This window comes from Mucilaginibacter sp. P4_A11 (assembly GCF_056402535.1).
On sequence record NZ_JBFUHE010000011.1, the window covers coordinates 1 to 115,343 of the forward strand.

Consider the following 115,343-nt stretch of genomic DNA (forward strand, 5'->3'; position numbering starts at 1 on the left):
GATCTGTCGTAATCTATTCATCTTGATCGGTTTATTGGACATGTATTCGCTGGTTTTGTTTATCTAAAAAGCTAAACAAAAACCTTGTCCACAGAAACCTATCAATACATTACTTTAATCTCTTTTGAGGGGTCACTTTCGTCTGGCGAAGAGGGGTCACTTTGCTTTGGCGAACGTGGTCACTTTCAACTGGCAAAGGGGACCTTTTTGATCTGGCCGGATAGGGTCATTTTGGTGTGTTTTATCCACATATGCACGAAACGGCTGATTTTATCCAGGCCCAGGTTCTGCAGCTTGATCAACAGGTCGGTGGGCAGACGGAGCGCCGAGGGCGGCAGCGGTAACAACGCGTTCCGGTGCCCTCCTTCTGCAACGATCAGCTCTTTTTGTGCGCAGCGGGCAACTCCCCAGGCGCAACCGATGGTGTCGGCAATCCCCGGACGAACGTCATAACCGATGGCCTTTAGCCTGCCGACCATATCTTTCAGGTACCCGCGTTCCCCTCCCCGGAGATGTGCGCAACCTGTAATATCCATTAATAATCCATCGGGGGGGTCCAGCATAATCAATGGTGTATAACGCAGGCACCACTCTGCCAGGCCGCCAAGCAGTTTCAGTTCGCGGCCTTTTTTATGGTCCAAAACGAGCAGGTCCGGCGTGATAACCTTTGCATCGGCCACGCTCATCCCCTCTTCAATGCCAAAGCGCTGGGCAGCCGCGGCAGCCGCTTTCACAACCATCCGTCCGTGATCCGGTTCCGCAAAAACAAAAGGCTTTCCCCTGAGCTCGGGCTGGCGGACCGCTTTCCAATCCGTCAGCAGGTAACGGAACCAAAGGGACAAAAAACGCTTAGGCATACTGTTGCGATTTTTCAGGTGTGGCCAAAGGCGTTACTGTCCGAAACTGCTGCCGGTACCATTCCAGGATCCAGGTACCGGGGGTGCCGTTCCTGATCTTTGTTAAATCAACCTGCCAGCGGGGCAAACCAACGCCTGGCACGCCCGTCCGGAGCTGGCTGCGGACGGGGCGGACACGCCAGCGCGAAACGCAGGCTGTCACATGCTCTTTTTTTACATCCTTCCGCAGCACGAAGCCTGTTACGTGGCTTTGCTCAACGGCCAGTTGCAGGCGGCGGGATTCCATAAAACTGAGGTCATGCGTCTCGCAGACCACCGCTGCAACGCCCTGGCATTTCAGCGCTTCCTCCATTACCCAGAGGACGTCTTTCTGCAAGGGAACATCTACGAAGATCACGCGATCCGGGTTCAGCCCGAACCGCTTCAATGCGGGCGGGTAGATCCGCCTTGTATAACTTACCCATACACAAATCCCCCCTTTTTCCAACAGTACACGGAGTATCCCGGCTATCATGCCGCCACAGGCCGCCGTTTCAACGGGCCGCCGGCTGATAAATTCATGGATCGCCCCTGTCGGAAAAACCTTGTTAGGGAACGCTGCTTCGAGCGGACCGAGGCCGATATGACCGGACTCGCCGGTTGCTGCGGGCCTGAAGCCCTCCCAGGCCAGGATATCCTGCCTGAGCTTGTCGATAATTGCCTGTTTCTCGCCTGCCATAACATTTCAATTGGGGACTACAAAACTATGCTAATATTTTTAGCAAATTACTATACTTTTTTACAAATTTTTTTCACCTTTGTTTTAAATGAGAAGTAAGTTATTTAACGATAAGGTAGTTAGCGTAAAAACAAGCTCAGGACGCTGGGTCCAGCTCGTCCGGACAGTACAGGTGGCTATTGGCTGTATGAACCGGTACCGGAGTTGGCATTGGGGAGAATATTATTTGACCAGGAGGAAAACTGGATTTATGACGGCGGCTTGCTGGATGTAAGCGAACAGGAAGATGTCGCTGCCGTTATCACCGGCTGTCAACGCGAAATGGATGAGTTACTAAAAAGTATAAAGAGCGTGTGACCTGAGGTTAGTAACTGAATTTGACAGGAACCATGGATGAGAAATTTGAAATCATAAGGCAAGATGGTGATGACCTGATCTTTTTAACGGAAACGGAGATCATCTTAAGAGTAATTACGCCTGCACAAAGGGTAGCCCGCGAAAGTTGTGATCATGTGGTGTTTGAGCTTACAGGAAATTATATCAGCGTGGTCATTAGTGACCTTGACCTGTCTGATACATTGTTTCCGGTGACGCTGGTGTACGACTTTTTTATCTTTAACAGTGAACCTATAAAAACAAAATCAACAATAGAAGACATCGGGGCGGCAATAGAATACTATTGCACCACGAATCTTAAAGCCTGTATAGGACAAATTCAAATTATGGACCTGGACGGCCTGGAAGCAGTGATCGCGGATAGCGAAGACGAACCTGCTGAAAAAGTTGTATATGATTTTAAATATTTTGAAGGGAGGGAAAAAAAGCTGATCTACCTGCCGGACGGCAGTTTTAAGATGGGTGTCGAGGAACGTGAGCCGGGGGAAACAGAAAGCGGGCCGATCCTGTCGGCCATCCTGTTACAGCCCTTTGTTGATGCCCGGCCTTTGCGTTTTAGCTATGACGATTGGGAGATCAGGTCACGATATGTGTTTACGATATTGGCCTGCGAACAGACAATCGATGGCTTTATGAAGCCAAGGCCGATGTATTTTGATGGGCTTGACTTCTTTTTCAGGCAGGTACTGAGAACAAATAATTATTTGCCTGCGTTACCTTATCATTCCTATTTGTTTAAAGATGAGTAAGAAAATTATCATGAAGAGCCATATGGATTATTTGGATTCACTGTCGGATCAGGACAAGGCTTACCGGGAAAATCTTTCCCCCGGTGACAGGGCGTTATACGACTATTTCGGCAGTATGCCGGCGAAATCAAAGAGCCAGGGCGGAGCTTTTAAGCTGGACGCCGCTATCGGCCCGGAACTGACCGTAGGTGATTGCACACCGGGGCTTTGGACGAAAATTGGGCATACAGGCTAACCGGCGGTTAAGCAGTCAAGTTCATATACCCGCTTTACACGAAGCCCATTTTCAAAACCGTACTTGTTATTTTTACCTCACTGAAAGGAAACCGGATGCATTTACAATAAACATGTATAATTTTCCTCATGCTTTCGTGACGAGGAATGGCCGCTGGCAAAATCATCCGGTTAATAAAATGGAAATGAGTGCAGGCCTGCTTGTGGCGATTGCGATGGCTATAGGAGAGCCGGTTATTTAAGGGCAGGTTGTTCGTGATTCCCAAGGCAAACAACAAAATGAAAACTTCCGTGTTTAAACACTCGTTATAATACCATGCCCGTTTCTATCTTTCAAAACAACTACAAAAAGAACATCATATGCCCCCCGTGCAGGAGCATTGCAACCCGGAGGATACCCAAAGAAAGAATCATTAAAGTGGGTATTTTTCTGGATGCCGGTAAAAAGATACATGTGCAGTAAATGCCGGCATAAGTTTTATACCAGGGACGAATAAATATCGGTCTGAAGCCAGGCCGTTTACTGCCTCTTCGCACTCCGAGATACAAAAAGTAATCGGAAAATTATACGATAGCCTAAAGCTCCCTGGATCAAACCCGATAAATGAAGCGCAGAAAATGCCGTTTTAAACTTTTCGGATCGCTTGGCATGTTGCCTGATCAATCTTTAGGGGTATTAAATAACCAACTTTTACGCCACGCTTCCATGAAGCGTGTCTTTTACCGGCGGAAATTGGCAGTTAACAGGGAAATTCGTCTCTGATCCGGTTATGAATGATGATCAGGTCAAGGTCGCACTGGAGACGGGCCGGATCTCGCAGTTCGACTGTGCCGAACAGGTGCTTAACTGCTATTTTATACAGGACAATCAATACCAGTATGGTGATAAAGCTGAAAAGCCAGCGGTAAAGCTGCCCGCCGCTGAAAAAGTCATTGGCATAAACGTAGAAGCAGATGAAAACGGCGAAAAGCGCAGCTGCAATCATTTTCTTCTGTATTGCTTTGCTCTTTTCATGGCGATTCGTTACCAGATCATCGTTAAGACTGATCAGTTTTTTCCTGAATTTTTCAAGTTCATCTTTGTTGCGGTGGCATAGCATTATGCCATTTGGATCATCATTAGATAGCAGCAGGTTGTGGCAGCCGGAGGGAAGCAATTGAAATTGAAATGTACGGGTTGCTTCGTTGAATATTACAGGGGTAGTTGGTGATTGATCATTCATCGGGATGCTAAATTAATAGTTGTATATCCTGCGGACAAACCTTTTTTATTGCCTGTTGATATGAGTCGCCGGGATGTGAGAGGTCCGGTATCTTATTGTTAGAAAGAACACATTATCACCTGTGCATTAGCCCTGGCAATCGGCTGTTAAAATAAAAGCCCCTAAACGCTCGCCGCCGGGACTTTTCCTAAACCTTATCACATTGAGGCTTGGGTAAGCCTCAATACCCAAATATCGCGATTTTAATCAATAATTAAAACGTTCTTAATTATTAAGATTACCTGGGGCTATTCCCTTGGTAAGGCGATACTGCATACGACACCTGACGGCTAATTATTGGCTGCAGCCATGCCTTCCGGATTTCCGGGTTATTGTTCCCTTAAAAATACTTTGTGTGTATCTTGTTATTTATTACATAAGTTATTAAATTACAATATATTATAAATCAAATCCTTACACAATGAAGAAGACATTCCTTTCTTTGCTGGTGCTGGCCCTGCTGGCGGCACCTGCCCGATTACTGGCCTGGAACGGCATCGGTCACGGTACCGGCGGGGCGCTGACCTATTACATCCTGAAAAAAGGCAATCCGGCGCGGGTCAGCAAAATACTCGCTACACTCACCCTACACCCCTGGTACAATACAAAATGGCATGACAAGCTCGCCGGGCTTACACTTCAGCAAAAAGAAGTCGCCTTATTTATGCTGGCTTCCACTTTCCCTGATGACGCGCGAAACACGCCTTATGACCGGCCGACCTGGCATTACATCGATTACCCTTTCGCGCCTCCCGGTCAGGGTGGTAATCCCCAACGGCCGCCGGTGCCCAACGCTGAGACAAAAATCGATTCCCTGGCCCGGGTGCTTAAAACCGCGCCGGAAAACGCGGATAAAGCCATCGGCATTTGCTGGCTGCTCCACCTGGTCGAAGATATACACCAGCCGCTGCATGCGACGGGCCTTTTCACCGGCACTTTCCCGCATGGCGACCATGGCGGTAATTATGTCTTTATTAAACTTAGCCCTGCTGCAAGTCCGGTTAAGTTGCACGCCTACTGGGACGGCCTGATCAAAGGTTCTTTCAACACGATTCCCGCGCTGGCCTGGCAGCGTTTCAAAGACAGCCGGTACGCTCCGGCCAGGTTAACCGAACTTTCCGCACACAGAAAGTTACACGAATGGCTTGTCTTGGAAAGCTTCCCGCTTGCCAAATCCTATGCTTACGACAACGGTGCGGTCAACGGTGACAAGAACCATCCCGTAGCGGTCGGCCAGGCCTATACCGACAAAGCCAAAGTGATTGCCGAACGCAGGATCGTCTTGTCCGGCTACAGGTTAGCCGGTTTTTTGACGACGATATATGCCGGTTAATGCGGATCTCAGCGAAGCTGTATTGAGCGCTTTGGAATGCACATCTGCTTATTGCTAAAACCTTATATCACGGCAGAGACAGGTTATTCGTCCCCGGACAGCGCAGAGGACTACAGGCATGTTTTCTTTTTGATAATTAAATTTACTGGTAATATTATTTACTGTATTTTTACCGATATAATAAACGTAATCCTCCAAACCTATGCCTTTATGCGCAACTATTTCAGCTTTAAGAGCTTATAATAACTTCACCGACGTCGTTTTTTTACAGGGGTATAGCTTGACCGGGGACGGCGGCGAAGGCCTCTTTTACTGGGACAGTGCAGACAGCACTTCGCCTGATAACGACGGGACGATTGTGAAAGTCACGGGCGTGAGCAGCGGCAGATGGAAGCGGCTCTATTCGGACAGCCTGAATGTTAAATGGTTCGGAGCCAAAGGAAATAACATCAACGATGATCAGCCATCTCTGCAAAAAGCCATCGATGCGGCGCAGACCCTAAAACAATCTTTAAGGATACCTGCCGGTTATTATTATATCGCCTCCGGCCTGGTTATCGGTAATATCGGGGATCCGTTTATCACCGAAAAAATAACAGGGGCGGGAAGAATGAATACGAAGATCACTTACGATTCCACCGTGGCCGGGTTTACGGCAGTGAAAGTTATAGGGGGCTCAGGAGGCCTGACTTCCGGTTACTTAAAAGACATTGCTTTTGTCGATAAAAGTTCCGATAAAAATCCCTCGGTTACTACCGCGATAGAGGTTGCCGGCAAAGGCGGGTACCGCATCATAAACTGTGCATTCGGCCGTAACAAACTGGGGATTTATCTGCATAACCGGGTTGCCAAGGAGTTTACGGAATATGTCGTAGCTGAAAGGTGTGATTTTACAGTCGAATGCCTGCAGTCATTGCGATATTACAACGAGCCGGGTGCGGACAGCAGTTTCCATGGATCCGGTCTTTCCGGGTGTACGGTTAATATTGCCACGCTTAATACTTTACCTGTCGTAACAATTGATGGAAGCGCATACCCTTATAACGCGCCAATGGACCTGCAGGTGTGGTCACTGGGAAGCGGGCAAACAGTGATTCAAAACAATTCATCCCGGATAGCACAACTGCATGGTGCGATTACATTCGAAGGCGGATATGAGCCTGTACAGCCGGATCAGTCGGACGCCTGCAAAATTTTCAGGGCGGCAGCCGCTCAGATATTTTACCTTGGCACAGTTCAGGGAATTACCTGGTTCAACCTTGGAGATGTAACGCTTACAGATGTACTGGATGTCACGGGATCAACGACGGGAAACCTGGTACGCTATAATAAAAAAGCCCAGTCGAAGACGATAATCCTGAATCCCGGGGACAATGATACTGGAATAAATGTGGGGGAGTTTACCGACAGCGACCTCCTCAGGATCAGCTTCCAGGCGCCGAATTTTGACTGGCGTGATTTGCTGTGCGGCACCCACGATGGATACGGAGCACCCTCGGGCTATGTCAATATCCTCGCGGCGATCAGGCATTTTAATGCTTTTGGCTACCAGGCTCCTGTATATACGGTCAATGCTTTGGGAAATCTGATTATTTCTATGGCGGGTATCCAGCCGGCTACCATAAAGGTGGTTATTAACCTTATCCCGTTGGCAAAAGTTTTGTAAAATCGGAGAAAGAAAAACAGTAAAGATTTACCCTTCCCTACTCCGGATGGGTAAATCTTTACTATTCTAATACTGGGCGCCGCGGTGTATGGCACTTTTAGGTTCGCTTTAAAGTTTTCGCAACAATATTTCTTGCTCTTAAATGGGTATTGACTTTACTCCATCCAAAGCTCGGGACCTTTGGTGGGCCTGCTTATAGCTGCATACTGCTGATGGAGTAATTAAAAACCACGGCATCGCTTGCTTTTATATTTAAGTAAATAGCGTAGAATTTACTTTCATTGGGTTTATATATACCAAAATTCCTGTGCTTATTGAGAGATATTTCTTCAAATGAAGATAAAATCCCCTCTTTTTTACAAAAAGCTACAAATTCATCATAATGCATATTTAATGCTTTAGCACTTGGCGACATTTCACCGTTCGGGATATAAAGAATTATTATTTTTTTGTCGTTTTTGTAATCGAGAAGTTGCAGAAATGAACCGTCAATTATGTTATGTTTATTAGATAGCCCTAAGGGAATCTGAAGTTTAAACGATTTATCTTTTATTATTGTCCCATCAATTTTCATGGAAATTTTATTATCATTAACATATTCCTGAAAATTACTGCTATTTGTACTCGGTATATGCTGATCCGCACACCCAAGAAACAACATAAGAATGCAAATATTGATAATGTATCTGGTCATATTAAATTTATTAATGTAATCCGTTAATTTTCCGAACAGCTTTTTTGAAATCCTCGAAATTGACAGGTTTACCTACCGCACCGCTCGCATTATAAAAGCCTATTTGCTTAGTTACCTTTTGCACTGTTTGTGTTCCTCCTATTGTACTGCTTGAACCTGTTCCGGAACTATTTGCAGATACATTATCAACCTTATAGCCTAATACTGCGCTCGGCCTGTTATTGGGGCCATCTGCACCATAGCTCTCTGTATCACCCCTTTTGCCGGGAGTGCCGCCTTTTTTTCCTGATGGTATAGGAGTTCCAATTTCAGTAATATTCCCCTCCGCATCAGCAGTAGTGGGGTGTGTATGAACATCGTAAGAACTCTTTTTTCCTGCATTCGACAATTCCTCGTAACTCGTAGCAAGCTTCACTGAACCGTCGCGGCCTGATGTTTTTAACGAGGAGGTTGTTCCATCTGTAGCGACAGCAAAACCATATTCTTTTCCTGTTGCTTCCGTTTGAGCATACGCTTCATCCATTTTATCCAGAGCCTCGTTGGTTGGATCTGCAACCACTTGACCTCCAGCAATAGCGGCATCGACCTTGGCGGCCTTTGAGCTTGTAGTAAGGACAATAAGTTTATCACTCGAACCATCTTCAACGTGCTTTACGTTTTCTCCATCGAGATTGTAATAGTCGGTTAACATTCCATCAGGATCAATAAAACGAATCGGATTATTTTCGGTGTAATTGTATGGGCTGTGTTTCCTGGACTTCTCCGCCAGCGGATCCACACCCATCCATTTACCAATCATTGGGTCGTAATACCGCGCGCCATAGTCATATAATCCGGTCTCTTCCTGTAGTTCCTTATGATTATAAAGGTACTCATTTTTAGGTGATATAATCTGCTGCAAGGATTGGATTGTATAACCGAAAGGATAGTAGTCGTTTTGTTGCAACAGCTTTGCTGTTTGCTGTGTAAGGTCTGCCGGATCGGGGGTGAGCGTTACCCTTGTGTTTCCTAAATGATCTTTTAAATCATATTCATATACGTAAGCTGTTCCACTCTTCCTCGCCCGCCCTTCTTCCGTCTGGATGAATGCTACAGCCGAGGTGCTGTTATCGTATTCGACACCTTTGTCATATTCTGTTGTCGTCGTTGTCCCGCTTCCCGACACGTATATTTTTCGTAGCTTATTCCCTCCGGAATCATAAATATAACTGATCGTTGCGGTAGTGCTTCCCTCCGCCTTGGTTATGACTTGCGGAAGGTTGAGTAGGTTATATGTGATACTGCTTATTCCTTTGTTAGAATCTTTTAACTCGTTCCCATTCCCGTCATACGTATATTCGTTCGCTACTTTTACCGGATCCTGGAATCCGGATGCACCGGTGTATGTTGAGGCGTCATCGATCCGATTCACACGGTAAGAGTTGTACGCATCTGAATATAAATAACTCAGCGTATCGATCTGCATTTTCCCGCCGACATTATCATACCTGCCGAGGCCTGTGATATTGCCCATGTTGTCATAGGTCACGTTCTCCCCGTACAGGTTGTCTTTTGCGGTGGCGCTGCTTGTTGATACTGCTGACCGCAGCCTGTTCAGGTGATCGTAGCCATAATCATAGATTTGCTTAACGGGTGTAATCGTCGTTCCTCCGATTACTATTGGAGCCGACTTCCATGTTACTGTTGCTACATTCCCATTGTATTGTTTGGTTACGGAGGTTGTGCCATCATAGCTCAATTCTTCCCCAAACTTATCATTGGCATCCGTACTGGTTAATCCCCCGTCATTGCTTAAACCGGCATTATTGATATTGGTCAGCCACCCACGTGGATTGTAGCGGTAATCTATGGATTGCAGCCAATTTGTACCGCTGTTTATCGAGTGCAGTCGCTTTAGTTTTAACTGGCCTACTTCATTGTAGTCACTCCTTGCCAGTAAAATAGTAGCTTGCGAAGCATTACTGCCATCACGCATCTGGTGACTGGTACCAAGCTTACGCCCCATATGATCGTAGCTATAGTAATTTGTTGCTGTTAGTGTCAGTACACCGGCGGTTCCGGCAGCATTCTTTAAATAATGCGACCGCTTCACCATTGTTGGTTGATTTAAAAAGTTGTAGGCAGTGGTATCAACATTATAATTATATGGATTCAGCGCAGAAGATCCGCCGATATAATGCTGATTAAAGGCCTTGATCACTTTCCCGTCATCATCATAATACGGAACGCTCCATAAATAGTCGCCGGTTGTGTTCAACACCAGCGTTTTGGAAGCGGTAAGTAAGCCGGTTGTTCGTTTGCTATAACCTGAAAGCGTATGCAGGTCATAATTGCCGGGAAGACCCGGGATGTTAGTATAACTGTCATAGTAGTTTAGGGTTAAAGTCGTTACCCACGTTGCGGGCCAGGTATTGGTCGTGTATCCGTTGCCCGTACCTATTGGCGTTTCCCATAGCGCGCTTTGTACGTCCGCGAAGCCCTGAACGGCGACGTGATTATCGACGCCGGCAGTAGAGCCATATTGATAAACGCCGGTCAGCACAGTCCTGCCCATAGCATCATACTTGGTGATCGTCCACTCCTGCGGCGACTTCATCCGCTGTACGGAATCCTGGGTGGCGACCGGCTGATCAGCTTTGTTATAGATAGTATATTCCCAGCCTTTACCCGGGATTTTCTTTTGTACCAGGCGGTTCCTTGTGTCATACCTGTATTGATAGCACCGGTAATCGAGCGTTACCTGAGCGATGGCCGCTGTTGCATCCGGGCTGGCACCCGGCGGCAACACGAAACACAGATTGCCCAAATCATCGTATACGTAATAGGTAGACAGCATTTCCGCTGTTTTTATTGGAGTTGCAGTAGTTCCGGTTACTTTGATATTGTAGGTTCGTTTAAGTAACAGGTGCCCTTCTTTGTCCTTATATTCTTCAGTCGTATTGAAACAGCCGTCGGAAGGCTGCCAATTCTCATTTCGTGTGATGGTTACAAACAATTGATTGCTCGAATAGGTAGCATTGTTCCCTGACCGGCCAAGCGTCCGGCTTTGGTTACTGTTAATTGCGGCGGTATACAAAGCGACTTGCCTGCTGCCATTATTTCCCGTTATCCCGGAACCAAAGGTCGTTTGATCATTGGTTGTTATGACAACCCTGACCGAATGGCCGTTACTCGCCGCGCTTGGAGTAGTTCCTAACTGCCAGGCCGTTCCCGCTGAGCCCTGTTCAATGACCCGGTTTAATGGGGATGCCTCGAATGCGGTTTGTGCAAGCGGAAAAGCCGTGTTGGGTACACCATTGGTTTGTTGCGTTACCGTCGTGACGGGATTTCCGGACGGGTTATAAAAAAGTGCGACACCTGCACCGGTGGAAAGTGCATCGGTACGATAGCTGGCATAGGTAGTTGTTGAAGGTGCATATGGGAGATATTTTAGGCTTTCCCTGCCAAACTGATCATATACAAAAGGTTGGACGATGTCTTTTGCGCTCGGCGAAGACTGTCGTTGTACAGTTTGCAATGGCCTGCCCAACCCATCAACATATTGGATGGTAGACTGGACGGAATCTTTGTTCGTACTTAACAAATCAAGTTTAGCGTTTGTAGATATTGCCCTGTTCGCAATTCGTGTACGTACATAATTCTGGGTTGTTGTTATTTGTGCATGTACGGTAAAGGTGCCGAGGAGCGTAAGCAGGAAAGCCAGGATGCTCTTTTTATAATGCTTATTGTAAGAATACATGGTAGATAAGGTTAGGTTTATGGACGATAGTTATAATCGTAACTCTGTAAGATGTTCCCGTATTGATCTTTTATGTTTTTCAGCCTGTTAAAGCTGTCATATTCATAAAAAGATGCCTCCCCTTTAGGATCGGTGACGCTTGTCAGTCCAATTTGAGGATCGAAGGTATAGGTGGTCATTTGCGCAGTCGCAGGATAAAACCGCACATCATCGACAGGCGCTGGCAGACTGATCGGATAGCTCGTGCCGCTCACGGTAACCGGTGTAACCACCAGCGACCATACCCCGCCTGATTTGGACCAGTAAGTCAGCAGGTAGTTTCCGGCACTTAGCCCGGTCAGTGTTTTTGCATAGGTTCCTGTCGCCAAACTGTAATGCCCTGTTTTGGAATCATTCAAAGTGCTGTTTCCGGCACCTTCCTCGAAGCTTTCATAAAAGATGTTGGCACTTACGGCATTTTTGGCTTCTGCTACCGGATAATGCTGATTGTACCCCCATTGATAAGCAGTGACCGGTGCGCTCGATTTGGACACTTCCAGCAAATTTCCCTTACCGTCATAATTACCAAACTGCACCCTGGTCTCCAGTGCCGCTGAAAGTGTTTGAAACTGGATGGTTTCCGGCGTTACGATGTTTCCCGGCGCATCCCATACCCGGTAATTGGTACGGAAACGTGAATTGAATACACCGTTTGTATATTGTTCGCTCTCTACAACTGTACCAACCATATTCTTGCTGACCATAGAATCGATGGCCACGCTGGCTGTTGTACTTAATCCGCTGATCTGGCTTTTGTCCTGGGCATATTTATTGACCGTTTTAAGCACGATCGCTTTGCTGTTCGTCAGCTCTGTCCGGGTTACTAAGCCGTGAAGCGGGTTATCGTAGTAGTAGTTGGCAAGGGTGGCATTGGGATTCGCTCCGGCCTGATCATACTGTGTTTCTGTTTGCTGTGTCTTATAGATCCAGGGGCAGATTATTTTGCTGTCAAAAAGATAATAAATCTCATAACCGTAGGTATTACAGTATGGGCAGCTATCTAATTCTGAACCTAAAGGACAGTAGCATTGGTTGCAATTGATATGACACATATGGTTCAGCAGCCCGGCTTTAGAATTTAGCTCGAAATAACCGGTAGCTGTTGGCGATAAAGCCGTCGCAAGGTTGTATTGAATATCAGTTTGCTTGAGCAGTACATTCGATGCGTTATATACGAGCTCTTTGGTAAGGTAACCTCGATAGGCATCGTAATCGTTCAGATATTTACTTCTATAGGAGTCTATGTTCGACGCAACAACACTGTTGGTTCCGTTCACCATACTATCCAGACCTAATGTATTTGGATAGTTGGCGGCAGTTGTGTAATAGCTTTCTTTTCTCCCTCCGGTGCCGTCTCCTTCTTTTTCAGTTACCTGACCATAGCCAATATAATTCCCCTGGGTCATGCCCAGATAATTAGTAGGCCCTGAACTTCTTACTAACCAACTGTATCCCCACGCGGGGTTAATTTTCTGGCTGGTCAGGCTTATCGGTGTTACCAACACCCCCGATGACAGGGTGGTGTCGGATGCCTGTTTGTAATTGAATGTTTTTTGTGTGCCGCTTAGCGTTGTTGGGTCAACGCTTACAATTTTTTTAATCCGGATACCTCCGCCTTGTTTAGTGTGTATATAGCCATCGAGGGAATAGTACTTGACCGTACCCGTAGCCGTTTGCGTGAGGCCGTCAACCGTGCTGACCACTTCATAATTTCCTACGGCGAACGACTGCGTCACCGTAAGCGTCGAGGTGATCATCGTCCGGCTGTAAACATTTGTTCTCGTACCGTTGGCATTGATCAGGTTGATTTTGACGCTTGGGCCGTCCTCCACCGGTGGTGCGCCGCTGTAGCTGCCCTGGGTGGTTATCGTAACTGTTTGCGCTGCATTGATGGTAAAAGCAGTGGTCTTGGAAGGGATGTTTGTTGACGAGGATCGTGTAGCCGTCGCCTGGGCCTGTTTTGAGGTTTGTAGCGGGTCATTGAGCGTCACGCCATTAACATTGCTGTAATCATTGCTCTCATACGTGAACTGGGTGGTGCCTCCGGTCGGATAGGTGGTCTGGTTCAGGCAGCCGATGATTGCATAGTTCGCATCAGGATCCCGGTTGCCGTAATTAGTTGCAGCCTGGTTGGCGACGTAGGTGCCATAGATGGCGGGATCAAGGTATGGCAGCAGGCTCCCATTGGTTTTGCCGTTGTAATATCCCCAAAAATCCTGTGACAGCGACTTTACTGATGGTACGGATGCCGGGCTGTTGTAAGCAAAAACATATTTCCTGGAAGTCGTACTGTCAGCGGAATACTCAACTACCTGATCTAATTTCAAACGGCAGTCTTCCGGTGTCGTGGTCGTACTGTTACCGAAATAACTTTGATTCAGCACCACCTTTTTGATGACATTTGCGCTATTGTTTTTTACCACAAATTCGGTGATCCTTCTTGCGTTAGGCATATCCTTACGGTCTTTCAACGTATAAAAGGTTATGGTCTCAAATGGTGTGGTGATCTTCGTCAACACTTTCGATGCGACAGTTATATAATTGGTTGCAGCTTTCCATCCGGGATTGAACTGCTGCGCATCCGCGTTTGCTGAAGTGTTGGCATGATCAGATTCATAGTATTGGCTGAAGTAGGTATCATCATCAGCATAGGTCAGGGTGATGTTTCCGGCAGGAGTTATAATCTTGGAGAGATACCAGGCAGAGGTATAGCTCAGTATTGTCGGGGGGGCGTTATCGTCTGTTGTCGTTTCTTTTGCATCGAATATGTACTTGATCCCCTTATCGTCAGTGATCTGGATACTGCTTAAAGCATTATCCATTACTTTGATTTTAAGCGCAGGCTGGGCTGGTATAATATGAGCCGCATGGCCCGCAGTCGCATCGATGACAAATTTCCCGGAGTTTCCCGCAAAATTATAATAGAACATATCGGGCTGATCATCGTAGGTTCCGTTGCAAAACGATTGGGTTAGCAACAATGAGCTGGCTATATATGCATTTGTCCACGTTGCATGACTCCAATAGCCGAGGCCGTTCTCATCCGGCCCGCCCTTGACAGAGCGGGTGATCGCCCCTCCGGCGTTAAGCGCCCAGTTCAGCCCGATATTACCGGATTTCTCTTCGACCTTAAGTCCCTGGGAGTGGTACGAAACACTGATGGGCATTGAAAAATCGCCAAGCGAAACAGTGTACAGCGGAATGCTCACGCTCGGAATACCGGCATACAATCCGACGGGAACATCACCATATTTTCCAAGCGTTGCCGCGTTAGGCGATGGCGGTGTCACTTTGGGCAGATCCATTCTTGGATCATAGGTTGATGTTTGTGCAAATATGCTGTTTGAAACTCCTACGAGCAGCACTAAAAAAACGAAGGCTCTCTTCATGGGAAATGAGATAAGGTACAAGGTTTAATTACTTGATTCTAAGCTAAGTAATTGCAGCAAGAAAAAGTCACCACTTTTTAGCCGAAATCGACCACATGATGATAAAAAAAGGTGATTTTATTGTCATTTTGTCTTCAGATAGTTATGCTCATTGGGTATTAGGTCCATAAAAGGCCACTAAGGATATTTTTTTTGAGCTTATGATTTTGGTCCGTCTGGTAATAATTTTGATACCTTTGAAAAAATTCTTGAGATGAAGCGAAAAAAGAGGGATCAAACCTATGTCGAGGCCTTATTGAAGTTTTTGTTTATCCTTGTGCTTTTATTTTTCTCCAAGCGGATACTTAAAGTAAGGAATGAGGATAAAGCCATTAAGCTAACTCCTGTGGTTGAAAATTCTGCCTTAAAACGTGCAGACTTGACCTGGTAAATTATTTTTCTTCCAAGGGGTTGTCGTGCTTCGTTGCACCGTTTCATTTCAGACCTAACCGTTCAGTAAAGGATAGCTTAGTTTAAAGTATTCGTGGCGCAGTCAACCGCTTACTGAGGTCTCAGGAAGATTAATAAAGCAAGGTCACAAAACCTGTCATCTTTTTGTTTACTGTTTTTTGGAATATAACATAGTAATAAACGCCTGAGGGCAGGTTTTTTCCTTTATATTGCCCGTTCCAGGGTTTGTAGAAGCCATTACTTTGATAAACCTTTACCCCATGCCGGTTGAATATTTGCACCTGAACGTTCGGATCATTTTCTATTGCCGGAATCACCCAGGTATCGTTTGCGCCGTCATTATTGGGTGTAAAGGTGTTGGGGATAGCGCTTTCATTACATTGCGCCGAAACAGTGATCTGCTTCGTTGCCTGGCAGCCGTTGTTATCGATCACCGTGAGCTGGACAACTTGAGGCTGATCGACGCTGAACTGCGCCCCTCCCTTTACACCGTTCCAGAGATAAGTCGAATAACCTTCGTCTGCGTTCAGCACCACGCTTTGGTGTGCTGAGGGGCAAATAACAGCATTGGGGATATTGATCACCGGCAGGGAATAAAAACTCAGGTCGAAACTGATGTACTTGTAGCAACCGGCCCCGGAGGTTAAACCTACCCCATAAGTGCCCGGCCGGGTAATGGTGATTTCATCGGAACTCTGCCCGTCGGACCATTGGATATGGCCGTCACTGTAAACAGCTTTCACCGTCACCGGTTGTCCCTCGCATAAGGTTTGTGTCGTACTACGTTGTATTGTTAGACTGGGTTCGGGATTAAATGTCAGGGTATACTCGGTTGAAACGTAAAAACAAGTATGGAGAATCGTACTGGTGACGACTGCACGGTAACTGCCTGCTGTTATGGTGTTGATGGTGCTGCGGTCATCCCATTCCGGCAAGGGAACACCGTTATTGGTCCAGTTTATGGAATAATCTGGCGATTGATTTATACCGGCGCTGATTTTGGCAATATCCCCTGCGCAGTAACTGGTCTTGTCCGCAGTTAGTTGCGGGTCAGGTAAATGTACCAGATTAACCTGAACGTTTTTGGTCCTTACCCAGCTCCCTTCACAGGAGCTGACTTCCAGCGCATACGAACCGGAAGCGGTTACGATAAGTTCATTACTGGTCGCACCGTTTAGCACACCATCCTTATACCAGCGGTACTGGTATGACGGATTTAATGTCGTTTTCAGTACCGCCGAGGGTTCATTACAATAGCTCAGCACGTCCGGATAATCAAATGTAAATTGAGGTGAGGGTGTAAAAGATAAAACAGTCGCTTCTGAAATTTTAAAACAGTCGCTGTTTTTGGCCATCAATTTAACGGTATAGCTACCGGGTTTAACCACCTCTATTTCCTGCTTGTTCAAATTTTCGGTTAACGGCTCGCCGTCTCGGTACCAGTTTATATTATAGCTATCGTCTGGCGGAACACCGGAATTTAAATGAGCTGTTTCTCCTTCGCAATACATTAACTTGTCAGGAATGGCTTTGGCCTCAGGCAAGTTGATAAACTCAACACCGGTTTCTTTTGAGGGCACCCAGGTTCCGTCACATGCGCTTACTTCAACTTTATAAGTCCCGTTTTCCCTTACCAATAGAAAATTATCTGTTTTATCCAGTAGTTCGCCATCTTTATACCAGCGGTAATGATAGGCCTGGCTGTAATCTGTTTCCAATTTTAATTCGGAGATACCGCAATACTGTTTATGATCTGGGTAATTAAAACTGAATACCGGGGCGGAGATCACCTCTACTTTCAGGTGGTTGCTGTCAAAATGAAAATTCTGGCAGGGGTCGTACAAAACGGCATAATAGTCGCCGGGCTTGGTGGTTACCAGTTCGATGCCGCTTTCTCCCAACAGTTCCTGTCCGTTACGGTACCATTGCACCGCAGCGTTGCCATCGTTATATTGATCGGCTAAAAGATGAGCCTCAGTACCCTCACAAATACGTTTTAATGCGAGGTCATACGGCTCATTTTCAAAAGAGATCAGTTTCGCCTGCTGGTTATTGAGCGCTGCGGCGTAGTCAGGCTTGATAAAATAAAGCCCGTTATCAGTCGCGAGCCAGAATCCGTCCTCGCAAACCGGTTCCCGGGTCGACTTCGGGTAAACTGAAATATCGTTTACCCGGATATTGTCAAGCTCATCAAAATGACTAAGTGTGAATTCATTTAACTGGTTATTATTCCCATAATAATCGTACATGGCCGTGCCGTAATACAGCCCATGATCTGTTCCTACTAGCATATTCTCCTTGATCAACCCCGCATCAAAGAAAGCATGACCGTTACCGAAAGCCGTAAGCCCGTAAATACTGGTGATCTTGTTTACCTGGATATTATCCAGGTAATGTTTAAAATTATCACTCGCATAGTAACTGCCGCTATTTTTTATCTGGAACATTCCCTTATCATTGCCCCAATAGATATTCAGAAAGTTGGGATGGATCTGGGAATCATAAATCGTCGGGGTAGTATAAAATGCGGTATTAATATGATCACCAAACGTTTGTCCATCCAGCCACACATAACCCGGAAAATAAGTATGATCGTCAAATACCAATGTCGGAATAAATCTTAGTGTACCTGTTTGCGGGCCACTGGAATCGTAAGTACCGCTGTGAAATAATTTTTTATAGGTCGCTTCAAATATCTGGCTGTCTTCCTTATGTGAACTCAGTATCAGCTCCTCCGTATCCATATTATAGCGGAACATACCGTTAAAAGTCCCTATGAGGAGCACATTAGCGGTCTCGGTTAAAAATATCCCGCTATAATCAACACCTATGGAATTGATATCATCGACAAGCCCCTGGGCTGCGGAGATGGTATTAATGACTCCCTTTTTGTATTGTATTACCATTTTATTGCCGGTCGCAATAAAAACGGTGTCCGCACTTTCACCGGCGATATCTGTGAATGTTAAATCATGATATGCTGAAAATTTACTGCTAAAATCATCAATCTGTTTAGTGGTGCTGCTTATCCGGAATACCTGGTTGTGCTCGGCCAGTACCCAGGCGTAAGGATCATGGAAGTCACATTTTACTTTCAGGATTTTTTTTCCGGTGAGTAATTGCGTATTGACATGAAGGGAGATATCACCTTGAGCACGGGCCATATGACCGCAAGCAAATAATATTATCAAAAAACACAAACAGCTTTTGGCCACTTTTAGGAATTCGTTATTGAATTATTAAATTCGTCCGTCACTTTATTGAGAAAATATTCATTCGTCATCTCATTATCAAAAGCGGTTTCAAAAAATTTTCTTCAACCTCCGCTTATAGCCAGTTGAACAGGTTACATTTACTAAGATTTCAAAACTTTGTATTGGTCTTGAATCAAACTCAATCTGGATATTTCAATATTTCCTTTTCCGCAGATATTCCTTTCTATTCCATCAATCGCTATCTCCACGGTATTCAAAAAAAATTCCCGGTTACCATGAAATAATACTTTTATTTTTATTATCAAATATATTTATACCATTTCGATTAAGAACGGTACATCAAAGAGGTTCTAAAACCATCTACGCTTCCACTCGAAAACATGGCTCTCTTACAAAGCTTATCCTGCAAAAGCCTGGCATCTTTTCCCACATAGGTAAAATCGGCTGTAAAATCAAACCCCGGATAAAAATTCACCTCAGGGATTTGCATATTTATTACCTTGCTTACGGGCAATAAGCGGGGACGCTTGCGGCAGCGGGCATTCATTCCAACCGGGTCGTTAAAGGCAAAGTTATACGGCATCCAGTCTGCGAAACCATTAATCAGGGGATCGATGCAGTTAAAACACCCCATTTGCTGCGTATTCGTGCTCCCGGGTGTTGTAGCTGTTTTCAAAGAACGAAAGGAACGCTCGCACCAACTTAGGGCATTCATAATATTTACACTAAAAAAAATCTATGATTTGACGTTTAAATTAGTAAACATCAACGTTTGCTAATCAAGTTCTTTCATCTTTTGCAACTTTACAGTTTTCTCGGTTCGTCGTCTGTTCCATTTTTTCTTTGTTTATTATAGCCTCTCAATAGAATACGTATTTGACCGCCCTCACCCATTTTAGCAATCTTCAGGCTTTCAATTTCTACCTGCGAAATAAAGAGGGTTTCGGGGTTAGAAATAATCCTATCGTTTACCATCACCTTATTTTTTCGAAATTTAAGTTGAATATGATACATTGCAAATATGTCATACAGGGATAACAACCTGCAATTTTGCTTCATTTTAATAACGATAACTCCATCAACCCCGAACAATTGACATAGAACCTCTTTTTGAGCAGACCTTAGTGAGTAAGTAGAATCTCTTTCCGATGGGGCAACAAATGCATTTGTCGTTGCAATTGATTCCTTAGTTGCAAATTTAAGTATATACAAAAACTTAAATTCCTCCTTGGGAATCGTATTCGAATCCTCCGAGATTTGTCCAAAACCTCGATTTGAAAAAAATAATAATACTGCGATAAAATAAATTTTCTGTTTCATATAAAAATACGTTGTATTTCAATTTATTGTCAATTTAACGAACACCTTCTACAATATAGGAATCATTGTTAAAAGCAGATGGAGGTCTATATCCATAAGTGCCTGTGGCGGGGTTGTAAAATGCGTAATTAAAACCTGCATTAGGACCATTAATAAAATAACTAAACCCAGTAATCAATACCTCATGTCCCATATGGGGACGGGTATTGTAAGACGCTAGAACAGGGAATCCATAGGATAGTCCCTTCACTATATTATTATCGTAACCTCCTAGTAAAAACTGGTCAAAAAACGAGCTCTCTAACTTGACAGGCAACCCTGCGCTTAAAATTTGTCCATATTGATAATCAGTGATTACCTTGCTATTAATTTTAAATTTTCCGAGTAAATCCAATCCGTCTATTTTTTTTCCAAAATATCCCATCGCAGCAGCTGCTGAGAAAAATTCGCAACTGTTTGCAAGTTGTTTGTTTGCAGGGTCACTTATCGGAAGGGTTTCCCCCGGCAAGTGAAGTAAATTACCTGCATATGCAAAAGGGTCCTTTTTCTGATCAGCATTACCGATACCTGGCTGTGAGCTAAATAATCGATCTTGCACCATATCATCTTTCCCGTCCACATTCGCCCGGTTATTGTTTTGGGCGCCTTTATTGGATTGCATATTATCATTATTGCTCTGATTAGTCCCATTCATCGGCGACTCCGGATCAAGGATTACAAGCCCGACGGAGTAGCTAGTATTATAATACGAATGTGTGCTATAGCCATCGGTATATGTCGGGCCAGTATCCATACCATCAGGGTCGATAAACCTAAATGGATTATTCAAGGTATAATTGTAGGGACTCCATCTCCTCGAGGTTTCAGCCATTGGATCAACCACATTCCAACGGGCAATTATCGGGTCATAGTATCTCGCTCCAAAATCATATTCACCAAGGTCTTTTTGAAGCTCCTTACCATTATACAGGTAAATATTATCCGGATTAGGTGTCACGCCCTGACTATAAGTGATCTGCCTGCCAAATGCATAGTAATCGGTGGTCTGTAGTATTTCATCTGTAGTTAGCACACCATTATTATTCTTATCTCCAAATACAGCCCTCACGTTCCCCAAATGATCTGCAATATTGTATTCAAAAATATAAGCTCCGCCAGCACCGTTAGGTGTCGCCCTGCCTTCAGGGGTATGTATCAATTCAATTGCATTGGCAACATATTCTATCCCATCCACATAAAAGCGATCTTCTACTGTCGAGCCGGCTAAAGTAGTTAATCGTTCAAGTCTCTTGCCAGTCGCGTCATAGGTATACTTGAGTACCTTCGTCCCCGTTGTGATATTGATCTGTGCGGGGAGATTCAGCTCATTATACAAAACGGGAGCCGTTATTGTTTTTTTACTATCGGTTAGCTGGTTGCCATTTGTGTCATAGGTATAGCTACTGTTGTATGCTTCTGTGCCCGTGGCATCCGATACACTCATCAGCATATGGCTTCTGTTGGCACCGTTCATATAATTATAGACCAAACTATTCAGCGTGGTGCTTGTCCCGTTCTTACGTGTTAGGGTCAGTATATTCCCCAATTCATCGTAGGTGATAACTTCGTTATACGAAGTATTGTCCGTAGAGTTCTGTGCCTTATAATCCGCATTTGTCAAACGGTTCATCGCATCATAGGTAAATACATATCCCTTATATTGTTGCGGAAGGGTGATATTCGATGACCATTTAGCCTGCCATTTGATATTGCTAATATTACCGTTATACTTTGCGGTACCACCGATACCATTAGTTACCTGATCATAGTCAATGTTCTCTCCAAACAGGTCCAGTTGAGTGGTATAGGTTTCATCCTGAGTGGCGGCTGAATTATTGATCCGGCTCAGCCATCCCCTCGAATTATAACGATAGTCCACATGCTGTATGAATCCAGAACTTGGGGGCATCCCGGTAGCAGTGCTATGCAAATGTTTGGTGATCAACTGACCTAATTCGTTATAATCGTTCTTGTTTATATTAACTGTCGTACCCATAACCGTCGGCGTGTTATACTGCTGTTTCAGTAATAACGGCCTGTTCATGTGATCATAGCTTGGAGTTGATATGATGGTAACAGCCGGCGTTGTTGTTGAAGTAAGATAATGTTTACGGGTAGTTTGTGTACTCCTGCCTTGAAAACTATATTGATTTTCGACAGCATTCAATTTAGTAACGGATATTCCACCGCCTTGGTAGTGCTGCTCCAAGGCCTTTACTACATTCCCTTCTTTATCATAAATTATCATCGAAAACATATAGTTGCTTGTCCCCAGAACATTGACAAGTTTTGCTGTTTGCAATCCTCTCGGATTTTGTTCCAGGGTATCAATCGATATTGATGGTGCGGCAAATACCGATGTACTCGGATTTACAGCTGTATTGCTTAAAACATCATACTTATCATAATAAATCACCGTGAGTACCTTGCCACCTGTACCGGTCAGGTCAGGGTAACTGATGTGTGTATAACCATAGTTCGCTGTAACGTTAGTAAACGATTCAAAAGTAGCATTAACGGAAGCATCAGCCGATGATTGCAAACTGCTCCTGGACGCCGCGCTGGTTAGCTTGCCGGTCGTTATGACCCGGCCCAATGCATCATATTTGGAAACCATCCAGATACCCAGGTTTTTCTGATTGGCATCCTGCGTCATAATAGGCTGGTCTTTGCTGTTATAAACAATGTATTGCCAGCCCTGTCCCGGTATCTTCTTTTCGATGGGCCTCGCAAGATCATCATAGTGATACCCATAAAAATAATTCAAGAAAACAGTACTGCTTTCAGTAAAAGAAGAGGGTATGGCAACTGCCGTATTGGAGCCCGATGCCGATGAAGCCGGAGGGATCACATAGCGCAGGTTCCCCAAGTCATCGTAAACATAATCGGTGACCACGTAGGTGCCGGGACCTGATTGTACCTTCCTGCTGATTACCCGATCTTCAAAGTCCTTAAATAAAATTACCGCATTACCATCTTCGTCAATTGTGTTTGTTACGTTCAAACTTCCGGCCGGATAGGTTGAGCTTTGCGAGGCCCCGGTAGTAGCGGTACTTACCACCCAAAGCTTAATAGCATCGGCAGTTGTATTTACCGAATAATTTTGCGTAATGGTATGACCGCCACCAATCTTCCAGGAAAGACCTGGTGCACCTTGTTCAACAGGCCGATTTAATGGCGAAGCCTCAAACTTCGTTTCCGCGTAAGCCACTTGTGTAGCAGTAGGAATTTGCACTACACCCGTTGTTGGTGCATTATAAAATGAGGCTTGAGCGCTTGTTATGGCATCGGAGCGGTAATTCCCTGCTGTCCCTGTTGGCGCATAGGGGAGATAATTTTTTGCCTCTCTGCCAAAAGCATCATATGCTTTTGGTGATACAATGTCATTTCCTAAAGGTGATGCCTTCCATTGCACTGATTGCAATGTCCTGCCAAGTCCATCTGCATAGTCGATGCCGATCTGAACTTTAGATTTATCTGTACTGGCCGTTTTTAGCGTGGCGTCATCGATCACGCCTTTAATCCTTGGTGCGGTGGTAACTACATAATTCTGATTAACAGACTGGCCAAAACTTGTGAAATGACCTAATATGATCAATAGTGTAAATGTACAGGTTTTTATTGCTGCAAAGAACCTGTTGGTTGCTGGTGTTAAGGTTTGCTTTTTCATGGTTCCTGCATTAATTAACCTGTACAAATGAATCCGAACTTCCGGTAGCAATGATCACATTGCTAAAATTGGCGGACGGCGCGGTAACTGTTGGCCGTACGTTGCCCAATTGCCAGGTATGCGAATTGAATGGCGAAACCGGTGGCAATTGAAGACTATAAGTACCTGCAGGTATTTGCACCACAGTACTACCTGACGTCGGAAAATTGTATGTAAGCGTTTGAGGGCCGGAAAAAGTAGCCTGGAAACCGGCCAGGCCGGTATTATTGGTCAGCGTAAAGTTAATCATCTGAACCGGGCAGCCACAGACCTTATTGGCATAAGCCTGGCCGTTCGTATTGTAATCATACTGGGCTTCTGCGTTTGCCGAAGCTTTGGTCGACGAATAGTATTTATTGGCGGCAACCGTAAAGCTGGTGGATTGCGGATTGGTCCCTGCCGGGCAGTTATTCCGGGTTATTGTGCCGGTGATCACATCATTTCCTATGGTCATATCATAGTTGTGATAGCCATAGTTCTTGATAATATTTCCGTTCCAGTCTTTTACGTTTTTGAGCCTTTGGAAAGAGTCATATTCAAAATTTGAAACCGCGCCTTTAGGATCAATCAATTCGGTTAATCCGTTCGGATCATAGGCATAGGTATTGATCTGGGCATCCTGCGGATAAAGTGCAAGCTCATCTATTGATGTAGAGCCACTCACCGAGATCGAATAAACATTGGTCGGGATCAAATGCTGGTAGAAAGTCCAGCCGTTAACTAATCTTAAAGGTGTACCGCTGATAAATGACCCGGTGTTTACTGTGGCCGCCCCGCCATTGCTCCAATAAGACAAAACAAATGCTTTGGTCTGATCAGTGTTGCTAAAACTGATCGATCCGTTATTCAGAGAATAAACCATTTTGCCCGTCGGTGCGGTATCGTCCTGTGTGGCGCTGCCGGAATAGTTCCATCCACCTGTATTTCCGGTTTCAAAACTGGTATAAGCATAATTTCCCAGGACTGCATTTTTAATCTGTAAAACAGGAAGCGCGTTATTGTAATTCCAGAGGATCGATACGGGCGTAGAATTTCGGGGCGTGTACTGGATAAGGTTGCTACCTGTATCGTAATTGTCAAAGCTGATCATTTGGGCGTAACGGCTGTCTGATGAAAGGTTTCCCGAAACCACTGAGCTGGGAACAAAATTTGTTAAAGGGGCAGCTATTCTTAACCGGCTAATTTTACTGGGTACTACAGGGATATTTGTGCTCCCCAGCATTTTAAAGACATGCAGCTCTCCAGTTGTAACCCCATTTGTTGCCAGGCTTACATTTTTAACAGTATCCCATTTCTCAATCATCTCCGCCTGCATATTTCGGTTAAGCATGGTATCCAGTACCGAGTTACCTGTTGTGGTTTGCCCAACAGCAAGATAGTCAGCCGGGTACTTCATCGTAGAAATATTGGTGTTGCCTTTGCTGTCGACATGATACGACCTGGTAACTTGCTGATGTTTGATATTGTCGTATTTGTATGAAACTGCTGACGTACTGAATTTGGTGGTATCGATCTGATCGTAGTTGTAAAGGGTAGTCCCTGTTATGTAGTTGTCATCGGAAGGTATACTGTAGTTCTGAGCGATAAACTGGTTAAAATTATTGGCAGGGCCTGCGCCGCTTCCGGCATATTGTATACCCATGGCGTTCGGGCCTTCGTCCCAGGCCATTTTATCGATCACCATGCCGGCATAAGCGTGGTTATTTAAAGGAAAACTAGTGTAAGTATTTACCTCGCGCTTTACCACTTGGTAAACGCCGGAGCCATTATTTTTGAATTCCGTCTTTTTTAGTAATTGCCCCCTGGCATAAAAGAAGGTTTGTATAATAGGCACGCCGCTGCGGGATGTCATGCGGGAATCCGGCTGATCCCTGAAAACATATTCTATCTTTCCAATATTAGATGCTGGGGTGCCCAAATATTCCGTTACAGAAGGATAACCTACCACAGCTGCATCAAACGGAACCAGGTCATTGGATGGGTTAGAGGAAAAGGTCGTATAATTCTCGCTACCCGTCTGTATTCCGGGCAGGCCGGGCCCGTTACTTCCTCCCCAGTAACGGTATTGTTGAGTGTTGGTAAAATAACTCGATTGCAGGACTGCATTGAACGTCGCGCTATTGTACTGGTACGTTTTAGTTATGGGTATCGCGTTTACATTATCATAGCTCTTGACCGTGGCGATGCGCAAGCCGCCCACCTGAACCAGGTTATGCTGTGCATCGTAATAACGGTTGGTCTGATACGTAAAATCCGTATGGCCACCGGTTGGAAAATCGATACGCTGAAGAATATAGGCCTGCATATAGGTTGAGTCCGAATTACGGTTATTGGCTACGCTGCTGCCGACGGTGTAGGTGGCCGGAACGCCATTGGAATTGGCATTGACAACCATTTGAGGAACCAGCGAAGTGCTGGTCGTTTTCCCATTATAGTAATCCCAATAATCCTTAGCAAAAGAATCATAAGCAGGTAATGTTATACTGGTATTATAGGTAAACCTGTAATGCTGCATGGTTGATCCGGCAGCGTCCAAAACCTGGATAGAGTCCAGTCTAAGCCTTGAGCTGCCGGTCGGATTAAAATAACTCTTATAAAATACTACGCTTTTTTGCAACACATAGGCTTTCTTACTGAAATCAAACGCGTAGATTTTGATCTTATTTAATCCTCGTGCAGTGCTTGGGCTGCCAAAATCAAGCCTGGTGCCGCCGTCCATTTCAAAAACTACTTTGCCATTCTTAAAAAGGATCTGGGATAATGCCTGTTCGTTTACGCTGGTATAGACCAGGGAATTGTGATGGTCCCCCGCTGTATAGTTCATCACATAAGGGCACGTACCCGAAATAAAAACATTGTCAGTAACTACATCATAATGGGTAGTTGCCGAAGGGTAGGTAATATTTTGAGTAGCATAAGAAAATAAAATACTGTCCCGTTTATCCTGGGAGATCATGCTCTCCAGCATCCAGGCAGAATTGACCGACTTCGTATTCGTTGATGTTGTGGTCGTAGTAGATTCAGTATTGGTACCAAATCCGAACTTGCTTACAGTACCATGTTCGTCAATAATCTTAAACCTTGGCGCATTTTGAAATTGGCCTGTGGTCCCGGAATTGATGAGGCTGATCGGGGCGAATGGTATTAATGCAGGTTTCAGACTATTGGTGCTTTCAAAGAAGAACTTCCCGCTGTGGCCGGGGATATCATATGAAAAAATATCAGGCCTGGAATCTTTATACCCCGTTACCACATCCCTTGCATAATCGATATCCGTATTGCTATTATTCAGATCAAGTGAATTATAATCCCGCAACGAACCCGAAAGTAAACCGCTGACATCATCATCAGGCATTCCCATTACTTTCCTCGAAATACTTCCGCCTGCAGACACCGACCACCCTAACCCCACCCAGCTTGCCACATCTGAAACCCGGTTTCCCGACGCGTGGTAGGAGAGCGTGATAGGCAGTTCCAATGATCCGGATTTAGCTGTAAACAGGTTGATGGATATATCCGGTACGCCCGTGTAATAATTAACCTTGTAGTCGCCATATTTAGTAAAAGCGGTGCTGTTAGGTGCTAACGGAAATGGATTTGGAATAAAATAACGTGAATTAGCGATTTGCGCGGACAGGTTGTCGGCTAAAATAAGCAGGACAATAATTATCCCCAGGAGTTTAGGTTTCATTGATGATTAAGGTTTAAGTGGTGATTGGGAAGACCAGAGAACGGCAGATCATGAGAAAGACTGAAATGCCGTCAGCATAGTTTATCAGTCACGTCTTACCCAACATTGGGGGCATACCAGAAATCTTCGCACAAGGGTGCGGTAAAGTGATCAGGAAAAGGTTCATAACTGGAATTGGTTTGGTTATGACCAATTTAAAAACTTATATTTTAATCTGCAAGTTTTCACAAAAAAAACAGGGCATAAGTAATTGAAAATATTATCATTACATCCCAAGCAAGCTATTAATCACATTTTTTAAATTATTGTGAAAAAACAATATTCACATAAACCGGCAGGGTAGCTGTTTCTGCATCTGTTCTAACATCCGGTAATTCAATTTTATATCAAAGCATAATTAAATGAGGGATATCCCTTAATGCCTCAGGAAGGGATTTGCAGGCGCCGTTCATTTGCATTGACAGACCGATGGATGGTTTGCAATTTCAATGAATTGGTATGGCAACTTTGGATTTGATCACGCGTCAGGATTTGGAACAGTTTAAAACGGAACTGTTCAGTGAGTTAAAGAAAATGCAGGGTTTACCGGCCGTCTCGCCAGCTAAGGAATGGCTGAGGAGCATGGATGTCCGCAAGCTTTTGAACATTTCAGCGGGGACTTTGCAGAACCTGCGGATCAGTGGAACGCTGCCCTATACCAGGGTCGGTAGCATTATGTATTACCGGTACGCCGATATTCTGAAGATTTTGGATGGCGGCAGGAGCTGATGCTGATGAAGCCGGCACAGCGGGTAGCGCGATTTTTAAGGAAAGCAGGAATGGACAGCAGGTTACATCCCTCCCATATCAGCCTGTTTATGGTGATAGTTTATTTCAGCACTGAGGGCCCGGAAGGGGTGTTCCGGGTATCCCGGAAAAAACTGATGGCGTATTCGCGCATCAGTTCTATTGTGACCTACCATAAATGTATGAAGGAGCTGCATGATTACGGTTATGTTTTGTATAAGCCCAGCTTTGACCCCTGCCGGGGCAGTGCGGTGTCTTTTCCCCGGGGATAGTTCAGTTCTTGTTTTCCGACAATGAAGCATTTTCAGGCCGGGACGGCGGCTGTTTTTTTATTAAAAAAAGCGAGCGGGAATTGGGCAGTGGCCCAATTCGCTCGCCGTTTGCGCTGCAAACGGGGTTTTACTTATGCTCCGGGCATAAGTTTCGGCCCTGGCATTGCCCGGGGCCGGGAATTTACCATAAGTGGGATTATAAGTACTGAATAAAATGTCTACGAAAGATAATTATACAAAGACGCTGCGGTTTTCTGCGGAAACGGATGAAAAGCTGGGCGAGGCCGCCGCGAGGCTGGGGCTGAGCAAGTTCCGTTTTTTTAACCTGATGGTGGATTATTTCTACCGGACCAGGAAAGATCCTGCTGATGTCAATGATGAGGTACTGAAGAAAACCCTGTTTAGGAATCACGATACCTACGTGCGCTTTATCAGGGCGCAGGAAGACAGGATCCTGATCCCGCTGAAAGAGGAAATGGACAGAATGGTGGCTTCGCAGATCAAGATCATTGACAGTTTTAATAACCAGGTGCTGAAGGCAAACCGGGAGATTTTGTCGGGCCAGGATACGCATTCCCGTCAGGTGGAGCAAATGATCGGTTTATTTTCGGAGCGGCTGGACGACAAAGAGGGGATGAAACAAAAATTCAGGTATATACTGAATCATTTTTATAAAGCGATGATCCAGGCTTCTGCAAGGGAAAAAGAGGCTTTGCTGCTGGAAACGTTAGAACACATCGCTAAACTTTAATCCTATGTTCATCAATATCACAAACAGCGAGACCGCTGATAATAAGGGCAGCAGTGCCGGCCTGGTCAACTACCTGGATAAGGAGAACCGGCCGGGGGGCAGTTCAAATCAGGAACTATGGTTCAACGAAGGGCACAGGGACATCCCGTCTTATCAGGCCAGGCGGGCCATCGACAATAACATAGCGAAGCTGGGAAAGGCTGATGCCAAATTTTTCCTGGTCAATATCAGTCCGAGCCAAAAGGAGATCGCCTGGTTAAAGGAACGCTACGGCGATGCCGGAGCGAAGGAACAGCTGAAACTGTATGCGGTCAACATGATGGACGAATACGCCCGCAATTTCAAAAGGCCTGGGATCGAAAGCAGTCAGGACCTGTTGTGGTTCGGGAAGCTGGAAAATTACCGTCGTTATAGTTATAAGGATTGGCAGGTTCGGCAGGGCTTCTACAAGGTTGGCGACCTGAAGCCGGGCGAGCAGATGCATATTCAGGTCATAGTCAGCCGGAAGGATATCACCAATAAAATTAAGCTCAGCCCGATGAACAATTCCAAAGGGCGAAATGCGGAACACGCACGCAGGATGGGCCAATTCGACCGGTCTGCTTTTAAGGAATCCGGGGAACGGGTCTTCGATCAGCAGTTCGGCTTCGTGCGTGGGGTACTGGATACTTACGCGTACGCGAATGCCCGAAAAAAAGGCGCACTGGAGCAACGTATCGCTTTACGGTCGGCCTGGCGGGGAAAGCCTTCAGAAGTTTCAACGCAATCTCATTCACGGGCTCTGGGGGCAGTTGACCTTGGGAGGATACTGGCCAAACCTGGCCAGGAAGCGGCTCCGGATACTTTCCATAAGAAGAAGCGGAAACGGGAAGGGCCGGATCAGGACCAGGAAATCTCGTTTTAAAGGAAAGGTTAGTCTCATTAAAATATTGAGGATATGCAGACTGGTGAGGATATTCAGGGGTTAAGAAAAATTATTGATTTTACCCGGCTGATCGGAGGTTTCATTTTAGCGGTTCACTTCTACATCAGCTGTTACCATGCTTTTGAGGACTGGCATTGGACGGCAGCTATCACTGACCGAGTGACCGGTCACATGGCGAAGCTTGGCCTGTTTGACGGTTTTTTTAAACCCAAGGCGGCGGCGTTAGTGTGCCTGGTCATATCCGTTTGGGGTATCAGGGGACGCAAGGATGAACAGATCGGCTATAAAAGCATCGCTGCATTTATTGGCAGCGGGATGTTGTTATATTGGTCGAGCGCCTTATTTTTTTATTTGCAAGTTCAGTCGCGATGGATTGCGGCCGGGTATATGCTGACTACGGTAACGGGGTACATGCTTATGTTGACGGGCGGGGCATGGTTGTCACGCCTGCTCAGGGAAAAACTGGATAAGGATATATTCAATACGGATAATGAAAGTTTCCCGCAACAGGAGACTTTGCTGGAAAATGAATACTCGGTTAACCTGCCCGCCAGATACAATTTAAAAGGACAGGTAAGGGATTCCTGGATCAATATCATCAATCCATTCAGGGGTATCCTGGTGCCGGGTACGCCCGGCGCCGGTAAAACTTATTTTGTGGTGCGGAACATCATCGACCAGCATTTAAAGAAAGGGTTTTCCATGCTGATCTATGATTTTAAGTTTGACGACCTGACGAGGCTTGCTTATAATAAACTGGCTATATATAAGGGAAATTACGCGGTAAAGCCCGCTTTTTATGTGATTAATTTTGATGACCTGAACCGCACGCACCGCTGCAACCCGCTTGATCCCGGCACGATGAAAGATATTACGGATGCGGCGGAGGCAAGCCGGACGATCATGATGGGGCTTAACCGGGAATGGATCCGAAAGGAGGGGGACTTTTTCGTGGAAAGCCCCATCAACTTTCTGACGGCACTGATCTGGTACCTCCGCAAATACGAAGATGGCAGGTATTGCACCTTGCCGCATGTGATCGAACTGATGCAGACGGACTATGCTCAGCTTTTTGCCATTTTACAGGAAGAAGATGAGATCAGGGCGCTGATCAATCCGTTTATCCTGGCCTATAACAACAATGCAAAAGCCCAACTGGAAGGACAAGTCGCCAGTGCCAAGATCGGTTTGTCCAGGTTGTCCTCCCCTTCCCTGTATTATGTGCTGTCGGGAAACGATTTTACACTCGATTTAAATAATCCCAATGCCCCCAAGGTGATCTGCCTGGGTAACAACCCGCAGAAACTGCAAACTTACGGGGCAGTACTGTCCCTGTATATTTCCCGGATCATCAGCCTGGTCAACAGAAAGGGACAATTGAAAAGCAGTCTGATCTTCGACGAGTTCCCGACCATATTTTTTAACAATATCGACAGTCTGATCGCTACCGCCCGCAGCAATAAGGTTTCCACGACATTGGTGATGCAGGATTTCAGCCAGCTTAAAAAAGATTATGGCGCCGAACAGGCTGATGTGATCACCGGGATTGTGGGCAATATCATAAGCGGCCAGGTTACGGGGGATACTTCGAAAAAGCTGGCGGATAATTTCGGTAAGATCGTTCAGGATAAGAACAGCATGACGATCAACAACAGTGATACTTCTTTTTCCAAAGCCACGCAATTGGATTATGCGGTACCGGCTTCTAAAATCGCGTCCTTATCCTCGGGAGAATTTGTTGGAATGGTTGCTGACAATCCCGACCAGCGAATCAACCTAAAGCTTTTTCACAATCATATTCAAAACGATCATGAGGCGATAGCGCTGGAAGAGGCTGGCTATAAACCGCTGCCATTGATCAATTATGTGTCCCCGGAAGACGTGGAAGAAAATTACAAACTGATCAAACGGGAGATTACTGAACTGGTCAAACTCGAAATGGAAAAGGTGGAAATAAAAAAACCTAAAGCGGACGCGAAGGCAGCTGCCGCTTCAGCGCAAGCGACAGAAAAGCATGCAGACAAAGTCACCGATTTCGTCGGTCAGGCGCAAAAACCTTTAGCCGGAGGTCAGCATACAGCGGCAGCACATCAGTCAAAGACCGGGCAGCCTGAATTGGATAGAAACGACGAAAACGGTATCGTATCTTATTAGCTGCTAAGAAATTCCCTTGCCCGCGTGCCCCGGCAGAAATATGACTTCCATTTAAATTAACAATACCCGGTTTAATACTTTTAATTAAACGAAATATTTAAATAATAATTTCTTTTTAAGCAACTTTAAGCGCTTTTCATACGTTATAACATTTATAATCCTGCCCCATTCGGGGCTGATTACAACAGCGAACGAATATTAAATATTATTAATTTAATCTGCCGGAATTAATATGAAGAAAGCATCAGCAGCCGATAAGCCGTTAATCGTTGATATACTGTCGAATGCATTTGAGACCAATAAGAGCGTGAACTACATCATCAGGCAGGGAGCAGGGAGAACGGCCGCGCTGCGGGCCTTGATGGACTATTCATACCGGATGTGTAAAATGTTTGGCGACGTATGGCTGAGCGATGACAGGAAAGCCTGCGCGCTCGTTTTATATCCGCAAAATAAGCGGGCGACGGTTAAAGCGATATTACTGGATATTGTCCTTATATTTAAAGCGATAGGGGTAATGGGAGTAAAAAAGACCCTGGACCGCGAAAGCAGGATCAAACAGAGACAGCCCCATGTTCCGATGGCTTACCTGTGGTTCATCGGCGTTGATACCAATGACCAACATCAGGGCACCGGCAGTAAATTATTACAGGAAATATTAGACGATGCCGCAAAGAAGGATTTACTCGTTTATCTGGAAACTTCCACTGTAGAGAATCTGCCCTGGTACCGGCGATTGGGATTTGAGGTCTACGATCAACTGGAATTGGGGTACACGCTTTATTTCCTTCGGAATAGTTAAAACAGACCGCTGACCGGACACTATATTTCTTCGCCGATGCTTGTATTTCATACGCAGATCCACCTGGTCACTTTTATATTCATTGTGCTGGAAACGGTGATGCTGTTGTTCCAGTTCTTTTATTACCTGTTCAGACCGGAGGATAAGAACCGTTTGTATTACCTGATCCTGTTGACCTTATTGCTGTTCTACAACATTACCGGGGGGCTGTTTCCGGATCCCGGTATTTCGCTGCCTGTCCCCTACCAGGAAATGATCGCCTATGGCAGCGGGTTTTTAATGGCTTCTTATTTTCCGTTTTACTTTTATAAAGCGTTCGGCTTGAAAGATCTTCGCTGGCATGCCTTTTACGGTGTCCCGATTTTCCTGATCCTGCCCTACCTGCTCTTCTTTGTGATCGATTACGCGATTGCCGGTAATCTTGATAAGGACCTGAAATACGGGATGCTGGCACCTTTCCTTTATGCCCTGGTATTGTTATGGGTCATGTTTCAGGCCATCCATAGACAATACCGTGTTAAACGTAATTACCGGGAGTACCTGGAGGAGATCGCCATGTATGTGGCAGTCAGCCCCTGGGCGACGCTGACGCTCTTTGGCTTTATCGAGGAAAGCCAGGTCACCGAAGTGCTTTTTACCAATACGGGAATTGTCGCCATCAGCTGCCTGTTCATCTGGAAGTCGATCCAAAAGACCCGTTCCGAATACCGGAAGAGCCTGCAGCTGCAAATGAGCTCAGGCAGCGCTGACATCCTGCAGCAGAACTTTATCCGTTTTAAACTAACCAGGATGGAGATCGAAATTATTCAGTTATTGCTAGTAGGCCAAAGCAATAAGGAAATAGCTGACAGGCTTCATATCTCCGAAGAAACGGTCAAAAAACATATCTACAATGCATTCAGAAAAACAGATGTCAAAAGCAGGACAGCCTTATTTCATAAGTTAAAAAATATTCACTTAAATAGTTTCCTGGCGTTTTTCTGATAAAAATACCACTTTTTTAGTACCAGTTTTGGCGCAAAAGGCCACTTTTTTGGTATTTCCTGCCATCGTGATTCCCTATAGTTTTGGATTGTTAATCAATTAAAACACTATGGTTAGACTTTACGCATTTCCTGTCCGGGTATCAATTGTTGCCAGTGAACAGGCGGGACAGGACTTACTTAACTAAATTCACCTATGGTACAGGAACAACTATCCCGGCTGCAAAAGCAGCTGGAACAGGAGCTGGAACAATTGTCTTTCCAGTCGCAGGAACCGCTTTTCAAACTGACAGGCGCGCTAAAGCTGATCAGGCGGGCGCTTGAAAAAGTAAAACAGGATGTGATCGCACATTCTTTTAGAGAAAAACGAGAGGAGATCAGCTTTTTCAAGTATGCCAAGCCGTCCATCTACCAGTGGCAGATCTTCTATACCGAATTGTATACCATTGAAACCGGCTTTCCGTTCGGCGACGCTGAAAAACAGGCTGACTACCTGTCCCAGGAACTGCATTATATTGAACGTTTCTTTCAGCAGCACGCTTTCTTATATCAATATTTCAAACTGGATGCCGATGAACTGGATAACCTTTACTTTATACGGGGAGCGGAGATCCAAAGCGTCCTGCTTCCCCATATCCCGGAGGTCGATCCCGGCTTTGGCACCGGTGCTGACTACCTGTTTTCCAAGTTCAGGGCTTTTGAAAATCTGAAGGCCTGGATCATCGAAAAAATACTTTATCTCAGGGGGAACCCATTGAATCCGCTTCAGTTAAACAGGGAGCCGGATGATCTGAAATGGACCGGTGAAACGATCAACCTGGCCGAGATCGGTATCGGCATTTATCAGACCCGGCAGCTGAACAACGGCACGGCAACGCTGGGACAGATCTTTCGCTGGCTGGAGGATAAACTCAACGTGAAGATCGGCATACCCTCCAAGCGACTGTCCGAGCTCCGGCGCAGAAAAAGGCTGAGCAGGACACAATACCTAGATGAAATGAAAGACAATATCATACAAAAACTGGATAAGGAGGACGAGTACGACCCAACAAGGTAAAAAAGCGGTTTATCGCTGGAATTTAACAAGAATTATTTAATTGATTAACAACGATTTTGAGTTTAATTAAGGGATATCCCCCCTTGCCTCCAATCCCGGTCCGTTGTCTTTGAAAATTTGCTTTTGAAATTCCTGCCGTAATGAAGCGGCAGGACAAAAAGTAAATCATGATGTTATTGAAACATTTCACATGGCAGCACTTTCTGGTTGCTGCTACCATCCTGGCCGCGGTCTGGTATGCAATTATCATCCTGGTCTTTTACCGTAAAAGATTACAGGATATTTTAAACGGCAAACAAAAACCGGAGATCAGCCCGGGGCCGCTCAAACATGGCTGGGAAGAGGACTATGAAGACCTGTCGGCGGGTACAGATGACGACCTGATCGGTAAAGCCGTTTTGCCGGAAGGCATGACCAAAGTGAGCATGGACATGTTCGGCTTTGCGCCAAAACTTGCAGAAGCCGGCCACGCCCGGGAACAGGCCGGCGGGGAATTCATCAGCGATGAGTATCCGGGAACGAACGAAAAAAGCAGGGAAATTCAACAAAGCCTGGTACCTGATGCGATCGAGGATCTGAAAAGTATTTTTTCCATTCTCGAAAGAGATCAGGGTACGAAGGAGCAATTTCTTTCGCTTTTCGGCCTCGTAAAGCATAAATATGCGGCGATCCGGCATACGCCTGCTGAAAATGCCTTTAACGAATTCATCAGGGCAAACGTGCTTTTTCCCATTTCCGACGAAGAGTTAACAAACCTCTGGACTTAACCCTTAATCCATTAAACTCATGAAATCATTGATCAATGCCGTTCTTGGCTACATAAAAAATTGGGCAAATGCCTATCATTCATTGCCTGCCGGTCAGAAACGGACCGCACTGACCAAAACCCTGATGTTCGCATCGGCCATGTTAACGGTCAATTACTGCTTTGCACAGGATGGCAATTCCGGTATCAATTCGGCAACCACGCAGGTCAAAAGCTATTTTGACAGCGGCTGCAACCTGATGTACGCTATTGGCGCAGTGGTAGGGATCATCGGTGCCATTAAAGTATTTAATAAATGGAATGCGGGAGAGCCGGACACCAATAAAGTTGCTGCTGCCTGGTTTGGCTCCTGCGTCTTTTTGGTCGTCGTTGCTACCGTGCTGAAGTCATTTTTTGGATTATAACAGAAACACGATGTCAGTCTACCGGATCAATAAAGGGGTATCTAAACCCATCGTCTTTAAAGGGCTCAAGGCCCAGTACATCGCCTATCTGGCTATCGGGCTCGTGGTCCTGCTGATCGGATTCGCCGTTCTCTATATCTGCGGCTTCAGCCTTTGGATCATACTTCCGCTTATTCTCGGTCTGGGTTCGGCATTATTCTTCCTGGTATTCCGGCTGAGCCACAGGTTCGGTGAACACGGCCTATCCAAATTCTTCGCACGAAAGCAGTTGCCGGCGTTCCTTGTTTTACGTTCACGGCAGGTATTTATTAAACTAAAAGAAAAAAATCATGGGAATTGATATCGAAAAAATATTACCGCTTATCAAGGTCGGGAACGGTGCTATCCTTTCAGCGCATGGTGATATGACCATTGCCTTCCAAGTTGTTTTACCGGAGATTTTTACGTTATCTGACCGGGACTACGAAGCTTATCACCAGGCCTGGGTTAAAGCTATACGGCTGCTGCCGCAGGGGAGCATCTTTCATAAACAGGACTGGTTTACGGAAAGCCATTTTAAAGCAGACTTTGAAAAAGCCGGTAAAAGCTTCCTGTCACGCTCCAGTGAGCGTTTTTTCAACGAACGCGAATACCTGGACCATCATTGTTATATCTTCCTGACCCAAAAGCCGAAAGACAGGAAACCGGGGACATCGGTATACAGCAACTTATTGCGCAAAAGCATAGTTCCCCAACAGATGATCAGCCCGGTACATTATAAGGATTTTCTGGATTGTGCAGGACAGTTTGAAAGGATATTGAAAGACAGCGGGTTCGTTAAGCTCACCCGCTTAAATGATGATGAACTGGCAGGGACAAAGGATAATGCCGGTGTTATTGAACGGTATTGTTTGCTGTCAACGCCACCCGGTAAAACCATTGTACAGGATATCCATATCAGGGAAGAGCTCAGGATCGGCAGTAAGCATTGCGAACTTTATACGCTCGCAGACACCGAAGATTTGCCTGGCCTTTGCGGCAGCCGGATCAATTATGATAAATACAGTACCGACCGGACAAAATTCAGCATCGGTTTCGCCTCACCGCTCGGTCAGCTGCTGAATTGTAATCATATCCTTAATCAGTACATATTTATTGAAGACAGCCAGAAGACCATCAAACGACTGGAGGCGAAAAAGCTACGTTTACAATCCCTGTCCGGGTATTCGAGGGAAAACGCTATCAGCAGGGATGCGGTCAACGATTTTTTAAATGAAGCTATCGGGCAGCAGCGGCTTCCGGTCAAAGCACATGTGAATGTTTTGGCCTGGTCTGAGGACAGGGAGAAGTTAAAAGACCTCAAAAATCTGGTCAGTTCGGCCATGGCGCAAATGGACGCCACGCCAAAAAAGGAAACCGACGGGGCGCCGCAGATCTGGTTTGCCGGCCTGCCCGGCAATGAAGCCGATTTTCCGATGAACGAAACCTTCGATACCTTCGTCGAACAGGCGACCTGTTTTTTTAACCTGGAAACCAATTACCGTGACAGTATCAGCCCTTTCGGCATCCGTTTAGGGGACAGGCTTACCGGTAAACCTGTCCACGTGGATATCAGCGACGAGCCGATGCGATTAGGCTGGACGACTAACCGTTCGAAATTTACGATAGGCCCATCCGGTTCCGGTAAAAGTTTTTGGACAAATCACCTGCTGAGGTCCTATTTTGAACAGGGTGCCCACATCGTGGTGATGGATATTGGTCACAGTTACCACGGACTTTGTGAGCTGGCCGGAGGTTATTATTTCACCTACTCGGAAGCTAATCCGATCCGGTTCAATCCATTTCATTTGGGAGAGGACGATATCCTGGACACGGAAAAAAAGGAAAGTATTAAAACCTTGTTGCTTGCCCTTTGGAAAAAGGATGATGAACCCTACCGCAGGTCAGAATACGTCGCCATATCCAACGCTTTGACAGGGTATTACAAACATTTGGAACGTTTCCCGGAGATCTTCCCCTGCTTCAATACCTTTTATGAATACCTGATGGAGGAATACATGCAGGTGCTGGAAGATGGCAAGGTAAAGGAAAAAGACTTTGATGTTGCAAACTTTCTGTACGTACTTAATCCTTATTACCGGGGCGGTGAATTTGACTACCTGCTGAATGCAACAGAGAACCTCGACCTCCTACATGAACGCTTCATCGTCTTTGAAATTGACGCTTTGAAAGACCATCCAATTCTCTTTCCGGTGTGCGTACTGGTGATTATGGAAATGATAATATCCAAGATGAGAAAGCTGCCCGGCATCCGGAAAGTCGTTCTCATTGAAGAATGCTGGAAAGCTATTGCGAAGGAAGGCATGGCTGAATATATCCGCTATCTGTATAAAACGATGCGGAAGTTTTATGGCGAGCCCATTGTGGTTACCCAGGAAGTCGAAGACATCATCAGCAGCCCCGTTGTCAAACAAGCTATTATTAATAACAGCGATTGCAAGATCCTGCTTGATCAAAGCAAGTACCAGAACAAGTTCGACGCGATACAGGAGTTGTTGGGTTTGACGGACAAGGAAAAGGCGATGATCCTTTCCATGAACAGGTCCAACGATCCGTGTCGGAAGTACAAAGAAGTGTTTATTTCTTTAGGGCAGTACGCGAAAGTTTACCGCACGGAGGTAAGTCTCGAAGAATATCTCGCCTATACGACAGAGGAAAGCGAAAAGGTAAAAGTACATCAATATGCCGCCAGGTACGGCAGCATACAAAAAGGTATTGCGATGCTGGCCATGGATATGCGAACCAAAAGTTAACGTGATGAAAAGAACAGTTAAGATCATGGCAGTTTGTTTACTTGCTGTAAGCGCCTGCCGAAATGCGTCAAAAACCAACCAGGATTTTATTCCCGGCACCTATGTAAAAAGCGATAAAAGCGCATATGGCATCGCTGAAGATACCGTCTTCATCACGCAGACGGGTGGCAAAAACTACCTCGTCGATTTTCACGTGACCTATCAGGCGATCCGTGACGGCAGGCTCTTGCTACCGCATCATAAAAAGGAAAAGCTGAACGCATCATGGGATGCTTCAAAAGAGCAGCTTACGGAAACGGTTACGGGCAGGACGTATACCTTTCAGCCGGATAAACAGCGCATGATGCTTAACGCCGGCGTTTTTCGAAAAATAAAGTAACACCCTAACAGGATGAAATAATGATACGAGCTTCATATAAGCTCATATTATTATCCTGATCAGCATTTTAAAAAGGTGGTATTGCCTGTATCAATATCCCAGCAGTTAATTAATCCATTTAATAATCAAATCACCCACATCAATGGGTAAGGGAGGCTTATGAATATTCCCAAAGGAATCCTGTTTGCCATTAAAAAAGTTAAAACAATGAAAAAATACATGGTCATACTCCCCTTATCGGCAGTCACGGTATTTGTGGCGCTCCCCAGGGGCGCTGATGCCCAGGTCGTTGTTGGCCAGGTCATCAGCGAAACCGTAGGCAGGGTTATCCGCGCCATCGACCTGGAGGTACAGCGGATGCAAAATCAAACGATCTGGCTTCAGAACGCGCAAAAGGCATTGGAAAATCAATTGTCCAAATTAAAGCTCGCTGAGATATCCGGCTGGTCGCAAAAGCAAAAAGAGCTCTATGGCAGCTATTACGACGAATTGTGGAAAGTAAAGTCCATCATTACTTATTACGGGCGGATCAAAGATATAACCGGGAAGCAGGCAGCATTGGTCGGCCAATACCAGCACGCCTGGAGCCTGCTAAAAACAGACAAACATTTCTCCGACGACGAACTCAGCTACATGCAGTCAGTTTACTCCGGGATCCTGCAGGAGAGTGTTAAAAACCTGGATGAAATCCTGGTCGTGATCAATGCTTTTAAAACGAAGATGAGCGATGCCAAAAGGCTCGAACTGATCAATAAAGCGGCTGATCGTGTAGACAGCAATTGCAGCGATCTGAAAAAGTTTAATAACCAGAATTATATCCTGAGCATACAGCGGTCCAGGGACGAAAACGAGGTCATAACACTAAAACGCTATTATGGGATTGATTAATGCAAATGTTGTTTTTCGCGCTAAAGCGGTACTGTTCGTAATGATACTCCTGATGGTGAATGCTACGACGACTTTTGCGCAGACATTCGCAGAATGGTTTTCTCAAAAGAAAACCCAGATCAAATATCTTAACCAGCAGATCGCAGCTTTGATCCAATACGAAAACTACGTGATGCAAGGTTACCGGATTTCACAGGACGGTTTAGGAGGCATAGGTGATTGGGTAAAAGCTGAATTTGATTTGCATTCTGATTATTATCAATCTTTAAATCAGGTAAACCCGGCCATCGGCAGCGATCCGAGGGCGGACAGCATCATCAGTTATACAAAACAAATTCCTGTTCGCTTTGACCATCTTATGCATATCAGCATCCTGGATGCCGGCGGTCGTGATTATATCCGCCGGGTTAGGTCTGCGGTGATAGCAGCTTGTGATCAGGACTTAGCAGAATTACAAACGATCATGACCAGTGGTAAGCTACAAATGACCGATGACGAACGGATCCGGCGCCTCGATGAAATCTATAACCGGATGAGGGACAAATATGCTTTTACGCTTTTCTTCTGTAGCCAGGCCGGCACCTTGTTGCTCCAACGTGAACGGGAAGTCAGGGATATGAACACTATAAAACAATACTATGGAATCACGAACTAAAAAAATAACAGCCAGGCGCGGGCTTACCGGAATATTAAGGCTGATGGCAGGAACGCTGCTGTTGCTGCTGCCTGTCTCCAAAGGCGAAGCCCAGATTGGCACCGGGCAGGACATGCAGCAATTAATATTAGATATTGAAAAGCTTACCCAGTTTAAAGCCATTCTCGCTGATATGCGGCAAGGTTATTCGATGCTGACACAGGGCTACCGGCAGGTAAAGGATCTGTCACAAGGTAATTTCAATCTGCATGCTGTTTTCTTAAACGGCTTATTGCAGGTCAATCCGGAAGTAGCAAAATACGCCCGTGTGGCCGATATCATCGCAGATGAAGTCAGCATACTTTCGGAATACAGGAACGCTCTAAAACGGCTCCGGAACAGCGGCCTTTTCCATGCTGGCGAGTTAGGCTATCTGTCAAATGTATACGGCCGGTTAACGGCTGCCGCGTTAAATGACGTCAATGACCTGGCCGATGTGGTTACGGCCAGCAGGTTGCGGATGAGCGATGATGAAAGATTAGCTGCTATTGACCGGATATATGCCTCAAGCAGTGATAAGCTTGCTTTTTTGCGGTCATTCAACCGCAGGGCCGGAGTGCTTGCCATACAGCGGCAACAGGAGCAAATGGTAGTGAATAACCTAAAATCATTGTACCCATGAAAAAGCAGATTGTAGCTATAGGTGCAGCTCTGGGGATATTCAGCAGCCTTTCGTTAGATGCGCGTGCGCAGGATATCACCGGCAGTTTAAAAGGTATGCAGCCGGTTATAAACAATGTTTATAACCAGATGATCCCGATGTGCAGCAACCTGATCGATGCAGCCCGCGGCATTGCAGGTTTTGCCGCGTTATGGTATATCGCCTCCCGGGCCTGGAAGCAAATTGCAAGAGCCGAGCCGCTGGACTTCTATCCCCTGCTTCGCCCATTTGCATTAGGGATGGCCATCATGCTTTTTCCGATGGTAATTGCCATCATGAACGGGATCATGCAGCCTGTCGTATCGGCAACAGGCTCGATGGTGACCGGTTCGGATAACAGCATTGCTTTGCTGCTGAAAGAAAAGGAGGCTGCGATCAAAAACAGCAGCACCTATCTGATGTATGTCGGCGACACGGGGGAAGGCGACCGTGCTGCATGGTACAAATATACGCATCCGGATGATCCTACCGGGGAGAATGAAGGCACAATTTCGGCTGTAGGCAACGATATCAAATTCTGGATGGACAAGCAGGCTTACAATTTCAAGAATAATATCAAACAATGGATGAGCGAGATTTTACAGGTGCTTTATGCCGCAGCCATACTCTGCATCAATATCATTCGCACATTCTACCTGATCGTACTGGCCATTTTAGGGCCGCTTGTATTTGGCTTTGCGGTCTTTGACGGATTGCAGCACAGCCTGCAACAGTGGATCGCCCGTTACATCAATGTATTCTTATGGCTGCCGATTGCGAACATCTTTGGCAGCATCATAGGCCAGGTACAACAGCAAATGATCAAGCTGGATATAGCACAGATACAAAGCTCCGGAGACACCTTCTTTTCTTCAACGGATACGGCGTACCTCATATTCCTGTGCATTGGAATTGTCGGGTATTTCTCCGTACCGAGTGTGGCCAATTATGTGATTCATGCCCACGGACAAAACGGCTTCCTGAGTAAGGTAACGCAGGTAAGTACGGGTGTTGCAACCCATACGATGACAACGGCTTCCGAAGCAGGAAATACTTTGGGTAACCGAATGGAGCAAGGCGGAGCCAACCTGATGAATGTCCCAGGCAACTTTATGGAAGGTTACCGGAACGCCGGCGATTCCTATCAACAGGATAAACTTTCAGGCAGGCAAACTTAAAAATGGAGGTAAATTATGTTTCAACAATTCAAGAATATAGACACGGCATTCAGGCATATCAGGCTGTTCAGCTATTTACTGATCCTCGCCTGTGTTTTGATCACCTGCTTTGTGGTGTTCCGAAGCTATCAGAGTGCTGACAACTTCAAAAATCATATTTATGTACTCGCTAACGGTAAAGCGCTTGAGGCAATTGCCTCGGACAGGAAAGATAATATACCGGTAGAATGCAGGGATCATATCAAAGTTTTCCACGAAGATTTTTTCAATCTCGATCCCGATGACAAGCAAATTCAGACGACCGTTGCGCGGGCTTTATACCTTGCCGACGGCAGCGCAAAAACCGCTTATGATAACTTAAAGGAGGCGGGCTATTATAATAACCTGATCTCCGGCAGTATCAGTCAAAGTATCTCGATCGACAGCATTCGCCTCGATATGAACCAGTATCCCTACGGATTCAGCTGCTATGCAAGCGAAAAATTGGTCCGCAGTACCTCGACGACAACCAGGAGCCTGGTCACCCGTGGTTTTTTACGCAATGTCAACCGGAGCGACAATAACCCGCACGGGTTCCTGATCGAACGATGGGAAACACTGGAAAATAAAGATGTTCAGGCTAAAAATTTACTACCATGAGATTACTTAGCAAAAACAGGAAGAGTTTGATCAGCAAAAATTTTTTCGCTAAAGCAACTTCGGGACTTGACCGGCAACAACACAGGATTGCCGGTTATCTCGGGCGGAAAACGCAGTACTGGAACCGGAATGCCAAAATAACAGCGCTTGCCCTCTTTTGCCTGGTGTTTGGCGGGATATGTCTCCTGTTGTTCATCCGCAGTGTAGTTCACTGAAACGGGGTTTAGTCTATGGCAAACCTATTATTAACAAAAAAATTCAATCATGACGACACAAGAAGAAAGCAGACGAAAGCTGTTCTTATTCCTTCCCCTTTTGGTGTTGCCCTTTTTGGCCCTGGGCTTTTACGCTCTGGGCGGCGGCAGCGCAACGGAATCAAACCAAAAGGCGTCCTTAAACAAAGGCATCAATACCAGCCTACCGGGAGCCAGGCTAAAAGACGAAAAAGACCAGGACAAGCTGAGTCTGATGGACAAGGCACTAAAGGACAGCAATTTCAAACGGTCAAAATCAGCTGCAGGCGCATTCGCGGCATTAGGCTGGGATACCGGCCGTTTCAGCAGTAATGGAAAGCAATCCAACACCGCTGAAAACAATGAGGCGCAGATCAAAGACCGGTTGGCGCAGATCAATAAACAGATCAACCGGCCGGCAACCATCGCCGGACAACATGATGAGGATTATCCGCCGTCCGCAAAGTCTCCTGATTTAGACCGGGTAGAAAACCTATTAAAACAAAAACAGGAGGCAAATGAACCTGATCCGCAATTACAGCAGTTAAGTGGCATGCTGGATAAGATCAGGCAGATCCAAAACCCGGCAATTGTAAAAGCGCCTGACCTGAAAACCAATCCTGTTAAGCCGGATAGCGCCTTTAAAGCTATTCCGGCGTCTGTCGACGGGGATCAGCGGGTACGGCCCGGTGGCGTGGTCAGGTTAAGATTGCAAGATACGGTAACCATAGGTGCCATACTTTATCCGAAAGGTCAGCAGCTTTCCGGTTTGTGCGCAGTGACCAATCAGCGGCTGTTGCTGGATATTAAAAATATCCGGCTCGGCACAACGATCATCCCCGTCAATTTGACAGTTTTTTCGCTCGATGGATTGCAGGGCATTGATGCGCCCGAAGCAGAGCTGGCCGGGGCGGCCGGGGACGGCGCAAAAGGCGCGCTGGAAAATATGCAGTTCCTTTCGGCGGATTACACCCTCGGAGCTCAAGCTGCTTCAGCAGGTATTTCTGCAGCGAAAAGCCTGATCGGCAAAAAGGTCAAAAATATCCGGATAAAGCTTAAAGGCGGCGAAACGGTTTTGCTAAGAAATAATAAACCTTAATATGTTTTTAAAGAGCTCATTTGCTGAAGAAATTATCAGCGTGTTGGAAGATGCACAGGATGTGGGCTTAAATCACGTGGTTTTTGCAGTGGGACTTTCCGTCGAATTAAAGCCGCAGCACATCGCATTTTTTTCAGATAAGGACAAAGCTCTAAAGTACTGGAAATCAAAGGAACCTTATTATCAAACAAGCGGATTGGGCCAGGATCCAGAAATATGGCATCGGCCAATTGATCTGCTAAAAGCAGAACTAATAGATGTTAATCACTTAAAAACACAAGAATTTATGAACAGGAACAACTGGGAAAACATGGAGAACGAAATGAAGCAGCTTCGTTTTAACCCGCAGACCATCGAACAGGTCCGGCAAAAAATGGAAAAGGGCATCACGGACTTTACTGCCCACGACCAGGTCAAAGGGACTAAAGGCGCGGTCGATGTGACCGCTCATTTCAGGCAGTCGGCACAGTCTGACAACTTTTACCTCAATAAATTTGAGGTAGCGCTGAACACGGGCAAGCCTTTGGAGGAAGGGCATAAATATTTTGTGATTACCCCGAATGAGCAGCAGCCGGGTAAAAATATGGCTAAGCCGTTTGTCAACGTCACTGAAGCCATCAGCTTTTTTAAAGATCAAAAAGGTGAAAGTAAATTAGCGGAAGGCAAGGATGCCGGTCATACCAGGGAACTGGCCACGATGAAGGAGGGTAAAGTTGATTACGTAGAAAAGGACTTCGCGCGTACCTTCCGTACCCCTGCTCAGACGCAAACATTCTTCGTGGACCGCGGGAAAGGTTTTACGGTAGAACAAGCTGCCAACCTTATCCAGGGTCGCGCGGTTTATCGTGACGACCTGTTAAACATGGGCGGCAGCCCCTATGCGGCCTGGGTAAAACTGGACTTTGACAGCCCGAAGGACAGGTACCAGAATTACACGACCAATCAATACCACGTCCCGAGCTATGGCTTCGATGTCAAAGAGCAGCTGGCGAAATTTAACATCAAAGAGCTGGACAATCCTGAAAAAGCCGAAAAATTGACCAAGTCTATAGAAAACGGCAATCGTCCGCAGGTAACGCTTATCAGGGACGGCCAGGAAACCGGGCTCTTTATTGAAGCGGCACCGCGGTACCGCCAGTTGAATTTCTTCCAGGAAAACGGCAAGCCGGAAAAGCGTGAGCAGTTTTTAAAGGAACCTGCGCAGGACCAGAAAATAGCATTAAACAAATCCCAAGGCAAGGAACAGGGTCAGGGAATGGCTGTCTGAAGATCACCTGGAAATAATCAGCAACATGTTAATTAATTCATTTTATAATTTATGATCATGGAAAAATTCGCAAAATTGAAAGGAACTATCCTGGCTATTGAAGCCGAGGCTGTCAAGTTTTATGAGCGTGGGAACCGTGCTGCCGGTACGAGACTGCGTAAATCTTTACAGGAAATAAAAGGGCTTTCGCAGCACATCCGGCAGGAGGTGACGACGATCAAAAACAGCTGACTACTATAGGCTGTTGAAGGCCCGGTTATTTAGCCGGGCCTTTTTAGCACATGGTGCCGCTTCTGTTTTGCGCCGATGCGTGACAAGCCGCATTACTTAATATTACCTGCTTATATCTTCGCTTGCTCCGGCCGGTCGCAAACATAGCAGTTACCAGCTGCATCAACGTACCAGCCTCTTTCAAAACAAAACCTCCAAAGTATTCCCTCTTCCTGTAATACGCTGGTACAGAACTTAAAATTAAAGCCTTTGTCAGCCAATAATTTGGCATTAAAAAAGCTAACGCTATCCTCATCAATTGGCCCGCCAATGGCCTTCAGCAGTTGATAGTTGTTTCTGATGATCTTTAAGATTTCCGGCAGGTTCTCATGTACCTCCGCCCTTTGTTGATAAGCTTTATTCCGGTTAAAGGTGTTCCGGCAACCATCATTACAAAACCGCTTGTCGGTCCTGCCGAATAATGGCTTGCCGCAATTTTCGCAATACCCGTCGGCCTTGTGATTTGCTTCAGTCATATAAATGCCAATGATCGTCCTGATAACCTGACAGATAAACGGTCAAGATCGGGTAATTGTTTTTTGTACCGGGTAATTGCAATTCGTACCGGGTAACCGTTTTCAGCGCTTCAATTTTGTTGGCGAAAGGAATAATGATATGAAAAACCCCATTTTGGCAACGGAAAGCTTTTACAATAACAGGAAACATTATTTCCTGGACTTTAAGCTGGCGGCGAATAATAGCCCGTATATCAAGATTACGCGCAGCGATGTACAGGAAGACCATACTTACAAAAGGTCGGAGGTGGTTGTATTTGAAGAGGATTTTGAATTCCTGATCGAAGCGTTTTCCTCTCTTTTCAGGACCGTAGCGTACCTGGGCGGCCAGGGGGATCCGATTAAACGGGACAAGAGGGGTCGAACGAGGGGCATCAAAAGCTGGGAAGCGTCGGAGCGCCCCCGTGAAAAGCTGATGGAGCAGGACAAACCGGCTTTGTCGGACGCCGAACTGCTGGCTATCGTTATCGGTTCCGGTTCTCCCAATGAAACCGCGGTCGGCCTGGCGGCCCGTATCCTCGACAGCGTCGGCGGCGACCTGCAACGTTTGACCGAACTCCGGCTGGACGAGCTATGCGGGTTCAGGGGGATGGGCCATGCCAAATCATTAAGCATCATTGCGGCTATGGAACTGGCCGCGCGTTTAACCGCCGGTCAGCATAAAGCGGCCTGGCTCAGAAAGGCGGAGTGACCTTTTTCAGGCCAGCAGCTCCAGCAGCTTCGTTCCTCAGCCGCTTCGCTGCATTTTAAAAGACCGGTCACAGCCGCAACTCCGCTCCGCTCCGTTTCGCCCGCGACCGGACATTTCGCCGGCCATTTCATAAGGTCTCGTTAACTCCTTTCATAAAATCCCCCCGGGCTTTTTGGTAGCAAATTTCCGAACAAGCCCTTTGACGTCAAGACCGGGCCCTGCGGGTTTGCTGAAAAAAAATCTCCACCCTCGCTGCGCTCGGGTCGTATTTTTTTTCGCAAAGTCTTGCCTTACAAAGGGCTTGTGTCAGGTGAGGTTGCTTATCAAAAAGCCAGGAGGCTCCTGCCGACTGACTTTCTAAACAGTAAGCAAGATGGGAACAGCAAAAGGGAGAGCGCCACCGGTTAAGGACAAACGGAAACCAAAGCCTTAACACAGTAGCGAAAAAAGGGAACATTAAAAATTTAGAAAAAGTCAACATTATGAAAACGACAGGAATTGAAACCGGAAAAAACAACAATGAAGAAAAAAACAATCCCATAACCGCCGAAAAAAACAACCCGCAGTTTGTTGCAGGCAACCAGGTTAATAAGGATTCGGCGAAGCCGCAGGCCGAAGCTGTAAAACCCGAAGCACCGACAACGGATACGAAAGCTGATGCGCCGAAAGTTGAACAGGCCAAACCAGCCGAAGTTAAGGACGAGCCTAAAAAAATCGTACTGAATCTGGAGGGGACATTGAAGTTCATTGAGGAAATGCACCGCAAGGCCAAACAGCGTGCCAAGTTGCAGGAGACCATCAAAAACCTTGATGATTTCGAGGTAGAGTTAAGGGACGAAGCGGACACGACCGATACCAATTATTACAACGGCTGTGTGCTGACCATTGAGGACGACAACCGCAGGAAATTTGAAACCAAGAATCCCACGATCATTTGGACGGTGGCGCAGCTGGTGAACAATATGTGCATCGATAAACTGGCTGAAATCGAGGCCGGGCTGGTTTTACCTCAATAATGAAATGGAAATGCCCCCTGTTCCGACGTATTGACAGGGGGCGTTATTTAAAAATTCTTAACCTTAAAATCTAAGGCAATGTTAGAAATCTTCATCGAGCTGACCAACCAAATATTCTGGCCGGATTACGCAGCACAACTGGCGAAAGATAACCCCGAAGCTTTTCAATTAGAGTTATCGGAATTTATGGACTGTTATCATTCATAGACCTATGTACGATATCATTTTTTTACTGGTCAGGGCGACCATACAAACAACCCACAAAACAGCTCACGAGGCGATAGCTGAAATTCAGCAGAAAGCCACCTGTACCATTACCGATACCCAAAAGGTAAAAATCAAAGAGTTGAAATTGATGGATTACAAATTAAAAGCATAACAACATGGCACATGACATTCATTATAACGAGCAAACACAAAAACACAGTTTTTTCAGTGTAAAAGAGAAAGCCTGGCATAGTTTAGGGCAGGTCATCCAGCAGTACCCGACCAGTATGGAGGCATTGGCATATGCGGGTCTCGATTACGAGGTGGTCAAACGCCCTAACATACATCCCTTGCCAAGCGGTGTAAATATCATTTCGGATAACAGTTATTTTACTTTCCGTACGGATACCGAGGCGGTTTTAGGAAGTAAATTAGGATGTGATTATGAGGTCGTACAGAACACAGAGGCGTTCAGATTCTTCGACAGCATTGTTGGCGGTAAGGATGGGATACTTTATGAAACGGCGGGCACTTTGGGGCGTGGTGAAACCATTTTTATCACTGCCAGGCTGCCCGATTATATCCGGATTGGGCGAAACGACTGTATCGAAAAGTACCTTTTTTTAACCACCTCGCATGATGGTTCCGGCTGTATCCACATCGCCTTTACGCCTGTCCGGATAGTTTGTCGAAATACCCTGAATGCCGCATTGTCCAATCAAATCAACGCTATCAAAATCAGGCATACCGCCATGGCTGGCGATAAATTGAAAGCAGCCCATAAAATGCTCGGTATCTCCAACCAGTTAGCAGTGGAAATGGAAGCCATTTATAACCGATGGTCAAGGCTGCGGATAAGCGACCCGGAATTAAAAAAACTCATACAAATAGCGATGGCACCCAGCCGGGAGGTTTATGAAACCCTGAAACAAGGCAGGGCGCAGGATTTAAGCGACCATTTCAATAATATAGTGAACAATGTTTTTGATTATGCCATGACGAGCCCGAGCCAGCAGGAGGAAACGACCAAGGGAACGGTTTTCGGCGCTTACAATGCGGTAACGGGCTATTTTCAAAATGTCCGCAATTTCAGGGATGACGAAGCCAAATTTAGATCCATCATGTACGGTACAGGTTTCAGCAAGGCACAAGCCGCATTTAACTTGTGTCATGATTTTGCTAAGAACGGCAGTAGCGCATTGGTTTTGAATTGATTGACCAATGAGGATCACTCCCCTTAATTCATTAAAAAGAGATGAGTTATATAATCATAGAAACGCATGGCGGTTCGGAATACGCCGCCATCGTATCAGACTACGAAGGAAATCACCTGGCTTTCGATACTACAGAAGAAGCGGAGCGGGAGGCGGAGGACTGTCAGGCAGGTATTATCGTTGAAGTATAAGTTTAAAAAAGGCAAGCGCCGCCTGAATTCCGGGCGGCCCCTTGCGGGGCCGAAGGTGTTCTTTAGAGTTTTAAAAGTATATGAATCTTAAATTCAGCGTAGTTTCATATCCGGGAATTTGACTATGCAGCATTACCCCTTCTAAAGTATTGTATTGATAAATATCCCCTAAAACTTGTTCTTAGGCTCAAACTTCCAGCCATCTAATCCTAAAGTATAGCCCCCTGTTTTATTGAGCATGGAGCAGACTAACCTTATAGATGCCGGGCTCCTAAGATCCGCGCTTTTATCCATTGGCTGAATTGCTACGGGTGCATGATTACCATAAGCAGCCATTAACCGGCCATTCGTCATTTTGATGGTAATGGAAGGCCAGCTATCCGTTAAGTTCTGTGCCTCGTCGTATTTAAGTTTAACGACAGGCGTTGAGTTTACCAATAAACTTACATCGCCCTTATAATAAAGCGAATTTAAACATACGCGCGCTATCACCTTTTGCGCTTTATCCATTACTTGTAGATAAACTGCATTTTTTTCATCTATAACATTACCTGCGCCAACGTTTACACAATTGATGGTAAAATTAATAACGCCAGATAATGTCCAGAGTGACATATTTCCCTGTGTTTCTATATCGCGGCTTAAAGTGGCGACTTTGTTTTTCTGGCGGTAGTCTATATAAATATCAGGCATACTCTTTCGGTATGTTTTGATATTGGTGTGTACGTTCCACAATTGTGTGTACCTATCTGTATTGTCCTCCGCAACAGGATTCCTTTTCCAGCCGTAACGGCCATTTTCAAGCACACTATTGAACGGCAAATCTTCCATTAACTGAATTGTTGACGAATTAAACGGCTCACTTAGATTATAAACCCGGTCGTACGGAATTATTTGCTCTGGCTGGTTAATGCTTTTCCAATAAATCTGAACGGCACTTTTTAAGGTTGCGGCGCCCGCACATTCCCATCGAACGAAATAACGTTTATTCTTTTCTAAATCAATTTGCAATTGATTTTTATTGGCGTCCATCAATTGCCCGTCTATCCATAACCTGCAGTTAATGGCAGGATTACTACCTTTTAAATAAAATTGATATTTATCTGAATAAAAAGGAGCTATAAAACCTGTATAAGTAACGAGAGAATTTGCAGCCGTAGTTTTAGGCCCTAAACCTACAACAAGGTTAACCGGTATCGTCTGCTCCTTTATCGTTGCCAGGCCATTTATTTTCCAGCGATGCACACCACCGTGCTGGCTCTCATCATTTGTATAAAGATAAGAATCGCCATTGGCTAATTTCACAACGAATGCGGCAAAACTGTTGCCCGCCATTTCTGGAAGGGCCTCCATATTTGCGGCTACTGGGCCGGCAACTCCAAACTGTCCCACTAATAGCCCGTCGTCATAAATATGCATCCATTTATTTACCTCACTGTTTTTCCAAAACTCGCCATGGTACCCCCAAAAAATATTGCGTCCGCTGGCCATGACAGTGCTGCCGGCATTGTTTGTACCGTTACCTATATCAAAAGCCCCATCCACAGGAAATGGTCCTCTGTATTGTTTGGTCGTGCTCATGGCTGCGCGCCAAAGCAGTTTGTTGCCCCCAACGTTTACCCCGCCCAGGTGCCAGCCGTTGGTAAGACTTGCATCAAATAATACCATAACCCCTGACGATGTAGTTTCGCCCGATTTCAGCGTAACCGGATTGCCGTGGTATCCCGGATCTGTTGAGCCGGCTGGCTGGGTCTGTGCAATGGTAACTTCCGGGCCCCATACGGGATCGTTATTGGCATCAAATTTCAAAAGTGCTTTTTTGGTAAAAACAGATGGTGCCCCTTGTCGCATAGTCGAAAGCCTGCGCAGCGAACCATCCGGATATAACTGTGTGTTATTTATAGGAAACTCAACATTTGTCATTCGCAGCGGCCCTGTTTTAGGTAACTCAACCACTATCCAATTAAATAGTTGGTTAACACGATGTTCAGCTAAAGCATAAGTTCTGCCGTTACTCAAAGTTGCCACTCCGCGGAGCCTGTTATACTTATCATCATATTGAGGCTGGATATTGTATCCCCAGTTACGCACTAATTGCCAGGAGCCATTGTTTGCAGCCAGCGGTTTGGTGTAATCTACCTTAAACTCCAGGTAATCAGAGAACACACGGGTAGGATCGTTTCCATCAACAAAAGCACTGTAGAAGGTTTGCAGGTACATGATGCGGTTAATAAATTTTCTATCAGCCCCAAAATGCTGCGCCCTTAAGTTACCCGCATCTTCTACCCAAAAGCTGCCGTCGGGCTGAAAAGCAATAAAAGTACCCGGGCCTTTACTTTCGTTGAAATAAAACTTATCATCTCGCACATTGGGGTCTGTTGCATACCCGCCGGAAATACCATAAGTCCACAAAAAAGCCCCGTTATTAACCTGGAATGCTTTTAACTGCTGGGCATCAGCACCGTCGGCCACGACCAGGGTATTACCGTCGGGGCTTACCGCAGCGGTGAGCGGGTACACCAATCCGGCAGCAACAACCTGCAGCGAAGCCAGTTTACCATCAAACCCAACAACAAACTTTTCGATAATCCGTTTCTTCTCTTTAGTGTAAATGAGCCAGACGTTATCATCTTCGTCAGTGTTGATATTTACCGGGTTTTCAAATTTTAATGTTTGAACAAGCGCACCGGTTGTTTTATCAAGCACATGTAATTCGTTAAGGTCCCTGTGCGCTGCAAAAAGATAGGTGCCTCTTTTTTGAACGGCAAGCCCTGTGATCGCTGATCGATCGTTGTTAACAAGATCGATAACGCTTTTATAATTGCGCCCGTATTTTGTGGACTGAGTAATGCCTTTGGAAAAGTTAACTTCCGAGTCATCGGCTACCGAAGTACCGAAAACCATCCAATTGTTAACCACATTGCCATCGTTACCTGCCCAGTAAACATTTTTACCATCTGTCGTAACATACTTTATTGATAAACCCTTACCCAGAATTACTGCTTTTTTTTGCGGGCTGCCGGTATTAAATTTATAGGTACTGCCGCTTTGCTCATTATAACCAACCGCAAAATAGGCGTAATTGCCGCTGGTCGCCATGGCATACATCCGTTCAACAGCATGATGTACCGTTGATCCGCTAAGAGAATCTGATGTGTTGCCAATTACCCCCTCCCATTTGTACGTCACATTATTGGATAATACTTTAACCATGTAGCTGGTGTTTGCGGCAAGGCGGCCGTCATCATCAACACCATCCCACTCCGCCTGATGGATGCCTGCGTTGTAGGTTACCCCGCTCCAGAGCGTACGGATCAGCGTGCCATCTTTTAGATACACACCGGCGCTGGTTTTCGAAGCAGCGTCAAGTTTAAAAGTAAACGCGTTCGTTTGCCCCACCGCATGCTGAATAAAAAGCAAGTATATTCCGGTCAATAACAACACCATGTTAAAGCAGGTTCGGATCTTTCTTTTTTTCATATCAGTAATGATAATTTAGTCCATGGATATCGATATTATGATGCTTAGCTACCTTTTCGATCAATACATCCCGTTGAGATTTAATTTATAGAGAGGACGACACAACGGTCATTTTTGCATTAAGAGGTTAATACGATATTTCTTACTTGTCTTTCTCTATCAATATACCTCATTTGGATTTGCTTTGTGAATGATACAACGGTTATTTTTGTATTAAGGCATTAACATAACCAGTTGTTCAGGCTTGGGCTTTGTACCTAACAGAGCCTTGATACGATATACTTAAATGAAAAGTTGTGCAATGCGACCCACAGATCTGGCGCAAGAAAAAGCAGGTGGTAAAGATCCACTATCTGCTTTTCACTTTATCTACTGATGCAAATCTCTTCATGAACCGGATTAATAATAGAGAGGAAGAATCCCGCTGTTTTTTCGCCAAGATGGGAAGGAATTGATTAAAGGTGAAATTGATGGAAGATGAGTTCAATAATTTGAAATTAATTGGAAGACTGTTTATTACCTGCCCATATATTCTCAAAATCGCTTACCGGCAGAGCAGAATCATCTAATCAGGAAAATAATGAATGTTTGCGATTATCGGTATTGATTTGTTTATCCCGCCCCCTCTGTCCAAACTCTTGAAATGAATAGCCTCAACGTTCCGGTTTAATTCCTTCGCTTTCCGGAAAATCTGCGATAGTTGGTATACTTTGAGAATGCCATCATAGGCGATTGACGAAAGTCCGAGCTTTCCAATTGCTTTTTAAAGCAGGGTTTCTAGCATAGATCGCGTACTATTTTGGGGCTAAGTCTGGCGTTGACCTGCAGGTCCTGCCGATTCCCGAAACGTCCTATAGATTTCCCTTGACCTGATCACCCGGTCCGGATAAGCTCACTCTTTTCGGCCAGCCGATCAGACGACAGCTCGCTGAAGTTAACCGGCGTTACTTCCACATGCAGGCCTACTCAATCCAGCAGGAGACAGGAGATTTTGCTCAGCTATTTTTACACCATGCCAGGCGGACAGATACATTCTTTTTCCGGATGGTTATAGTAGCCGCAAGGGCATGGCTGTGAGAACGTTTCTTCCACAGTCGAAAGTATTGAAAAAGCCCGGTATTCCCCAATACGTTGATACGCCAAAGACCATTGGCGAACATCTCCGAAAGAAACGGCTACAAAGCAAGTTGCTGCAAAAAGAGTTGGCCGAACTGCTTAATGTTTCGGAAGACCGCATCACCTATTGGGAGAATGAACGAAGTGCACCGCAAATCCATCACTATCCCCGTATTATCGACTTCCTCGGCTACTACCCGTTCGCCCACGAAACGAAAAGTTTCGCGGGGAAACTGCTACAAATACGGCATTGCAAAGGCTTCAGTCGAAAACAATGCGCCGTGCACCTTTCCGTATCGGAAGACGCGGTACGACGCTGGGAACGGGGCAAGCCCATCGCAAACCCGACCTACCAAAGGCGTATTCATTCCGAATGGAATGAATTGCTGTATCATCACGCACAACACCCCGAATAGGGGTGTTTTTATTTTATAACGAAAAGATAACGATTAAAACTTAATGAATTAGCAAATCAGAATACGCGTGATATGAGTTAATCTTTATTGGTTCATTATTGATTTTTTTGAAACCAATTATTTCCTCGGTAGCCCCCTTATTGTATAAAACTTTTAACTTGTAATTATATGAGATTTCATTCACACTACCGGTTATACGTCTTACGTAATAATCCTCTATCTTATAGCTATTATATGTGCTTACTTTAGAATTAATGAATTTTAGCATCTTACTGAACTCATTGTTGATCTCTAATCGTTTTAAACTATCACTCAGCATATTTTCTACACTGTTATAGTCTTTAGCTTTTATTTTAGAATAATATATGTTTAAAAACGCCTTGCCATCTTTATTATCTTCAGCCGCGTTTATACGAACATTATTAAATGTACATCGTGTGAATGCGAAAGAAACAATGATTAACAAAAATATCATTGTCGTTTTTATTAATGACATAATTTAAATATTGGAATAAATACTATTATAATTTTTAATATTTTCTTATCTTAAAGAAGAAACTTCGCTATCCCGTGTTTCATAAATTAAAATATAATTGATCCTTTTTACCTTTCATGAGCCTTCAATTGCTGTCTCAGCTGTTTATTAAAATTTCGCGTTGTTGAATGGCGGTTTATTATCTCCATTAATGACGACTTTGGCCATTCTAATGCCCGAACAGGTGCGCGCAATTGAGCCTGGTCAAGATAAAAGTTATTTATCTTAAACTTCAACCACTCAGGAGGATGACGGACACAGGAGCAACTCATTGAAAAAGCAATACTTGTCTTGATTTATATTTTACCAATTTGATAACCATGGAATCTTTTAACTTTATCAATGAATCTCCCCTTTCAATTTTGTGATTAAAATCCCAAAGATTCACTGGAAGATTAAAAGTTTTATTATTAATCGAAACAGTTGGTTCTCCTTTAATACTATAAGAAACGTTTTCGACCTTGCCGTTAAATTCTAAAGGAAGATTTTTCTGAGTTAAATTATTGTAGTAATAAATTGCTATTGTAAATAACAAGAAAGCAAGTATCCCTATTAAAATAAGTCTTTTCATATTCTTTATTTTATTGACCGATTGTATTGCTGACACCCGCAGAACCACCCAATCCCGGCCCAACACCAAAACTATAACCTGTCCAGGTTGGCGTTAACGGGCTGTTGGTGCTTGTGGATTCCCAAGCGCTTGCAGCATATATTAAAAAATTGCCCGAACCGTCATACCCTCTTCCTAAAATCGACTCGAACGTCGCCTTCCGAGGATCCCCAACAAACCAGCCGTCAGAGATGCTTGCAGATGCTCCGGCTTCCCAACCAACGCGATAACTCACACTTCCTGCAATGTGAAACCCGGCATCCCGCCCCCTGGTTAATAAATGACCTGAGCCTGCGAATCCCACGCCAACACCCAAGGCAAAAGTCATGTTCAAATTTAAAGAAATATCATCAGGAACAATAGCTCTGGCGAGGGGGCTGTTCCAAGCATCACTTAGTGAATTACGAAAATTTGTTGCCATTTGCTCTCCCTGCCAATAGTGAACATCCAATTCACTTACTTCTGCGTTAACAACATATTTGGCTTTGCCATGATCCGTTCCCGTGACAGTGGCACTATAAAAATGTATTCCCCCATCCCCTCCATCATAAACGGATGTTGAAATTAGTCTTCCGCTGCTATTATAGTAATAATCTATTGTTTTGTTAGAATTGGGCCTATCATCTGGTGCAATAGGAACTAAAACGCCATTATCAACTTTGAAACCATAGTTTGCAAATATTGCTTTCCACGCCGCTGAATAATTGGGCAAGCCACCGCCTCCTCCTGCGGCAACCCAGGCAGCGTCCTTCATATTCAAGCCCAATATTAACGAATCGAATTCGCTTCCATGATTTCCTCCCCCCGAATCCCCGCCATCGTTGGCTCTTAGCAGATCTCCAAGCGGATCATTCATCATAATAGGATTGTTCCCTGCATATTGATAAACGCTCATACTTTCCGCGCTTTCCGGCATAGGATCAGTCGCAATCCATCTTCCCAAGGCAGCATCATAATTACGGTAAAATGTTTGCTGGAGATTGGGTAAAGTGCCTACTCCAAAGTCACTTTGCTGTTCACTGCCGCCGTTATAGAGCTGTTTGTTATCTGTATTAGGTGTTGCAACAGCACTGCTCGGAAGGCTCAATCCAAAACCATAATAGCTGTTTTCCTGCCGCACCACTGCAACACCGCTTCCGTTATCCTCAAAGCTTACCCGCGCATTGCCTTGCTGATCGGTAATAATGTATTCTGATTTAAGAGTAACAGTACTTCCAGAACCAGTGTTTCTTATACGGCCTTCAGGCATGCCAAAATAATTCAGTAAGCCATTCACGTATATAAACCCGTCAACATAATCCATGGTATTTGCCAACACGTTATTATCATAAACCTGCTTTTTGATCAGTGATCCCGCATTGTAGGTGTAATTGATATAACGGCCGGTTGCGGTGGTGATAGTTATTTTATCGGTTTTGTTTATCAGGTTATATGCAATGGTTAATCCCTTGAAAGGGTCCGCCGTCATATTGCCATTTTGATCATAACTGTATGTTCCTGTAGTAGTCCCGGTTAAATTTTGAAACCCGTAATTAACATAATTGCTGCCAATATTATCGGTTACACTATTAAGTTGGTTAGGGTTATCTGTCCTGTAAAAATAACCAAGGTGGTCAACAGCAACGATCGTCCCGGGACTTGAAAGATATGCATTACGATTTAGGGTTTGTATATTGCCGCCTTCATCGTAAGTTATTGAACTTTCACTATAGGCATTACTATTGGTGGTAAATGCGCCTGTGCTTGCGGGTAGCCTTTCGCCATAATTTGCCGCCCGATACCGGTCAAATGCATCATAAAGATATAAATAACTCCTTTCATTACCCTGGTTTCCCGAAGCATCCCTACTCATCCATTTTACTGCTGATAACTTACCATTATAATAGGCAGTATTGCCAACATTGCTGTCTACATTATCATATAGCAATTGCATGCCAAAAACGTCATTCGTATCATCATTCGTATTGGCTGTACCCGAGTCATTATTGAGCTTGCTATTATTAATACTCAATAGTTGTCCCCGAATATTATACCGGTAATCGACCGACTGAAGATATGTCGTTCCGCCGTTATTTGACCCTAATTTCTTATCAACCAATTGTCCGAGTTCATTGTAAGTGTAAGCGGCAACACGTATCCCGACTGAACCGTTATATTGCTGGTCAATAGCGGTGATCCGTTGCATATGGTCATAGGTGTAGGCTGTCTGCACTGTCACCGTAACCGGCGTCGTAGTGGTTCCACTGACTTTAATCACTTTGGATTGTGTTGGCGTACCGACGAAGCTTACAGCCGATGTAGCATAATCAGTCACCGTACCTGCAACGTAATTACCTAAATGATTATTGCTTTGCGTTTGCACCAGGCGGCCCCGTTTGTCATAAAACATGACTTTCAGCAGCCAGATATCACTTAACCCCGAACCAATTGTGCGCGTCTGTACCATAGTAGGTACACCTTTGATGGGATCGGTTGTAACTGAAACTCCAGTTAATTGAGCAGAAGAAAATGTATAATTCGCTGTTCCATTACTGTCGATGTCATAGTCATCGTAGTAACTATAGCCAAGGGGTGTAATGTTGGTTGTGGGAAATATGGTATTCGTATAATAACCAGTTGCAGCCGTTGTCGTACGGCTTTCATACCAAGCCGTTGAATAAGCGGTAATGGTATTGACATAGGCTTGCATGTTGGCTCTTCCAATATGCGAGGTGGGCGTTATCGTATTGTCGGTATAAATGCCTTGGCTAATTGGATGGCCCTTCACATCATATTTGATGTAATTCCATTGATTGGTGGCAAGCATTCTGGCATCCTGCGTCAATACCGGGCGGTTCAACGGATCATAAACCATGTATAGGGTGCCAGATGATGGCACCGTTTTTTCTATCAAACGCCCCCGATCATCGTAAACATACTTAAATACCAGGTTGCTGAGCGGAGCAATTGACAGATTGTAGCTATTTGCAGATAGTAAAATTGTTGCTTTGGGCGGAATGATATAGCTAACTAATCCAGCGTTATTGTAAATATAATAAGTATCCAGATTGCCCCCGGTTAGTAATTGTCGCTTCAGCATAGTATGTCCAGCCATATCAGCAAAAACAAGCGTTTCTATTCCGGCTTCATCCTTCCCATCGGTAACTGACAGCTTGTTATCCGCATAAAAGTTCCCTGCGGTGAATGTGCCGTCTACATTCCATGCCAGGATATTGCCGTCTGCGGTTGCGTTATTGTAACGATAACTTGCGGTTTTGAAATGATTACCCGCGACACCAGGCTGAAATCCATTACCGGGCATGCCCGAAGAAAGCACCCGTTGAAGCGGGCTGCTTTCAAATAACTGTTGACTGAAAGGGCTCGCGTCATCGGCTACCTTATCCGCAACGCCATTGCCGTAAAACGCAGGTTGCTCGGTACTGATTGCATTGGGACGGAAACTGCCCATGGCATCGGTGCTTTTCCCTGCGTAGGGCAGATAAGCAATTGTTTGCCTGCCGAGGTTGTCGTAAACAATCGGCTGAATGATATCATTTTGCAGCGGGCTTGCCTGCACCGCCACGGTCTGGATCGTTCTTCCCCCTCCATCCACATAAGTTCTGGTGATTTGCTTTTGGGTAAGTGAAAGGGTATTGATCTGAGCATCAGATGTTACTCCTTCTATTTTAATCACATCCTGCTGCACGAAGCCGGAAGACTGCGCGAATACCAATCGGCTACATAGCGAGCCGCACCCCGTAAATATGATAGTGATAGTGGTTTTAAGGTTCATGGTTCTGGTGATAGGAGGTTTAGTTGAACGGACAGGTATAATTATTATATGCAGAAAAATTAATAGTATCCCCTGCATTTATGGTGTAAGTGAAGACAAAGCTTGAACCAGTATATCCAAAACACTGACCATCGGTACCATCAGTAAAGACCGCATTAGTGTAGCCTTTACCCGTACCTGGGTTATATTGAGTTCCGGACATGTTTATCGTGATGGTATAAGTTCCCGGCAAAACGGATGTAGGCAAACCGGAATAGGTGTGTGGGCCACTAAATGAAACTGAACTTATGCCCCCGGCAATTGAATAATTATTATACGAGATCGTTGCCACTGCCTGTGTCACGCTTATCGGTACAGGTGCTGCTGATTTGCTTCCAAAAAAAGGAGAGGTCACGGTAAGTGTCGCGTTATAAGTCCCGGCTGTGGCATAAGTGTGGGCGGGAGCAGATGGTGCAGAGGTTATTACATTTGCAGGGCTGTCGCCAAAATTCCATGTGTAGGTAAGGCCTGCGGTCGTGCAGTTGCCTCCGAAATAGTTCGATGCTGAAAGTGTGACTGGTGTTATTGTGTTTACAGTGGTTCCCGGCGCGCTGGTTATTACCGGCGTCGTGAAATTCTGAACATTCGTAGGTGTAGCATAGGTGTTTCGGAGAACTATATTCTTATCCTGATCGAATTGATAAAGCAGCCGTCCAAATGCATCATTGGTAAAATAAGTTGATATGCCGTTTGTGTTTGTTTGTGCTGTTTTTACATGCGTTACAGGATCATAGGCAAACGTTGCGACTTCGGCTACATCCGGATAAAACAAAACATCATCAATCCCTACTTGGGCATTTGTTGTAACTGTTGCACTAAACGACGTCCCCATACTCGTCAAAGGCACCTTTAACTCATAATATTTCCATACACCACCGGTGTTGAATGCCAGTGGATAATTTAGCGTGGTGCTCCCCGAAGTCAGTGCGATATTCAAACTTCCTGCTCCCGCGCTGTTAAGCCATATTGAAAAAATATATTTTGTAGCGGACGTGTTTTTGCTAATTGTCTTAACGAGATTTTGACTGCTGCCGAAATTATAAGCACCTCCTGTATGTCCTGCTGCCAATGTAGTCCCTGTACCATTGATAGTAAAATTGACCGCAGGAGCCGATGGGAAATTGCTGTCGAAATCATTAATTGCTACTTCACCCGCTGATGTATTAGTAAAGGCCGCGATAACATTGCTATAGCGGGGATCAACAATAGATGTTTTAATGGCCTTATTGGCGTTATCAATTGTTACTGGTGAGCCGGTATTGTCATAAGTAATAAAGTTGGCAACAGGAAAGTAGCGGCTATCGTTACTTGTCGTCTGATTTACAGCATTAACCGTATAAGGACTGAAATTGGTTACCCCCGCTGACTGTATAAATTGTAATTGTTGTGAAGGCAAGTAATTGGTCGTAGTGCCGGCCGTTGCTGCTTTGTATAACGTTAAAGCGGCACCCACGGTCGTTTGGCTTGCACCCCGGGTAATTTGTTGATAAGTCTCTACAGGGGCATTGATATTGCGTTGTTGTAATTGGTAGATCGCCGTTATATTGGGATTGGTACCACTTGTTGCAGTATAATCTTTCACATAACTATAATTATTTGTTATGATGCTTCCATCGCTGTTAGTGACCTGCTTTTTGGTTAGCAATCGGTGGTTTATACTCCCATAAGTAAATGTTTCAGTATTTGTTATGGAGGTGCTGAGCGTTGGGGAATCAAAGGTTTTGTTGGTGACCGTCGCGCTGAGTTCTCCCATATTATAGTAAATGATGTATTTACCGTATGTTTTAGCCAAAAGCGGTGCCAACGGGTCATTTTCAACCTTTACGGCAGTGATTACAGATGGGCTTCCCTTTCTTGTATATGTATAATTTGACTCGCTTACCTCAGCCCCTGAATCATTAAAATTGGTGACCTTTTTTATCATACCGCGCTCAAAATCATAATTGGGATTCGGAATGAACGGGTATGAAGCTATATTGTTACTAACAACCCAACTGGAAGTAGTTGAACAATTATCACGCGCTGAATAATTTATAGTGGGTATCCATTCCACACTACATCCCGAACAAGCAGGAGTACCGCTTTGATCCCAATTCGTGGCCGGTAGGAGATATTCATATTGTACAGTCCCGGCTCCTGTCTGCTTTACTTTTACAGAGCTATACATGATCGTATGGTCTTCTGTCGATAGATCGTTCACAGAAAGTACGGTAGACTCATTGAGCAAGGTCTGCGCATCCGGAGCATAATAGTTGAATGGCGCACTGAAAGCAAAGGCTGGCAGCGAGATCGGCTTCCCTGTCGACACACCTGAAGCATTGGTGTAAATATAATTTCTGACATTACTGTTGGCCGAGGCGGGGCCGAAAGTATCGATTGTCTGTTTAACCCGGATTCCTCCCCCTTTTACAACAGTGTTTGACGGTACGTCAAGATAATCATTTGATTCGTAAACAATTTCCGTGGTACCGCCCTGTGCGTTGGTGATTTTACTGAGGCTTCCCACCATTACCGTTGTGGGATCTGCCGCCCTTGAATTACCAGCAGTTGTGTAGCTATAAACCCCCGAAAAGGCGTTCGATTGATAAGGGGCAAACATAGGATTTGCGACATTCACCGGGCTCATCATCACTTTGGGAATAAGTGATGATGGCGTTCCGTTCGATGCTGCGTAATATCCCCAATAATCCAAATTCGTAGTTGTTGAGTCTGGCAGGCTTGTGTTGTACCCTCCGTTGGTTTCGCCAATATATGAAAACTGATAGTTTATAGGTGAATTGCATATCTGATCATCAACTGTCCTCAAAAAACAGCGGCTATAGTCATTGCTTGTTTTAACATAGGTGTATCCTAATTGAATAGCTCTTCCGGGTACATTGACATATGACAGGATAGTTTGATTTGTGCCGATGTTTCCTACTGAAGCAAGTGTCCAGGAAAAAGACATGATAGAAACAGGTACAGGGTTGTTCGCATTAGAGGTATAGATGCTGGATAAGAGATAAGGGGTTTTTGTTTGAGATATTTTATATTGTAAACTTGGCGATGTTGAACCTCCGATATACAGTAAAACATTGTCTGTACCGCTCCGGCTGCTTCCGGCAGTGTATCCCAAAGAGATTTTGTTTCCGGCCGCATCATACATCGCTGTTAAAAGCCACTGATCATTATAGGAAATTCCATGCTGGTATTGAGTGAATTTCGTCGCAAAATAGGAAGCGGACGTCCCCCCGATGGTTTTTTGCGTATTACTACTGGCCGTTGCAAATTCATACGTAATGCCTCTGTCGTTAACGATTGTAAACGAGGATAACAGGTTGTTGTTAAGCGTATAGCTGATCTTAATATCTTGATTAACGACGGGAACAAATTTCGAGGAAGTTCTATCGTACACCATCTGGCATGATAACCCCGGCGCATTGATATAAAACATATCGGGCTCACTATCATTGGTGTATGGGAAATAGTTATTGATATATGTTATGTCGGCTGCCTCGTCGGAACAGGTGTAAAATAACCCATCGTTATTGACAGTGAACCCATTGATATATGTTGGGTAAGTATTCAAAGGATCCATCCACCCTCGTAATATATTATTATCATTGTCCCGATTACAATCGTCAGGAAGTCCGCGAACCGTTCGGCTAATCGATCCTCCTGCTGATAAGTTCCATCCCATCCCGGCTGTACCTTCGATATCCTTGGGTTTTATCCCGTCGCCCACGTAGTTTAGACTTACCGGTAAGGAAAGAGAGCCGCTGACTACTGTATATAAGGGAATGTTTACGTTCGCGGTTCCTGTCAAAGGATTTACATTTACTGCATTCTGAGCTTTAGTTATGCAGTTTATTGTCAATAAACTGCCAAGTAGAAAGATGAACTTTTTATTCATTTTTAATTATGATATCAAGGTTTAGGCAAACTCATGCACTCATTGGCATGTATTTACTTGTAACGACACACTGGCTTTCTTGAGCCTTATAAAAAGATTAATGTCACCCAATTATAAGAAATGATTTTCATAATATTATTCATATAAAAGATATTTTTATTGCGATGTTTACTATCGCAATATAACTGCTGCCATTTTTCAATAGTCGGACGTATTCTTCTTTTAGAAGTAACTAAATGACTTCATCCGCGACATGTGAAAGAAGTGTACCAGAGAGGAATTATTTATCGTGAAAATCGAATTAAAAGCTCCGCACCGAACACGCGGTTGCGTAATTAGAGATAAGAAACTGGTCGGGGGCGTCGGTAATGGCATCGGTTCCCAAACACCACGCGTACCCTGCAACGGTGGTGGTAGAACTCCAAAAGTGCCCAGGTCCCAGCCCCTGCGGATTGTCATAGAGATTTTTCTTTAATTGCGATAGTTTGGTTATTAAACCTTATGTTATGCCTTGTCTTTATCTGTACTTATTTAAGTATTTACAATACCTCTCCATCGCCGAATGGCTTACCCCCTTCACCAAAAGTAAATCGTGTACCGACATCAAAATTATCGCCAAGTAAATCTTTAGACATAAAAAGAATTTCTACAACGCCTGTTTCGCCGGGGGAAAAATCAACTTGGTTTATTAGACTAATTTGACCAGATGTCTTCATTTTGTCAATAAAATTGAAAAGAGGTCTGTAATTATTTCTAAATGGCGTTTTACGCCCCTCTGCATATAACCGTATATTTGCTTTAATTTTTATCATAATTATTTAACAACAGGACTAAAATTCAATGGTGTCGCTTTGAGAAGTTTTAGGTTTTGAGGTTCCACCGAAATGGCATTCATGTTATCTGCTCCAGATTTAAGCGAATTATTCAAAATTTTATTCGGTATTCGAACTTCGATAATGGTATTAGGAATTGCACTGTAATTAGAGGTTAGTTTTTCCATTTACAGCAAAATCCCGGATGAACTAACTTCTGGGATTTGCATATTCATCAACTTGCACATACGCGCAAGGCAAAGCGTTGCGGTAGCTGGACATACACAATGTGTTTTTTGAATTGTGCTCCAATATTCTCCATTCAGGATTCTACACAGGTATGAGGACATCTATCCCACTTTCAAGATAATTTAAGTTTTCCATGACAAGGGCTATTCCACCGAGTAGCTGAGCATTGTTGCCAAGTTGTGAAATGGCCAGCTTTGTATAGGTACTTAAATGAGGGATACAATGCTCATTCATTGCTTGCTGGATAGGGGTTAGCCATAATTTGCCGATGATACTACCCTTCCCGCTTAAAATAATACTTTCAGGATTCATTAAGTGAACGAGAATCGCCAATCCTTGCCCTATAGCATACGCGGCTTCTGAAATTATTTTTATAGCAACCGCATCTCCTTTCATTGCCTCATCAATAATATTATCGGCTGAAGGGATTTGATAAGCCATTAAATTACTTATCTCACCTTCTTTCAGACGCTCTGCTGCCTTAGCCTCAATGGCTAATAGCGATGCCTCAGTTTCCAAACATCCGTGTTTTCCGCATGAGCAAAGCTTGCCATTCTTATATAAGGCCAAATGGCTAAACTCACCGGCAAATCCGCTGTGCCCCGTAAATACTTCTTTATTGACGATCATTCCCAGTCCAATGCCCCAGCCCAGGTTCACGACCATTGCATTGTTTCGAGCCTCTGGGAGTCCGAATTTTTGTTCCGCCAATGCTATTGCGGATGAATCATTTCCTATGAAGACGGGTAAGCCAATATGTGCCGCCAAATAATTTACCAATGTAGCATCAGGCGATTTCAGAAAGCTCAGGTTATTGCCCGAGAGCGAGTCAACAAAACCAGGCATGGTAATGCCTACCGCGAGGAATTTCTTTTCCGGCAGTCCTGTGTCGGCTATGCATCGTCTTATATGATCAATCAGTACATTAATAGCGTTGGGATTGTTTTTAAGCATTAACGCAAATTCCTGTGCTTCACCTACAAAATCATTGTTCATGTTAACTACGGACACTTTCGTAGCAAACTGATTCATTGCAACGGAAACAATATAGCCCGATTCGGCAACGAGTGAATAGGTTGCAGGCTTGCGACCGCCGCTTGATTCCCGGATTCCGACCTCTTTTACAACATTCAAGTCCTTCAACTCTCCGATAGCCTTGGTGATGTAGGGTATACTGCGTACAGTACTGGAGCTAATGTCATTTAATGACGCCTTTTGGCTGTAAAACAAGACTTTAATTATGTCTATATAATTGATTAACATTTTTCAAACAATTTACGCTTAAGTAATCCAATTATTGACAGGGGTAAACGCCTACATAGAGATTATAAGGCAAATACTATTTCAATAGATCCATGATTAGGGTAGCGAATGCCACTTTCATAAATATTGTGTACCCTTCATCTTGAAAGACAATAGAAACGTTTTTACTATTCATTTTTCTGAATTTAAGGGATGAGTGAATAAGCAAAACCTAATCATCCCATCCCTCAATTCTGGATAGCAATTACTTTTCACTACCGATCATCGGCTAATTAATTGATATATCATCAAAATCGGATTGTTTTCTACATAATAACTATAGGGAGTTACATTATCTGCTCGTTCAGCAATAAAATTCACACCCGCCCGCTGTCCAACAGCTGGATCATAGAACCTTGCGCCGTAAACTTATAATCTACAAATCAAACATAATATGTTTATCTTTTATAAAAGACTGCTTTGGATATAGTATTGCCTTGTAATCAAAACCAGGCCGACCTGCCTTTAATTTAGTTATGCTAATCAGTCCATTGTGACGAGAAACCTCTAAATTAAAAATAGGTCCGTAGTACTCTTCCTTTTGATTTTTTTTGTAAAATATAAAAGGTCTGAGCCTATATAGATAAATCGTATCTCCCGAAATCTTTGTTATATTCGAAAGCAGAACGGAATCGCCGCTATTATAATATTCCGTGGTTTTTAACGTCACCTTCCATGTTTCCCCCTTTTTCTCCCGAAAGTCAAAAAGCTTCTCTTCGCCTGATCCTCCTTTGTTGTTGAATGGTACAAGCATAATAGAATCATTTAACCTTCTGAGGTACCCCTGTAATTTGAAATAGGATTTCTCGTCATTTTTGAGTGCCCAATAATCTATGCCGTTTATTTTCGTAGACATAGGAGAAAGACCAAACGATTTTATAAAATAGAACTGGCTATCAACTTCCACATCCTCGAAGTGATCACTCATATTATAGAAGAAATCACGTTTTTGCTTGCCACAAGCTGAAACCAGTAATGCTATGGCAAAAATTGCAATTCTATTTTTTGTCATTTTGATGGGATTTTTCATAATTATACATATCTTGTAAATCACTTTTATTTAGTTCGGTTCCATTTCCATCACTTATCTTTAGTTGCAATAATTGCTTCATCATACCCCACGCGTTGCTACCGGGAGTCACACTAAAGTCGTTATCTCCATCACTAACTCCCAAATGCAGCCCGAGACCTTTTATTTGACCTGTTTGTCCAAAACGGAAGTGTTCCATATCCCCATTTCCGATGTCTCCGTCAATATGCGCTGCCATCTCGTGATACATAGACATGGCTAGGTCATATTTATCATATTTATCTGCGTTAACTCGATCTATAGCAACACCTATAATACTGGTAACATTCTTCGGCTTAACCTTGTGTCCATCCATAGACTCAAATTTCTCTGGATTTCCCATGGCACTTGTATTAATTTTGCCATTTTTGATCATCCCTTTGGCCCCAAGATGTGCTTGGGTGTACATAATTGCATTATCTCTGCCTTTTTCTGAAGATATATAAATATCGGTTGTCGAGCTTCTTTGAAATTTTAAGATTTCTGCTCGTCCAATTGCTGTCCTTTCCATTGTTTTAAAAGAATCCCAAATTCTATGATCGCCTTTTAGATTGGCTGTTACGAATATCGAATCTCCTTTTGCATCTACATTTTTTATAGGATTGTTCGCAACGTATTGATATGGACTTATAATGGAATATTTCTCTGCCAATCTATCCATACTTGTCCACCTGGCGATGATCGGGTCATAGAACCTTTTACCGTAATCATACAAACCAAGGTTTTCCTGTAGTTCCTTCTTATTGTAAAGATAATTGTTTTTTACACTTGGACGAGTGCCAATGACTATATCCATCCCAAACGGATAATAATCATCCGCCTGAACCTGCCGGGCGATACCCGTGCCTGTATCAAAGTTAACCCTGCTGTTGCCGAGGTGATCGGTTAACGTATATTCATAATTATAATTAGTTGCTCCGTTTGGCAAAGCCCGGCCTTCTTCCGTTTGAATGAAGCTGATTGTTGAAGCTGTCGCGGTACCATCATATTGGATACCCGAAATGTAATCAGTTTTGGCTGTGCCGATCAAGCGCGAAAGTTTCTGTCCAGTGGCATCGTATGTATACGTTGTAGCCTTACCTGTGATTGTCTGCGGCAGGTTCAACAGGTTATAAGTGATAGCCGTGATTCCTTTGCTGTCGTCACTTATCAGGTTTCCGTTGCCGTCATAGGTATAGTTTGTTGTCCCACCTTTTTGTCCTACCGTACCGGCAATGGCATCGTTTACACTTTTTAGCGTATTGGTGCCAGCAGTATAAGTGTATACCAATTGGTCGGACAGTGTATTTGTTGTGTAGCGATTCAACTTTGTAATATTACCCATCAAGTCATAGGATATTCCGTTTTCATTATTTCCCGTCGTGCTTGAATTGCCTGAGATCAACCTGTTCAGTTGGTCATACACATAGACATAGTTATTTGTCAGGTTACCCGCCGTGCCCCAATATTGGTTAGCGATATTGCCATTATACTGCTTGCTGGTATTAACGGCATCATTATAGTTTAAGGTTTCAGCAAAGAACGGTGCGCTACTGCTTTTCAACCAGCCCCGCTCGTTATATCCGTAGGTGATGATTTGCTTGAATGTGGTGCTATCGGTGCTGTGCAAGTTCTTCTTCCATACCTGTCCGACCTCGTTATAGACGATTTTAGACAATATCGGGTTCCCATCTGCCGCCTGGGTTCCGTTCTGGAGCTGTTCTCTTACGATAAGTCTTCGCCCCATATGATCATAGCTATATTGATTATTGATCGTCAGTTGCGGGTTAGCAATCGCCGCCTTGGTAAAATGTCTTCGGTTAGTCTTGGTTAACTGGTCATTGAAGTTGTAATAACTCTGCACCACATCAAAGTTAGTGGTATCTGCGGTTCCTCCCAAGTAATGTTGCTTGTAGCTCTGAATGTCCCTGCCTTTATCATCATAGTAGCTCACGCTCCAAAGCATATCGGGGACGGTATTAGTGATGGTATTCAGCACCGCTATTTTTGTGGCAGTCGGCAATCCTCTGGTCATTGCGCTCACCCCGCTGGTTATCTTATAGTTATTCGGCAACTTGGGAATATTATTGTAATTGTCGTAATAATTGATTGTCAACGTCTTGCTCAATACCGGATAGCTGCTCAAAATATAGCCAGTTGGATAATTTGTCGCGTTATTGGTACTATCGCGTTTATCCCATTGCTTGCCAGCATAAATACTATCCTGCAATGTTTTTAATACGCGGGGAGAACCTGCATTCCACAGTCCGGTTACAATAACCCTGCCCACAGCATCGTATTTGTTTACCGTCCACTGATTGTTCTGTCGTTGCAAGCTGTCTTGATTGAGTATCGGCTGGTCAAGTTTATTATAAACCATGAACTCCCAACCTTTGCCGGGAATTTTTTTCTGTGTCAGCCGGTTTCGTTCATCGTAGCGGTAGCTGTAGCCCATACTTCCCGCGTAAGCCGGAATGCCCGTTGCATCCGGGTTGGTGCCGGGAGGCAGCACAAAAGCCAGGTTTCCCAATTCGTCATACACGTAATATGTCGAAAAAATCTGCAAAGGGCCTCCTGTATCATTAAACGTTCTTTTCAGTACCACATGTCCTTCCTTATCTTTGTATTCTTCTACCGTTCCTCCCCGGCCGCTTACCCAATTCTCATCTTTGCTTATCGTTACATACAATTGCCCGGCTTTATAATATGCTCCTTGACTGTTGCCTTGTATCAATGTCCGGCTTTGGTTCGCGTTCACTTTGGCGGTATATATCATCGCCAACATCGTATTGGTGGGATCTGTCACTGCGATCTCATTATTGGTGGTATAGACTATTTTCTGGGTATGGCCTGCCGCCGGTTGCCAGTCGGTTCCTGGTGCCCCTTGCTCTACAGCCCTGTTTAACGGAGAAGATTCAAACACGGTTTGCGCATAGGGAACGGTGATCACCGGTATTCCGGTTGCCTGTTGGCTTCCGCTCGTGCCATTGCCTGTCGGATTGTAGAACCCTGCTATCCCTGTCGTAAGCGCATCAGTCTTATAGCTCCCGTTTGCTGTCGTTGCTGCATAAGGCAGGTATTTCTGCGCTTCCCGTCCGTAAGGATCATATGCAAATGGTTGAACCAAGTCTTTATTTAATGGACTTCCCTGTACCTGCACGGTCTGCAAAGGCCTACCGAGACCGTCGAAGTATTGCACCGTCTGCATCAGCTCGCAGGCATTCCGGTTCGCCAGATCCCCGGAATTTGGTATGGTGCCTGCATTTTTGATTCCACCTACCCGCGGTACGGAAGTGACTATATAATTTTGGTTTTGATTGAAACTGTTTATCAGATTCTGGCAATCCGGATTAACGATATACAGGCTCAAACTGCTGCCTGCTGCTGCTGTAAACTTAAACCCTGTGTCAAGTTTTATGCTGCTGTAGCTGAAATAGGAGCCTGCTGCCGGTGTCCCCGTCATCGGGGCCGTTACCTGCGTTTGCGCTCTTACGCTTATTGCCAATAGGTGAAGGCTGAGAGCGAAAAGCAATGTTGTTATATGCTTCATTGTGATAATGTCTTTTTGATTTGCAGTTCGGTTTATTGTCCCTGGTAGTGATAGTCCAAATGCTTGACTATGTAGCCGTCCTTATCCCGTACGTTCATCAGGCGCTGAAGGTTGTCATACTCATAGGTGGTTGTCATTCCTTTCGCATCGGTCGCGCTCGTCATGCCCACCAAGGGGGCATACGTATAGGTTGTCATTTGGGCGTCGGCGGGATAAATCCGAACGTCGTCATAGCCTGTGCTTGGCGTCATCGTAAACCAAGTACTTGTATAAGCTTGCTCACCGCTGTATTTCCATATACCGCCGCTTAGATACCAATAACTGATCACATAACTGCGGCTATTGGGTTTTGTCCAGCTTACGAGAGCTGTTGTAGAATATTTATTTCCCGTATGCGCAGCTCCTGTTGTTACCCCAGCTGCCGTGCTCTCCTCATTTCCTTCGTAATAGAACTCCGCAGATGACGCATTTACCACCTGGGCTATAGGATAAGCATTGTTGTACGCCCATTTATATGATGTAAGCGGAGCACCTACTTTTGCTACTTCCGTAACATTGCTTTGAGTATTATAATTATTATATTTTAATCTTGGCTCCAGTGCGCCTCCCAATATAGCCATCGAAACCAGGTTTGGTAAAACGCTTCCTTGAAATGTTTTATAGCTAGTGGCAACCTGCTTTTCCGTGTTTCCGTCCCTGGTAACGATCTGTTCCACGACTGTGTTATTGATAGACTGCGAACGCAATAGATCAGTACCATAAGTGGCGTCTGTATAATCAGCCGGATATTTATTTTGGGCGATCAGCGTTTTGCCATCGCTGCTGGTCGTTGTTGTTTTCGTAACCTGCATGTGCGATGGGTTTGTGTAATCATAAGTGGTTATAGTAATGATAGCCGAGTCCGCTTCGTTGTAATCGGTTTCTCTCACCGCAGTTAATTTTCTCGCTCCTGTGCTTAAGCTATAATCATATAACGTAAAATCCCCGGGATGAAGTAAATGGCAGCTATTCGAAGGATCATCGATAACCACATTCCTGATAATGCGTGTAGCGCCATCTGAAAAATAACCGGCTCCGCCGTAACCATACGCTTTGTCTTTTAACTTTGAATAAGTGCCGTCCAGGTTCCTCCTGTAATGGATCTCACTTATGGGAAGTGCGTTAACTCCCATACTTTGATCTATATATTCTCTTCCTCCTGGCATCGACGGGCTATAGATAGAATCAAAAGCCCCATAAAGGTTGTACGAATATTCCGTTTTGCCATTAGCATTGTTATTGTTATCATAGCTGGTTTTAGTTACCTGGCTGTATAACACGTTAGCTCCCTCAAAACTCTGTCCGGTATACGCTGGTGCGGCATAATAATAGATATGGCCCCGAGTCATTTCGTAACAACCAGCTCCAGATCCTCCGGATGTAGCTAAAACCGAGGTTGTTTTAAAATAATTACCAGCAAGAAGGTTATCATTCTTTCCGATGCTTTCCCCGCTGTATGTGTATTTATCAGTTGATAAAACCGCACCGGTGTGATCGTAATTTTGAATGCTTGCAATTCTTAATCCACCTCCGTTTTTCACAACAGATGTAGTATTCGTAACCTGCGCCGTCAGGGAAAAAGTGATTTTGGTAGGAGCATCGTCGTCCACCACAAGCGTTACCTGATATTGATGGGTAGAGTCAAAAGTAAACGCGCCAGTCGCCACGTACGGTTTGGTAAAATCTCCCTGATGCTCCCATATCCCCATTACCGTATTGGTGGTAATGTCGGTTAGTGTCGCCCGCTGCGCTGCATCAAAAGAACTTGGGTTGGTGTGCGCTGTAAAGTTAATGGTTACCGGGCCTACGCTCGTGGTTGTGCCAGTCGGCCAATTAAAATTCGTATTCTTTGTTGTGACATTTCGCTTTCCTATCCCTGTCAGCGATGTCTGCACTACCGATACCGTTTGGGTTTGGGTTTGATCAGAAGTGTACTTATGCGATTCATAATTAAAAACAGTATACCCCTTTGTCGGATAAATGATCTTTTTTAATATACCTGCCTGAATATATGTGTCTGATTCATTTCGATTAGCAGCACCTATGTACAGGTTATTCTGTGCATAAAGTCTATAGAGTTGAGGAGCTGTGGGTAGGACAGCCGGGAGGAAACCATTTTGCGAGGCGCCGTTGTAATAGCCCCAATAATCGGCGCTTTTATCATGTATGCTTGGCAACGGAGTGGTATCATAGACAAATTGGTGCGTCTCTGAGGTATTATTGGGTATCAATGGAACTTTACTGAGTGAAAGCAGCCGCAGACGGTAATCCCATGTGTCAAATTGCGGTTGCGCCGTCGTAAAGTAATCGTGATTGAGCACATATTTATAAACAGGATTGTATTGTTGACCACTTTTCTTAAAAACAGTCATACTGTCCAGCATGCACCCCAGGTAATCCCTCCTAGGGGTATTGGCATAAAACGTCACCTTCCCTTGCCGGAACAAGATTTCCTTCAAAATAATATAACTGTCGTAATATTGGCTTTGGTTCATCTTCACTTCTTGTGTATCATATAAGTCGGTTCCCTCGTCGCCATACTTGCTGTAATAATGGTGCACCTCCGTTTCCTCGAAGTCTTCATTGGTTCCGCCAACCGTAGTTACGGTAGTATAATTGAACTGTACTGTGTCTTTAGTATCTGCTGATATTATTTTTGATAGATACCAGGACTGGACTTCATGTTCCGTAGGTGATTGATTTGCATGATCAGTCGGCTTTTTTATATCTTGATAGTGAGACTGTTTGTCCTGGTAATAATAATTCGTGCCATCGACGTCGGTAATCTGATAACTGTTATCAAGGGTTGGATTTCCTATTGCCGTGAGATGTTGTATTTTGATTGGCTCAAGCGGAATGGGTTTGAATGCAGAAGCGGATTGCATGTAAACAAATCGCCCAGATAATGACGGCATGTTATAGCTGAAGAAATCCGGCGCAGAATCGTAGGTGTCATCCTGGTATTTACGCACTTCGTCCAGATCAGCATAGGTTTGTAGTCCGCTTATCATTTTACTCTTAATGGTGGCCGAGGTTCCTTGTTCATTCATCCAGCCGTATGTTGGCTCTTCATCGTGCAATCCCCGTACCCCCCGTGAAATCACTCCGCCGGCATTTAGCGACCACCCCAATCCGATCCAGGTTGATTTCTGGGTAACTTTCATCCCTGATGCATGATAGCTAAGGGAAATAGGAACTTTTATTTTTCCCGTATTGATTTCATAGAGAGGAATGCTGATGGATGGAACCCCTGTTGAATTGCTCATGGGAATGTTGCCATACTTGGCAAATTCAGCAGCATTGGGAGACAGGGGAACTACTTTAGGCGGACTTATTGGATCCGTAGTTTGACAATACCCGAGTATCGTCATAAAAATTAGCGCCAGGCTAAGTGTAAATATTTTCCGAAACATTTTGCGGGCAAAAATTAATACGTGTGTAGTTATTGTTTGATTGCGGATGATTTTTCGATAAGAGCCAACCGATGCGCCAGTTCGTTAATTTCCTTGTCTTTTTCTTCTTTCATTTCGATTAAGTACAGGGTCAGTTCTTCTACTTTCTTCATCAGCAGCTTGTTCATTTCGCTGACATCAAGCCCGCTTTTGATCATTTCATGTTCCGACGGAATTTCCGGCAGATGCTGGTTCTGATCGATGTAATCTTTTACTTGATTTAATGGGAGTAACCGGTAGCCTTTTTTGAACACATAATCTGACCAGCCGTTTAAATCGATATTGACCTGTTTGGAATGAATGGTTCCGTTAACGTCCAGCGTGTTTTGTGGGGTGGTTATACCAATGCCAACATTTCCATTGTAGTCTATAGTTAATCTACGAGCGTTGTTCGTAAGCAAACTCAGTGCCGGAAGATTCGCATAACCGTTGCTGCTTTCCAAAAGCATACCCCCCATCTTACCTGATTCCCCAGTGCTGCTTTCACTCGAGAGTTTAAATACTAACCCTAACTGGCGGGAAAGAGCATCCACGGCTAATCCATTATGACGAATGGTCACTAATTCGGAATAGGCGGTGGTTGAACTTCCTGTTAAGATCTCCTGCTTAGGCGTGACGCCAGGGAATAATCCGGAAGAGGCATTGATTACTGATGGCGCGGTGGCACCAATGATTACGTTATTGCCAACGGTAGTTGTGTAAACGTTATTTCCGCTGGTTGTCCATTGGGCAAACAAATGATTTGATGCAAAAATGAAAAGAATGGTGATGAAGGTTAGTTTTTTCATGAGTTTAAATATTTAAATGGTTAATTGTCTTTGGAAATGACAGTCAAAATGTTTGATGGATATTCGGCTTTATCGATGAGGTTTCGCAGATGCAGAAAACCCTCGTATTCATAAAGGGGGTATTGTTCCCTTTGTATCGGTACGCTTGTTACTGGGATGAAGGAGCGTACTAGTTCTCTTCCTGGCGCGGGCCGACAAGGCCGTCTTAGGCGTGTCGGCATCCGTTGGTTGAGCATAGTCACTTTTATTAAGGCAAAGAGAAGAGAGTGGAAAAGAGGATGAATGTATCATTTTTTCATTCGTGATAAGGCTGACAGTTGATTGCGGGCAAAGAGCGCTTTGCGAAAAGCGTTATGATAATATCATTACAATAATAAGCATCAAATATTAAAAATAAGTAGGTGTTTTCACTAAAAAAAGACAGTATAAACACCTACTGAAGGGGGCGACAATGGTCGCCATTTTGCAAAGACGGAAGAAACGTCAAGTTTCGCCAATGTTTAAATACACCAATATAGCCTGTGATAAGCCCGCAAAACATTAAAAACTTCGCGCCCGCATGCCCGCAGTTCGGTTACCCTTAGTGACCATACGTCTCGCGTTCCCAGGAATAGTAATAGTACCCGAAAGGATCATTCGGGTTGCTGAGGATTGAAAACGGGGTCATATCTGCCATCTGCAGGGTGGTTTGCGATAAGATGGTTAATTCGAGCGTTCCTCCTGTGTGTCCATTCACTATCGTAATCTGCGAATAGTCCGCGGAAAACTTCCATGTGCCATGTGTAGTACTCGACGGCGATACCGCGCTGTAGGTGTTGTCGGCATTAAACGCAATGGTAGCGCCCTTCTTGGTATCGGGAATGTCAACGGCACCCCATGCCCCGCCTTTTGCCAGCCACTCTATTTTGTTGAGTTTCCACGTGCCAGTAGTCAGCAGTTTGACTTGGTTTCCGTTGGGATGGTCGCGTCGTCCGAGGTCTTCTTACAAGAAGCAAGGGCAAGGCTTAAAGCGGCAATAATCAGTGTTGTGGTAAAGGTTTGTGTTCTGTTCATATTGATATGGTGTTTAGTTACTTGCGAATGCCAAAGTCATAGACTTTGTGGGTGATGCCTTGGGCGCTTGCGGAGAATGCCGCGAACATGAAGCAATACTCGCCGTTGAGCAGTCTGATACCCACTGAATACGTGGTCGAGGTCGTCGTACCGGTGGTTGTCCATTGGGCGTGAGCAATAATTGAAGAAGTAAGCAAGAGAGTTAGTGATAATAAGGTTTTCTTCATTTTAATTATTTTTTGATTGTGAATGGTTGTTATTGTTTCTGTAAACGATAGTCGAAGTATTTGATCGAGTTCTCGTCTTTGTGTATAAGGTCTTGCAGACACTGGAAACCATCATGTCCATAAAAAAGATGTTGTTCCTTTAGTATCGGTACCGCTTGTCATTTTGATGAAGGGTGCGTACTGGCTCCGATCCTGAGGCTGGCTGGCAACGCCGTTTTAGGTATGTCGGCATTTGTTGGTTGAACATAGTCACTTTTACTAAGGCAAAGAAAAGAGAGCGGAAAAGAGGATGGAAGTATCATATTTTCATTTGTGATAAGGGTTATAGTTAATTGCAAGCAAAGAGCGCTTGCGAAAGCGTTATGATAATATCATTACAATAATAAGCACCAGATATTAAAAAATAAGTAGGTGTTTTCACCATAAAAAGACAGTATAAACACCTGTCGCAGAGTCAGTGATAATGGTCACTGATTTTGCAAGGACAGAAAAAAGCGAAGTTTCGCAAGTGTTTTATTGTACCGATTTGCCGGTGATACGCCCTCAAAACATTAAAAACTCCGCACCGAACATACGGTTGCATACGATGATATGAGGAATTGATCTGGGCTGTCTGTAACGGCATCAGTCCCTAAACACCACGCGTATCCCGCAACTGTAGTAGAGCTCCAAAAATGCCCAGGAGCCAGCCCAAGCGGATTGTCATAGAGGTTTTTCTTCAATAGCGATAATTTGTCAATTGATGGTAAATACCAATCGTTGTAGCCGTTTTTGCCGAGGTTGTAACAGGTTAATGCTGCATAGGCAATTGTTTGGGCTGTCCCGTATTTAGAAACAATGGTATTGGTGTTGGCATTGTCGGTACCGATTCCTTTGCTGGTTGTAAACAAGACACCAGAGTTATTATCACCACCCCATTTTGATCCACCACCGAAGTTATACACAAGGGCATCAAGCTCGGCGACTAGGCCATGTTTCCCGGTGCCATCGACATAAAACAAGATGCCTCCGTTCAGAAACTCGCCATACTCCATACTGGACGGTTTGATGGTAAAGACCGCAAATGCTTTCATTTCTATTAAATTATTTGACCTGATATCAATTCGTTTGGTGTTATCTCTTTGAATTGTTCTGGAAGGCCGTGTAGTATTTACCTGTCCACCGGTAATTGATCTAAGCCAATCGGATGCCGTCTGAACAGTAATTTCCAACACACCCTTTAACAGCCTACAGGTAAATTTCAACTTAAGTAAAAAATCTAAATTCAACACTTAAACCCTTGCTCTTTGCGAAACATAAAACCTTTTTAATAAAACAATCTCCCCTTTAAGCCGAACAATTAATAGATTATTTTTATAATCAACAACAAAATCAGTGCTAATACGAAAGAATCATATCAGCATTCCCTGAAAACTAAAACACTTTCCTGCTGCTCTCAACTGACATTCAATCAGCGATTTGATTTAAAAATGATTGGATTTAAATTACTACTTCAAAAAAAACATCCAGCAACACCTTTCCATTTGCCAGCGCCATATCCTGCCTTGACGGAACCCTGAAAGCACAGGAACGGATCATCCCTGTGCCGTTTGCTCCATGTAACTCGTTCAGCAATTTCAGCAGCGAAAAGTAATCCCCTGAGAAAGTCAGTTTTTGAAGAATATACTTGTCCATATGGTAACCTTTATCCTGCACCGGGGCACTTACAAATTTGACATTGTTTTTTTCCGCGAGGAAGGCTATAGCATTGATCGCGCTGCTCCTGTACGTCACCGTATCTGCATGGTAAAGGCCAATGATCCTGTCCAGGTTGGCATTTTTCCGGTCGGTATACCCAGGTTGCTCAGTTGCGTTGTTTTGTTGGGCCAGCTGTTCCCTGAGTTGTCCATTCACATTCCTGGCATCCAGGGTGTGTTTAAAGGCCAGCTCGTAGCCCGTAAAAACCAGCAGAACAGTTCCAAGCACCAACAGATAAACTTTTTTAAAAGGCCAGTATTTCAGCATATCAATAGCTTAGCGTTATTGTGAATATACCTGTATTGAGTTCATTATTGAAGTTGTAGCTTTCCAGCTCCACGTTCTTCACCCATTTCTTCGATTTAAGCCGGGCTGCCCATTCATTGACAGGGATGATCTGTGCCGACTCTCCCCGGATCAGGATCTTGCGTTCCCGGAACTTCATGCTGCCAAAACCATGATCGGCTGCCCCGTCAATTGGGTTCAAGCTGATCTCTTTTAGTGTGATCTCCCCGGGCATCAATGCCGCCGCCTGATCAATCAAACTGCTTTTATTGATCCCGCCGTCCCATCCAAGATCTCTTAACAAAGTCTCCTTCTGTCTGATCTCGTCATTCAAGGCCTGCTGATCTGTACTTGTCCTGGCTGAACTGCTTACTTCTGCCGCAAGCCGGGCATTGTCAGCATTCAGCCCCGAAAGCCACACAAAATTACCCAGCAGCAAAACGAAAAATACCAGCAGGATCACCATACCGTTCACTTTGAACTTCCTTTCGCTGATCAATCCATCAAAAGCTGATTCCAGCGCAGATACATCAGCCCTGACCGCATCAAGTTTGCCAGATAGGAGCAACTGAAAAGCCGCAGCATAAGGCAGCAGCAATTGCTGGTCAAGCACTTCGTTTTCTACTTTGATGGTATAGGGGGCATGGAATTCTTCGTGAGAACTGACTTTTTCCCAGCTTTTATCTGCAGATCTTTCAATTTTTATACCGGCAAATATGATTTCCTCATCATAGATATTCAGTTGCGGCAGGATATGTGCTACGGGAAACGGTCCCAGGCTCAGCATGAGCGGGGAAAGTCCCTGCTCCGAAATAGCATCCAGCCATTTGTCCGCCTCCGTCTTGCGGATTACCGCCACAAAGGAATGTCCGCCGGAAGGGAAATGCTGTATGTAAAAATCATCTATGGACGCATTAGGGAGCACTGAGGAGAAATTCGAAGCGTCAATCTCATCTATCCTCTCCAATTGTTTATACAGTACGCCCCTGCCGGAGATACTGACACTTAGGGGTATTCCTGTTTTGCCTTGTTTTCCCAATTCTTGCAGGCTTAGCCCGGTAACTTTCTTTTCAAAGGAAAGGTTTTTACCATCCAGGGATACCTGGCAGTAATTAACCACAGCGCCGCCATCTTTACCGATAACAATAGCCAGCCCCCCCGCCTGTTTAATGCCGTAAAACCTGTCCAGCAATTCCATAGGCCTATCTGATAATGGTCGATTTGATGAATAGCACACTCACTACTTTAGACTTGGTTTTCGTCCGGCTACTGAAGATCCATTTTAACACGGGGATCCTGGAAAGGATAGGGATACCGGAGCCGCTTTCGTCACTCTCTGTCCTTTCAATCCCCCCCAATACAATGGTATCTTCACTATGTACCCGCAAGCTGGTTTCGAACTTGCTGATCGACTGGGGCGGCGGTGAGCCGTCTGTCGGGATAGAAGTAAAGTCAGAAATATTGACGCTAATGCCAAGCGTAACCTCATCATTGCCCGATACGAGCGGCTTGATCCCGATCGACAGGTCAGCATTCACGGCCTCATACACATTAGAAAAAATGGATTGCGTGGCTGTGGTCGTGATCACATTCTGGGTCGTGTTTTTATAGTATCTTTTGCTGCCGATGCTCATTTTGGCCGTGTGCCCGTTTAGTGCGACCAGTTTGGGTACTGAGCGAACATCGACATTATTACTTTCCTCCAGCGCTTTCAGGCTGATATAAAAATTGGGCGTCACTCTACCCAGGTTAATAGAGCTATTTTTACTCAGACTGCTCAGGAAGCTGTTGATCGATTTTGCCCCAAACGTATAATCCAGGCCTGAAAGGACCGTCCCTCCTGTTTTTACGCTATCTGAAACGCCTGCCGAAATTCCGGTAGATATCGTATTTGACTTATGGATATCGATCAGCGTCACTTCAACCAACACGCTTGGCACCAAAACGTCAAGCTGCTTGATAAAAGCTTCCACTTCGTTGATCTGTGCATCCGATCCTGACACCAGCAGGGTGTTCTGTTCCCGGAATTCTTTGATTTCCAGTCCGCGTTTCCAGTCGGACGGAATCATCATCATGACCGTATCAATAGCGCGGTTCTGCAAATGGATGGCCCGGTAAGATCTTAAGCCTTCCTGCTTGCGGTCACCGATAATATAGATCCCGCCCTCCGAATGAAAAGTATACTCGGTACTTTTGAAGAGCAGGTTGAGAAACGTATCATAACTTACATCCATTACGTGCAACGTAATGTTGCCTTTGATCTCCGAATAGATCGAGTAGCTTTTGCCGGTTTCCTGAGAGGCCTGCTTAACCATATCATTGATCGGCGCATTAACCGCATCTGCAGAGATCAGTTTCTGACCATTCACGATCCGGACATATAAGCCCGTCGCGCCTCCAGCCGAAGGCCCGGCAGGCCGGAAATTTTTCCGTACAGAAGTGTTCTTATCCCCGTTGATATACAATTCCTCATTTTCTCCCAATGGCTGGAACAGGTAAAAACCGTCACCGGTCTTCACCATTTTCAATTCATTGGTAAAAGCCAGCTTTTCCAGCGCCCCGTCAAAAGGAGCTCCTTCGATGAACGCCGTTACCAGCTTATTCTGTAGCGAACCCGGCACGATCACATTCTTACCAGAAACCTGGCTGATCTTTTTAACTACCGCCGACAGGCTGTCATTCTGCAATTCCAGTGACAGTTTATTCTCTGCCTGGTTATACTTTGCGCTGATGTCCTTCACCAACGGCTTCACAAAACGGTTGGGGTCCTGAAAGGGGGTAACGTAAATAATTGTTCCTACAACCGAAATATCCAGGTTATATTTTTGCGCCAGTAAGATGAGGATATTGGCTGCGGTCGCATTGTTAAACGTATCGTAAACCGTTACCGTCAGCGTCGGATCAACACTGATATTCAAACCATTGACGCGTGCCAATGTATTCAGGTATTCCCTGATCGAAACACCACTGACCCTCAGTTGCACACGCTGACCGAGCCCGGGGACCCTTACGGTCAGGTCATCCAGTTTCTGGTGGATACCCTGGATCCGCTCTGTTTCCTGCGCCATAGTTGGGCTCAGGCATCCGGTACTAATGATAAAAAATAAAAAAAGTAAAAATCTTTTCCCCATATCTCCTTAATAATTAAATAACAGCGGGCAAATCATTTCATTCCTGTGGATTTCCACATTCTATCGATAATGTCCTCGGCCCCGGATTGAAGGTTCCCGCTCTTGACAAGCCCCTTCTGGCGGTGCAATCGCTTCCCGCTTATTACCATCTACCCTGTTAAGTCCTAAGCTATTTAACCGGAAGCCTGACATCCGCTCTCTTACCTGATAACCATAGGTTTAATAAACAGTATGCTGACAATGCCTGATTTGGGTTTCGGTAACCCCATGAAGACCCATTTGTAGGACGGATCATGTGTTGGGGTTTCCCTGCTCTCTAACTGCCCAATCCCGCCTACAACAATAACATCGCCACTGTGAAACGGTAAACTGGCATCGGATTTACTGATCACCGGGGCGTCGAAAGAGCCCCCTGGATTTTTAATTGAGTTAGCAATCTTCACACTGATGCCGAGGCTTAGTTCATCATCATTTGATGTATCTGGTTTGAACTCGACCGATAATTCATTATTTACCAATTCGTAAACTTTTGAGGACGCAGATTTTGAAGCTGCCGTAGCGCTTCCGGTTTGTTTATTTTTCAGGTAATAGCCTTTACTGCCGAGGCTCAGCTTCGCAGCCTTTGCGTTGGTTGCGATCAATTTGGGTATTCTGCCTACTTCAATTTTATGATGATCATCAAGCGCCCTCAGGTTGTCAAAAAAAGCCGGCGCTACCTGCCCAAGATTAATAAAAGCGTTTTTGTTCAGCCTGTCCAATAAAGTGTCTATGCTTTTTGAAGTCAAGATATGATCCGGGCCCCAGGATAAACTGGGTCCGGTTTTACCGTTATCCTGCACACCCGCTATCCTCCAGGAACTATAGACGTTCACTTTGAATAATTCGATCAGTACCTTTGGCCCCGGGCCACCGGTGTTCTGGATGAAGCCGGCCACTTTGCGGCAGCTTATCTTCGGTCCGCAAACAGATATGATGTTCTGATCCCTGAATGCTGAATTCCCTTTTCCAATTGCGGGAACAGTTTTCATCCTTGTAGGGTTTGCTATGTTATGCCATAGGTTGGCCCGGAATAAATGCAAATCATTCACCGCGCTCTCCTTGTTCAAATAACCGTTACTCCCTGCATAGAACATTTCGGCGTTCCCGGCTTTACCGGCGAATATTTCCGGCTTTTTATTTAATGTCGCCAACATGTTGATCGCTCTGCCTCCCCTCGGGCTGACGTTCGCTGCAGCATTCTTTCCTTTAGCTAAAACCGGAACGACGGCACCAACAGCAACGACAAAAACCATAAAAATTAAAATTCTTTTCATCATCATACTTAATAATTAAATAATAGTGGGTAGATCTCATCAATTGAAGTAAAGCCTTCACTGAATATCTCAAATGCATTCTCTGCCAGCGTATGGATACCGCGCTCCGACAATAGCCCGTGGATATTTGCGTTCCCTTTCTTAATCTCTTCGGCTAACTCAAGGTCAATCGGAATGACTTCATAAACCGCTTTCCTTCCTTTATAACCGGTATAGTAACACTGTTCACAGCCATGCGGCTTGTAATGATGTGCCACATCACGTGAAGGCCGGTACTGCCGCGGATACATCGAATTGTCAAAATCATGCAGCGTTTTGCAATGCGGGCACAGCAGCCTGATCAAACGTTGTGCTGCCGTGGTGCTTAAAGTGTTCGCCACAAGAAATGATGGTATCCCCATGTCGATCAGGCGTGACACCGTTCCCCAGGCTGAGTTGGTATGGATAGTTGACAATACCAGGTGACCGGTCAGTGCTGCCCTGATTGCCATATTGGCTGTTTCCGGGTCCCTGATCTCCCCTACCATGATCACATCCGGGTCCTGCCGCAAGAAAGTGCGCAGTGCAGCGGCAAAACCCAGCCCGATTGATTCTTTCAGCTGTACCTGGTTGATTCCTTCCAGCGTATATTCCACCGGGTCCTCTATGGTCAGGATATTCCGAGTCTCTTTATTCAATAATTTTAAAGTAGCGTACAACGTAGTTGTCTTTCCCGAACCCGTAGGCCCGCTGATAAGCAGGATACCGTTAGGACGTTTGACGCCCTGCAGGTAATTTTCCAGGTCAAAACGCGAAAAACCAAGGCTGTTCAGGTCGATATCAGTTGCATCATTATTCAACAACCTCAACACCACCTTTTCACCGTATAAGGTTGGCAATACGGAAACACGGATATCAAACTGGCTGTCGCCTCTTTTGAAGTTGATCCTGCCATCTTGTGGCAGCCGTTTTTCGGCAATATCCAGATTGGCGTAGATCTTGATCTTATTGATCAGTGCCGGATAACCATCGCTTTTGAGCAGGTAGCGCTCTACCATGTTTCCGTCGATCCTGATTCTTACCCGGCATTTGTGTTCATACCGTTCGATGTGGATATCGCTGCTCTTCAGATTTTTCGCTTCTGCGATCAGGTTCTCGAGAAAATCATCCGCGTGATTACTCAATTGTAATTGAGTAGCGCCCGCTACCGCATTATCCCGCAGATAATACTTGGAAAGCAGCCTGGCGATCATGGTCACCGGTATCGGCTCCAGCAACACCTCCTTTCCTAGCAACACTTCCAGTTCAGTAGCGAGGCCGTCTTCATCCACTCCGGCTTCGCAATACAATTCCATCCGGAAGTGTGTTCCGCTTTTGGGCAGAACACGGTAATGCCAGGCCTGGTCCTTGCTGAGCAAATGAATATTTTCGGTTAACAATAAAATTTCTTCCCCGCTTCTCATAACAAAAGGATATGTCGTAACCAGTTATCATCCGTCACATCGATGTGAAAATAACACCAGTCAGCAATTAAAAACATGATCAACAAAATGGATTGAAACCCCGCAAGCGGGATGTGGTGCCCCCTCTTTACGGAAATGAGCCTCCATAGCAACCAGCAAAACAATACCACAATCAAACTTGCCACATAAAAGAACACGAAGTTCAATACTGACAAATAAAAAGCAGCAGCTAAAAAGAACAGGATGTCTCCCCAGCCCAGAAGCTGATGAGTAATATTGACGACCCGCCCATTTTTGAGCGAAAAGTATATGGTCAGTACAGCAAGTTGCAAACTGACAAAAAGAAGATTGAAAGTAACCGGTTCCCAGTAATTATCCAGTTGACGAAACCTTAGCCAGTGCATACCGACAAAAGCAGCCACTAAAAAAGGGAACCAAAACCAATATACCGACCGGCTCTTAAAATCCTGAACTGCCAAAGCACTGAGCACCATCAGGATCACTAACTTTAAAACCAGCGACACCTCAATCCGGGGTTACTTCTTTCAGGTTCTTGTCCTGGTCAATCTCCCAAACATTGAACGTACCGTTACCGTTAAAATCAACGACAGCAGTAGCTTTGGCTGTAAAGCCGGTATTGGATGCGTTGGTGATCTCAATCCGGTAATTAGCTTTGGCATCCTTTCCTTCCGTACTCAGTTTTTCCTGGATAAAGCCCAGCTCGATTAGGTCCTTGGAATATTTGGAATGCTCGTAGAAGTAGTTTTTTTCCAATACCTGTAAGTGATTGAGCTGTAATTTCGCTTCAGTACTTTTGGCTTTCGTAATTAGCGGGAGCAGGTTGGGTAACACCAGCAAGACCAATATCCCGATGATCACTAGCACGACGAGGATCTCGGTAAGTGTGTACGCGGCAAGGCGCTTTTGTGATTTTAATTTAGGTAACTTCATTATTAAATTTCAGCACTAAGCTAACAAATATTTAATTCGGTGCAAATACTCTCATTTAATAATATTTGATATTCAGCCGGTTAAAGATTGCTTATTATACACTAAGCGAAGAGCAATAATTCACCAAGAGTAAATTATAACAGTGAGAAAGCCCCAGCCCGAAAACATGATACGCTGACATTTTGCTAATCCGGGGTTCAAAAATCATTTAAACCATTTCATGAATTATATTTAATTTAGTCGAAATGAAACTTAAACCCGCACAGATATTATTTGTCCTGCTAATGATTTCTTTGTCAGCCTGCAAGGATTTTATCGAGCCGAATATCAGCAAACGAGTGGTAACGCTCAACGCACCTTCAAATAAATATCAAAGTACAAACTATAATATTAATTTCTGGTGGGCTGAAGTGGAGGATGCACTCTACTATCGTCTGCAGGTTGTAACACCCGGCTTTGATACCGTTGGCGGCCTGGTTGCCGATACCCTGGTTAAAGGGAACCGCTTTATACTAACACTCGACCCCGGAGAATATCAATGGCGGGTAAGGGCAGAGAACGGCAGCTCCCAAACGGAATTCAGTACGCCTAATCACCTTACCGTCATCCCTTCATCACTTACCGCTCAAGCCGTGATCCTCGGTTCCCCTGCAAACAATACGGTCACCAATCAAAGCAGTATAACATTTAAATGGGGGGCACTTTTCAGTGCTGTTAACTACCACATCCAGGCAGACACCAATAATTTTGCTGATGCCAGCAATATACTCATTGACCTGACTATCCCGGGCCAGCAGTATACTTATAAATTCCCCAAAGACCAGAACTATCAGTGGCGGGTAAGGGCTGAGAACGCTACGGAACAATCCAAATGGTCTGTTGTCAATAATATCAGCTTCGACGCCACCGCACCTGCCGGTGTAACGCTTAGCTCACCGCAAAACAACGCAGTGGTCAATAAACCGGTCAGCCTGCAATGGACTAAATCGGCCACGGCATCCATCTATAAACTATATGTATACAAGGCCGACTCGACTACCTTGTACAGCACAGCCTACCCTGCTTTACTGAATGCCAATACTTACAGTTTCACCCTGGGGGCATCCGGGGAAAGGATCTACTGGCAGGTCACCGCGCTTGATGCAGCCGGGAATGAAAGTACTCCTTCGGCGCTGCAAAGCTTTGTACTGCAATAACAGGCCATATGAAGAATAAGAAATTCACATACCTGCTCGGTGCCGCCGTCCTGATCGTCTGGGGGCTGATCCTCTACCGTGTTTTCGGGGCAATGGGGGATAATGAGCCGGATGAGCCAGCCATATCGGGGCCTGTAAAAAAAGAAGCCTATAATGATTATACTGTTCCCCGGGATACCACGCACCTGCGGCTGAACTACCGCGATCCCTTTGGTATGGTGGCCGCTAAAGATACCGTCAGCTATAAGCATATTCCCGCGGGCCCGGCGCAGGCAGGACATCATCCGGTTGCGCCCGCCATGAACTGGGATTTTATCAGATACGTGGGATATGTAAGAAACCCGGACTCGAAAAAGCTGGTGGCCATGGTTCACCTGAACGGAACAGAACTGATGATGAGCGAAGGCGAATCGACTGGCAGTCTGAAACTGATCAAAAACCTGCGGGACTCGATCAGGGTCAACTACCAGGGCAAAATAAAATACATCCCCCTTAAGCCAGCAAACCCATGAAAAAGCTATTACTTTTCATTTTCATTCTGTCATTCCGCGGTGCTATGGCCCAAATCCCGGATTACGGCCTTTATAATATTCATATTAGTGATTCAGCGAAAACAATTCGCACCCAGGTGAACCCTGTTTCAGGTACGGTTTCCACATCGCCGCGGCTCTTGTATTACTGGTTTGGGAGTAATTCCATCCATGAGCAACAGGGCGGTTTCAGCGGCAAGCTGCTCAACGGCATTTACGAGGAGGCTGACAGGAACCATCATTTGATTATGCAGGGAGGATTTAAGGCCGGCCTCAAAGATGGCACCTGGAAAACCTGGAACGAAGCGGGCCGGCTCAGCAGTATCATTACCTGGGATGAAGGTGTAAAAAAAGGAAAATTCGCCTATTATGATGCCAGTGGTAACGAAACGCAGTCAGGGAGATATGATCATGATCAGCTGGACGGCAAGATCGTTTACCATGCAGCTACCGATTCTGTTAAAACCACCCTGTACAAAAACGGGAAAATAGTACCGGCTAAAAACGGCAGCTTCCTTAAAAAGATCAACATTTTCAAAAAGAAAGCTGCCGATCCCCAGCAACCCAAAACACCATAACATGCTCAAAGCCTCCGCCCTGTATATGGTCATTGTGATCACCCTGGTTATTGGCGTGATCTGTTCTGCACTTATCGTGGCGGCATACCTTTATAAATCCCAATACCAGGCAAAGTTCCGTACCGACCAGTTGCAGAACAACCTGAACTCCGGCATCTCTATTTTACTCAACAGCAGGGATAGTATTTATAAGGATGGGCGTATTTTCAGCCTTTTCCAAGGCGATGCAGATTCGATAAACTTAAAAAAAACAAGCTGGGGGATCTTTGATGTATGCAGTGCAAGCGCATTCATCAGCAGGGACACGCTTTATAAAGTTTTTTCTTTAGCAAACAGTATCGACTCCACTAAATGGGGGGCTTTATACCTGATCGATGAAGACCGTCCTGTTTCCGTCAGCGGTAATACGCTTATCCGGGGAAACGTATATATTCCCAAGGCCGGCATCAGGACAGCCTACGTGGACAACCAGGCTTATACTGGCGATCAGAACATTATTAACGGCAAAACATTTGACAGCGAAAGAAAGCTGCCGCCACTTTCCGCAGCCAGGCTGGATTATCTGAAAAAACAATTATCGTTTTCACCGCCCGTTAACGATCTCCCCGCCGGGACGGACAGCATTAACCGGTCTTTTCTGAAATCAACCCTCAGTTACAGCTTTGGTAAAAAGGCAAAGACAATGAGCCATGTCAGCCTTAATGGGAACATTATTTTATATTCCGACACCACCCTGGTCATCGACAGCACTACCCGCCTGAACAATGTATTGGTATTCGCCAAAGGTATATTAATCAAGAGTGGTTTCCGGGGCAGCTGCCAGTTTTTCGCTACGGACTCCATCAGTGTAGAACGCAATTGTAATTTCAGCTACCCATCCTGCCTTGGCATACTTCGCTTTACCACTGGCAATACCGTGGGGCTGCCTGCTAAATTAAACATCGGGGACCGAACTAATTGTGAAGGGTTAATTTTTAGCTATCAGAGAGACGATCAACAACTGCCGCCGGTTATTTCACTTGGCAAAAAGACCAGGGTGCTGGGGCAGGTTTATTCCATGGGGATTTTAAACCTGAGAAGCGGAACAACGATAGCCGGTAGTGTTTTCACTAAACGCTTTTTATACCAGAGCGAATTTACCATGTACGAAAATTACCTGATCAATGTCAGCATGGACTCCCGGGCGCTTTCTCGCTATTATCTGAGCAGCGACATTACACCTGTTGCCGGAAAATCCAAAAAAATCCTACAATGGCTGGAAGCAAACTGACAGACAAACATAGCGTCAAGGGATCTACCATACTGGAAGTGATCATCTCGATGATCATTATTATTGTGGTGTTCGGTATCGCCATGATGATCTTTACCAATGTAAACCGTTTGTCGCTTTCTGTTAAAAAGCTGAAGGCGCAGGCCATATTACAGCACACGTTGCTTCAGGCCGAACAGGCAAAAGATCATACCGATCAAACTATCTCTGTTGATGATCTGACCATCAAACAGGAAATAACCCCATTTGAAAACGAGCCCGGGCTGTCGGCCATTACACTGACCGCTTTTGACCCCAACCACGAGCAGGTAGCCCGGCTTAAAAAAGTGATCATTGACCATGAAGAATAAAAATAGGGTCCCGGCCTTCACGATCATGGAACTTACTGTTGCGATGCTCATCTCTGCTATTGTGATCGGCCTGATGTACAGTGCTTATGCCATCATCAGTAAATCATACCTCTCTTTTGTCGACCGTAATAGTAAAACCAGCACCCTCGCCTTCCTTGACCGGCGCCTGAGCAGGGATATTGATAAAGCCGAAATTATATGGAGAGATAGTAATACGGTGACCATGAGAAGCAATAAAGATACCGTCATTTACCGATTCCAGGCTGACCGGGTGATCCGCCAAAAACTGCTTGCGGATACTTTTAAAATCAGCACCGAAAGCTTTAGTACCTCATTTGAATCTGTTCCTGTTGAGGGCAATACGCCCGACGGCGAGGAAAAGAAAATCGATGATCTGCAAATCGTGTTGTTGGCGGACGGACAGAAAATTCCGTATCATTACCATAAATCATACAGTTCTGTTAATCTATTCCAGCCCTTACACTGATGCCATACATTGACCTGAGCAGGTACGAACCTAAAAAAAAGCCAAAGCCACTAAAGCAAAGCAGCGAAAGCAGCCTCTCGGCTTTACTCAATAAGGACATCAGTTTTGGCAGCCGGGACCTGAGTGATAAAAAAAAAGAAGCTTTGTACCTGGAGCTGAACTCCCTGCTGCTGGCAGGCATCAACCTTAAAAGCAGTTTTGAACTCATCACTGCCGACCAGGAAAAAGAAAAGGATAAGCAGTTGTTCAGTCAGATCCAGGAAGCCGTACTGAAAGGGGTGCCTTTTTCACAGGCACTGGAGCAAACCGGCAAGTTCTCCCTTTACGAGGTTTACAGTTTACAGATCGGCGAAGAGACCGGCAAGCTGACTGAAGTGCTCGGGGATCTCGCGAAATTCTATCAGAACAAGATCAAACAGCGCCGGAAAATCGTTTCCGCGCTCACCTATCCCTGTGTGGTGTTAAGTACTTCTTTAGGTGCGGTATTTTTTATGCTGAAATTTGTAGTGCCTATGTTCGGCGATGTGTTCAAACGTTTTGGCGGCCAGCTTCCCTGGATCACAGAAAAGATCATCAGTATGTCACAGGCTTTGGAAAATAACTTTTATTATTTTGTGATGGTGATCGCCGTCATCACGGGTTTGACCTGGTACAGCCGCAAAACAGAACGTTACCGGCAATTTATTTCCGCTTTGGTGCTGCGCCTGCCGCTTGCGGGCAATATCGTGCAAAAGATCTACCTGGCCCGTTTTTGTAATTCCATGCGCCTGCTGATCAATGCCCGGTTGCCTTTGTTAAGGGCTATCGCTCTGAGCCGGCAAATGATCGGCTATTACCCGATCGAATCCTCGCTGCAAAAAGTGGAAGACGACATCCTGAAAGGAAGATCCCTGCATCAGAGTCTGCAGCAGTTTAAGATCTACCCCGCCAAAATGATCCAGCTGTTAAAAGTAGGAGAAGAAACCAACCAGCTTGATTATTTCTTCGCTAAAATATCAGAACAATATATAGACGAAGTAGAATACAAGACCTCTACGATCAGCAGCATGATGGAACCATTGATCATCATTTTTTTAGGGGCTATCGTAGGTGTGATTCTCATTGCCATGTACCTGCCGATGTTCCAGATGAGTAATAATTTTCAATAGATAATCATCGCGGCATGCCGGCATTATCCCGATAACCTGGCATCGCCTGTTTGTCCAGTTATAACAGATTTCTTAACTTATTTAAAATACCGGCTTACCTATTTACAACAAAATCCCAGATATATGAGTCATCCGGGATTTGCATGTTTATGAACTTACGCAATAGTGTCAAATAGCTTTTACCTGATTGCTCTGCTGAAATTATCACACGCCAGAGGCGTGCGCCAGCGAAGGGCAGTAGCAACATTGATTAAGTTTTGGAATTCCCGGGCGGATGATTGCGCTGAACAAAGGGTATACAAAAACAGCGACGACAGCGTGAGTATTATGCGTTTCATTAATAAGTGATAAGGTGTATTAAACACTTCTATTTTATGTACGGGTACAAAGAATAATAGTTGCTAATATAGCTGGATTAAAAAACATATAATAATTATTAAAATATTTTATGTTTTTTAATCCACCAACTGGTGCTATGAGTGCAGGTGACATAGAACGGTTAAATCCTCATGATCATTGCATTAGTAATGACCATGAGATCTGAGCTTTACTCATGAAGCTTTTGAATCTCATCAATCTTCTATTATCTTCGCATAAGATTTGCGTTCCGATAGACGGCAAGAAAAAACTGGTGAGTCACGCGGTGAGTCAATTTTTAAAGATCATATGATCGACTGAAGATCAAAAGAATACAGAGGAAGGTTCTGAACCCTCCCTCTCCGCTGATTTTCATATCAAAAATGGCTAAAAGCCTGTATTTCGCACGAAATACAGGCTTTTAATTTTCAACCAACAAGCTGTTTTATTATCATGTCATATATATCTGGTGAGTAATTCGGTGAGCCAATCATTTGATTGACTCATCAGAAAGAGATTAAAAAAACTGATTGAAAGCCAGTTTAAAAACTGAACATCTTGTCAGATAATGGTCGCAAACCGATATTTATTTAACCATTTAGCGAGTCGTTGTGAAGACAATTTCGGTGTGCTGTTTTAACTTCCAAAGTAGTATAAACTTTGAATTGCTGACAGAATTCGTTGGGGGCACCGAACTTATAACGATTTTAAATTATTGGCGAACGCTTTAGCAGTCATTAACCGGCATAGCAAACGATATGTACAATCTTTTCCAGGCCGCTTCCTATCCCTATCTCGCCTCCGTGGTGCCTGACCATCTCGGCACAGATGCAAAGTGTAAAGGCAGTGCACCCTGATCAAAACAAAATATTTATTTTTAGGTTTTGAAGGGATTATGGATTTACAGGACAACGAGCAATTAAACCTGGTGGTACAAAGTGCCCCGATTGGTATTTGTATACTTAATGCCGCTACTTTTAAAGCGGAATTGCTCAATGATAAATTCCTGGAGATCGCAGGGAAATCCAAAGACGCCATTATCGGTAAATGGTACTGGGAACCTTTTGCAGAAGCGCGGGAAGCCTATGAAGCCGTGCTCAAAGACGTTGCCCAAACCGGCAAGGCCTATCATGCAGACGAAGCAGAACTCATGCTGATACGTCATGGTCGGGAGGAATTGATCGTGGTAACCTTTGTTTATGCCCCGGTGTTGGATGCTAACGGCAAAGTAAGCAAGCTGTCGGTCTGGGTACTCGAAAACACCAAGCAAGTAAAGGAACGCCGGGCCATTATAGCCAGCGAAGAACGCCTCCGGGCTCTGATCACTGCATCGTCTGACGTTATCTACAGCCTAAGCGCAGACTGGGGAGTCATGCGGGAACTGGACGGACGCGGTTTTTTAAAAGACACGCATGAACCTGTCACCGAGTGGCGAGCCCAAAACATTCATCCGGATGATATGGAAATAGTCAACAAAACGATTGATGAGGCCATTCGGAAAAAACAGATATTTCAGCTGGAGCATCGGGTATTACGCGCTGACCGGTCCCCGGGCTGGACATTCTCACGGGCAGTCCCTATCCTGGACGATCAGGGCAATATTACCGAATGGCTTGGCACGGCCAGCGATATTACGGAACGTAAACGGATCGAAAACGCTTTGCGCGAAGCCAGGGAACAGGCCGACCGGCAAAAAAGGGTTTATGAAGCGATCACTTCAGGCACTCCTGACCTGATGTATGTCTGGGACCTCGATTATCGTTTCACCTACGTCAACAGCGCCCTGCTCGCGATGTGGGGGAAAACATGGGATACCGCTGTAGGTAAAGGCCTGCGGGAAAACGGCTATGAAGAATGGCATGCCGCGATGCATGAGCGGGAGATCGACCAGGTGAGGGCTACCAAAAAACCCGTTAGAGGGGAAGTTGCTTTTCCACACGCTACCCTGGGCATACGGATCTATGATTATATCTTAATCCCAGTACTTGATGAAACAGGTGAGGTTGAAGCCGTAGCCGGTACTACCCGTGATATTACCGAACGTAAGCTCTCAGAAGAAAAACTGGCGCAGGCATCTGAAGAGTTACAAGCGATCAACGAAGAAATGGCAGCGGTTAATGAAGAACAAGCCGCTTCCAACGAGGAACTGACCGTTACCAATGAAGAGCTGACCATGATGCAGCAACGCCTTGAAACCACGAACCATGAGCTGGAGGCCAGTTCGTCGCGTTTACGCATGGCTATCCAATCAACGCGCCTGGGCACCTGGGATTACGATCCCCGCAGCGGGGCGCTGTACTGGTCGAATGAATGCCGCGAAATCTACGGCATGCCGCAGGATCAAAATCCCACATTTGCTACGTTTTCAGAACATATTCACCCTTCTGATCATGATTGGGTACAGCAGCAGATACAAAAGGCGATTGACCCGGAAACTGGCGGACATTACGAACTTAGTTTCCGGATCATCCGGTTTGGAGATCGGGAAATCCGTTGGATCAAGGTCCATGGCACAGTCTATTTTGACCAGGGCCTGGCGATCCGGTTCATCGGTACTGTACTCGATATCACCGATATCAAAGCCGCTGAGGAACAAAGCGCCAAGCTCGCCGCGATCATCCAGTCTACGGACGATGCCATCATCAGTAAAACATTTGAAAGCGAAATCACCAGCTGGAACGCAGCCGCGGAACGCATCTTTGGCTATAGCGCCGGGGAGATGATCGGCGAAAGTATTTATAAGCTTATCCCTGACGAATTGCATTTTGAAGAACCGCAAATCTTAGCGCGTTTGCGGGCAGGCCAGCGCGTGCAACATTTTGAGACCAAAAGACGCACCAAAGATGGTCGGCTGATCGATGTCTCGCTGACGATCTCGCCGATTAAGGACCCACGTGGAAACATCATAGGCCTTTCGAAGATCGCCCGCGATATTACCGAAAAGAAACTTGACGAGACACGAAAAAATGACTTTATCGGCATGGTTAGCCACGAACTTAAAACACCGCTGACTTCGCTCAGCGCAATCATCCAGGTAACCAACACCAAACTGAAGACCAGCGGGGACGGCTTTCTGATAAACGCGATGGAAAAAGCCAATCAGCAGGTCAAACGGATGAGCGCCATGATAAATGGCTTCCTGAATATCTCCAGGCTGGAATCCGGTAAGATCCATATCGAAAAACAACATTTCGATATCGGAACGCTGATCGCGGATATGATAGATGAAGCCAGCTTAACCGCCCGTACAGACCTTATTCGGTTTGAACGTTGCCCAACTACAACGATCAATGCAGACCGGGATAAGATAGGCTCAGTGATCTCCAATCTGATCAGTAATGCCGTCAAGTATTCACCAACGACGGCAGCTGTCGAAATAGCCTGCGCCACCAGAGATGGGCAACTGATTGTCAGCGTGAAAGATGATGGCATAGGAATTAAACGAGAAGACCTGGAAAAGATATTTGACCGGTATTACCGGGTGGAGGGCGAGGATACCCGGCATATTGCAGGATTCGGTATTGGGCTGTACCTGAGTTCAGAGATCATCCAGCGTCATGGCGGCAAAGTATGGGCGGAAAGCGAACCGGGCGCTGGTTCTACCTTCTATTTCAGCCTGCCGCTGGAAACTGACTAATATTCAGAATGTTATTATTTTAACGCGGAAACCCGATCCCGACAGCGCAATACAGGTTGATATGATGACCTTACACGATCAACATTTGAAAGACAATTGATTGAATACGACTGCATAGTAGTGATTTAAATTGATCATTTGACAAATATTTAATACAGGATAATCATCCTACTAAATATTAAAACTTATCTTCAACCAAAATATAAATGATCATATGTTAAAAAAAATATTCCTGTCAGCAATTTTAATAGCCGGCAATTATGCTGCCTGGGCCCAGAAAGTTGATTACAAATCCGGAACCATTAATATAGATGGTAAAGAAGTGGCCAAAGTAATACGATTAAAAGACAAAGCTAATTTCGGGCTTACCGCCTCTTATGAACTTGATAATATGGCTGGCACCAAGCTTGTCATCGCCACTATGGCAACCGATTTTGTACCGTCACGCAATGATGGCGATGGGTATTATTATCGCTTTACCTTTCTATCTACCGGCCAGGTGGCCATATTCGGGTTAAGTAAATTTGGCCCGGAAAAAGCATTTGCCAAATTATTAGGCGAAGGTGGTGTTGTGTTAAACGATCAGCTTGATGTTGCTAAAGTCAATGAATTGATCGCGCTAAAAAGCAAAAACCCAAAAGCGCAGATAGAATATAATTTGGTAAAGCGTAACTACATGATGAATGTAATGATCAAGGAAAACCAAATTATGCAGGGGCTTGACCAGATTGGCGTATTTAAAGATGTAACACCTAACAATGCAGATCAGGATGCTTACGAATTTAGTTTGCCAAGTGGACTGATAGTAGCCCGAACTACTTTTAAAGCAGGTAAAGGCGGCGTTAAGAACTGTATTATAACTACCAGTAAAGATGGCGTTACCCGTACGGTAGATATTTCTGAAGGTGGTACTTATGGCGAATCGATTGTACGTTCAGAGGGAGTTGACCGCCACCAGGAAACTATTAAGAAGATTGCCAAATGGTTGGTAAAAAATGAATATTTATAAAAAGAGGTAGCAATAACCTGATTGACCGGCGTAAAACTTTCAGCTTTTATTAGATATCGGCCTTTAACGCTTGTTTGATTTTTAAGCTGGCCAAAAGCGATCAAAAAAATAAAGTTTAGTTACGCTTATTCACGCTATTAAGGGGATGTTCAATTGTAAGCATCTCCTTAATACATTCGGCCTTAAAACAGGTGCCCCTCAAGGCTTAAGCGCCTCTATCATACCTGCGGCATTCTTATTTTGAGGATCAATTTCCGTCGCTTTTTTATAATTAAGCAAGGCCTGTTCCTTATCGTTTTTGCTTTGAAAAGCTTGCCCGATAAGTTCATAGGCGTATGACACATCTCCAGGCCTCGCCGGCAATTCCGCAGCCAGGCGGTAGATACGGATGGCATCGTCATAGTGCGCACGGCGACCTACATATTTTCCGGTGCTAATAAGATCGCCTATCTCAAAGCTAAAATCGTACTTGTCCTGATAATGTGTCTTCAGTTCGTGATAGTAAGCCAAACCGCTGTCGGCGCTAGCCAACATCTTCTCCCTGATCTCCAGGTAAAAAGATTTCTTAGGCACAATTACCGGTTTGTTTTGCATAACATTCATCAGCGCTGTTTTAAGGGGTAATACTTTCATTTGTTGGTTATTTGTCATCATCACAATGGTAATACCATCGGGCAACCAACTGTAAATAGTAGCCTCATAGTTACTGTTTGAGCCCTGATGCTGATGCCATATAAGCTTGCCATTCTCAAAACCGGTTGATCCAAGGCTGCTTTCTCCTCCCGGAAAATTAGCAGCCAGTTCGGCTAAAGAGTTTGCTGACAAAATCCTGCAATGTTCCAATGCCTGTGTCCACTTGTACAAATCGCCAATAGGCAAACGCACCCAACCGCTCATTACCTGGCCATAAGGAGTGTTTTTACCGGAATTGTCAAAAGCCTGCGCCATTCCGGGCGCCACCACAGGATAATCTACCACCGTACGGTTCATGTCTGCCGGTTTGAAAATGTATTTCGCCAGGAATTGGGCATAACTAATTTTACTAACCTTTTCAATAATGCGCATTTGCAGGTAAACATTGGCGTGATTGTAGATGTAGCCAGTACCCGGAGCGAGTGCAAGTTTTTTAACAGACCTGAGGTAGTTATATAAAGCAGAATCAGTATCACCTACTGTTGCCGGTGGCAGCGGAATCCCGCTGGTGTAATTGATGAGATGCCTGATCTTTACCTGCCTGGCCCATTCCGGAAATTCGGGAAAATAGAGTGATAAAGGATCATCCAGCGAAAGCTTGCTTTTTTCCTTTAATATCATGATACCTGCACCATTAAACTCTTTGCTAACCGAACCGATATCGAACCTAAGCGAATCATGCAGAGGGGTAGTTTTACCGCCGTTGGCAAAACCCAATGATTGCCGGTAGATGATTGCGCCATCCTTTGCAATCAGGATATTGCCATTGTAAATGCCGCGCTCGTGAGCAAGCTGAACTACAGAATCTATACGTTGTGTTAAAGACTGGGCTTCGCTTAAAACAGCATGCATACTGATAAGGAGCAGGATAATTAATCTCTTCATATTATGGATTAAAGACGTTTCATTTTTTAAAACGTTACCGCTCCGTTCAACTTTCCGGATAAGCTTCTATTAACATATGTTTGGTTTAAGTAATAAGTATTTTGAAATTAAGAAGATACCTAATGGCAACGTGTACCATTGCATCAGGCCGCGATATACAAATACAAAAAAAGCTGCCCAAATAGCGGGCAGCTTTTAAATCAACCATTAACTATCTGGTATCTCACTTTACATCCCAGAAGATCTTTGTTGTACGCGTATCTTTTGCTTTTACATCACTATAATGACTGTTAAAGCCGGTTTCGATACTCGGATATACTAAGCGGGTTGGCGGCGTAGTATAGTTAGAAAGTTTACCCGTAGTTGGGAAATTCAACACAGGGTATTTAGTACGCCTGTATTCGCTCCAAGCCTGGGTGCCTTGCATAAATCCAAAATGCGCCCATTTCTGAGTCCAGATTTTTGCCAGTTTTTGGGTCTGTGTACCAGTATAAGCTACCGATGCCGAACTCAGGAGGGCCGGGATATCAGCAGCATTCAATGTTGGTTTATTACCAGTGCCTAAGCTATTCAAATAAAAATAATAATAAACAGACTGGCTTATCGCAGTTTCATATGCTGCTTTAGCATCACCTCCACCCCAACGCTCAAAAGCCTCAGCTTTCAGGAAGTTAACTTCAGGTGCAGTTATCACAATACCCGGCAGTTTGTTGTTGGTTAAGAAAGTGGTTGAGTCAACTACCGAATAGTTAGCTGCTTCAGTTGAAGCCTGCTCGCTTGTAAAAGTTACCGGCATTGCCTGGTATGTTTTGTTACCGTTTTTATCGTACAATACCGGGATCCTTGGATCATTTGCCGGTAACAATACAGTATTTAACAGGTAATCCGGAGCATAGTTACTACCGCCTTCGGTAAGGGCATTTTGTAATGATCCGGTATAGGTAGTTAACGGTGTTAACAAAACATCGGTAGCTGCCGGACTGTAAGCTGCAGTATTACCACCATCAATCAGTGGGTATGATGTAGGATCGGCCAGCATTTTTGCTACTTCGGCTTTTGAACCGGCTTCATCATAAAAAGACATACGCATCAGTAAGCGTAAACGGATAGAGTTAGCGTATCTTCTCCATTTATCCACACTACCACCTAATAAGATATCCTGTTGTGTAAATGCTTTGCTTGACTGACCTGACAAGGTAGCTGTTTTAAAATATGTTGAAGCAGCATCTAAACCTGCAATAAAGCTTTTGTAAAGCGCTATCTGATCATCAAATTTAGGGTTTTTAACAGCAGCACTTGTTTCAAGGCTACCAGCCTCACTAAACGGAATATCGCCCCAGCAATCAACCATTTCAGCTGCCTGATCATATAAAGCTACCCGGGCAGCATTCATGATCACATCATTAGTTGCCTTATCTGTAGCCGACATTTGGTTATAAGTAACTTCCATGGTGCGGTATAAAGCCATTACGCCATTAGCCGAACCATTTGGATGATAAAAGTCCTCCCAGCGATTGCCCATATAGCCGTCATTAGGCTGATATACGGTATTGGTATTAGGCAGGAAACATGTTTGTGAAAAATCAGCAGTGGCTGTTAGTACAAACGTTCTGTAATGCCAGTATTCCGCCCTTACCCTGGTATTATTTAACATACCAGTAAACATGTACGGAAGAGTTACAACTGCTGTTTTTTCCGGGTTATTAAATTTTTCGTCGATGCTTTTTTTGCAGCTTCCCAATGATAAAGCAAGCAAAAACGCGTATCCTATATGTTTAAAATTCTTTTTCATAATTAATGACTTGTACTATTAAAAATTCGCGTTTAATGAGAATCCAAAGCTTCTTGTAGCTGGTGATGAACCTTCATCCACACCTTGCCTGTACCATTTGTCGCCAATTGGCGCTTCCGGATCAAGATTTTTAAGTGTGCGGTATACATACAATAAGTTTCTTCCTACTAATGAGAACCTTAAGTTATTCAGATGCAGTGCTTTGTTTACGCTTGCAGGCAACCTGTATCCCAACACAACCTCACGCAATTTCACGTAGTTATTTTTAAATACTGCGTTCTCATTTACAGAGTTCTCGCCCCAGTCATAAGTATTCAGGTAATAAGAAGCAGCATCAACAATAGTGGCGTTTTTCTGCCCGTTTTCGTTTACACCTGGCAATACAACACCATCATTATAAGTTTTACCGCCATTTGGTGCAGTTCCTAAATGTTTGCCACCGTTGCCATCAATGTAATAAGCCAGGCCACCATGAGCTGCATCACGATACTGCAAAGTGCTTTCGTACATACCCGCAGCAGTACCATATTTCAATGGGTTTGATACCATTTTACCGCCCCAACGATAATCAACCAATACGTCAAGAGAGAAACCTTTGTAGTTGAATGTGTTGGCAATACCGCCTACAATTTTAGGTTGTATATTACCTACGTTCACATATTTTGATTTGTCAATAGTGTATAAACCATCGCTGTTAACAATCTTGTTGCCATTAGCATCTTTTGCAATTGGGTAAACCAATATATTACCTATAGGCTGGTTTGGCTGGGCCACAACCAATAATGCAGACTGGTCGCCGGTGTAGAAGGTAAGCCTGTCAAAGCCTGGTGCCAGGTTGTTTACTTTTGAATGGTTAATAGCAAAGTTTAAACGCACATCCCAGTTAAATTTACCGGTTATCGGTTTACCGCTGAAACCAACTTCTAAACCATCACTATGTAAAGTAGCGGCATTGGCCAGTAAGCTCGAAGCACCTGTTGTTGGCGCAACGTTCAGCGCCATAATAACGTTTTTAACCTGGTTGTTATAGTAAGTGAAATCTAAACCTAAACGGTCTTTCAGGAAACGGGCTTCTAAGCCGTACTCCTGCTCATATTTCATTTCGGGCTTTAACTGCAGGTTACCATAGGTAGCATCAAAAGTAAGCTGGGTAACAGAACCGTTTTGTGTTTGTAATGATGATTGGTTGTACAACACGTTAGGAACATACCTTGGCGCTTTGTTACCAACCACGCCATATGATGCCCTTAATTTTCCGTAGCTGATAAATTCAGGCATTTGAAACGCATCTGTAAATACAAAACCGGCATTTACCGATGGGTAGAAATAGGTGTTGTTTTGTGTAGGAAGTGTTGAAGCCGACTCATTACGTGCGGTACCCTCTAAAAACAGGTAGTTTTTGTAATTAAAGTTTAAGATTCCAAAAACAGCCTGACTTTTCAGGAAACCACGGGTAGCGCTTGTATTTGCAACACCGTATGAGTTGGATATAGAAAAGAAATTTTCTGTAACCAAACCACCATTGGTACCTGAAGACTGGTCACGATAGGTTTCACTGCGTGAAGTATAACCACCGCTAACAGACATGCTCAGGTCTTTGGTAAGTTTTGGCGAATAGGTTAGCAATAAGTCACCATAAGTAACCGAATACTGTCCTTTGCTAACACCGTAATAGCCTGTGCTTGACGAACCGTTAAATGCTGTAGGATACTCATTGTATTGCTGTGACTCGGTATTGCGGCCGGTATAATCACTGCCGATACGTCCGCGGAACTTTACATTTTTAAGTACATCCCAGTTTAAAGTAGCACTGGTGATCAAACGGTTTTCGTTTTCATCCTCGCTGTTCTTTAATTGAGTCCAATAAAAGTCCATAATATCCGCTCCGCTCATGTTGTATTTGAAAGCCTCAGCTGGGTTTCTGGCAGCGTTGCCGAGCGTTACGTATTTATAGCCCGCTGATGTTTGATAGTTATCCAGCAATACATCTGCTTTTTCCGACCTGTTTAAAAAGCCACCAAAGTTGGCTAAAACACGGCCAAGCTGGTACGGGCGGTTATGAGTTAAGGTATTTACATAGCTCGCAACGATATCCGCGCTAATTTTATTGCTTAATTTAACAGTGGTATTTAAGTTAAAAGAGTTTTTTTGTTGTTTTTGACCACGCTGAATACCGGTATAATCCAAACGGGTTGCCGACAAACGGTAGTTAACATTATCTGTTTGGTTTGATATAGCGATGTTGGCGTTTGAACTATAGCCAGTTTGAAACAGATCTTTGTAGTTATTTGGCTGCGGAGTGTAATCCCTGATCTCGCCATCCCACCACCTAATTTTCTGACCTTCCATTTTGGGGCCGAACTGTGCGTATGAACTAAAACGCGGCCTGTATCCTGACGGTGAATTAGCATCGGCTAACCAGCCATCTTCGGTAAAACCACCTGCAAGGTTGGTAGCACGGTCATAACCAGGACCGTAAACGTTTTGAAAGTTTGGCGTAAAAGCAACCTGCTCGGCTGTACCTACGTAGTTGAAATCAACACCAAGGCCTCTTGATTTAGAACCCTTTTTGGTGGTGATAACAATGGCACCGCTCATAGCGTCAGATCCGTAAAGAGCCGTTGCACTTGCACCTTTTAACACAGTAAGGCTTTCGATATCCTGTGGGTTAATATCCAGGATACCATTACCCCTGATCCGCTGATCAGACCAGTACCCGTCGTTATTTGAACCACCGGCACCGGCTTCGCTGTTATTACGGATAATAACACCGTCTACAACATACAGGGGCTGAGTGTTATAGTTAAGCGAGTTGATACCGCGGATCTGCACGTTTACAGCACTGCTTGAACCACCGGGAGCTGTAGTGATCTTAACACCCGGGGCCTTACCGTACAATGCCGAAGCAAAGTTGGTATTACCAGCCTCTGTTAACTGCTTTGCAGTAATCGTAGTAGTGGCATAACCCAGTGCTTTTTCCTGGCGTTTGATACCAAATGAGGTAACTACCACTTCATTTAATTCGCCTTTACCTGTAGCCAGCGTTACGTTGATCACGGCATTGTCGCCAACAGTAACTTCTTTTGGGGTGTAGCCTACAGATGAAAATTTAAGTACGGCACCTTTAGCCACTTTAATGCTGTATGCGCCGTTAATATTGGTTTGCACACCGGTTGTTGTACCCATAACTAACACGGTTACACCCGGTAAAGGCCCGGCGTCATCGCGCACCACTCCCGTAACATTTGTTTGGGCAAATAAATTTGCCGAGATAAAAAGGGGCAGTAACAGGACCACCCACCTTTTCAAGTTTAGATAAAATTGTTGCATGAAAATTGATTAATTGAGTTAAAAAAAGGTTTTTAGGTATGTTTATGCAGGCTCGGAAACACTGGCCTGCGGACTCAGTTTATATAAGTTTTCAATCACCGTGGTTACGCCCCCTAACAGTTGCGCGTTATTACCCAGGTTTGAAACCGCCAATTGGGTGTAGGTAGTTAAATGAGGGATACAGTGCTCATTCATGGCCTGCTGAATAGGACTAAGCCATAATTTACCGATAACACTTCCCTTCCCGCTTAAAATAATACTTTCGGGATTCATCAAATGCAGCAATATAGCCAGGCCCTGACCAATAAAATAAGCTGCTTCAGAAATAATTTTTATAGCGAATGCATCACCTTTGAGCGCTTCGGCGATGATATCATCTGCCGATAATGTATCATATTTTACCAGGCTGCTAACTTCGCCTTGTTTTAAGCCTTCAATGGCTTTTGCTTCAATGGCCAGCAAAGAAGCTTCTGTTTCTAAACAGCCCTGCTTACCGCACGAGCATAATTTCCCATTTTTGTGAAGCGGCAAATGGCTAAACTCTCCCGCAAAACCGCTATGCCCTTTAAAAATTTCTTTATTGATGATCATTCCTAAACCAACTCCCCAACCCAGGTTAATGATCATGGAGTTATTTCGGGCAATAGGAAGGCCAAATTTTTGCTCGGCAAGTGCTATAGCAGTCGAGTCGTTTTCAATAAATACAGGTAATTCGGCTTGCTTGGTAATGTAGGTTACCAGTGTTTCTTCCGGCGATTTAAGAAAGCTCAGGTTATTACCCAAAAACGCGTCAATAAACCCCGGCATGGTAATACCTATAGCTAAAAATTTATCTTTTGGTAATCCTGAGTTAACAACAACGGCTTTGATACAGGTTATCAAAGAATGGATAGCATCTTTGTTATCATTCAGTTTTAACTCAAACTCCTGCTCCTCACCTACAAACTCGTTGTTCATATTGACAATTACGATCCTTGTCAAAAACTGGTTCATGGCAACCGAAATGATAAAGCCAGTATCACCTATCAATGAGTAAGTTGCGGGTTTTCTACCCCCACTCGAAGCCCTTATGCCTACCTCCTTTACCATATCTGACTTAATTAAATCGGCTATACCTTTGGTTATATAAGGGATACTCCTGCCTGTATAAATACTCAGGTCGGCAAGGGAAGCTGCCTTACTGTAATACAGGCCTTTAATGATGTCGATATTTTTGAGAAACATGTAGCAGGGGGTTTAGATTGCATATTTAAATAAATTAATTTAATAAAGAAAACTTTTTATTTTTTTTAAAAAGTATGATTAAAGTTTATAAATGCAATAATTACTTTTAAAATCTTAAAACAGATAACGCATTTCATTTGGAGATAAAGATTTTGGTAATCTTTATCCCATCTCAGCCCATTCTAAAGCATCAGGAATAAAGAGCAAGCAAGTTTTAAAACACCGGCTTGAAACAAACCGACCATAAAATCCCCTTTTATTATGCGGATAAACCGTATCACACAAAAAAAATTATTTTTTTTTTCCATTCAAACAATCTTTACAATCAAGAAGTATCGTTGCGGATAAAGCGTATCGCACACATTCTATCTTGCTTTTAATCAATAGTTTACAATAAATTTGTTTTATCAAACCAATTATCCGGGATTCCCCAAAAAGCAGTAAGACCGTATGCCAAGCAAAAAAGTGCCGGGGCCGACAGCCTGTGAACGGCTTGTTTTTATGGCTTTATACCGGGAACAGTTATAAACTAAAAACCAATTTATGAACAACAAACCAAAAACTACCTTTGCAACCCTGTTGGGCCTAATGCTCTTTACAGCCGTATTTTTCACTTATTGCACCAAAAAGCAAGTTGAACCTGCGGCGAGCGGCAATCCTGCCTCACCTGCACTAAAAACCCAGGCCATCGGCTTTATCCACCCCGGCATCCTCAACACACAGCAAACCCTTGATTATGTGGGCCAGCAAGCCAATTCAAACGATGCCAACCGTTTGGCAGCCTACCAGTTTGTACTCAATTACTGCAACAACCACAGCCCAAGCGGTGCCTACAAAGCCACTGTACAGGTAGCAGGCGGCGTTACCACACCTGATGAAATTGCTTTTAAGGGCGACGCCCTGTTAAGTTATGCCCTAGCACTGCGCTGGGCTAAAACCGGCACCGCATCATACGCAACTACTGTAAAGCAAATCCTTGATGGCTGGGCCAGTCATTTTCAAAACTTCAGCGTAACCGGTTCGCAGCCTAACCAGGCTTCGCTTGAGGCTTCATGGGCTGCGCCTACCTTTGCCGCAGCTGCCGAAATTATCAAGTACTACATCCCGGCAAGCGGTGTTGGCGGCGGCTGGACCACTGCCGAAAACACCCAGTTTGTAAGCTTTCTGAACAACATGAAAGACAATTATATTAATAACGTACCTAACTTCAACAACAACTGGAACGTATCTGCGGGATACGCAAAAATGGCCATCGGTATATTTGAAGACAGCCAAACTGTATATCAAAATGGTATCACCGCTGTAAAAACAGTGTTACCAAATGTAATTGCTTCTGACGGTTCGATGAACGGCGAGGTCTGCGGGTCACACAATGATTATGTGCACTACCAGTACTCTCTTACAGGGTTGAGTTATGCCGCCAACATTGCCGGTATCCAGGGCGATCTGTCTATTTACTCAGCCAGCAGCAGTCGTCTGTTAACCGGTTTCAATTACCAATATAAGTTGATGCATGGCACCGTATTTCCGCCATGCTCACCTAATGGCAATGTTAATAACCCAATATGGCCTGGCATTGAGGTGGCTAACCGTCATTACGGCACTACCGAAACCAGCTACATAGCCAGCAATTATGTGTGCGATAGCAATGGCCTGCCTAATGGTGATATCGGTTTTCTTTGCTGGACCAATTATACCCATAACAACGTGCCAACAACTTTTTAACAAGACCCATACTTAAAACAAGCCGCCCCAGAATAGTACCCGCTGTAACTGGGGTGGCTTTTAGCGATAAAAGAAAATAAGAAGTAGCGAGAATCAAAAGGGGTACCTAAAATGAATAATGGCAATGTGAAACATATTTAACAATGCATCTATTATTCATTACATGGATCAAACCAGCATAACACTTATATTTCCGCACCAGTTATTCAAGCATAATCCTCTGGTAAACCAATCGCGGCAGGTTTATCTTGTAGAGGAAACGCTTTTTTTTAACCAATATAATTTTAACAAGAAAAAGCTGGTATTGCACAGGGCATCGATGAAGTTTTATGCGCGCCATCTTTCCGTCCACAACATTGTAGTCAATTATATTGAAGCCCGGGACGCACTTGCTGACGTTCGCCGGCTGATTACCTCATTGTCTGAAAAGGGCGTCAAAAGCATTCATTACACCGACACCGCCGATAACTGGCTGGAACGCAGATTAAACAACGTCTGCATCAAAAACGAGATTCATCTCATCAAACATCGCAGCCCCAATTTTTTGAACAGCCCCGATGAGGCCGCTGATTTTTTCGACAAAAGGAAAACGTACTTCCAAACCGATTTTTACATACATCAACGCCGGCAACGAAACATTTTGCTTGAACCGAACGGACAGCCTATTGGTGGTAAATGGACTTATGATAGTGAAAACCGGCTCAAGTTCCCTAAGAATGGATCGGTACCTTTGCTGGATGTGCCGCCGAAAAACAAATATATTGAAGAAGCCCAAGTTTATGTAGATACACATTTCGCCGGTAATTATGGCAGCACCCAATCCCCTTTTGGCAACCTGGGCGGTTTTTATCCAAGTACACATGAGGAAGCAGAGCGGTGGCTGGATAATTTTTTGCAGCAGCGCCTCCAGGATTTTGGCATTTATGAAGATGCCATGGTAGCTAATGAAAGTTTTCTAAATCATTCGGTGTTAACCCCTATGCTCAATATCGGCCTGCTCAACCCGCAACAAGTTATTGATAGAGCACTGGATGTAGCTGCCGACTCGGACATACCCTTAAATTCTTTAGAAGGATTTATAAGGCAGATAATGGGCTGGCGCGAATTTATCCACATTGTTTATGAGCGTGAAGGAACAAGGCAGCGCACCAAAAACTACTGGGGGTTTAAACGCCGCATTCCTTACTCATTTTGGAAAGGTGATACCGGCATCCACCCGGTTGACGTGGTGATAAAAAAGGTACTGGCCACCGGATATACACATCATATCGAACGCCTAATGGTGATGGGTAACTTCTTTTTGCTATGCGAATTTCATCCTGATGATGTGTACCGGTGGTTTATGGAAATGTATGTAGATGCCTATGATTGGGTGATGGTGCCCAACACCTACGGCATGACCCAATTTGCCGATGGAGGGCTGATGATGACCAAGCCCTATATTAGCGGCAGCAACTACCTGTTAAAAATGGGCGACTGGAAAAAAGGGCCTTGGCAGGACACCTGGGACGGATTGTTCTGGCGCTTTATGTATGTGCACCGCAACTTTTTTTTACAAAACCCGCGTTTGAGCATGCTGGTGAAAACATTTGATAAAATGCCTGCAGAAAAACAAAGGGAACATTTAAACAACGCCGAACAATTTCTTGCGAAGCTGGATGAATATGACTTTTAAAAATTAAATAATAATGAAGTTTAATTATTTAAATGCCGTTAAACCCAACAACTAATTATATTTGAAACATGGGTCATAAAAAAGTGTGCCTATCGTGCAAATTATGCTTTAATCGGGAGGTTACCTTTGGTAGCGAAGGGGTACATTTATGTCCACAGTGCGGAAAATCAATGAAACTTTTACCCCATCGTTTCAGGCCGCCTAAAAAAACAGATAAAAAGGCCTGGCAATTAGCAAGTTTTCTTATCGACAATGGATTTTCTTATCAACATATTTATCAAGTAGGCGGTAATGAATTTATTAAAAGCAAATACAATAACTACATCCCCTACCCTAAAAATTTAAAAGACGCGAAAGAATTTGTAGAACAATATAAAATGTATTCGAAAAGAAAGGCATGATTTTTCTTCGAATACATTTTCAGTGCAATTGCCCCTGCGTCTTCTTCCTCAAATTCATCAACACCACGGCAAATAAAATAAACACAACTCCCATCCACTGTAACCAGTCTACATATTCCTTCAGCAGCACATTTGCCATTATTATAGAAACCGGTATTTCTATAGATGCAATAATAGCTCCCAGTCCCATACCTGTCAGCGGCATACCTCTGGTAAACAGCAATGGCGGGATTATAGTTCCGAATAAAGAAAGGAGGAGCCCCCAGCGCAAAAATATTCCATATGAAAATTTCACATTCAACGATGAATGAAAAACGAGAACAATAATGAGCAAGCCCCCCATGATCATATATAAACTTCTTTTTAACGGGGGAAAATCAAGCTCAATGTTATTTGACGAGTACATACTTGCCGTGTATGAAAGGGCAGCCATCATTCCCCAGCCAAACCCTTTCAAATTTATATTGCCCGATTGTTTAAGCATATCTGTGGCCAGAATAGTTCCTCCCAGGATAATGACAACCGATATGATCTTACGCAAGCCGGGCAACTTTTTATGCAGCACCATCTCCAGGATCACGCTGATCCACACGGTTTGCATTAATAACACAATGCCAATACTCACCGGGATATACTGAACTGACTGGTAAAAGAACACGCTGGTTAAACCCAAAGAGATCCCTGCAATAATTAATCTCAATATTCCTTTAGTGCCTGATCTTTTTATTGCAGGTTCCAGCTCCCGTTTACGGAAGAGGCTTAAAATAAATAACCCAATAAAGCCCATACCAAATTGCGAAACAGTGACTTCTGCCAAACTGTAGCCTTCATGATAGGCCATTTTTACAAAGGTTGCCAGCATTCCATAACTACAGGCGCCAAGCGCAATAAAAACGCTTCCTTTCAGCACACTGTTTTTCATGCAACCTCAACTTCCAGATCTATCAGATCTTTTAGCTCCTGGTACGATGTCTCTACGGTAATTTTAAGTTTCTCCGGCGCGTAGGATACTCCGTTAACGGTAACCACATGAATATTACTGACCCCGATAATATTAAATACCGTTTTTAAATAAGTGCTCTGGAAGTTAAGATGTTCGTTATGATCTCCCTTTTCATATCCCTGCGCCCCCCGCGAAACCAAAAGGAATACTGTTTTATCTTTAAGCAACCCTATATACGGATTCTCCATATCTGCCTTGTTAAACTCAAATGTTTTATCAACCCTTACAACCTGGTCAATATAAGCCTTGAGCGCACTTGGGATAGACCAATTGTACATCGGCGAAGCGAGTACAATAACATCGGCTTCCAGTAATTCTGAAATATAAACGTCACTTATTTTTAAAGCTTCTTTTTCTGCTTCTGATCTTGCCGCTTCAGGCTTAAAAGCGGCAGCTATCCAGTTTTCATTAACGTGTGGTACGTTTTCAGCTCCTAATTCGCGATACCTGATCACCGGGTTGGCATGGATGCTTTTCCAGTGATCAACAAATACTTCGGCAAGTTTTCTGCTGTGAGATCTAACTCCCCTTGCACTTGAGTTAATAACCAATACTTTTTTCATTTTATTAATTTTATACAAAAGTACCGGGCTCCTGGATTATATTTACATACCAGTTTACACAAAAACTACAGCCCAGATGTTACCTTACAAATCATTGATCCAGGTTGACCGGAACGCCTCCGTATCCTTACATATCCAGGTTTGCAATATGTTTATATCATTAATTACCAATGGTACACTACAGCCTGCCGATATATTGCCCGGCTCCCGCGTGCTTGCGCAACTGATCGGCATTAACAGGAATACGGTAAAACTGGCTTATGAAGAATTGGTTAGCCAGGGCTGGGCCGAATCAATTGAGCGTAAAGGTGTTTTTGTGCTTGCTAAATTACCTGTGCTTTCCAGGCCTGTTGTTCCTGAAATGGGTAAAAGCAATAACCAACAGGAAACCTTCACCTGGAGCAATAAATTTGAAAATGCCTGGATCACTAAAGAGCCCGAAAAAATGATGCTCGCTATTGATGGAGGTTTCCCGGATGTCCGCCTCGCTCCGATAGACCTGCTGATGCGGGAATATAGGAGCCTCTCCAGGAGGTTACACGGTAAAACCTTTCTGAAATACGGAAGTTCAAAGGGGTCAGAAAATCTTCGTGCCGCTATTTGCAGCTACCTTTCCCATACCAGGGGATTAACTGTTCCGGTCGAAAATATTATCATTACAAAGGGCAGCCAGATGGGGATCTATTTAGCAGCCCAGTTGCTGCTCAATCCCAGGGATAACATAGCTGTAGGACTTTCAAACTACATTTTGGCTGATGATACTTTCAAATATGCCGGCGCTAATTTGGTACGGATCCCCGTTGATGGCAATGGGATGGACGTTAACCATCTCGAAGCAGTTTTACAGCATACCAACATCAAAGCCGTATACATCATCCCGCATCATCACTACCCTACAACGGTAACCATGAGCACAGAGCGAAGGCTAAAGCTGTTAAAGCTTGCAAAGGAACATCGTTTTGCCATTATAGAAGATGATTACGACTTTGATTTCCATTACAATAATAAGCCCTATCTGCCACTGGCAAGTATCGACCATAATCAAAACGTAATTTATATAGGCTCCGTTACCAAAACATTTGCTCCCGCCCTGCGCATTGGCTTTATGACAGGGCCAACCGCGTTTGTTGATGCCGCGGCTGCGTTAAGGGAACTGATAGATAAGCAGGGCGACACGGTGCTTGAAGAGGCATTTGCCGTATTGTTTAATACCGGCGAAATGGACAGGTATTTCCGGAAGTCGTTAAAAATTTACAGGCAGCGCAGAAACCTGCTTTGTCAGATCTTGCAATCGGATTTTAGTGCTCATGTAACATTTAACATCCCTGAAGGTGGACTTGCCGTATGGACAAATTTTAATGAACGTATTAATTTAATAAAAATGACCGAAGATGCCGCGAAAAAGCGGCTCCAGATAGATGACGGGAGTTTTTACAAGAACGAATCTTTTGCTGTCAACGGTATCAGACTGGGCTTTGCCTCACTTGATGAAAATGAGATGGTTGAAGCACTCAGGCTTCTGAAAAATGTATTGCATTAATATCGCTGGGCTACCCCTTATTTCAAAGCTGGCATAATTAACACCGGTACCATAGCCCTAATTTTGTGTCAAATAATTAAGAAAATGGAAACACGAATTAAAATTGACAAGGTATCTCCTGCGGGATACAAAGCCATTCTTGGCCTGGAAGCATTTATTGAAAGTACATCTCTCACAAAAAAACATAAAGACCTGATAAAGATCAGGGCCTCACAAATAAACGGATGCGCTTTTTGTATTGATATGCACACTAAAGATGCCCGCAAAGCAGGTGAAACTGAGCAGCGCATTTATGCCCTTAACGCATGGCGCGACACGCTGTTTTTTTCAGAAGAAGAAAGGGCAATATTGGCGCTGACTGAAGAAGTTACCTTAATCAGCAATCATGTAAAAGATGAAACCTATCAGCAGGCGGCCAAAGTACTGGATGAAACCTACCTGGCACAGGTGATCCTGGCAATTATTACTATTAATGCATGGAACAGGATCGGGATTACCACCAATCTGATACCGGCATAGTGTTAGTACAGTCACAAAAAGGGCGGAAAATGTTTAAAAAGTATTTTCCGCCCTTTTAACACTGTCAAAAACTATTTATAACTATAAAGCTTAATTCGCTGTATCCCATATTCCCCCACGGGAATCCGCAAATGTCTTCCCTGGTGATCTTCATCACCATTTAAACGGCGTTCGGGCTGCCATTTTCCGTTAACAAATACGCCTTCGTCTACCTGTAAGATCCCTGCACGCCCCCCATCCTTAACAGGTTTAAAGCTGATGACCAAACCTGTTCCACCTACATAAAACTCATCCTTAGCCAAAGCAATGATAATGCCACCTGTTAACGGCCAGTTTGTGTCCTTAGCTTTTGGCGACCAGCCCAATGTTAAATCGTGCGAAATCGTCAGGATATAATCACCCATTTGTAACCGTACCGTATCCACATCTTTACTTAACAATACGCCCTCCATAGTTCCCTTTCGTTTTGCCTTGCTAATCTCCCCCGATAGCTGCTGAATAATATTGTACGACTGGCTAAGTGGCTCACCTGCCGTTTTATTATCCGTCTCGATAGAAAAAGGGGAAAAGCCGAGGGCTTTGTAATGGCCAATGGCGTAAAAAGCTTTGGCATCTACCCCATCCTCAAAACGATGCTCGGGGATAAACAATGCATTATCAGGCCGTGTGTAGTGGTCATTCCAGTATTTAAAGTCAGGGTTATAAAAATCCGGCGATAAAAGGTCAATATCCGGTGCTGCCGCTTTCCAGATGTCAATTAAATGCGGTAGGGGGCCCGCAGAGGGATATTGCCCCGGCCTTTTACCAGGAGCATTAAGGGCCGCATTCACATACATCGGGAGCGGATAAATAGCCTTGCCTGCTTTAGCCACAGCGTTGGCATATCCGGCAAAATACCAGGCCATAAACAACTCATCGGTAGCCAGGCTTTTACCAAAAACTGCTTCCCAGTTGCCCGAAATTTTATTTCCACCCTCCTGCCATATTTTTTGTATCTCGGGCACAAGCCGGGCTTTGTGGGAATTTAAATAAGAAATCAGCTTTTCAGGAACCGGTTGATTGAAAGCTTCATCGGCCAGCCTTGAATGATCGCGGGCATCGGGCAACATACCTATCTCGTTTTCAACCTGTACCATTACCACGGTATGCAGTTTGTTATCCGTCTCCTTAACATGCTGCATTAAGGATCTGAATGCTTTGATATCGGCCAATAAAGCATCTTTGGAGAACGGCGTAATGATCTCTTCGGGTCCCCCTGCGCTATTTGCTACCCGCGGAAAACGTTTTTGATCGGTTTTAACCCAGCCCGGCGTATAACAGCTCATGCTGTTTTTCCAGGTGCCAAACCAAAGCAGTACCAGTTTCATGTGGTATTGCCTGGCGCTTTTTATCAGGTCATCAACCAGCGTAAAATTCAACTGGCCTTCTTGCGACTCCAATAGCTCCCAGTAAACTGGGGCTATCACCGTGTTCAGGTGCATTTTTTGCAGTTTGGGCCAAATCGGGGTCATGTATGCAGTGCTTGAAGCGCTTGAATTTCCGAGTTCGCCTCCTGTCATTAAATACGGCGCTCCATCTACCAACAGTTCGGCATTATCACCGTAATATTGTATATGTGGTATCGTTTGTACAGCATTTTGTGCCTTAAGTTTAAAGGTTATCAAACAGCACAAAACAAATATCAATACACGTGGCTTCATAACTATTTTGATTACGCTGATATAAGAAGCTGTTTAAATTTGATTGTTCTTAAATGTAGAGACACATCACATGCGTCTCTACAAAAAACTTTCCATTCGTTTTTAAACAGCTTTTAAGGAAAAACAACCTTACTGTTACTTATGCGCATATGCCCACGCCAAGGCTTTCAGCATGGTAACAGGCTTGCCCGATAAGTGGGTAACGTTATCAATAATAACATGCTTAAAAACAAGGTTTTCGTAATGCCGGCTGTCCAATAACGCCGCCAGTTGTTTGTTAGGCTCAACCTGGCCTGGCGTTTCTAACCCGCCCACTTCCATAAAAACATTTACGGGCAGGCTTTTATGTTTGGCAGCGTATTGCTTTTCAGTTTCAAATACAGCTCCGTTAGCATAACCCAATGCCGGGCTGCCTATCAGTATATTTTTAAACAGCGTTGGCTTTGTAAACAAGGTGTAAGTTGCAAACAAGCCCCCCATCGAATATCCATACAGCGTGCGATTTGAAGGATCGGCTTTTAAACCGGCATCAACCGATGGGATCAATTCCTTTTCAATAAAATCAAGGAATACCGGTGCACCGCCGCTTTCGGCAGTATTTGGAGCTGCAACTGGCGTAAAATCGCGGTTGCGTTTGTTACCGGGCGTACCAATCAGGCCACCATCGCCAATAGCCACCAATATAGGTTCGGGGATATGATATTCGGCCATTAATAGTCCTAAATACTCAAGCGATGGTGAAAAGTCGTTGTCACCATCAACCACGTACAACACCGGAAATTTCCGTTTAGCAGTATCGTACCCAGCCGGGTAATGAATATAAATATCATAATCATTACCCGCCAGTTTAGAATGCATTTGCCGATGCTCGGAGTTGGGGATAGTAACCGGCTTAGTCTGCTGAGCAAAACCACGCATATCCAACAAATTAAGCAATAGCAGGATCAGTGTTAAAACCTTAAGGATTTTCATATCAGGTGAGATTACAAAAACGGATCAATCAATTTGATAGAACCATCGGCATTATGCTGCAGTTCGGTAACCTTTACATTGCGCAGATGTGTTTTACCCGATAGCTGGGTGTCATGATAAAATATGTACCATTTGCCTTTTATCTCAATGATGGAATGGTGGGTTGTCCAGCCCTGTACCGGTTTCATAAACACACCTTTATAAGTGAACGGCCCCAGCGGACTATTCCCTATTGCATAGCAAAGCAAATGCGTATCGCCGGTTGAATAGGTGAAGTAATATTTACCATTGTATTTGTGCATCCATGAGCCCTCAAAAAAGCGGCGGTCGTGATCTTTGGTCAACAGCGGTTTGCCCAGGCTGTCTACTATAACAACATCTTTTACCGCACCATCAAAAGTTTTCATGTCCGGTTTCAACAAAGCTACCTTACAGCTTATGGCCGGGGCATCTTCCTGTTTCGAATCGGTTTTTGAACCGTCAGCCTCGTATTTTCCTGTGATCCAACGCTGAAGCTGACCGCCCCAGATACCGCCGAAATACATATAGGTTTTACCATCGGTATCGGTAAATACAGCAGGGTCGATACTGTAGCTTCCTGCAATTGGCTCCGGCTCTGCTTTAAACGGACCAACCGGGCTGGCAGAAGTTGCTACGCCGATATGGAATACATCCTTTTTATCCTTTACCGGGAAATACAGGTAATAGGTCCCGTCTTTAAACGCTGCATCCGGGGCCCAAAGCTGCCGGCCTGCCCATGGGATATCTTTAATATCAAATGCCACCCCATTATCCGTAACCTTACCGCCAACGCTATCCATCGATAGGATGTGATAATCCTTCATGGCAAAATGGTCGCCGTTATCATTTTCCGGGATGCCGGCGTTGATATCATGCGAGGGATAGATATAAATTTTACCGTTGAACACGTGTGCCGATGGATCGGCCGTATAAATAGAACTGATCAACGGCTGGGAAAGGTATTTTACTTTCTTCCCGGTATCTGTTTTTGTACTGTCGGCTGCATCAGCTGTTTTTTTAGTTGATGAATTACATGCACTCAAAATGCACAGGGGTGCAAAAAGTGTGAGGACTAATTTTGCTGGAGTAAATTGCTTGGTCATTGGCGTTTGGTTTATGGTGATGATTAATTGGTCATGTAGTTATTGCCCCCGATACCCGGTACGTAATAAAATTTCATATTTTT

93 protein-coding genes (1 of these 93 running past the window's edge) are annotated in these 115,343 nt (G+C 44.5%); 49 read left to right on the forward strand and 44 right to left on the reverse strand.

Features of this window, described 5'->3' with window-relative positions; translation table 11 throughout:
- Nucleotides 1–185 precede the first annotated feature (185 nt).
- Both AC1DUD_RS20255 and AC1DUD_RS20260 read right to left on the reverse strand, forming a co-directional pair.
- A complete protein-coding gene (locus AC1DUD_RS20255) occupies nucleotides 186–857 on the reverse strand; it encodes a Y-family DNA polymerase (RefSeq protein ID WP_477377672.1) in 672 nt (223 codons plus the stop codon).
- Nucleotides 850–1,575 carry an ImuA family protein gene (locus tag AC1DUD_RS20260; RefSeq protein WP_477377674.1) on the reverse strand — a complete coding sequence of 242 codons (726 nt, stop codon included), beginning with the start codon at nucleotides 1,573–1,575 and terminating at the stop codon, nucleotides 850–852. Before AC1DUD_RS20260 ends, AC1DUD_RS20255 begins: the two co-directional genes overlap by 8 nt.
- Before the next feature lie 210 nt (nucleotides 1,576–1,785).
- On the opposite strand from AC1DUD_RS20260, the gene AC1DUD_RS20265 reads away from it, so the two are divergent.
- From AC1DUD_RS20265 to AC1DUD_RS20275, 3 genes are read left to right on the forward strand one after another with little or no spacing between them, the layout of a single operon-like run.
- Nucleotides 1,786–1,932: a hypothetical protein gene (locus AC1DUD_RS20265; protein WP_477377676.1), complete on the forward strand. Its 147-nt coding sequence runs from the start codon at nucleotides 1,786–1,788 to the stop codon at nucleotides 1,930–1,932.
- Between the two features lie 32 nt (nucleotides 1,933–1,964).
- A complete protein-coding gene (locus AC1DUD_RS20270) occupies nucleotides 1,965–2,720 on the forward strand; it encodes a hypothetical protein (RefSeq protein ID WP_477377679.1) in 756 nt (251 codons plus the stop codon).
- Between the two features lie 10 nt (nucleotides 2,721–2,730).
- On the forward strand, nucleotides 2,731–2,955 hold the full coding sequence (locus AC1DUD_RS20275; RefSeq protein ID WP_477377681.1) for a hypothetical protein: 225 nt from the start codon (nucleotides 2,731–2,733) through the stop codon (nucleotides 2,953–2,955).
- Nucleotides 2,956–3,694: 739 nt separating this feature from the next.
- On the opposite strand, the gene AC1DUD_RS20280 is transcribed toward AC1DUD_RS20275, so the two are convergent.
- The gene (locus tag AC1DUD_RS20280; protein ID WP_477377683.1) at nucleotides 3,695–4,177 is read right to left on the reverse strand and encodes a hypothetical protein; all 483 of its coding nucleotides are present in this window, start codon (nucleotides 4,175–4,177) and stop codon (nucleotides 3,695–3,697) included.
- Nucleotides 4,178–4,637: 460 nt separating this feature from the next.
- Between AC1DUD_RS20280 and AC1DUD_RS20285 the strand changes: the two genes are divergently transcribed.
- The gene (locus tag AC1DUD_RS20285; RefSeq protein ID WP_477377685.1) at nucleotides 4,638–5,549 is read left to right on the forward strand and encodes a S1/P1 nuclease; all 912 of its coding nucleotides are present in this window, start codon (nucleotides 4,638–4,640) and stop codon (nucleotides 5,547–5,549) included.
- 202 nt (nucleotides 5,550–5,751) lie between these two features.
- Nucleotides 5,752–7,215, forward strand: coding sequence for a glycosyl hydrolase family 28-related protein (locus AC1DUD_RS20290; RefSeq protein WP_477377687.1), 1,464 nt, complete (start codon nucleotides 5,752–5,754; stop codon nucleotides 7,213–7,215).
- Between the two features lie 193 nt (nucleotides 7,216–7,408).
- Here AC1DUD_RS20290 and AC1DUD_RS20295 read toward each other — a convergent pair whose 3' ends face one another.
- The 3 genes from AC1DUD_RS20295 to AC1DUD_RS20305 are packed head-to-tail and all read right to left on the reverse strand — an operon-like array spanning nucleotide 7,409 to nucleotide 15,076.
- Nucleotides 7,409–7,909, reverse strand: a complete 501-nt coding sequence (locus AC1DUD_RS20295; protein WP_477377689.1) for a hypothetical protein — start codon at nucleotides 7,907–7,909, stop codon at nucleotides 7,409–7,411.
- Between the two features lie 10 nt (nucleotides 7,910–7,919).
- Nucleotides 7,920–11,648 (reverse strand): DUF6443 domain-containing protein, encoded by a 3,729-nt coding sequence (locus AC1DUD_RS20300; protein WP_477377691.1) that lies wholly within the window; start codon nucleotides 11,646–11,648, stop codon nucleotides 7,920–7,922.
- Nucleotides 11,649–11,665: 17 nt separating this feature from the next.
- The gene (locus AC1DUD_RS20305; protein WP_477377693.1) at nucleotides 11,666–15,076 is read right to left on the reverse strand and encodes an RHS repeat domain-containing protein; all 3,411 of its coding nucleotides are present in this window, start codon (nucleotides 15,074–15,076) and stop codon (nucleotides 11,666–11,668) included.
- A gap of 253 nt (nucleotides 15,077–15,329) precedes the next feature.
- On the opposite strand from AC1DUD_RS20305, the gene AC1DUD_RS20310 reads away from it, so the two are divergent.
- Nucleotides 15,330–15,506 (forward strand): hypothetical protein, encoded by a 177-nt coding sequence (locus AC1DUD_RS20310; RefSeq protein WP_477377695.1) that lies wholly within the window; start codon nucleotides 15,330–15,332, stop codon nucleotides 15,504–15,506.
- Between the two features lie 130 nt (nucleotides 15,507–15,636).
- Here AC1DUD_RS20310 and AC1DUD_RS20315 read toward each other — a convergent pair whose 3' ends face one another.
- The 5 genes from AC1DUD_RS20315 to AC1DUD_RS20335 form a co-directional block, all read right to left on the reverse strand.
- Nucleotides 15,637–18,690 (reverse strand): gliding motility-associated C-terminal domain-containing protein, encoded by a 3,054-nt coding sequence (locus tag AC1DUD_RS20315; RefSeq protein ID WP_477377697.1) that lies wholly within the window; start codon nucleotides 18,688–18,690, stop codon nucleotides 15,637–15,639.
- A 376-nt stretch (nucleotides 18,691–19,066) separates the two neighbouring features.
- The gene (locus AC1DUD_RS20320) at nucleotides 19,067–19,456 is read right to left on the reverse strand and encodes a hypothetical protein (protein WP_477377699.1); all 390 of its coding nucleotides are present in this window, start codon (nucleotides 19,454–19,456) and stop codon (nucleotides 19,067–19,069) included.
- A gap of 89 nt (nucleotides 19,457–19,545) precedes the next feature.
- A complete protein-coding gene (locus AC1DUD_RS20325; protein ID WP_477377701.1) occupies nucleotides 19,546–20,061 on the reverse strand; it encodes a hypothetical protein in 516 nt (171 codons plus the stop codon).
- A gap of 34 nt (nucleotides 20,062–20,095) precedes the next feature.
- Nucleotides 20,096–23,770, reverse strand: a complete 3,675-nt coding sequence (locus AC1DUD_RS20330; protein ID WP_477377703.1) for a DUF6443 domain-containing protein — start codon at nucleotides 23,768–23,770, stop codon at nucleotides 20,096–20,098.
- Nucleotides 23,771–23,780: 10 nt separating this feature from the next.
- A complete protein-coding gene (locus AC1DUD_RS20335; RefSeq protein ID WP_477377705.1) occupies nucleotides 23,781–27,500 on the reverse strand; it encodes a DUF5977 domain-containing protein in 3,720 nt (1,239 codons plus the stop codon).
- 498 nt (nucleotides 27,501–27,998) lie between these two features.
- On the opposite strand from AC1DUD_RS20335, the gene AC1DUD_RS20340 reads away from it, so the two are divergent.
- The 22 genes from AC1DUD_RS20340 (at nucleotide 27,999) to AC1DUD_RS20445 (ending at nucleotide 46,440) form a co-directional block, all read left to right on the forward strand.
- Entirely contained in the window at nucleotides 27,999–28,268 is a 270-nt protein-coding gene (locus AC1DUD_RS20340) for a helix-turn-helix domain-containing protein (protein ID WP_477377707.1), read from the forward strand.
- Nucleotides 28,269–28,318: 50 nt separating this feature from the next.
- Nucleotides 28,319–28,558 (forward strand): hypothetical protein, encoded by a 240-nt coding sequence (locus tag AC1DUD_RS20345; RefSeq protein WP_477377709.1) that lies wholly within the window; start codon nucleotides 28,319–28,321, stop codon nucleotides 28,556–28,558.
- A 214-nt stretch (nucleotides 28,559–28,772) separates the two neighbouring features.
- Nucleotides 28,773–29,309, forward strand: a complete 537-nt coding sequence (locus AC1DUD_RS20350) for a BfmA/BtgA family mobilization protein (RefSeq protein WP_477377711.1) — start codon at nucleotides 28,773–28,775, stop codon at nucleotides 29,307–29,309.
- Nucleotides 29,310–29,313: 4 nt separating this feature from the next.
- Nucleotides 29,314–30,213, forward strand: coding sequence for a DUF5712 family protein (locus AC1DUD_RS20355; protein ID WP_477377713.1), 900 nt, complete (start codon nucleotides 29,314–29,316; stop codon nucleotides 30,211–30,213).
- Nucleotides 30,214–30,246: 33 nt separating this feature from the next.
- Nucleotides 30,247–32,388 (forward strand): conjugal transfer protein MobC, encoded by a 2,142-nt coding sequence (gene mobC / locus AC1DUD_RS20360; RefSeq protein ID WP_477377715.1) that lies wholly within the window; start codon nucleotides 30,247–30,249, stop codon nucleotides 32,386–32,388.
- Nucleotides 32,389–32,620: 232 nt separating this feature from the next.
- Complete coding sequence (locus AC1DUD_RS20365) at nucleotides 32,621–33,190, forward strand: GNAT family N-acetyltransferase (protein ID WP_477377717.1); 570 nt, start codon at nucleotides 32,621–32,623, stop codon at nucleotides 33,188–33,190.
- 36 nt (nucleotides 33,191–33,226) lie between these two features.
- Entirely contained in the window at nucleotides 33,227–34,174 is a 948-nt protein-coding gene (locus AC1DUD_RS20370; RefSeq protein ID WP_477377719.1) for a helix-turn-helix domain-containing protein, read from the forward strand.
- Nucleotides 34,175–34,369: 195 nt separating this feature from the next.
- Nucleotides 34,370–35,230 (forward strand): RteC domain-containing protein, encoded by an 861-nt coding sequence (locus tag AC1DUD_RS20375; protein ID WP_477377721.1) that lies wholly within the window; start codon nucleotides 34,370–34,372, stop codon nucleotides 35,228–35,230.
- A 167-nt stretch (nucleotides 35,231–35,397) separates the two neighbouring features.
- On the forward strand, nucleotides 35,398–35,997 hold the full coding sequence (locus tag AC1DUD_RS20380) for a hypothetical protein (protein WP_477377723.1): 600 nt from the start codon (nucleotides 35,398–35,400) through the stop codon (nucleotides 35,995–35,997).
- Between the two features lie 124 nt (nucleotides 35,998–36,121).
- The gene (locus AC1DUD_RS20385) at nucleotides 36,122–36,400 is read left to right on the forward strand and encodes a DUF4134 domain-containing protein (protein WP_477378106.1); all 279 of its coding nucleotides are present in this window, start codon (nucleotides 36,122–36,124) and stop codon (nucleotides 36,398–36,400) included.
- 10 nt (nucleotides 36,401–36,410) lie between these two features.
- On the forward strand, nucleotides 36,411–36,740 hold the full coding sequence (locus tag AC1DUD_RS20390; protein ID WP_477377725.1) for a DUF4133 domain-containing protein: 330 nt from the start codon (nucleotides 36,411–36,413) through the stop codon (nucleotides 36,738–36,740).
- Nucleotides 36,730–39,192: a TraG family conjugative transposon ATPase gene (locus AC1DUD_RS20395; protein ID WP_477377727.1), complete on the forward strand. Its 2,463-nt coding sequence runs from the start codon at nucleotides 36,730–36,732 to the stop codon at nucleotides 39,190–39,192. Before AC1DUD_RS20390 ends, AC1DUD_RS20395 begins: the two co-directional genes overlap by 11 nt.
- A gap of 4 nt (nucleotides 39,193–39,196) precedes the next feature.
- On the forward strand, nucleotides 39,197–39,571 hold the full coding sequence (locus AC1DUD_RS20400) for a hypothetical protein (protein WP_477377729.1): 375 nt from the start codon (nucleotides 39,197–39,199) through the stop codon (nucleotides 39,569–39,571).
- A 207-nt stretch (nucleotides 39,572–39,778) separates the two neighbouring features.
- The gene (locus AC1DUD_RS20405) at nucleotides 39,779–40,459 is read left to right on the forward strand and encodes a conjugal transfer protein TraI (protein ID WP_477377731.1); all 681 of its coding nucleotides are present in this window, start codon (nucleotides 39,779–39,781) and stop codon (nucleotides 40,457–40,459) included.
- Nucleotides 40,446–41,114, forward strand: coding sequence for a hypothetical protein (locus tag AC1DUD_RS20410; protein WP_477377733.1), 669 nt, complete (start codon nucleotides 40,446–40,448; stop codon nucleotides 41,112–41,114). Before AC1DUD_RS20405 ends, AC1DUD_RS20410 begins: the two co-directional genes overlap by 14 nt.
- Before the next feature lie 43 nt (nucleotides 41,115–41,157).
- The gene (locus AC1DUD_RS20415) at nucleotides 41,158–41,775 is read left to right on the forward strand and encodes a TerB family tellurite resistance protein (RefSeq protein ID WP_477378108.1); all 618 of its coding nucleotides are present in this window, start codon (nucleotides 41,158–41,160) and stop codon (nucleotides 41,773–41,775) included.
- Complete coding sequence (gene traJ, locus AC1DUD_RS20420) at nucleotides 41,772–42,971, forward strand: conjugative transposon protein TraJ (protein ID WP_477377735.1); 1,200 nt, start codon at nucleotides 41,772–41,774, stop codon at nucleotides 42,969–42,971. The genes AC1DUD_RS20415 and traJ overlap by 4 nt, the downstream gene beginning before the upstream one ends.
- A gap of 15 nt (nucleotides 42,972–42,986) precedes the next feature.
- Nucleotides 42,987–43,610 carry a conjugative transposon protein TraK gene (gene traK, locus AC1DUD_RS20425; protein ID WP_477377737.1) on the forward strand — a complete coding sequence of 208 codons (624 nt, stop codon included), beginning with the start codon at nucleotides 42,987–42,989 and terminating at the stop codon, nucleotides 43,608–43,610.
- Nucleotides 43,607–43,825 (forward strand): hypothetical protein, encoded by a 219-nt coding sequence (locus AC1DUD_RS20430; RefSeq protein ID WP_477377739.1) that lies wholly within the window; start codon nucleotides 43,607–43,609, stop codon nucleotides 43,823–43,825. The genes traK and AC1DUD_RS20430 overlap by 4 nt, the downstream gene beginning before the upstream one ends.
- Nucleotides 43,826–43,874: 49 nt before the next feature.
- Entirely contained in the window at nucleotides 43,875–44,942 is a 1,068-nt protein-coding gene (gene traM, locus AC1DUD_RS20435) for a conjugative transposon protein TraM (RefSeq protein ID WP_477377741.1), read from the forward strand.
- Nucleotide 44,943: 1 nt separating this feature from the next.
- Nucleotides 44,944–46,209, forward strand: a complete 1,266-nt coding sequence (locus tag AC1DUD_RS20440; protein ID WP_477377743.1) for a hypothetical protein — start codon at nucleotides 44,944–44,946, stop codon at nucleotides 46,207–46,209.
- 57 nt (nucleotides 46,210–46,266) lie between these two features.
- Nucleotides 46,267–46,440, forward strand: a complete 174-nt coding sequence (locus AC1DUD_RS20445; protein ID WP_477377745.1) for a histone H1 — start codon at nucleotides 46,267–46,269, stop codon at nucleotides 46,438–46,440.
- A 110-nt stretch (nucleotides 46,441–46,550) separates the two neighbouring features.
- Here the strand turns inward: AC1DUD_RS20445 and AC1DUD_RS20450 are convergent, their stop codons facing one another.
- Entirely contained in the window at nucleotides 46,551–46,955 is a 405-nt protein-coding gene (locus tag AC1DUD_RS20450) for a hypothetical protein (protein WP_477377747.1), read from the reverse strand.
- A 139-nt stretch (nucleotides 46,956–47,094) separates the two neighbouring features.
- On the opposite strand from AC1DUD_RS20450, the gene AC1DUD_RS20455 reads away from it, so the two are divergent.
- From AC1DUD_RS20455 to AC1DUD_RS20475, 5 genes are all read left to right on the forward strand, one after another.
- On the forward strand, nucleotides 47,095–47,685 hold the full coding sequence (locus AC1DUD_RS20455) for a UPF0758 domain-containing protein (RefSeq protein WP_477377749.1): 591 nt from the start codon (nucleotides 47,095–47,097) through the stop codon (nucleotides 47,683–47,685).
- A gap of 482 nt (nucleotides 47,686–48,167) precedes the next feature.
- A complete protein-coding gene (locus AC1DUD_RS20460; protein WP_477377751.1) occupies nucleotides 48,168–48,701 on the forward strand; it encodes a hypothetical protein in 534 nt (177 codons plus the stop codon).
- Between the two features lie 211 nt (nucleotides 48,702–48,912).
- Nucleotides 48,913–49,080, forward strand: a complete 168-nt coding sequence (locus tag AC1DUD_RS20465; RefSeq protein ID WP_477377753.1) for a hypothetical protein — start codon at nucleotides 48,913–48,915, stop codon at nucleotides 49,078–49,080.
- A 4-nt stretch (nucleotides 49,081–49,084) separates the two neighbouring features.
- Nucleotides 49,085–50,122 carry a DUF932 domain-containing protein gene (locus AC1DUD_RS20470; RefSeq protein WP_477377755.1) on the forward strand — a complete coding sequence of 346 codons (1,038 nt, stop codon included), beginning with the start codon at nucleotides 49,085–49,087 and terminating at the stop codon, nucleotides 50,120–50,122.
- Nucleotides 50,123–50,163: 41 nt separating this feature from the next.
- Complete coding sequence (locus tag AC1DUD_RS20475) at nucleotides 50,164–50,313, forward strand: hypothetical protein (RefSeq protein ID WP_477377757.1); 150 nt, start codon at nucleotides 50,164–50,166, stop codon at nucleotides 50,311–50,313.
- A gap of 168 nt (nucleotides 50,314–50,481) precedes the next feature.
- Here AC1DUD_RS20475 and AC1DUD_RS20480 read toward each other — a convergent pair whose 3' ends face one another.
- Nucleotides 50,482–53,793 carry a hypothetical protein gene (locus tag AC1DUD_RS20480; RefSeq protein ID WP_477377759.1) on the reverse strand — a complete coding sequence of 1,104 codons (3,312 nt, stop codon included), beginning with the start codon at nucleotides 53,791–53,793 and terminating at the stop codon, nucleotides 50,482–50,484.
- A 954-nt stretch (nucleotides 53,794–54,747) separates the two neighbouring features.
- Here AC1DUD_RS20480 and AC1DUD_RS20485 point away from each other — a divergent pair.
- Together AC1DUD_RS20485 and AC1DUD_RS20490 are read left to right on the forward strand one after the other, a co-directional pair.
- Nucleotides 54,748–54,870, forward strand: a complete 123-nt coding sequence (locus AC1DUD_RS20485) for a hypothetical protein (protein WP_477377761.1) — start codon at nucleotides 54,748–54,750, stop codon at nucleotides 54,868–54,870.
- The gene (locus AC1DUD_RS20490) at nucleotides 54,861–55,325 is read left to right on the forward strand and encodes a helix-turn-helix domain-containing protein (RefSeq protein WP_477377763.1); all 465 of its coding nucleotides are present in this window, start codon (nucleotides 54,861–54,863) and stop codon (nucleotides 55,323–55,325) included. The genes AC1DUD_RS20485 and AC1DUD_RS20490 overlap by 10 nt, the downstream gene beginning before the upstream one ends.
- A 40-nt stretch (nucleotides 55,326–55,365) precedes the next feature.
- On the opposite strand, the gene AC1DUD_RS20495 is transcribed toward AC1DUD_RS20490, so the two are convergent.
- The 21 genes from AC1DUD_RS20495 to AC1DUD_RS20595 all read right to left on the reverse strand — a co-directional run bounded on the left by AC1DUD_RS20495 (nucleotide 55,366) and on the right by AC1DUD_RS20595 (nucleotide 85,552).
- Entirely contained in the window at nucleotides 55,366–55,821 is a 456-nt protein-coding gene (locus AC1DUD_RS20495) for a hypothetical protein (RefSeq protein WP_477377765.1), read from the reverse strand.
- Between the two features lie 307 nt (nucleotides 55,822–56,128).
- Nucleotides 56,129–56,431, reverse strand: coding sequence for a hypothetical protein (locus AC1DUD_RS20500; RefSeq protein WP_477377767.1), 303 nt, complete (start codon nucleotides 56,429–56,431; stop codon nucleotides 56,129–56,131).
- Nucleotides 56,432–56,441: 10 nt separating this feature from the next.
- Nucleotides 56,442–60,242, reverse strand: a complete 3,801-nt coding sequence (locus tag AC1DUD_RS20505) for a DUF6443 domain-containing protein (protein ID WP_477377769.1) — start codon at nucleotides 60,240–60,242, stop codon at nucleotides 56,442–56,444.
- Between the two features lie 19 nt (nucleotides 60,243–60,261).
- Nucleotides 60,262–64,173: a PKD domain-containing protein gene (locus AC1DUD_RS20510; RefSeq protein ID WP_477377771.1), complete on the reverse strand. Its 3,912-nt coding sequence runs from the start codon at nucleotides 64,171–64,173 to the stop codon at nucleotides 60,262–60,264.
- Between the two features lie 539 nt (nucleotides 64,174–64,712).
- A complete protein-coding gene (locus AC1DUD_RS20515; protein WP_477377773.1) occupies nucleotides 64,713–64,985 on the reverse strand; it encodes a hypothetical protein in 273 nt (90 codons plus the stop codon).
- Nucleotides 64,986–64,987: 2 nt separating this feature from the next.
- On the reverse strand, nucleotides 64,988–65,173 hold the full coding sequence (locus AC1DUD_RS20520; protein WP_477377775.1) for a hypothetical protein: 186 nt from the start codon (nucleotides 65,171–65,173) through the stop codon (nucleotides 64,988–64,990).
- A gap of 142 nt (nucleotides 65,174–65,315) precedes the next feature.
- Nucleotides 65,316–66,497, reverse strand: coding sequence for an ROK family protein (locus tag AC1DUD_RS20525; protein ID WP_477377777.1), 1,182 nt, complete (start codon nucleotides 66,495–66,497; stop codon nucleotides 65,316–65,318).
- Nucleotides 66,498–66,912: 415 nt separating this feature from the next.
- Nucleotides 66,913–67,566 carry a hypothetical protein gene (locus AC1DUD_RS20530; protein ID WP_477377779.1) on the reverse strand — a complete coding sequence of 218 codons (654 nt, stop codon included), beginning with the start codon at nucleotides 67,564–67,566 and terminating at the stop codon, nucleotides 66,913–66,915.
- Nucleotides 67,535–71,134 carry a DUF6443 domain-containing protein gene (locus tag AC1DUD_RS20535; RefSeq protein ID WP_477377781.1) on the reverse strand — a complete coding sequence of 1,200 codons (3,600 nt, stop codon included), beginning with the start codon at nucleotides 71,132–71,134 and terminating at the stop codon, nucleotides 67,535–67,537. Before AC1DUD_RS20535 ends, AC1DUD_RS20530 begins: the two co-directional genes overlap by 32 nt.
- A gap of 32 nt (nucleotides 71,135–71,166) precedes the next feature.
- The gene (locus AC1DUD_RS20540) at nucleotides 71,167–74,337 is read right to left on the reverse strand and encodes an RHS repeat domain-containing protein (protein WP_477377783.1); all 3,171 of its coding nucleotides are present in this window, start codon (nucleotides 74,335–74,337) and stop codon (nucleotides 71,167–71,169) included.
- 278 nt (nucleotides 74,338–74,615) lie between these two features.
- Nucleotides 74,616–75,413 carry a hypothetical protein gene (locus tag AC1DUD_RS20545; protein ID WP_477377785.1) on the reverse strand — a complete coding sequence of 266 codons (798 nt, stop codon included), beginning with the start codon at nucleotides 75,411–75,413 and terminating at the stop codon, nucleotides 74,616–74,618.
- Nucleotides 75,414–75,993: 580 nt separating this feature from the next.
- Nucleotides 75,994–76,149 carry a hypothetical protein gene (locus AC1DUD_RS20550; RefSeq protein WP_477377787.1) on the reverse strand — a complete coding sequence of 52 codons (156 nt, stop codon included), beginning with the start codon at nucleotides 76,147–76,149 and terminating at the stop codon, nucleotides 75,994–75,996.
- 334 nt (nucleotides 76,150–76,483) lie between these two features.
- On the reverse strand, nucleotides 76,484–76,693 hold the full coding sequence (locus AC1DUD_RS20555; protein ID WP_477377789.1) for a hypothetical protein: 210 nt from the start codon (nucleotides 76,691–76,693) through the stop codon (nucleotides 76,484–76,486).
- A 551-nt stretch (nucleotides 76,694–77,244) separates the two neighbouring features.
- Nucleotides 77,245–77,766, reverse strand: coding sequence for an Lcl C-terminal domain-containing protein (locus AC1DUD_RS20560; protein WP_477377791.1), 522 nt, complete (start codon nucleotides 77,764–77,766; stop codon nucleotides 77,245–77,247).
- A 406-nt stretch (nucleotides 77,767–78,172) separates the two neighbouring features.
- Entirely contained in the window at nucleotides 78,173–78,697 is a 525-nt protein-coding gene (locus AC1DUD_RS20565; RefSeq protein ID WP_477377793.1) for a hypothetical protein, read from the reverse strand.
- Between the two features lies 1 nt (nucleotide 78,698).
- Complete coding sequence (locus AC1DUD_RS20570; protein ID WP_477377795.1) at nucleotides 78,699–79,913, reverse strand: hypothetical protein; 1,215 nt, start codon at nucleotides 79,911–79,913, stop codon at nucleotides 78,699–78,701.
- Between the two features lie 4 nt (nucleotides 79,914–79,917).
- Nucleotides 79,918–81,846, reverse strand: a complete 1,929-nt coding sequence (locus tag AC1DUD_RS20575) for a type II secretion system protein GspD (RefSeq protein WP_477377797.1) — start codon at nucleotides 81,844–81,846, stop codon at nucleotides 79,918–79,920.
- A 200-nt stretch (nucleotides 81,847–82,046) separates the two neighbouring features.
- Nucleotides 82,047–83,159, reverse strand: coding sequence for a hypothetical protein (locus AC1DUD_RS20580; protein ID WP_477377799.1), 1,113 nt, complete (start codon nucleotides 83,157–83,159; stop codon nucleotides 82,047–82,049).
- A gap of 8 nt (nucleotides 83,160–83,167) precedes the next feature.
- The gene (locus AC1DUD_RS20585) at nucleotides 83,168–84,601 is read right to left on the reverse strand and encodes a GspE/PulE family protein (RefSeq protein ID WP_477377801.1); all 1,434 of its coding nucleotides are present in this window, start codon (nucleotides 84,599–84,601) and stop codon (nucleotides 83,168–83,170) included.
- Complete coding sequence (locus tag AC1DUD_RS20590; RefSeq protein ID WP_477377803.1) at nucleotides 84,598–85,104, reverse strand: hypothetical protein; 507 nt, start codon at nucleotides 85,102–85,104, stop codon at nucleotides 84,598–84,600. Before AC1DUD_RS20590 ends, AC1DUD_RS20585 begins: the two co-directional genes overlap by 4 nt.
- A 22-nt stretch (nucleotides 85,105–85,126) precedes the next feature.
- Nucleotides 85,127–85,552 (reverse strand): type IV pilin protein, encoded by a 426-nt coding sequence (locus tag AC1DUD_RS20595; RefSeq protein WP_477377805.1) that lies wholly within the window; start codon nucleotides 85,550–85,552, stop codon nucleotides 85,127–85,129.
- 245 nt (nucleotides 85,553–85,797) lie between these two features.
- On the opposite strand from AC1DUD_RS20595, the gene AC1DUD_RS20600 reads away from it, so the two are divergent.
- The 9 genes from AC1DUD_RS20600 (at nucleotide 85,798) to AC1DUD_RS20640 (ending at nucleotide 96,114) form a co-directional block, all read left to right on the forward strand.
- On the forward strand, nucleotides 85,798–86,748 hold the full coding sequence (locus tag AC1DUD_RS20600; RefSeq protein ID WP_477377807.1) for a fibronectin type III domain-containing protein: 951 nt from the start codon (nucleotides 85,798–85,800) through the stop codon (nucleotides 86,746–86,748).
- A gap of 8 nt (nucleotides 86,749–86,756) precedes the next feature.
- A complete protein-coding gene (locus tag AC1DUD_RS20605) occupies nucleotides 86,757–87,260 on the forward strand; it encodes a hypothetical protein (protein ID WP_477377809.1) in 504 nt (167 codons plus the stop codon).
- On the forward strand, nucleotides 87,257–87,856 hold the full coding sequence (locus AC1DUD_RS20610; RefSeq protein ID WP_477377811.1) for a toxin-antitoxin system YwqK family antitoxin: 600 nt from the start codon (nucleotides 87,257–87,259) through the stop codon (nucleotides 87,854–87,856). The genes AC1DUD_RS20605 and AC1DUD_RS20610 overlap by 4 nt, the downstream gene beginning before the upstream one ends.
- A gap of 1 nt (nucleotide 87,857) precedes the next feature.
- Entirely contained in the window at nucleotides 87,858–89,126 is a 1,269-nt protein-coding gene (locus AC1DUD_RS20615; protein WP_477377813.1) for a hypothetical protein, read from the forward strand.
- Entirely contained in the window at nucleotides 89,108–89,476 is a 369-nt protein-coding gene (locus AC1DUD_RS20620) for a hypothetical protein (protein ID WP_477377815.1), read from the forward strand. Before AC1DUD_RS20615 ends, AC1DUD_RS20620 begins: the two co-directional genes overlap by 19 nt.
- Nucleotides 89,466–89,963, forward strand: coding sequence for a PulJ/GspJ family protein (locus AC1DUD_RS20625; protein ID WP_477377818.1), 498 nt, complete (start codon nucleotides 89,466–89,468; stop codon nucleotides 89,961–89,963). Before AC1DUD_RS20620 ends, AC1DUD_RS20625 begins: the two co-directional genes overlap by 11 nt.
- Nucleotides 89,963–91,111, forward strand: coding sequence for a type II secretion system F family protein (locus AC1DUD_RS20630; RefSeq protein WP_477377820.1), 1,149 nt, complete (start codon nucleotides 89,963–89,965; stop codon nucleotides 91,109–91,111). Before AC1DUD_RS20625 ends, AC1DUD_RS20630 begins: the two co-directional genes overlap by 1 nt.
- Before the next feature lie 1,252 nt (nucleotides 91,112–92,363).
- Nucleotides 92,364–95,105 (forward strand): PAS domain S-box protein, encoded by a 2,742-nt coding sequence (locus AC1DUD_RS20635; RefSeq protein WP_477377822.1) that lies wholly within the window; start codon nucleotides 92,364–92,366, stop codon nucleotides 95,103–95,105.
- Nucleotides 95,106–95,319: 214 nt separating this feature from the next.
- Nucleotides 95,320–96,114 carry a hypothetical protein gene (locus AC1DUD_RS20640; protein ID WP_477377824.1) on the forward strand — a complete coding sequence of 265 codons (795 nt, stop codon included), beginning with the start codon at nucleotides 95,320–95,322 and terminating at the stop codon, nucleotides 96,112–96,114.
- A 198-nt stretch (nucleotides 96,115–96,312) separates the two neighbouring features.
- Here AC1DUD_RS20640 and AC1DUD_RS20645 read toward each other — a convergent pair whose 3' ends face one another.
- The 4 genes from AC1DUD_RS20645 to AC1DUD_RS20660 all read right to left on the reverse strand — a co-directional run bounded on the left by AC1DUD_RS20645 (nucleotide 96,313) and on the right by AC1DUD_RS20660 (nucleotide 104,038).
- The gene (locus AC1DUD_RS20645) at nucleotides 96,313–97,692 is read right to left on the reverse strand and encodes a serine hydrolase (RefSeq protein ID WP_477377826.1); all 1,380 of its coding nucleotides are present in this window, start codon (nucleotides 97,690–97,692) and stop codon (nucleotides 96,313–96,315) included.
- A gap of 223 nt (nucleotides 97,693–97,915) precedes the next feature.
- A complete protein-coding gene (locus AC1DUD_RS20650; protein WP_477377828.1) occupies nucleotides 97,916–99,484 on the reverse strand; it encodes a SusD/RagB family nutrient-binding outer membrane lipoprotein in 1,569 nt (522 codons plus the stop codon).
- 18 nt (nucleotides 99,485–99,502) lie between these two features.
- Nucleotides 99,503–102,814 (reverse strand): SusC/RagA family TonB-linked outer membrane protein, encoded by a 3,312-nt coding sequence (locus tag AC1DUD_RS20655; protein WP_477377830.1) that lies wholly within the window; start codon nucleotides 102,812–102,814, stop codon nucleotides 99,503–99,505.
- A gap of 42 nt (nucleotides 102,815–102,856) precedes the next feature.
- The gene (locus AC1DUD_RS20660) at nucleotides 102,857–104,038 is read right to left on the reverse strand and encodes an ROK family protein (protein WP_477377832.1); all 1,182 of its coding nucleotides are present in this window, start codon (nucleotides 104,036–104,038) and stop codon (nucleotides 102,857–102,859) included.
- Nucleotides 104,039–104,581: 543 nt separating this feature from the next.
- Between AC1DUD_RS20660 and AC1DUD_RS20665 the strand changes: the two genes are divergently transcribed.
- The 3 genes from AC1DUD_RS20665 (at nucleotide 104,582) to AC1DUD_RS20675 (ending at nucleotide 107,839) form a co-directional block, all read left to right on the forward strand.
- Entirely contained in the window at nucleotides 104,582–105,763 is a 1,182-nt protein-coding gene (locus tag AC1DUD_RS20665; RefSeq protein ID WP_477377834.1) for an alginate lyase family protein, read from the forward strand.
- Nucleotides 105,764–105,926: 163 nt separating this feature from the next.
- Nucleotides 105,927–107,438: a cryptochrome/photolyase family protein gene (locus tag AC1DUD_RS20670; RefSeq protein WP_477377836.1), complete on the forward strand. Its 1,512-nt coding sequence runs from the start codon at nucleotides 105,927–105,929 to the stop codon at nucleotides 107,436–107,438.
- Nucleotides 107,439–107,506: 68 nt separating this feature from the next.
- Nucleotides 107,507–107,839, forward strand: coding sequence for a hypothetical protein (locus tag AC1DUD_RS20675; protein WP_477377838.1), 333 nt, complete (start codon nucleotides 107,507–107,509; stop codon nucleotides 107,837–107,839).
- A 19-nt stretch (nucleotides 107,840–107,858) separates the two neighbouring features.
- Here the strand turns inward: AC1DUD_RS20675 and AC1DUD_RS20680 are convergent, their stop codons facing one another.
- Nucleotides 107,859–108,761 (reverse strand): DMT family transporter, encoded by a 903-nt coding sequence (locus AC1DUD_RS20680; protein ID WP_477377840.1) that lies wholly within the window; start codon nucleotides 108,759–108,761, stop codon nucleotides 107,859–107,861.
- Entirely contained in the window at nucleotides 108,758–109,405 is a 648-nt protein-coding gene (locus tag AC1DUD_RS20685; protein WP_477377842.1) for an FMN-dependent NADH-azoreductase, read from the reverse strand. The genes AC1DUD_RS20680 and AC1DUD_RS20685 overlap by 4 nt, the downstream gene beginning before the upstream one ends.
- 76 nt (nucleotides 109,406–109,481) lie before the next feature.
- On the opposite strand from AC1DUD_RS20685, the gene pdxR reads away from it, so the two are divergent.
- Entirely contained in the window at nucleotides 109,482–110,945 is a 1,464-nt protein-coding gene (pdxR, locus tag AC1DUD_RS20690; RefSeq protein ID WP_477377844.1) for a MocR-like pyridoxine biosynthesis transcription factor PdxR, read from the forward strand.
- A gap of 84 nt (nucleotides 110,946–111,029) precedes the next feature.
- Nucleotides 111,030–111,464: a carboxymuconolactone decarboxylase family protein gene (locus AC1DUD_RS20695; RefSeq protein ID WP_477377847.1), complete on the forward strand. Its 435-nt coding sequence runs from the start codon at nucleotides 111,030–111,032 to the stop codon at nucleotides 111,462–111,464.
- Nucleotides 111,465–111,535: 71 nt separating this feature from the next.
- Here AC1DUD_RS20695 and AC1DUD_RS20700 read toward each other — a convergent pair whose 3' ends face one another.
- The 4 genes from AC1DUD_RS20700 to AC1DUD_RS20715 all read right to left on the reverse strand — a co-directional run.
- Nucleotides 111,536–113,164: a GH35 family beta-galactosidase gene (locus AC1DUD_RS20700; RefSeq protein WP_477377849.1), complete on the reverse strand. Its 1,629-nt coding sequence runs from the start codon at nucleotides 113,162–113,164 to the stop codon at nucleotides 111,536–111,538.
- 135 nt (nucleotides 113,165–113,299) lie between these two features.
- Nucleotides 113,300–114,136 (reverse strand): alpha/beta hydrolase, encoded by an 837-nt coding sequence (locus AC1DUD_RS20705; protein WP_477377851.1) that lies wholly within the window; start codon nucleotides 114,134–114,136, stop codon nucleotides 113,300–113,302.
- Nucleotides 114,137–114,147: 11 nt separating this feature from the next.
- A complete protein-coding gene (locus AC1DUD_RS20710) occupies nucleotides 114,148–115,260 on the reverse strand; it encodes a glycoside hydrolase family 43 protein (RefSeq protein WP_477377853.1) in 1,113 nt (370 codons plus the stop codon).
- Nucleotides 115,261–115,283: 23 nt separating this feature from the next.
- Nucleotides 115,284–115,343: the final stretch of an alpha-glucuronidase family glycosyl hydrolase gene (locus tag AC1DUD_RS20715; RefSeq protein WP_477377855.1), read on the reverse strand. The gene runs 2,121 nt beyond the window's last position; only the last 60 of its 2,181 coding nucleotides appear in the window; the start codon falls outside the window, past its right edge — the gene reads right to left on this strand; its stop codon occupies nucleotides 115,284–115,286.

Coding starts and splice junctions, on each gene's coding strand:
- AC1DUD_RS20255 (WP_477377672.1), bottom strand. CDS start 857: ATGCCTAAGCGTTTTTTGTCCCTTTGGTTCCGTTACCTGCTGACGGAT.
- AC1DUD_RS20260 (WP_477377674.1), bottom strand. CDS start 1,575: ATGGCAGGCGAGAAACAGGCAATTATCGACAAGCTCAGGCAGGATATC.
- AC1DUD_RS20270 (WP_477377679.1), top strand. CDS start 1,965: ATGGATGAGAAATTTGAAATCATAAGGCAAGATGGTGATGACCTGATC.
- AC1DUD_RS20275 (WP_477377681.1), top strand. CDS start 2,731: ATGAAGAGCCATATGGATTATTTGGATTCACTGTCGGATCAGGACAAG.
- AC1DUD_RS20280 (WP_477377683.1), bottom strand. CDS start 4,177: ATGAATGATCAATCACCAACTACCCCTGTAATATTCAACGAAGCAACC.
- AC1DUD_RS20285 (WP_477377685.1), top strand. CDS start 4,638: ATGAAGAAGACATTCCTTTCTTTGCTGGTGCTGGCCCTGCTGGCGGCA.
- AC1DUD_RS20290 (WP_477377687.1), top strand. CDS start 5,752: ATGCCTTTATGCGCAACTATTTCAGCTTTAAGAGCTTATAATAACTTC.
- AC1DUD_RS20295 (WP_477377689.1), bottom strand. CDS start 7,909: ATGACCAGATACATTATCAATATTTGCATTCTTATGTTGTTTCTTGGG.
- AC1DUD_RS20300 (WP_477377691.1), bottom strand. CDS start 11,648: ATGTATTCTTACAATAAGCATTATAAAAAGAGCATCCTGGCTTTCCTG.
- AC1DUD_RS20305 (WP_477377693.1), bottom strand. CDS start 15,076: ATGAAGAGAGCCTTCGTTTTTTTAGTGCTGCTCGTAGGAGTTTCAAAC.
- AC1DUD_RS20310 (WP_477377695.1), top strand. CDS start 15,330: ATGAAGCGAAAAAAGAGGGATCAAACCTATGTCGAGGCCTTATTGAAG.
- AC1DUD_RS20315 (WP_477377697.1), bottom strand. CDS start 18,690: ATGGCCCGTGCTCAAGGTGATATCTCCCTTCATGTCAATACGCAATTA.
- AC1DUD_RS20320 (WP_477377699.1), bottom strand. CDS start 19,456: ATGAATGCCCTAAGTTGGTGCGAGCGTTCCTTTCGTTCTTTGAAAACA.
- AC1DUD_RS20325 (WP_477377701.1), bottom strand. CDS start 20,061: ATGAAACAGAAAATTTATTTTATCGCAGTATTATTATTTTTTTCAAAT.
- AC1DUD_RS20330 (WP_477377703.1), bottom strand. CDS start 23,770: ATGAAAAAGCAAACCTTAACACCAGCAACCAACAGGTTCTTTGCAGCA.
- AC1DUD_RS20335 (WP_477377705.1), bottom strand. CDS start 27,500: ATGAAACCTAAACTCCTGGGGATAATTATTGTCCTGCTTATTTTAGCC.
- AC1DUD_RS20340 (WP_477377707.1), top strand. CDS start 27,999: ATGGCAACTTTGGATTTGATCACGCGTCAGGATTTGGAACAGTTTAAA.
- AC1DUD_RS20345 (WP_477377709.1), top strand. CDS start 28,319: ATGGACAGCAGGTTACATCCCTCCCATATCAGCCTGTTTATGGTGATA.
- AC1DUD_RS20350 (WP_477377711.1), top strand. CDS start 28,773: ATGTCTACGAAAGATAATTATACAAAGACGCTGCGGTTTTCTGCGGAA.
- AC1DUD_RS20355 (WP_477377713.1), top strand. CDS start 29,314: ATGTTCATCAATATCACAAACAGCGAGACCGCTGATAATAAGGGCAGC.
- mobC (WP_477377715.1), top strand. CDS start 30,247: ATGCAGACTGGTGAGGATATTCAGGGGTTAAGAAAAATTATTGATTTT.
- AC1DUD_RS20365 (WP_477377717.1), top strand. CDS start 32,621: ATGAAGAAAGCATCAGCAGCCGATAAGCCGTTAATCGTTGATATACTG.
- AC1DUD_RS20370 (WP_477377719.1), top strand. CDS start 33,227: ATGCTTGTATTTCATACGCAGATCCACCTGGTCACTTTTATATTCATT.
- AC1DUD_RS20375 (WP_477377721.1), top strand. CDS start 34,370: ATGGTACAGGAACAACTATCCCGGCTGCAAAAGCAGCTGGAACAGGAG.
- AC1DUD_RS20380 (WP_477377723.1), top strand. CDS start 35,398: ATGATGTTATTGAAACATTTCACATGGCAGCACTTTCTGGTTGCTGCT.
- AC1DUD_RS20385 (WP_477378106.1), top strand. CDS start 36,122: ATGTTCGCATCGGCCATGTTAACGGTCAATTACTGCTTTGCACAGGAT.
- AC1DUD_RS20390 (WP_477377725.1), top strand. CDS start 36,411: ATGTCAGTCTACCGGATCAATAAAGGGGTATCTAAACCCATCGTCTTT.
- AC1DUD_RS20395 (WP_477377727.1), top strand. CDS start 36,730: ATGGGAATTGATATCGAAAAAATATTACCGCTTATCAAGGTCGGGAAC.
- AC1DUD_RS20400 (WP_477377729.1), top strand. CDS start 39,197: ATGAAAAGAACAGTTAAGATCATGGCAGTTTGTTTACTTGCTGTAAGC.
- AC1DUD_RS20405 (WP_477377731.1), top strand. CDS start 39,779: ATGAAAAAATACATGGTCATACTCCCCTTATCGGCAGTCACGGTATTT.
- AC1DUD_RS20410 (WP_477377733.1), top strand. CDS start 40,446: ATGGGATTGATTAATGCAAATGTTGTTTTTCGCGCTAAAGCGGTACTG.
- AC1DUD_RS20415 (WP_477378108.1), top strand. CDS start 41,158: ATGGCAGGAACGCTGCTGTTGCTGCTGCCTGTCTCCAAAGGCGAAGCC.
- traJ (WP_477377735.1), top strand. CDS start 41,772: ATGAAAAAGCAGATTGTAGCTATAGGTGCAGCTCTGGGGATATTCAGC.
- traK (WP_477377737.1), top strand. CDS start 42,987: ATGTTTCAACAATTCAAGAATATAGACACGGCATTCAGGCATATCAGG.
- AC1DUD_RS20430 (WP_477377739.1), top strand. CDS start 43,607: ATGAGATTACTTAGCAAAAACAGGAAGAGTTTGATCAGCAAAAATTTT.
- traM (WP_477377741.1), top strand. CDS start 43,875: ATGACGACACAAGAAGAAAGCAGACGAAAGCTGTTCTTATTCCTTCCC.
- AC1DUD_RS20440 (WP_477377743.1), top strand. CDS start 44,944: ATGTTTTTAAAGAGCTCATTTGCTGAAGAAATTATCAGCGTGTTGGAA.
- AC1DUD_RS20445 (WP_477377745.1), top strand. CDS start 46,267: ATGGAAAAATTCGCAAAATTGAAAGGAACTATCCTGGCTATTGAAGCC.
- AC1DUD_RS20450 (WP_477377747.1), bottom strand. CDS start 46,955: ATGACTGAAGCAAATCACAAGGCCGACGGGTATTGCGAAAATTGCGGC.
- AC1DUD_RS20455 (WP_477377749.1), top strand. CDS start 47,095: ATGAAAAACCCCATTTTGGCAACGGAAAGCTTTTACAATAACAGGAAA.
- AC1DUD_RS20460 (WP_477377751.1), top strand. CDS start 48,168: ATGAAAACGACAGGAATTGAAACCGGAAAAAACAACAATGAAGAAAAA.
- AC1DUD_RS20465 (WP_477377753.1), top strand. CDS start 48,913: ATGTACGATATCATTTTTTTACTGGTCAGGGCGACCATACAAACAACC.
- AC1DUD_RS20470 (WP_477377755.1), top strand. CDS start 49,085: ATGGCACATGACATTCATTATAACGAGCAAACACAAAAACACAGTTTT.
- AC1DUD_RS20475 (WP_477377757.1), top strand. CDS start 50,164: ATGAGTTATATAATCATAGAAACGCATGGCGGTTCGGAATACGCCGCC.
- AC1DUD_RS20480 (WP_477377759.1), bottom strand. CDS start 53,793: ATGAAAAAAAGAAAGATCCGAACCTGCTTTAACATGGTGTTGTTATTG.
- AC1DUD_RS20485 (WP_477377761.1), top strand. CDS start 54,748: ATGCAGGCCTACTCAATCCAGCAGGAGACAGGAGATTTTGCTCAGCTA.
- AC1DUD_RS20490 (WP_477377763.1), top strand. CDS start 54,861: ATGGCTGTGAGAACGTTTCTTCCACAGTCGAAAGTATTGAAAAAGCCC.
- AC1DUD_RS20495 (WP_477377765.1), bottom strand. CDS start 55,821: ATGTCATTAATAAAAACGACAATGATATTTTTGTTAATCATTGTTTCT.
- AC1DUD_RS20500 (WP_477377767.1), bottom strand. CDS start 56,431: ATGAAAAGACTTATTTTAATAGGGATACTTGCTTTCTTGTTATTTACA.
- AC1DUD_RS20505 (WP_477377769.1), bottom strand. CDS start 60,242: ATGAACCTTAAAACCACTATCACTATCATATTTACGGGGTGCGGCTCG.
- AC1DUD_RS20510 (WP_477377771.1), bottom strand. CDS start 64,173: ATGAATAAAAAGTTCATCTTTCTACTTGGCAGTTTATTGACAATAAAC.
- AC1DUD_RS20515 (WP_477377773.1), bottom strand. CDS start 64,985: ATGATAAAAATTAAAGCAAATATACGGTTATATGCAGAGGGGCGTAAA.
- AC1DUD_RS20520 (WP_477377775.1), bottom strand. CDS start 65,173: ATGGAAAAACTAACCTCTAATTACAGTGCAATTCCTAATACCATTATC.
- AC1DUD_RS20525 (WP_477377777.1), bottom strand. CDS start 66,497: ATGTTAATCAATTATATAGACATAATTAAAGTCTTGTTTTACAGCCAA.
- AC1DUD_RS20530 (WP_477377779.1), bottom strand. CDS start 67,566: ATGAAAAATCCCATCAAAATGACAAAAAATAGAATTGCAATTTTTGCC.
- AC1DUD_RS20535 (WP_477377781.1), bottom strand. CDS start 71,134: ATGAAGCATATAACAACATTGCTTTTCGCTCTCAGCCTTCACCTATTG.
- AC1DUD_RS20540 (WP_477377783.1), bottom strand. CDS start 74,337: ATGAAAGTTACCCAGAAATCAACCTGGATCGGATTGGGGTGGTCGCTA.
- AC1DUD_RS20545 (WP_477377785.1), bottom strand. CDS start 75,413: ATGAAAAAACTAACCTTCATCACCATTCTTTTCATTTTTGCATCAAAT.
- AC1DUD_RS20555 (WP_477377789.1), bottom strand. CDS start 76,693: ATGAAGAAAACCTTATTATCACTAACTCTCTTGCTTACTTCTTCAATT.
- AC1DUD_RS20560 (WP_477377791.1), bottom strand. CDS start 77,766: ATGAAAGCATTTGCGGTCTTTACCATCAAACCGTCCAGTATGGAGTAT.
- AC1DUD_RS20565 (WP_477377793.1), bottom strand. CDS start 78,697: ATGCTGAAATACTGGCCTTTTAAAAAAGTTTATCTGTTGGTGCTTGGA.
- AC1DUD_RS20570 (WP_477377795.1), bottom strand. CDS start 79,913: ATGGAATTGCTGGACAGGTTTTACGGCATTAAACAGGCGGGGGGGCTG.
- AC1DUD_RS20575 (WP_477377797.1), bottom strand. CDS start 81,846: ATGGGGAAAAGATTTTTACTTTTTTTATTTTTTATCATTAGTACCGGA.
- AC1DUD_RS20580 (WP_477377799.1), bottom strand. CDS start 83,159: ATGAAAAGAATTTTAATTTTTATGGTTTTTGTCGTTGCTGTTGGTGCC.
- AC1DUD_RS20585 (WP_477377801.1), bottom strand. CDS start 84,601: ATGAGAAGCGGGGAAGAAATTTTATTGTTAACCGAAAATATTCATTTG.
- AC1DUD_RS20595 (WP_477377805.1), bottom strand. CDS start 85,552: ATGAAGTTACCTAAATTAAAATCACAAAAGCGCCTTGCCGCGTACACA.
- AC1DUD_RS20600 (WP_477377807.1), top strand. CDS start 85,798: ATGAAACTTAAACCCGCACAGATATTATTTGTCCTGCTAATGATTTCT.
- AC1DUD_RS20605 (WP_477377809.1), top strand. CDS start 86,757: ATGAAGAATAAGAAATTCACATACCTGCTCGGTGCCGCCGTCCTGATC.
- AC1DUD_RS20610 (WP_477377811.1), top strand. CDS start 87,257: ATGAAAAAGCTATTACTTTTCATTTTCATTCTGTCATTCCGCGGTGCT.
- AC1DUD_RS20615 (WP_477377813.1), top strand. CDS start 87,858: ATGCTCAAAGCCTCCGCCCTGTATATGGTCATTGTGATCACCCTGGTT.
- AC1DUD_RS20620 (WP_477377815.1), top strand. CDS start 89,108: ATGGCTGGAAGCAAACTGACAGACAAACATAGCGTCAAGGGATCTACC.
- AC1DUD_RS20625 (WP_477377818.1), top strand. CDS start 89,466: ATGAAGAATAAAAATAGGGTCCCGGCCTTCACGATCATGGAACTTACT.
- AC1DUD_RS20630 (WP_477377820.1), top strand. CDS start 89,963: ATGCCATACATTGACCTGAGCAGGTACGAACCTAAAAAAAAGCCAAAG.
- AC1DUD_RS20635 (WP_477377822.1), top strand. CDS start 92,364: ATGGATTTACAGGACAACGAGCAATTAAACCTGGTGGTACAAAGTGCC.
- AC1DUD_RS20640 (WP_477377824.1), top strand. CDS start 95,320: ATGTTAAAAAAAATATTCCTGTCAGCAATTTTAATAGCCGGCAATTAT.
- AC1DUD_RS20645 (WP_477377826.1), bottom strand. CDS start 97,692: ATGAAGAGATTAATTATCCTGCTCCTTATCAGTATGCATGCTGTTTTA.
- AC1DUD_RS20650 (WP_477377828.1), bottom strand. CDS start 99,484: ATGAAAAAGAATTTTAAACATATAGGATACGCGTTTTTGCTTGCTTTA.
- AC1DUD_RS20655 (WP_477377830.1), bottom strand. CDS start 102,814: ATGCAACAATTTTATCTAAACTTGAAAAGGTGGGTGGTCCTGTTACTG.
- AC1DUD_RS20660 (WP_477377832.1), bottom strand. CDS start 104,038: ATGTTTCTCAAAAATATCGACATCATTAAAGGCCTGTATTACAGTAAG.
- AC1DUD_RS20665 (WP_477377834.1), top strand. CDS start 104,582: ATGAACAACAAACCAAAAACTACCTTTGCAACCCTGTTGGGCCTAATG.
- AC1DUD_RS20670 (WP_477377836.1), top strand. CDS start 105,927: ATGGATCAAACCAGCATAACACTTATATTTCCGCACCAGTTATTCAAG.
- AC1DUD_RS20675 (WP_477377838.1), top strand. CDS start 107,507: ATGGGTCATAAAAAAGTGTGCCTATCGTGCAAATTATGCTTTAATCGG.
- AC1DUD_RS20680 (WP_477377840.1), bottom strand. CDS start 108,761: ATGAAAAACAGTGTGCTGAAAGGAAGCGTTTTTATTGCGCTTGGCGCC.
- AC1DUD_RS20685 (WP_477377842.1), bottom strand. CDS start 109,405: ATGAAAAAAGTATTGGTTATTAACTCAAGTGCAAGGGGAGTTAGATCT.
- pdxR (WP_477377844.1), top strand. CDS start 109,482: ATGTTACCTTACAAATCATTGATCCAGGTTGACCGGAACGCCTCCGTA.
- AC1DUD_RS20695 (WP_477377847.1), top strand. CDS start 111,030: ATGGAAACACGAATTAAAATTGACAAGGTATCTCCTGCGGGATACAAA.
- AC1DUD_RS20700 (WP_477377849.1), bottom strand. CDS start 113,164: ATGAAGCCACGTGTATTGATATTTGTTTTGTGCTGTTTGATAACCTTT.
- AC1DUD_RS20705 (WP_477377851.1), bottom strand. CDS start 114,136: ATGAAAATCCTTAAGGTTTTAACACTGATCCTGCTATTGCTTAATTTG.
- AC1DUD_RS20710 (WP_477377853.1), bottom strand. CDS start 115,260: ATGACCAAGCAATTTACTCCAGCAAAATTAGTCCTCACACTTTTTGCA.